We start from the raw sequence: 115,343 nt of genomic DNA on the forward strand, positions 1-115,343 counted from the left end.
GGCGTGGGTATTCCGGCCAGGCACCGGTGAAGATCGGTAACGGTTGGGGTGGCTACACCTACTTCGGGCTGGCCGACTGGGACAGCGACGGACATCCCGACATCGTCACCAAGAACAACGGGACGAACGATCTGTGGCTCTACCCCGGTGACGGCCGGCGTGGCTACTCCAGTCAGACACCGGTGAAGATCGGCAACGGCTGGTAGACACTCCGTCGCACCATGCCCTCGTAGACGGGTAGACGGGTAGACGGCCCTGGTGGGCCGGAGCCGGCGCAGCCGGCTCCGGTCCACCCTCGGCTGTAGCGAGCGATGGCCGTACTTACGGGCGTTTGGCCGGGCGGCGGATCAGAGGGCGCGGGCCAGCAGGTCCAGCAGGGCCTTCCAGTGGCGTTCCGTCGCTTCGGCGTCGTACATGGCGGTGTCGGCCTGGGTGAAGCCGTGGCGGGCGCCGGCGTAGACCTCGGTGTGGTGGGCGACGCCAGCGGCGGTGAGGGCGTCTTCGAGGCGGTTGATCTGCTCGGGCGGCAGCGTGGCGTCCTGGTCGGCATGGCCGAAGTAGAGCTCGGCGGTGATGCGGTCGGCGAGGAGATGAGGACTGTCCGGTGCTTCGGTCGCCAGATACGCGCCGTGGAAGCCGGCCACGGCGGCGACCCGGTCCGGATGCGTGCCGGCGGTGCGCAGGGCCAGGCCGGCGCCCATGCAGTAACCGGTGACGCCCGCCGGGCCGTCGGTGGTCAGCGGAGAGGCGGCCAGCCAGTCGAGATAGGCTCCGGCGTCCCGCACGGCCGCCTCGGGCGTGAGCGTCTCCGCGGCCGGGCGGAGGCTCTTGAAGATCTCCGGACGCTCGGCCGGGTTGATGAACTCGGGCAGCTCCACCACGGGAGCCCGTCCGTGGCGGTAGAAGACATTGGGTACGAGGACGGTGTAGCCGGCCGAGGCGAGACGGTCCGCCATCTTCTTCAAGTGCGGGCGCAGCCCGAAGGCGTCCATGTAGAACAGGACGGCCGGGTGCGGCGTGCCGTCGTCGGGATGGGCCAGATAGGCGTCGGCGGTTCCATCCTGGGTGGGGATGTCGACGGTCGATCCATGCACGGCGATCATGCGTTGGCTCTTTTCGTTGCGTGTGGTGGGAGTGGCGCCCAGTGGCCGCGTTTTCGGCCGGTTCAGCCAGTCCGGCCGGTTCAGCCAGTCCGGCCGGTTCAGCCAGTCCGGCCGGTTCAGCCGGTCCGGCCGGTTCGACCGGACAGGGCCTGGGCGCGCGAGGCCGGTCAGACGGCGGCCCAGCCGTCATCGACGGGCAGGATGGCGCCGTTGATGAAGGCCGCGGCGTCCGAGGCGAGGAAGAGGATGGCGGCGGCCTGCTCCTCGGCGCTGCCGATCCGGCCGATGTTGTTGCCTACGAACTGTCCGATTGTCGCAGGGCCGTGGGCTCCCGGCCCTGCGTCGACCTTGATGTTCGTCGCGGTGGGCCCGGGCGCGATGGCGTTGGCGCGGATTCCCTGCTTCCGGTACATCACCGCGAGGTTTTTGACGAGGCCTATGACACCGTGCTTCGAGGCGGTGTACGCGGCACCGGCCGCGCTGCCACGGAGACCGGCTTCGGAGGCGGTGAAGACGATGGAACCGTGCCCTGCCGCCAGCATGTGCGGCAAGGCCGCGCGCGTCAGCAGGAACGGCGCCGTCAGATTGACGCGGAGTGTGCGCTGCCACTCGGCGTCGTCGGTCTCGCCGACGGCCGACATACGGTCCATGATGCCGGCGTTGTTCACCAGGACATGTACACCGCCGAAGGCCTCGACGGCCCTGCCCACGACCTCGTCCACCACCTGCTGCTCGCTGAGATCACCGGTGACGGCCAAGGCGGTGCCCTTCGCCCGCTCGATCTCCTCGACGGTCGTGGCGGCGCCCTCCTGATCGAGGTCGGCGACGAGGACCTTCGCGCCTTCCTCCGCGAATCTGAGGGCGGCGGCCCGCCCGATACCCGACGCCGCGCCGGTGACGATGACACTGCGTCCCGCCAGATCGGTGCTGATCACGGTGTGCTCCTTCCCGGCTCGCTGACGAGCCTGGCTTGCTGACGAGCGAGGTTACGGTCGGCCTCGGCCGGATTCCTGAGCCGTCGACCGGTGAAGCGAGGCGCCCACCGCACGGACCGTCGGCGGTTCGCCGGCGATGGTGCCCTGAGCCCGCGTTGGCGACAGCCGCAGTACGGTGCCCTCGCCGTCGGCCGAGAGCAGGAGGGAGCCGTCGGGCGAGACGGCGAGGCCGGCGAATCGGCCGGGTGAGCCGGGCATGCCATGGGCGAAGAGGGCCGGTTCGGCGCGCAGCGTGACGCCGGGCGGCGCTCCGACCGCCAGGCCCTCGGCATCGATCCTGCTCTCGCCGGTGGTGAGGGAGATGGCCCGCAGCCTGCGCGGCCCGGTCTCCACCGTGAACAGTTCGTCCCCGAGGACGGCCAGTCCCTGCGGCGCGCCGAGACCCTCCGCGACGGCCGTCGTCTCCCCGTTGTCGATCCGGAGTACCACGCCGGTCCGGTCGTCACTGACGTAGCAGCGCCGCTCGGCGTCGAAGGCCACGTCCACAGGGTGTTCGAGTCCGTCGGCCAGTACGGTGACGGTGTCGTTCTCGTCGATGGCCAGGACCCGGCCCGCGCCCGCCTCCGCGACGACGAGCCGGCCGTCGGGGCCCACGGTGATTCCCATGGGCCGGCTCAGTCCGCTCGCCCGTACCCGCGTCGTCCCGTGCTCGGGATCGTAGGTCCGGACCTCGCCGTACTGCGAGGTGAGGTGCAGGAGCCCGCCCTCGGCGGTGATCCCGTGAACGAACGGCATCAGGGCGTGTGTTGTCACATCGCCCACACTGCTCCGGTCGCCCACACCGCTCCCGTCGCCCTTCACCGGGCTCTCGGGGCCTGCCACACGGTAGTGGTCGGCCGCGTAGACCGTGCCCGCGAAGTCGACCGTCACACCGAAGGGACCGTCGAGTCCGCGAGGAACGATCTCCCGGATCCGTCCGTCGGGATGCATCTCCGTGACACCGCCACTCGCGAAGCTGGAGACGAACATACGGTTCTCCGCGTCGAACGCCGCGTTGTCCAGGCCCACGACACCGCTGGTGACGACCGAACGGGAGCCGGTTCCGTGCAGGTCGATACGGGTGACGACGCCGGCCGCACCGCGCGACAGGACGGTCAGGACGCCACCGCGGTCGAAGCGCACGGCGACCGGCTCGTGCACGTCCTCCGCGACGAGTTCCGGCGTACCACCGTCAGGGTGCAGACGCCAGACCTGATTGCTGATCATGTGCGGGTAGTACAGACAGCCGTCCGGGCCGAGCTGCATCGCGTTGCCCAGCGCCAGTCCCTCGGTCAGCACCACCGGATCGCGGCCGTCCGGGAACAACTCCATCAGCCGGCCGTTCATCTTCATCTCGTTGACGAAGAGCCGGTCACCGACGCAGGTGATGCCGTTGGGCACCTTCACCTGATCGGACACAAGGCTGTACTCGCCGTGAGGACTGCGCCGCCACACCCTGCCCGGTACCAGATCGGCGATATACATCGAGCCGTCCGCCCCGAAGGCGAGGTCGTCGGGCGACTGGACAGGACCGTCCATCGGCACCGCCACCTCGACGTCACCGTCGGCCAGGTCCACGGCGCTGATCTGCCCGGCGAGGAACTGTGCCACGTACAGACGCCCGTCGGGCCCGAACGCGACACCGTTCGAACCCCACAGCCGGTTCGGCGGGTTGAGCCGCTTCACCTGCCAGCGGGTGCTCGCGGCCCGCCGGTGGCCGGTCCCGTCGTATCGGCTGGGAGATATCGTCTCCGGCTCCGTCACCTTCGTGTCCCGTCCCACTCGGCCTTTACGAGGACGTCCTTCATGCCGCCGTCCGCGCGCCAGCGCTTCAGCAGGGCATGGAACGCGACGGGCCCGTCTCCATAGGACTGGCCGCGCTCCCTGGGCATGCCTTCGTTGTTGTAGTAGCCCGGCGTGCACTCGGCCTGGAACTTGTAGAGATCGGCGGTCTTCTCGCGGATCGTGGCCACCCAGTTCGCCTCCGCCTCGCCGGAAGGCTCCACATAAAGGGCCTGCCTCTTGCGTGCCTGGGCGACGACCTCGGCGACATGGCTCGCCTGCTCGTCGAGGACATGGGCGAAGTTGACGGCACTGGCGTTCTGCAGCGGACCGAGCTGGAAGAGATTGGGGAAGCCGTGGCTGTAGAACCCGTGCAGTGTCTTCGGACCGTCCTGCCATGCCTCGGCCAGGGTGACGCTGCCTCTGCCGTACACCGGCAGGAGCCCGGAGAGGATGCCCGAGACGCCGACCTCGAAGCCGGTCGCGAAGATGAGGCAGTCGACCTCGTACGCGATCCCGCCGACCACGACGGCGTCCTCGGTGATGCGTTCCACGCCGTGGCTGTCGGCGGTGTCGACCAGAGTGACGTTCGGCCGGTTGAACGTCTGAAGGTAGGTGTCGCTGAATGTGGGCCGCTTGCACATGTAGCGGTACCACGGCTTGAGCGTCTCGGCCGCCGCCGGATCCGTGACGACGGCGTCGACCCGGGCGCGTATCTCGTTCATCTTCTGGAAGTCGGCCATTTCATAGGCCTGTTCCCACTCGTCCGGCGGCACGTCCGCGTAGCTGTCGCTCGGGATGAGTTTCTGTTGCAGCCGGGCGCTGCTGGTCCAGCCGTCGTCCACCAGATCCTTGTCCACCTGGCCACCGGTGACGAGCGTGAGGAAGTTCTCCATACGGCGCCGCTGCCAGCCGGGAGTCAGCGAAGCGGCCCAGCCGTCGTCCGTAGGGCGGTTGCCGCGTGTGTCGACCGAGGAGGGCGTGCGCTGGAACACATACAACTGCTGGGCGTCGGCGCCGAGATGAGGCACACACTGGATGGCGGTCGCGCCGGTGCCGATCAGTGCGACGCGTTTGTCGGCGAGCCGGTGCAGATTCCCGTCGGCGTCACCGCCGGTGTACGCGAAGTCCCAGCGGCTGGTGTGGAACGTATGTCCCTTGAAGGTCTCGATACCGGGAATGCCCGGGAGTTTCGCCTGGCTGAGCGTGCCGCTGGCCACCACCACATAGCGTGCCCGCATCCGGTCGCCGCGGTCGGTGCTGACGATCCATTCCGACGCGTGCTCGTCCCAGCGTAATTCGGTCGCCTGAGTCTGGAAGCAGGCGTCGCGGTACAGATCGAAGGTCCGGCCGATGGCCTGCGCGTGCTGCCGTATCTCTTCGCCGGGCGCGTACTTCCACTTCGGGATGTAGCCGACCTCTTCGAGCAGCGGCATATAGATGTACGACTCGATGTCGCAGTGGATGCCCGGATACCGGTTCCAGTACCAGGTCCCGCCGAAGTCTCCGCCCTTCTCGATCACCCGGACCGAGTCCACGCCCGCCTGGCGCAGACGCGCACCGGCGAGCAGCCCGCCGAGTCCGCCGCCGACGATGACGGCCTCGACCCGGTCGTGCAACGGGTCGCGGGAGAACGACGGATCGGCGTGCGGATCGTCGGCGTAATAGCCGAACTGCCCGGCCGTGCGCTGGTATTGCCCGCTGCCCTCGGGCCGGATCCTGCGGTCCCGCTCGGCGCGGTAGCGGGCTCGCAGTGCCTCGGGATCGAAGCCGAAGTCCTCAGGGCCGGTGGGGCTGGGCGAGGTGTGGGGGGAGGACATACGTGTCCTGTTCCTCTCTGTAGACCGTGTGGTGGTGAGCCACAGGAGCATGCTCGTCACAGGAGCGAGCGCCCTCGTAGCCTCACAAAATTCTGCGCATCACGCAAGATTGCCCAGTGGGCATGTTTGCAGTCCGGCGATATGCTCACCAGGTGATGTCCGTGGGACTGCGTGAACGGAAGAAGGCGGCGACCCGTCAGGCGCTCCATGACGCGGCCGTACGTCTGGCCCTGGAGCACGGAGTGGAGAACCTGACGGTCGAGGCGATCGCCGATGCGGCTTTCGTCTCCCGGCGCACCTTCTCCAACTACTTCTCCAGCAAGGAACAGGCGCTGCTCCACCGCGATCGGACACACGTGGCGCGGCTGGTCGAACTCGTCCGCGCCCGTCCCGAGCGGGAATCACCTCTGGAGGCGCTGACCGCTGCCGCTGAGCAGTTGAGCGGCGAATGGCCCGAGAGTGCCGCCGATGAGCAACGCTACCGAACGCTGCGCCTGCATCCCGCACTGCTCGGCGAGTTGGTGACCACCTACGCCGCGATCGAACGAGATCTGGCCACTGCCGTGGAGCAGCGCTTCCGCGCCGGACCGGATGCCGGTGTGCAAGCCCGGGCTCTCGCCGCGGCCTATCTGGCAGTGCTGCGTGTCGTCGGCCAAGCGGCTCTTGAACAGCCCGACCGGAGCGCCGTGGACCTCCTTCGTCTGACCACTCCTCTGACCTGGCAGAGCCTCCGCTGAGAGACCCAGCAGTCACGCCGTAGGACGTCCAGTCACGTCGTAGGGCGTCTCAGTGGCTGGGACAGCCAAGCCAGTATCCGAAACCGCGGCGGGTGTGGATCAGTGCGGACTCTTCCTGATCGACCTTGCACCTCAGACGGGAGACAAGCTTCTCGATCGCCTGGTTGGCACGGAACTCGCCCCAGACATGCCGGCTGATCTGCTCCTTCGAGAGCACATGCTCCGCGTTGGCCAGCAGATGGCGCAGCAGCCGGTACTCGGCGGGAGTGAGGCCGAGCGGTCTGAGTCCACGCCGCGCCCGGCATGTGGCGTCGTCCAGGACCAGCTCGCCGTAGCGTGCGGTCCCTTCGCGCCGCTCAGGACTCGGGCCACGCAGCAGGGCTTGGGTCCTGGCAAGGACTTCGGCGATCCGGACGGGCTTGACGACATAGTCCTCGGTCCCGGGGGACAGCTCGGGAGCGAGACGGTGAAGGGAGTCACACGTGGTCAGGAAGAGCAGCGGCGGACGGTCCGCGGGCGCCACGCGGCGGCCCCGGACGAACCGCTCCAGGTCCGGCAGCGTGGTGTCCCAGATCACCAGGTCGAAACGGTGCTGTGCGAGCCGCACCATTCCCTCGGTGCCGGTGTCCGCCGTCGCGACCCGATAGCCCGCCAACTCCAGTGTGGTGCCGAGCAGTTCGGTGACGCCGGGATCGTCGGCGACGACCAGTACGTGCTGCCTGTCGCCGCAGGGCGGCGCGAGCTTCTCGCTGAGGCTCTTGTACATGCGGCAACGATAGCAAATACTTGCCTGACTCAAGCAAGGTCTCTGCTCCCGACCCTCATGGCTTGGTCATGGATTTGCAAAATTGCTTAAGTCAATCAATTGACTTATGGTTGCCTGAGTCAAGCACATCCGTACAGCACATCCGTACAACCGACCACCCTGACGGGGGCTCCGCATGTCCGACACCCTTTCCCGATCCGCCGATGCCGGGAGCTCCGCCCCGCCGAGGGCCAACGCCGTAGTAGCAGTGCTGGCCCTGGCCGGAATCGTCGTCTCGCTGATGCAGACGCTGGTGATTCCGATCGTCCCCGAACTGCCCAAGTACCTTGACGCCTCTGCCGCGAACGCCGCTTGGGCGGTCACTGCCACCCTGCTCGCCGCCGCAGTGGCCACGCCGGTCGCCGGGCGTCTCGGCGACATGTACGGCAAGCGCCGCATGCTGCTGGTCAGCCTTGCCCTGCTGGTGTCCGGTTCGGTCGTCTGCGCACTGAGCGAGTCCCTGGTACCGATGATCGTCGGGCGGGCGCTGCAAGGCCTGGCGGCGGCCGTCGTGCCGCTCGGCATCAGCATCATGCGCGATGAGCTGCCCATCGAGAGGCTCGCGGGATCGACCGCGCTGATGAGCGCCTCGCTCGGGGTGGGCGGTGCCCTCGGGCTGCCCTCCGCCGCCTTCATCGCCGACAATTTCGACTGGCACGTCCTGTTCTGGACCTCGGCCGTCCTCGGTGTCGTCGCCGCCGTACTCGTCATGACGATCGTGCCCGAGTCCAAGGTGCGCACCGGTGGACGCTTCGACCTGGTCGGCTCCCTCGGTATGGCGGCCGGTCTGGTGTCCCTGCTGCTGGGCATCTCCAAGGGCGGCGACTGGGGCTGGACCAGCGGCACCACACTCGGCCTGTTCGCCTTCGCGGTCATGGTCCTGCTGGTATGGGGCGTCTTCGAACTGCGCACCGCACAGCCGCTGGTGGACCTGCGTACCACCGCGCGCCGTCAGGTGCTCTTCACCAACCTCGCCTCGGTCGCGTTCGGCTTCTCGATGTTCGCCATGTCCCTGGTCCTTCCGCAGCTCCTTCAGCTTCCCGAGGCCACCGGCTACGGTCTGGGCAGGTCGATGCTGACCGTCGGTCTGGTCCTGGCCCCGCAGGGCCTGGTGATGATGGCCATGGCGCCTCTGTCCGCAGCCATCTCCAGGACCAAGGGCCCGAAGACCACGTTGATGGTCGGCGCCGTCATCGTTGCCGTCGGCTACAGCCTCAACATCGTGCTGATGTCCGAGGTCTGGCACCTCATCCTGGTCTCCTGCGTCATCGGTGCCGGTGTCGGCTTCGCCTACGGAGCCATGCCCGCGCTGATCATGGGCGCTGTGCCCGCGTCGGAGACGGCCGCCGCCAACAGCCTCAACACGCTGATGCGGTCCATCGGCACATCGATCGCCAGCGCGATCGCCGGTGTCGTTCTCGCCCAGATGACCACCACCTTCGGCACCACCGCCCTGCCCGCCGAGAACGGCTTCAAGGTGGTCATGGCCATCGGCGCCGGTGCCGCCGCCCTCGCCTTCTGCCTCGCCGCCTTCCTCCCGCGTCAGCGCCCCGGCGTCCTGACGGCAGTGCCGATGGCCTCCGGACAGGCCGAGCCGGCGGAGACCGCCGCGGTCAAGTCGTAGAGGCGACGCGCTCGGTGTTCACCATGGACGTTTATGCCCGGGCGTCATTACTTACGGCGATATTCAGCCCGGTGGCCGAAATCGGAAAGGACTTTCACATGAGGGCCCGATTCGGCATCAGGCCGGGAATGCGAATTCCGGGCGGAGGGTGGAGGTGATGTACGTCACGTCCGGCAGATGTCAGGGAACTGACCGGAACGTGTCAGTCGGCTCCGCTTTCCTATGTGTAGTCGAACTCGAACTTGAACTCTTCGACCACTGTTTCTCCGGAACTCCGGCCTTCATTCCGGCCGAAGCCCCCACACCACCGAGGAGACGCCATGACCGAAATCCTTTCCTGCCCCATGGGCGGCACGGCCGAGCCGCTGCCCGAATATCCGCTGCCGCGGGCGGCGGAATGCCCGCTGGCCCCGGCTCCCGCCGTTCAGGAGTTGCGTGCGGAGAAATCCATCACGAAGGTGCGGATCTGGAACGGCAGCACTCCGTGGCTGGTGACCCGGCACGCCGACCAGCGGACGCTGCTGACCGATCCCCGAGTGAGCGACGACGACCTCGACCCCGGTTTCCCGTATGTGAATGCGCACCGGGCGGAAATCGCGCCGGTGACACCGCGGCTGATCACGAACACGGACGCGCCGGAGCACACGCGGTTGCGGCGGACGGTCAACGGTCCTTTCGTGGTCAAGCGGATCGAGAGGGTACGGCCGGCGATCCAGAAGATCGTCGACGATCTCATCGACACCATGCTGGACGGACCGAATCCGGCGGATCTTCTCACGGCATTCGCCCTGCCCGTGCCGTCGCTGGTGATAGCGGAGCTGCTCGGAGTGCCGTACAAGGACCATGACTTCTTCCAGCGCAGCAGCAGTCTGGTTCTGGACAGTGCGGTGTCGTCCGAGAAAGCCCGGGAGGTCAGCGGTGCGCTGTCCGCCTATCTGGACAAACTGCTCGGGGAGAAGATGGCCGATCCGGGCGAGGACGTGCTGTCGGAGATGGGCGGGCGCGTCAAGGCCGGGGAGATGACCCGGACCGAGGCCGTGCATATGGGCGTGGCCATGCTGATCGCGGGCCATGAGACGACGGCGACGATGATCAGTCTGGGCACGCTGGCACTGTTGCAGCATCCCGACCAGCTGGCGGTGCTGCGGGAGACCGAGGATCCGAAGCTGATCGCGAACGCGGTGGACGAGGTGCTGCGCTATCTGACGATCGTTCAGACGGGCGTACGCCGGGTCGCCAAGGCGGACATCGAGATCGGCGGCATCGTGATCCGGGCCGGAGAAGGAATCATCTTCGATCTGCACGCGGCGAACTGGGATCCGGAGGCGTTCCCGGAGGCCGAGCGGCTGGATGTGCGCCGGCCGGCACGTCAGCACCAGGCGTTCGGATACGGGCCGCATCAGTGCCTGGGACAGAACCTGGCCCGTCTGGAGCTCCAGGTCGTCTACGGCACGCTCTACCGCCGTATCCCCACCCTGCGGCAGGCCGCCGCGATCGAAGAGCTGGAATTCGACCACACCGGGACGACGTACGGCGTGCGCAGCCTGCCCGTGGCCTGGTGACCCCCCAAGCAATGACCGAGGTGACAACCATGCGTGTGGAACTGGACGAGCCGAAGTGTGTGGCGTCGGGGCAGTGTGTGATGGCCTCTCCCGAGGTCTTCGACCAGCGGGACGACGACGGCGTCGCGATCCTGCTGGACGAGAATCCCGGCGCCGAGCTGTATGACGGTGTGCGGGAGGCGGCGGCGGTGTGCCCGGCGGCGGCGATCCGGCTGGTGGAGAAGTGAGGCGGATCGTGGTCGTGGGCGCCTCGGCCGCCGGACTCGCGGCGGTCGAGACCCTGCGTCGCGAGGGCTACGACGGCACGCTCACCCTGGTCGGAGAGGAGCCGCACGCCCCGTACGACCGGCCGCCGCTGTCCAAGCAGATCCTGTCGGGGGAGTGGAGCGCGAAGCAGCTGCCGCTGCGTCCCTACGACGTACTCGACGGCCTCGGCCTGGATCTGCGGCTGGGAGTGGCGGCGACCGGGCTGGACACGGCGGACCGTACGGTGCGTCTGGCGGACGGGTCGCGGATGGCGTACGACGGGCTGATAGTGGCCACCGGCGTGCGCCCTCGGCGGCTGCCCGGCGAGGGCGCGCACGTACTGCGCACTCTGGACGACGCGCTGGCGCTGCGGGACCGGCTGGGACCGGGACGGCGGCTGGTCGTGGTCGGTGCCGGATTCCTGGGAGCGGAGGCGGCGGCGGTCGCCCGGAAGCTGGGCGCCAGGGTGACGCTGATCGAACCGGCCCCGGTGCCGCTCGCCCAGGCGGTCGGCCACGCGGTCGGACAGGTGCTGTCACAGGCGCACGTGGAGCATGGAGTGGATCTGCGCACCGGAGTGTCGGTGGAGGCGGTGACCGAGGGCGGTGTGCTGCTGGACGGCGGTGAACTTGTCGAGGCCGACGAGATCCTGGTGGCCGTCGGATCGCTGCCGAACACCGACTGGCTGGCGGACAGCGGGCTGACGGTGCGGGACGGGCTGGTGTGCGACGAGTACTGCGCCGCCGCCCAGGATGTGTACGGAGCGGGCGATGTGGCCCGTTGGCACAATCCGCTGTTCGGAGTGTCGATGCGGATCGAGCACCGTACCAACGCGGCCGAGCAGGGCATGGCCGCCGCCCGCAATCTCCTCCACCCGGGCGCGCGCAAGCCGTTCGCGCCGGTGCCGTACTTCTGGTCCGACCAGTACGACATGAAGATCCAGGCGTACGGCTATCTGCGCGGCCACGACGAAGTGGCCGTTGTGGACGGAGACCTCGCCGAACGCCGTTTCGTGGCCGCCTACCGCACCGGCGACCGGGTGACCGGAGCCCTCGCGGTCGGTATGCCGCCCAAGGCGATCCGGCTGTGGCGTCAGACCGTCGCGGCGCGCGCCACCTGGCACGAGGCCGTACCGACGAGGACGTCGGCCGCCACTGCGACTGAAGTCGCCTGAAACCGCCCGCCGTTCACCGGCTCGGCTCGGCCTGGCCCGGCCAGTTCGGCCTGGTTCGGCCGGCCTTGCTCGGCCCGGCTTCCGGATTTCTGGAGCCCACTCGACAACAAGGAGGTTGTTCATGCAGGACCGTACACACTGCGCGCGTGATGTGGTGGTGGTCACCGGGGCCGGCGGCATGGGATCGGCGGTCGCCCGGCGGCTGGGCAGCGGGCGGAGAGTGATCCTCGCCGATGCCTCGCCCGGGCAACTCGACCGGACCGTCGACGCGATGAGCGCCGAAGGCTATGCGGTACGAGGCGTGCTGACGGATGTGTCCGACCGCGCGTCGGTCGAGAAGCTCGCGGAGACGGCTGTCGGCGAGGGCCGGCTGACCGCCGTGGTGCACACCGCGGGCGTCGCCGCCGCGACCTCGTCGGCGCGGAAGATCTTCGAGGTCGATCTGCTCGGCACGGTCCATGTGATCGAGGCGTTCGAGCAGGTGGCCGTCCGTGGCACCTCGCTGGTCTGCGTGTCCAGCATGGCCGGTCACTACGCGTCGCTGAGCAGGGAGGACGAAGCGGCCCTGGCCACGGCTCCCGCCGAGGAGCTGCTCGCACTGGGCGCGGTCACCGCCGTCGGCGACGACCCGACGGCCGCGTACATCGTGGCCAAGCGTGCCAACCATGTACGTGTGCAGGCCGCGGCGCTCGCCTGGAACCTGCGCGGCGCCCGGGTGAACACCGTCAGCCCAGGCGTCATCTCCACCGCGATGTCGAAGGCGGAGGCCGATGCGGACTCCGACGGGCACATGCTCAAGATGGTCGAGGCGTGCGGTGCCGGGCGCATGGGAACACCGGGCGAGATCGCCGACGCCGTGGCGTTCCTCACCGGCCCGCAGTCGCTCTACATCACCGGCACCGACCTGCTTGTCGACGGCGGTCAGGCCGGATGGATCCACTGGCACATGAAGCACGAGTGACACCGGCGCGGCGGCCGTTGTGGTGTAGCGGGCTACACCACGGGTTCGGGAGCACACTCCCTCGTTGCGGCGAGCGGGAGACGGGATCGTTGACGGCAGTTGGTCATATCCCCGTCGTGGAAGGAAGGCCTTGAGAAGGCGGACGACACGCGTAGCCCGTACCGGCTCACCTAGCCTGGTCGCCATGGGGAAAACGGTGCGGCAGGCGGCGCGGGCCACGGTCCAGCTGGTCAGGGCTGCGGTTCTGGCTCTCGGCTCGTGCCTCTTTGTCACCGTGCTGCTGATCACGCTCGCCGCCACGGCGACGGTGGTGGGCGCCGGAGTGCTGCCCGAGACGGTGCGGCTGGTGCGCCAGATTGCCGGGGCCAAGCGCCGCCAGGTGGCGCTCTGGACGGGCAGGGAGATTCCGGAGGCGTATCAGCCTCTGACCGGCCCGCCGCGTGAGCGGCTGCGCACCGCGGTCCGCGACCCGGGCACCCTCACCGATCTGCGCTGGATGGCCGCCTACTACGCCTACGGCTGCCTCGCCTGTCTGGTGCTGCCGCTGTGGCCGGTGGGCCTGGTCGTCGACGGAGTGTGGTGTGGACTGATGGGCCGCGAGGCGGTCGTCCTCCCGCTGATCAGCCGTGTCGCCGACCTCGACGCCCGGTGGTCCCGTTCCCTGCTCAAGCCGTCACCGAAGGCGCGGCTCGCCGAGCGCGTCGAGGAGCTGACCGAGACCCGGGCGGGAGCGGTCGCCGCGCACGGCGCCGAGCTGCGCCGTATCGAGCGTGACCTGCACGACGGTACGCAGGCGCGGCTGGTGTCGCTGTCCATGCGGATCGGGCTGGCGAAACGGGCGTACGACCGTGATCCCGAAGCCGTGCGCAGACTCCTGGACGATGCCCAGGACCAGGCCGAGGAGGCGCTGACCGAGCTGCGGCATGTCGTCCGGGGCATCCATCCGCCGATCCTCACCGACCGTGGGCTCGTGGGAGCGGTGCGGGCGCTGGCGGCGAGCAGCGGGCTCGATGTGACCGTGCTCGTGGACGGTCTGGAAGGCGGTACGAAGAGCGGTGCGGAGGGCGGGCCGCGGGCTCCGGCGGCGGTCGAGGCGGCCGTCTACTTCGTGGTGGCCGAGGCGCTGACGAACGCCGCCAAACACAGCGGATCCCCGCGGGCGTCGGTCCAGCTGGAGCGCGTCAGCACCGGGATCCGGGCCGTCGTATGGGACGAGGGCCTGGGCGGTGCGGACGAGACGGGCGGCTCCGGGCTGCTGGGGATACGCCGCAGGATCGCGGCGCTGGATGGCATCGTGACCATGACCAGTCCCGTCGGAGGACCGACCATGATCGCTGTGGAGCTGCCGTGCGTGTGGTGATCGCCGAGGACAACGCGCTGCTCAGGGAGGGCCTGGTCCTGCTGCTGAGCTCGGCCGGGCATGAGGTGGCGGCCGTCGTCGGCAGCGGTCCCGAGATCCTGCCCGCGCTGCTGACCCACCGTCCCGACGCCGCCGTGCTCGATGTCCGGATGCCGCCCGGCTTCCGCGACGAGGGCCTGCGTGCGGCGCTCGCGGCACGCAAGGAGATCCCCGGGCTGCCCGTGCTGGTGCTCTCGCAGTACGTCGAGGAGTCGTACGCCGCCGAGCTGCTGAGCGGCGGCGCGAGCGGTGTCGGCTATCTGCTCAAGGACCGCGTGGGCCGGGTGGACGAGTTCCTGGACGCGCTGGAGCGAGTGGCGGCCGGCGGTACGGCCCTCGATCCCGAGGTGGTGACCGAGCTGCTGACCCGGCGCCGTGACTCGCCTCTGGACTCGCTCACGCCGCGCGAGCGCGAGGTCCTGAAGCTGATGGCCGAGGGCCACGACAACACCACCATCGGCAAGGCCCTCGTCATCACGGAACGCTCGGTCAGCAAGCACATCGGCAATGTCTTTCTGAAGCTGCGGCTGCCGCCCAGCGACAGCGGACATCGCAGAGTGCTGGCCGTGCTGGCGTATCTGAACAGACCGCAGTCGGCCGACGGCGGGCACTGAGCTCTTCCGGCCCGGGGCTCTTCCACCCCAGGGCTCTTCCGCTCCAGGCTTCTTGCTTGAGTCAGGCAACTATCTGTTACAATGGCGGTATGCCGAAGCCCGCACCAGCACCCGTCTCATCAGCGCATGTGAATGAGATCGCGAGAGCGCTCGATCGCATCTCATATCTGACCAGTCGGGCTCGTCAGCACGAACGCCTCATGGCTCTGGCCGGAGTGGAGCTGGACCGTGCCGCCTCGGCCCTTCTGCAGCGGATCGCCGAGAGCGAACCGCTGCGGCTGGGGGAGCTGGCGGCCCGGATGTCGGTGGAGGCGTCACATGTCACCCGCCAGGTGCAGCAGATGGAGAAGGCCGGCTATGTGACCCGTGTCCCGGACCCGGACGACCGCCGTGCGCAGCGCATCGGGCTCACGGCGGCTGGTCAGCGAGCGGTCGACCGTATCCGCGAGGCAAGCCGCCGAGGCATGGAAATGGCCCTGGCGGACTGGTCGCCCGAGGAATTGGAGCAGCTTGCCACGCTCTTCCACCGGATGGTCGACGACTTCGTGGCCCGCGCCGATGTGGATGTCACCCTTCCGCCCGACCGCCCGGCTTCGCCCGGCGCATGATGCCCTGCGCCCGCTTCATCGAGGGCCGCACATGCGACAGCAGGGCGGCTGCGGCGATCAGCAGGGCGAGGCCGGTGAGCATGCCGTACAGCGGCGGTCCCGGGCGGGCGATTCCCGAGGTGATGAGCAGGGCGGTGGCGGCGGCCGGCGGATGGTGGGCGTTGAGGAGGACGAGCAGGAAGAGCGTCAGTCCCACCGCCAGGGCCTCGGCGCCGATCTGGTGCCAGCTGTCGGTCCGCTGCCCGACGGTGGACGGATACGGCCACAGGCCGAAGGCCGCCAGACAGAGCAGTCCGCTGGCGGTGGCACAGGTATGTCCGAGGACGGAGCTGCGCACCTGGGCGGCCTCCGTGTGCGGGTGCGCGAGCAGGATGTACGCCGTAGGGCCCAGCGTTGTGGTGAGCAGCACCCATCCCACCGCCTGGCCGATGGCGCCCACGATCACGAGTGCGGTGGCGGACAGGAGGAACAGCCGGGCTCCGGTTCGCAGTCGCGCGGGCACGCGGGTTTCCACCGTCCGCCGTCGCGTTTCCACCGTCCGCTGTCGCGCGGCTCAGTCCCGCTGGGAGTCCCGGTAGGCCTTCATCAGATTCAGCCAGACCTCGCTGATCGAAGGGAAGCAGGGCACGGCGTGCCAGAGCCGTTCGACAGGGACCTGGCCCGCGACGGCGACGGTGGCGGAGTGGAGGAGCTCGCTGACGCCCGGACCGGCGAAGGTCACACCGAGCAGATGGCCTCGGTCGAGGTCGACCACCATACGGGCCCGGCCCTGGTAGCCGTCGGCGTACAGGTTCGCTCCGGGCACCTCGCTGAGGTCGACGTCGACCACCTGTGCACGGTGCCCGGCCCGCTCGGCCTGGGCGGCCGAGAGACCGACCGCGGCGGCCTCCGGATCGGAGAAGAAGACCTGCGGAACTGCGTGCCAGTCGGCGGTGGTGGCATGGGCGCCCCAGGGCGTGGTGTCCAGCGGCTGTCCGGTGGCGCGGGCGCCGATGACATCGCCGGCGATCCGTGCCTGGTACTTGCCCTGATGCGTGAGCAGGGCGTGATGGTTGACATCGCCCATCGCGTACAGCCAGCCGGCCTCGACGGCCCGCACCTGGCAGGTCTCGTCGGTCTCCAGCCAGGATCCGGGAGCCAGGCCCACCGTATCCAGGCCGATGTCGTCGGTGCGCGGGCTCCTGCCGGTGGCGAACAGCACCTCGTCGGCCTCCAGTTCACCGCCGTCGTCCAGCGTCAGAGTGACCGGTCCGGTGCCGCCCGGACGGCTCAGCCGGGTGACGGAGACATGGACACGTACGTCCACTCCCGCTTCCTTGAGCCCGTTGGCGACCACCTCACCGGCGAAGGGCTCCATCCTGGGCAGCAGGCCTGAGCCACGGGCCAGCAAGGTGACCGCGGAGCCGAGGCCCTGCCAGGCGCTGGCCATCTCCACACCGACACCGCCGGCGCCGACGACGGCGAGCCGCTCGGGCACCGTGCTGGAGTCGGTGGCCTCGCGATTGGTCCAGGGCCGGGCCTCGGTGATACCGGGCAGATCGGGCAGTACGGCGTCGCTGCCGGTGGCCACGGCCACGGCGTGCCGGGCGGCCAGTACCACCGGCGCGCCGTCGGAGGGAGTGACGGTGACGCGGCGCGGCCCGTCCAGCCGGCCGTGGCCGCGCACCAGCTCGGCGCCGAGGCCTGCCAGCCGGTCGGCCTGTCCGCCGTCGTCCCAGCTGTTCACATAACGGTTGCGGCGGGCGAACACACCTGTCGAGTCGAGCGGACCGGTGACCGCCTCCCGCGCGCCGTCGACACGACGGGTGTCGGCGACGGCGACGACCGGCCGCAGCAGCGCCTTGCTGGGAATGCACGCCCAGTAGGAACACTCACCGCCGACCAGTTCCTTCTCCACCACCGCGACGCTCAGTCCGGCGGCGCGGACCCGTTCGGCGGCGATCTGGCCGACAGGGCCCGCGCCGATGACGATGACGTCATATGTGTTCTCGGCCGGGACTCCTGCTGTTTCGCTCATGAACCGCTCCCATCCTTGGCGTCTTCCGCTGCGGGGCCGCGCCCGCCATCGGATCACACGGTGCGAGGGAGTGGCCGTGCACGACATGCCAGGAGGGAGGAAGACCACCGCGAAGGACTCGGTAGGACGTCCTCGGTACGACGCCCTCGGTGCGACGCCATCCGTGTGCGTCAGCGTCCTCGGCGTCCGTCAGCGCGCGTCGACCGAGGCCGGGAAGCTCCTTGTACGGCGCTCCGTCAGCAGGGCGTCGCGTATCTCGCCCGCCCGTACCGCCGTGTTGGACAGCAAGGTCGAGGTGATTCCATGAGTGTGTTCGGTGCCGCCCTGGAGGTAGACGCCCGCCGTCACATTCGGCGCCGTCACAACGCGGTGGTTCCGGTCGACCAGGAGCGCGTCCTCCTCGTCGCGCAGACAGAGCTTGCCGATCCCGCCGAGGCGCTCGCCGAGCTCCTGTGGCCGGTAGCCCGTGGCATGGATCAGGATGTCGGCGGCGAGCACCTCCCGCTCACCGGTCGGCAGATACTCCACGGTGACATCGAGTCCGTCGTCGTGTGCCTCGACCTCGCGGATACGGGAGACGTTCAGCATGCGCAGCCGCTCTCTGCCCTGCACCTTCTCCTGGTACATGGTCCGGGACAGGGACTCGATCAGCTCCATGTCCACCACGGAGTAGTTGGTGGAGCGGTGGTAGTCGAAGAGCGACTGCTTCACTCCGCGCGGCGCGTTGTAGTAGATGTCGACGGCCTCGGGATCGAAGATCCGGTTGGCCATGGGACTGTCGTCGGCCGGCGTGTAGCCGTACTTGGCGAAGACCGAACAGACCTCCGCGTCAGGGAAGTTGCGGTGCAGATAGTCGACCGCCTCCGCCGCGCTCTGCCCGGCGCCGAGCACCACGGCCCGCTGTACGGGAGTGTGCTCGCCGGTCAACTGAGCCACTCTGGGGATCAGTTCGCTGTTGTGCCAGATACGGTCCGAGAGGACGGTCTCCGGCGGCAGATGGGGCTCCATACCGGTGGCGACCACGACATTGCGGGCCCGGCGCACGATCAGCCGCTCGGGATCGGCCGGATCGCGGGCGGCGATGTCCAGCCAGCGTACCTCGCCCTCGACCGTCACCGGCTCCACCGAGACGACCTCCGAGCCGTAGGCCACCAGAGCGCCGACCCGGGCCGCGGCCCACTCGAAGTAGTCGTGGAACTCGATGCGCAGTGGGAACAGTGTCTTCTGGTTGAGGAAGTCCACCAGTCTGCCGCAGTCGCTCAGATACGACAGGAAGCTGAAGTCGCTCGTCGGATCCCGCATCGTGACCAGGTCCTTGAGGAAGGAGACCTGCATCGTGGCGTCGTCGATGAGCATGCCCCGGTGCCAGCCGAAACGAGGTTGCTTCTCCAGGAATCCGGCACTTATCCGTTCACTGTCCGGAACGTGTGCGTTGTGCTCCTGGACTGCTATCGCGAGAGCCAGGTTCGACGGCCCGAAGCCGATGCCCAGTACGTCATGGATGAAGTCCGGCCCGCTCTGCAGTGGGTTCACCGCGTCATCGCCTCCCTAAGTGACTACATATTAGGTAAGGTAAGGCTAACCTTGCAATGTTTGAGGAAGGATTCACCATGCGGGTCGTCATGTTCGGCTACCAAACCTGGGGTCACCGGACGCTCCAAGCGTTGCTGGACTCCGAGCACGAAGTGGTCCTGGTCGTGACCCACCCGAAGAGCGATCACGTCTACGAGAAGATCTGGGACGACTCGGTGGCCGAACTGGCCGAGAAGCATGGTGTACCGGTACTTCTGCGCAACAGGCCCGACGACGAGGACCTGCTGCGCAGACTGCGCGAGGCGGCGCCCGACATCATCGTGGCGAACAACTGGCGTACCTGGCTGCCTCCGGAGATCTTCGGCCTGCCTCCGCACGGCACGCTCAATGTCCACGATTCGCTGCTGCCGGCCTATGCCGGTTTCTCTCCGCTGATCTGGGCGCTGATCAACGGTGAGCAGGAGGTCGGTGTCACCGCTCACCGCATGGACGCCGAACTCGACGCCGGTGACATCGTGTTCCAGCGGTCCGTGCAGGTCGGAGCCACCGACACCGCCACGGACCTGTTCCACAGGACGGTCGACCTCATCGGTCCGATCGTGACGGACTCCCTCGACGCCATCGCTTCCGGCACCGCGCAGTGGGTCCCGCAGGACCGCTCCCGGGCCAGCTTCTTCCACAAGCGCTCCATCGAGGACAGCCGGATCGACTGGTCCTGGCCCGCCGAGGATCTGGAGCGGCTGGTCCGCGCCCAGTCGGACCCGTATCCCAACGCCTTCACCCACCATCGCGGCCGGCGTATACGGATCGTCTCGGCGGCGGTCTCGCAGGCCCGTTACGGTGGCACTCCGGGCCGGATCTTCATCCGCGAGGACGACGGTGTGGTCATCGTCGCCGGTCCCGACGCGCGTACGGGCCGGAGCAACGGCCTTGTCATCAAGCGCCTGCGGACCGAGGACGGCACCGAGCACGCCGCCACGGAGTACTTCCGCACGATGGGCGGCTACTTGACCGCCCGCCCGTGAACGCGTCTCCCACTCGGACGGCGGTGGAACGGCTGCGCGGCCGGACCGTCGTCGTCAAGTTCGGTGGCAGCGCGATGGTGGACGAGGAACTGACGCGTGCCTTCGCCGATGACGTGGTGAAGCTGATGCGCGCCGGTGTACGGACCGTCGTCGTACATGGCGGCGGGCCTCAGATCAGTGCCCAGCTCGGCCGTCTCGGGATCGGTTCACGGTTCGCGGCCGGGCTCCGTGTGACCACTCCGGAGACGATGGACGTCGTACGGATGGTGCTCGCGGGCAAGGTGCAGCGCCAACTCGTCGGTCTGCTCAACGAGCACGGACCGTACGCGGTCGGCCTCACCGGCGAGGACGCGCACACTCTTGTCGCCGAGCGGCGGTACGGCGAAGTGGGCGGCGAGGCCGTCGACATCGGCCTGGTCGGGGACATCACCAAGGTCGACACCACGCTCGTACGGATGCTGCTGGACCACGGCCATATCCCTGTCGTCTCGCCGGTCGCCCGTGGTGAGGCCGGCGAGATCTACAACATCAACGCCGATACGGCCGCGAGCGCGATCGCGGCTGCCCTGGAGGCCGAGACACTGGTGGTCCTCACCGATGTTCCCGGCCTGTACGCGCGCTGGCCGGAGAGCGACCGAGTCGTGGAGCGGCTCACCGCCGGGGACTTGGACCTGCTGCTGCCAGGGCTGGACGGAGGCATGCGGCCGAAGATGGAGGCGTGCGGGCGCGCCGTACGGGCCGGAGTCCGTGCGGCGCGTGTTCTCGACGGCAGAGTCGCCCATGCCCTGCTGACCGGTCTGCTCCATCCGGAGCGCGGCGGCACGACGGTCCTTCCTGACGCGGCGGTTCTTCCTGCGAGCACCGTGCCATGGTCCTGATCCATGTTGGCGTCGGGCCGCCACCGTCTCAGCCGAACTGCGCTGGGGCGGCGGTCCGGTCCGGTGTGTCGTGGTGGCGGCTCACCGGGATGATCATCGGCGTTCCGCTGACGGGATCGGTGGCCACCTGACAGCGCAGACCGAAGACGTCCTCGACCGTCTGAGCCGTGATCACCTCGGCCGGAGCGCCCTCCGCCGCGATCGCGCCCGCCTTCATCGCGATGACATGGTCGGCGTAACGGCACGCCTGGTTGAGATCGTGCAGCACCATGACGACCGTGCGCTTCTCGTGCCGGTTGAGGTCCTTGATCAGATCCAGCACATCGATCTGGTGTGCCAGGTCGAGATAGGTCGTCGGCTCGTCCAGCAGCAGTACGGGCGTTCCCTGGGCGACCGCCATCGCGATCCACGCGCGCTGCCGCTGGCCGCCGGAGAGTTCGTCCACCGGACGGTCGGCGAGGTCCGTCATGGCGGTGGCGCGCAGCGCGTCGTGGACGGCCTGCTCGTCGCTCTTCGACCACTGCCGCCACCAGGTCTGGTGCGGTGAACGGCCGCGGCCGACCAGGTCGACGACCGTCAGCCCTTCCGGTGCGACCGGGCTCTGCGGCAGTATGCCGAGCCGCTGGGCCAGCTCCCGCGTCGGGATGGAGTGCATGGCGTGGCCGTCCAGTTGTACGGAACCGGCGCGCGGCGACAGCAGCCGGGCGAGCGCCCGCAGCAGTGTGGACTTCCCGCACGCGTTGGCTCCGACGATCGCGGTGATCCGTCCCGGTGGGATCGCCACATCGAGGCCGTCGACCACCACACGGCTGTCGTATGCCAGCCGCAGGCCCTCGGCCCGCAGATCCGGGCCGGTGTGATGCACAGGTTTCGATGACACGGGTTCAGCCTCCTGAGCCGACGCGGTTGGCACGGACGAGCAGCCAGAGCAGGACCGGAGCGCCGAGCACTCCGGTGACGACGCCGACCGGGAGTTCGGTGTCCGGGATCACCTCGCGCGCGAGCAGATCGGCGGACAGCACCATCAGGGCGCCGGTCAGCCCGGCCGCGACCGGTGGAGGCCAGGCGGTACGGGCCAGCCGCTGGGCGACCTGAGGCGCGGCGAGCGCCACAAAGGCGACCGGGCCCGCCGCGGCCGTGCCGAACGCGATCAGTCCGACGCCCGTGAGCAGAGTGGCCAGCCGGACCGCCTGTACGGGCGTTCCCAGGCCCTTCGCCACATCGTCGCCGAGCTGGAGCGTCCGCATCCAGCGCCCGAGCAGCAGCGCGACCGGTACGAGCACGGCCAGCGCGATCGCCAGCGGCTCGACGGCGTTCCAGTTACGCCCGTTGAGATTGCCGACGAGCCAGCCGAGCGATGCCTGTGCCTCGAACTGCCCGCCGTACGCCATCAGATAGTCCGTGAGACTGGTGCAGACCCAGGAGACGCCGATGCCGACGAGCACGATCCGGTAGCCGGTCGTACCGCGCTTCCAGGCCAGGACGTACACCAGCAGCGCGGTGGCCAACGCGCCGAACAGGCCCAGCGATTGGGTGCTCAGGCCCGCGTCCCAGCCGAGGACGACACCGGCCACCACCGCGGTGCCGGCGCCCTGCGTGATACCGATCATGTCCGGGCTGGCGAGCGGATTGAGCGTCATCGTCTGGAAGAGGGCGCCGGAGACTCCGAAGGCGATACCGACGAGCAGCCCGGTCATCGCCCTCGGCAGCCGCAGCTCGTGAACGATGAGACCGGTGCCCGGATCGCCCGCTCCGACCAGGGACCGCATCACCTCGGTCAGTCCGATCGGGACCTCGCCCACGGAGATGCCGAGGCAGAACACCAGGAAGCCGGCGAGCGCCAGACAGACGCCGACGACGACCAGCCGGGGCCGTAGCACACCGGAGACCGGCGGACGTGCCAGCCGGAACGCGATACGGGCGGGGAGGCGCGGGGCAGTTCGGGCGGTACGGGAGGACAGCAGACCGGTCATGTTCACAGCTCCGCGAGTCGGCGGCGGCGGACCATCGCGATGAAGAACGGGCCGCCTATGAAGGCGACGAGGACACCGGCCTGGATCTCGACCGGCCGTGCGACGAGGCGTCCGGCGATATCGGCGAGCAGCAGCAGACAGGGCGCGAGCACGGCCGACAGCGGAAGGAGCCAGCGGTGGTCGGGCCCGATCCCGGCCGCCTGGGTGAGGATCCGCGCGATGTGCGGGACGACGAGTCCGACGAAGACCACGGGCCCGATGACGGCCACCGCTCCGCCGGTGAGCAGAGTGACGGCGAGCACTCCCACCACCCGGATCAGACCGAGCCGCGTTCCCAGCGAGGCCGCCACATCGTCGCCCAGGGCAAGGCTGTTGAGCGCGGGAGCCATCGACAGGGCGAGTACGGCACCGACGGCGAGGAACGGCAGCACCTGGACGAGGCTCTCGCCGTTCTGGTTGGCGAGCGAACCGGCCTCCCAGAAGCGGAACCGGTTCAGGGCGTCGGGATCGGTGAGGACGATGGCGCTGGTGAGGGAGGAGAGCAGCGAGGTGATGGCGACGCCGGCCAGCGCCAGCTTCACCGGAGTCGTACCGGACCGGCCGAGTCCGCCCAGCAGATACACCAGAACACTCGCGAACAGCGCGCCGGCGAAGGCGAACCAGATATATCCGTAGACGGTGCTCAGTCCGAACACACCGACGGAGACGGCGATGGCGAAGGCCGCGCCCGCGCTGACGCCGAGCACACCCGGGTCGGCCAGCGGATTACGCGTCAGGGCCTGCATCAGACAGCCGGACAGCCCGAGGGCCGCTCCCGCCGCCAGTCCCAGCGCGGTACGCGGCAGACGGACGGACCAGATGACACTGTCGATCCGGGAGTTCGGAGGATTGCCGAAGAGAGTCGACACCACCTGGTCCAGAGGAACGCTCAGGGCGCCGAACGCGATGGACAGCAGACACAGGGCGACAAGGGCGCCGCCGGGCAGCGCCACCAGAAGCGCCACGCGAGGGACTTTCGCGCCGGTCACCGAGCTCTCTCCATGTCAACGTCCTTACTCTGCGGCCGGGCCATCACTGTAGCCAGCGCCTCGGGCTCCCGAAGGTGCCTCTATGTGATTAGGTAACCCTTACCTTAGTATGACGGCGACTCGGGCTCGACCCGGGGATCTGTCTGCTTGGGGAGGCGCGGCCAACGTGTCCGGTATCGAAGAAGTCATCGGCTACTGGCGTGACATGCCGACGGTGTCCTCAGCCGAAACGGCGCTGCCGACCGATCGTCCCTATCCCTCGGTGCCCTCGGGCAACCGGGCGGTACGGAGCAGGAGCATGGTCGTACAGGCGACGAGCGAGACCTGTCTCGCCGCCTTCTTCGCGCTCCTGCACCGCTACAGCGGCGCCGCCGACATCACCGTCGGACACGAGGCGCTGCCGATCCATGTCCACCTCGGCGACGCTCCGTCGTTCCGTGAGCTGGTGAGGCGAGTGTCCGAGGCGCGGACGGCGGCCGAGGAGCATCGGCTTCCGCTGTCCGTGCTCGTCGACGCGCTACGGCCCGAGACCACACGCGCGGGCGGGCACTTCTTCAACACCGCCTTCGACACCGCCACCGGCCTCGGTACCTCCGTCGGCGCCGGTGAGGCGGAGGAGCCGACGGGCCCGCTGGATCTGGCGCTGAGCGTCGCGCCGGGCGCGGTCTGGCTGACATACCGTCAGGACCTCTTTGACGAAGCCACCGTTGACCGCTTGCTCGGTCACTACGAGACCTTGCTGACCGACGGACTCGCCCGCCCGGACACGGTGGTCGCCGAGCTGGAGCTGACCACCGCGCGCGAGCGGCACCGGCTGCTGGTCGAGCGGAACGCCACCGAGCACTCCGTACCGGCCGCCACCTGGCCCGCCATGTTCGCCGAGCAGGTCGAGCGGCATCCCGACACGGTCGCGCTGGTCTTCGAGGACGAGCGGTACACCTACGCCGAGCTGGACGAGCGTGCCAACCGTCTCGCCCACGCGCTGATCGCCCGTGGAGCGGGCCCTGAGCGCGTCGTGGCCCTCGCGCTGCCGCGCTCGGCCGAACTGATCGTCGCCGAGGTCGCCGTACTGAAGTCCGGCGCCGCGTATCTGCCCGTGGATCTGGACTATCCGGCCGACCGGATCGCGTACATGCTCGCCGACGCCGAGCCCGTCTGCCTGCTGACAACGGCCGACTCCCTCGAAGCACTGCCGTCGGAGGACGGAATCGCCCGGTTCATGCTCGATCTACCGGAAACCGTCGCCGAGTTGGCCGGGCGTCCCGCGCACGATCCCACCGACGCCGACCGCGGCGGTGTGCTCTCCGTCCTGAACGCCGCGTATGTCATCTACACCTCCGGATCCACCGGCCGGCCCAAGGGCGTCGTCCTCTCCCACACCGGTGTCGCCAAGCTCGTCGCCACACAGAGCGAGCGCTTCGGTGTCGGGCAGGACAGCCGTGTGCTCCAATTCGCCTCGCCCAGCTTCGATGTGGCCTTCTGGGACCTGTGTCTCGGTCTGCTCTCCGGCGGACGTCTCGTCGTCGTACCGAGCGAGCTCCGCGTGCCCGGCGCGACCCTCGCGGACTATGCGAACGCGCACGGGATCACCTTTATGATCCTGCCGCCCGCCCTGCTGGCCGCGATGCCCGAGGACGCCCAACTGCCCGGCGCCGCCACTCTGCTGGCCGGGACCGAGCGCGTCTCGCCGGAGCTGGTGGGCCGGTACGCGCGCACGCGGATGATGTTCAACGCGTACGGTCCGACCGAGGCCACCACCAACTCCACGCTCGGGCTGTGCGATCCCGACACTCCGGCCGGCGCGGTCGTTCCCATCGGTGTCCCGGACCCGGGCACCCGGGCCTATGTCCTCGACGCACACCTGCGGCCTGTCCCGGACGGTGTGACCGGTGAGCTGTATCTCGGTGGCGCCGGACTCGCCCGCGGCTATCTCGGCAGGCCCGGCCTCACCGCCGAGCGCTTCATCGCCGATCCCTTCGGCGCGCCCGGCGAGCGGCTCTACCGTACGGGCGATCTGGTCCGCTGGAAGGCCGACGGACGGCTGGAGTTCCTCGGCCGCGCCGACACCCAGATCAAGATCCGCGGCTTCCGTGTCGAACCGGGCGAGATCGAGTCCGTACTGCGCGGGCACCCGGCCGTCGACCAGGTCACGGTCGTCGCCCGCGAGGACCGGCCCGGCGAGCGCAGGCTCGCCGCGTACATCGTGCCCTCGCTCGACAGCGAGCCGGGCGACGAGGCCGCACAGGTCGAGGAGTGGAAGGAGCTCCACGAACTGTTCTACAGCGCCGCCGGATCCGAGGGCCGCGGCGAGGGCGCGTCCGTCCGCGAGAACTTCGCGGGCTGGAACAGCATGTACGACGGCACTCCCATTCCCGTCGAGGAGATGCGGGAGTGGCGCGACGCCACGATCGACCGTATCCGTGAACCGGGCACGCCCCGGAGGGTTCTGGAGATCGGCGTCGGCAGCGGACTGATCCTTTCCCGCCTGGCGCCGGACTGCGAGGCGTACTGGGGTACGGACGTGTCGCACGAGGCGGTACGGGCGCTGCGCGCCCAGGTCGACGCGGTGCCGGGCCTGACCTCCCGCGTGGAGCTGAGCGCCCGGCCGGCCCATGACACCGACGGACTGCCGGAAGGCTTCTTCGACACGGTCGTCATCAACTCGGTGGCCCAGTACTTCCCGAGCGCGGACTATCTGTCGGACGTTCTGCGCAAGGTCGCGGCGCTGCTGGCTCCCGGCGGCAGAGTCTTCGTGGGCGACCTACGCAATCTCCGGCTGCTGCGCACTCTGCGCGCCGCCGTCGAGAGCCGACGGCCGGCCACGCCTGACGACCCGGACAAGACGGCGCTGCGGGCGGCGGTGGAGCGCTCGGTGAGCTGGGAGGGCGAACTGCTGCTGGATCCGGACTACTTCACCGATCTGCCGGGCCTGCCGGACTTCGAGGCGGACGTACTCGTCAAGCGCGCCGCACATCACAACGAACTGAGCCGTTACCGCTATGACGTGGTGCTGCGCGCGCGGGAGACGGCACCGGCCGGTCCGGTCCGCCCCGGCCCGGTCCGCCCCGGAGCGTCGGCCGCCGACGGGCGCGAAGTTCGCTGGTCCGCACTCGACGGCCTTGCCGTACTGGACGAGCTGCTCCTCACCCGGCCCGTCCGGCTGCGTGTCACCGGCGTGCCCAACGGGCTTCTCGCAGAGGACCTTTCGGCGCTGCGCGCCCTGGAGGACAGCAGTACGCCCGCGCCCGACGGCATCGATCCCGAGGCGTTCCACACACTCGCGGGCCGGCACGGCTACCGCTGCGCCGTCACCTGGAACGGGCACGCCGACGACGGCCGTCTCGATGTGGTCCTTGTCGACGGCGAGGCGCCCGTCGGCCCGTCGTACCGGCCGGGCGGGACCTTCCCGTACGCCAACCGGCCCGCGCCCTTCCGAGACATCACCGCGCTGATGCGGACGCTGCGCGCCCATGCCGCGGAACGGCTCCCGGAGTACATGGTGCCGTCGGCCTTCGTACCGCTCGACCGGCTGCCCGTCACGCCCAGCGGAAAGCTCGACGAGAAGGCACTGCCCCTACCGGACTACGGGGCCCTCAGCTCCGGCCGTGCGCCGCGCGACGCCCGGGAGGAACTGCTCTGCCGGCTGTACGCCGATGTGCTCGGTCTGCGGTCGGTCACCATCGATGACGACTTCCTCGCGGTCGGCGGCGACAGCATCAACGCCATCCGGCTGCTGGTCCGGGCCCGCGAGGCGGGCATCCGGCTCACCACGCAGGATGTCTTCCGCCACCGTACGGTCGCCTCCCTCGCGGCCGTCGCCGTCGACCGCACGGAGCCGAAGCCGACGGTTGCCGACGGTCCTCTTCTCGCCCTCACCGCGGACGAGATCGCCGGGATCCAGGGCGCGGACCCGCTGGTCATAGAGGATCTGCTGCCGCTCACGCCGCTCCAACAGGGCTTCTTCTACCATGCCTTCGCCGGCGGCTCCGGTTCCGGTTCCGGCTCCGGCGGCTCCGACGCCGACGCGTACACCGTCCAGCAGATCATCGAGCTCGCCGGACCGGTGAACGGCGAGGCCCTGCGCGCGGCGGCGCAGCGTCTGCTCGACCGTCACGCACCGCTGCGCGCGGCCTTCCGGCAGTACGGCACCGACGGCGCCGCCGTGCAGATCATCACGCGAGGTGTCACACTGCCGTGGCGTGAGATCGATCTGTCGGGCCAGGGCGTGTCCGTCCGGGAATCGCTCGCCGAGGCCGTCGCCGCCGACGAGCGGGCCCACCGCTTCGATCTGGCCCGGCCGCCGCTGCTGCGCTGCGCTCTCGTACGGTACGGTCCCGAACGCAGCGCGCTTGTCCTGACGTTCCATCACATCATCGCGGACGGCTGGTCGTTGCCGGTCCTGCACCGCGAGCTGATGGACTCGTACGGCCAAGGCCAAGGCCACGGCAACGGCCGCAGCGCTTCGGCGCTGCCGGAGGTCGCTCCGTACCGCACCTATCTGCGGCGCCTCGCCGGTCTCGACCGTGAGGCCGCCCGCACGGCCTGGCGCACCGCGCTGGCCGGTCTGGACGAGCCGACTCGGCTGGTCCAGGCCCCGGTCGGGACCGATCCGATCCGGCCCGGGCAGATCCGTATCGAGCTCTCCGAGCGGACCACCGGGCGGCTGGCCGCGCGGGCGCGTGAACTCGGTGTCACTCTCGGTACGGTCGTCCAAGGCGCATGGGGTCTGCTGCTCGGCCGGCTCACCGGTCGGCAGGACGTGGTGTTCGGTACGACGGTCTCCGGACGTGACGGCGAGGTCGACGGCATCGAATCGATGGTGGGCCTGTTCATCAACACCCTGCCGACCCGGTTCGTCTGGCAGCCCGCCGACACACTCGCGGCGCTGCTCGGCCGCCTCCAGGACGAGCAGGCCCGGCTGCTGAACCACCAGCACCTCGGTCTGGCGGAGATCCAGCGGATCGCGGGCCTCGCGGGCAGCGGCGAACTCTTCGACACACTGCTCGTGTTCGAGAACTATCCGGCCGACACCGATCTGCGCGACCCGTCCGGCACGATCCGTATCACCGGCCATGAGTTCCACGACGCCGTCCACTATCCGCTCGCCCTCATCGTGAAGCCCGGCCGACGGCTCGATCTGCGCCTCAAGCACCACGCCGAGCGGCTGAGCGGTGACGCCGTACGCGCCATCGCCGACCAGCTCTCCCTGATCCTGGAGACACTCGCCGACGATCCGGCGCAGCCGGTCGCACGGATCGGTCTGCTCTCCCCGAAGGAACTGGCCGAGGCGGAGAGCCGGCTCACCGGCGCCGAGCGCGATGTCCCTCCGGCCACGCTGTCCTCCGCCTTCGAGGAGCAGGCGGCGCGTACGCCGGGCGCGACGGCCGTCGTCTTCGGCGACGAGCGTCTGACCTATGCCGAGCTGGACGCCCGTGCCGAATCCCTGGCGCGGCGGCTGCGCGCCCAGGGCGCCGGTCCTGACCGGATCGTCGGCGTCGCCGTCCCGCGCTCCACCGAGCTGATGGTCGCGCTCCTCGGTGTTCTCAAGTCCGGCGCCGCCTATCTCCCGGTCGATCTGGACTATCCCGCCGACCGGGTGGCCCATATGCTGGCCGACTCGGGCGCCCGTACGGTGGTCACCGTCGCGGACTCGGCCTCCCGGCTGCCGGAGATCGAGGGCCTCACGGCGCTCGTCCTGGACGCGCCGTACGACGATTCCCCCGAAGCGGCTCCCGGTGCCGGTACCGCCGCGCGCCTGGACGATCCCGCGTATCTCATCTACACCTCCGGCTCCACGGGCCGTCCCAAGGGCGTCGTCGTCACCCACCGCGCCGTCCGCAACCGACTGGCCTGGATGCAGGCGCAGTACGGCCTCCGGGCCGACGACCGGGTCCTCCAGAAGACACCGTCCAGCTTCGACGTGTCCGTGTGGGAGTTCTTCTGGCCGCTGACCGAAGGCGCGGCCGTCGTCCTCGCCAGGCCCGACGGGCACCGCGATCCGTCCTATCTCGGCGCGCTCGTCCGCGAACAGGGCGTCACCACACTGCACTTCGTACCGTCGATGCTCGAAGCGTTCCTCGGCTCGGAGGATGTCACCGGCGATCCCGGCTGGGCCGCGACCTTGCGCCGTGTCTTCAGCAGCGGCGAGGCCCTCACCGTCTCCGCCGCGCGCCGCTGGCACACACTCACCGGTGTGCCACTGCACAATCTGTACGGTCCCACCGAGGCGGCCGTCGATGTCACCCATCACACCTACAGCCCCGACGAACCGCAGGACGGCACCACCGTCCCCATCGGACGGCCGGTCTGGAACACCGGACTACGGGTGCTCGACGCCTGCCTGCGGCCGGTCCCGGCCGGCGTTCCCGGCGAGCTGTATCTCACCGGCGTCCAGTTGGCGCGCGGCTACCACGCCCGGCCCTCGCTGACCGCCGAGCGCTTCACGGCGGATCCGTACGGCCCGCCCGGCAGCCGGATGTACCGCACCGGCGACCTGGTACGGCGGCGCGCCGACGGTACGGTCGAATACCTCGGCCGCACCGACCGGCAGGTCAAACTCCGCGGCAACCGGATCGAACTCGGCGAGATCGAGGCCGCTCTCGTCCATCAGCCGTCCGTCGCCCAGGCCGCCGTCACCGTCCGAGAGAACGCCCTCGTCGCCTATGTCGTCGGTACAGCGAATGTCGTCGGTACGGCGAACCAGGTACCGGACGCCGCCACGCTCCGGGCCGCGCTCACCGGCACTCTGCCCGCGCCCGCGGTGCCCACCGCCTATGTCGTCCTCGACGCCCTGCCTCTCACACCGAGCGGCAAGCTCGACCGGGCGGCCCTGCCCGCTCCGCAGGTCGTACGGGCCGGCGCGCGCGCCCCGCGCGACGCACGCGAACGCACTCTCACCGACATCTTCGCGGCCGTGCTGAAGCTGACGGACGTCTCCATCGACGACGACTTCTTCCTCCTCGGCGGCGACAGCATCAGCTCCATCGGTGTCGCGGGCCAGGCCCGCCGCGCCGGACTGGACATCGGCCCTCGTGACATCTTCGAACACCGCACTCCGGCCGCCCTCGCCGCCGTCGCGACGCTCACCGTCACACGCGAGCCGGACCGGCCGGCCGAGCCCTCCTTCGTACTCACCACCGAGGAGACCGCCCATGTGGAGCGGCTCGCTCCGGGCGGTATCGAGGACATCTGGCCGCTCGCGCCGCTCCAGGAAGGGCTGTTCTTCCACTCCACCTACGACGAGAACGCCCTGGACGTCTACACCGTCCACGAGTCGTTCGACTTCGCGCGCCGGATCGACACCGGCCGGCTGCGCGCCGCCGTACGGACACTGCTCGCCCGTAATCCCGCCCTGCGCGCCGGATTCACCAGCGAAGGGCTGCGCCGGCCGGTGCAGTTCATCGTCTGCGACCCGGAGATCCCGATCGAGGAGATCGACCTCACCGGCGTCCCCGGCGCCGAACAGGACGCGCGGCTGGGCGCGTTGCTGGACGAGGAGCGGACACGCCGCTTCGATCTCACCAGGCCGTTGCTCTTCCGTATCCTGCTGATCCGGCTCGGTGAGGAGCGCGGCGACCGGCTGGTCATCGGCCGCCATCTCATCCTCTGGGACGGCTGGTCGGCCTGGCTCTTCCTTGATGAGCTCTTCGCCCTGTACGAGAGCGCCGGCGATCCGGCCGGCCTGCCGCACCCGGGCTCGTACCGCGACTATCTGTCCTGGCTGGACCGGCAGGACACCGACGAGGCCACCCGAGCCTGGCACACCGCGCTCGACGGGCTGGACGAGCCCACTCTGCTTGTACCGGCCGCCGCCGACCGCGGGCTCGAACCGGTGGTCCCGGAGAGTCTCGACACCGTACTGACCGGTGAGACGAGCGAGCGGCTGCGTGACATCGCCCGCCACCACGGACTGACTCTCAACACCGTTCTGAACGCGGCCTGGGGACTGGCGCTCGCGAGCGCCACCGGCCGCGCCGATGTCGTCTTCGGCACGACCGTCGCCGGACGGCCGAGCGAAGTGCCCGAGGTCGCCAACGTCATCGGGATGTTCCTCAACACCGTGCCCGCGCGCATCGCGTTCGATCCGGCGGAGCCGGTCGTCGATCTGCTGCGACGCGTGCAGGCCGAGCGTCTGGAACTGTTGCCGTACGAGTATCTGGGCCTGGGCGTCCTCCAGGCGGAGACCGGCCATCGCCGTCTCTTCGACACACTGTTCGTCCTGCGCAACGCCGACACCGAGGACCGGCTGGACGAGCTGCGCGAGCGGCACGGCGCCACCGCCGTCGCCAATGTGGACGCCACCCACTATCCGGTGAACCTGGTCGTCACGCCGGGCCGGCGGATCCGTATCACTCTCTCCCACCGTCCCGATGTGATCGAGAGCGGCTATGCGCAGGACCTGCTGGACCGGTTCACACTCCTGCTGGACGGGCTGACGGCCGATCCCGCCGCTCCCGTCGGCAGCCTTGACCCGCTGCTGCCGGCCGAACGAGAGGCTCTGGAACGGGAGAACACCGCCACCCGGGAGCCCGTTCCGCACGAGACGGTCGCCGATCTGCTCGCGGCCCAGGCCGCCCGTACTCCCGACGCGACGGCCCTTGTCTTCGGCACACGGACACTCACCTACGCCGAACTCGACGCGCGCTGCGACCGTCTGGCCCGGCTGCTGCTCTCGCGCGGTGCCGCGCCCGAGCGAGTGGTGGCGCTCGGACTGCCGCGCTCCCTCGACATGGTCGTCGCGCTCTTCGCCGTCCTGCGCACCGGCGCCGCCTATCTGCCGCTGGAACTGGACTATCCCGCCGACCGGCTCGCCCTGATGCTCGATGACGCGGAGCCGCTGCTCCTGCTCTCCACCACCGAGGTCTCGGACACACTCGAAGGAGACGTCCCGCGCCTCCTGCTGGACGATCCGGCCGTCGAGGCGGAGCTCACCGCGCTGCCCTCGGGACCGGTGCGTGTCGGCTTCAGCCTGGAGCATCCCGCCTATGCCATCTACACCTCCGGCTCCACAGGCCGTCCCAAGGGCGTTGTCACGCCGTACCGCGGCTTGACGAATATGCAGCTCAACCATCAGAAGGAGATCTTCGGTCCGGCCATCGCCTCGGCGGGCGGCAGACGGCTGCGCGTCGCGCACACCGTCTCCTTCGCCTTCGACATGTCGTGGGAGGAGCTGCTCTGGCTTGTCGAGGGACATGAGGTCCATATCTGCGACGAAGAGTTGCGCCGTGACGCCGAGGCACTGGTGGCGTACTGCGAGACCCACCGGATCGACGTCGTCAATGTCACACCGACCTACGCCCATCTCCTCATCGAGGAAGGGCTGCTGGAGGGACACCGGCCGCCGCTCGTCCTGCTCGGCGGCGAGGCCGTCACCGAGACCGTGTGGAACCGGCTGCGTGACACCGACGGGACGTACGGCTACAACCTCTACGGGCCCACCGAATACACCATCAACACGCTCGGCGGCGGTACGGACGACAGTCCCACTCCGACCGTCGGCCGCCCGATCCGCGCGACCAGGGCCCATATCCTGGACGCCTGGCTCCGGCCGCTCCCGGACGGCGTTCCCGGCGAGCTGTATATCGCCGGTGTCGGTCTGGCGCGCGGCTATCTCGGTCGGCCGGGACTGACCGCGGAGCGCTTCGTGGCCGATCCGTTCGGTGAGCCCGGCGAGCGGATGTACCGTACGGGCGATCTCGTACGGCGGCGGGCGGACGGCAATCTGGACTTCCTGGGCCGCACCGACGACCAGGTCAAGGTGCGCGGATACCGTGTCGAACTCGGCGAGATCGAGACCGCGCTCAGCCGGCATCCGCAGGTCGCCCAGGCCGCCGTCGTCGCGCGTGATGATCCGTCAGCGCCCGGCACACAGCGCCTCGTCGGCTATGTCGTCCCTGCCGAACTCGACGCAGAGAGGCGCGAGGAGGCCGAGCGCGAGCAGATCGGTGAGTGGCAGGAGATCTACTCCACCGAGTACACCGAGATCAACACCGCTGTCTTCACGGAGGACTTCGCCGGCTGGGACAGTTCGTACGACGGCACGCCCATCCCGCTGGAGCATATGCGCGAGTGGCGGGCCGCCACGGTCGAGCGGATCGGTGAACTGCGGCCACGGAGGATTCTGGAGATCGGTGTCGGCTCGGGGCTGCTGCTCTCACAGCTCGCGCCGGCGGCCGAGGCGTACTGGGCCACCGACTTCGCCGAGCCCGTCATCCGCAAGATCGGCGAGGATCTGCGGCAGGAACCGGAGCTCGCGGCCAAGGTCGAGCTGCGGGCCCAGCCCGCCCACGACCTCGACGGACTTCCCACGGGATACTTCGACACCGTCGTCATCAACTCGGTGATCCAGTACTTCCCGAGCATCGACTATCTGACCGATGTCATCAACGGCGCGATGGAGCTGCTGGCCCCGGGCGGCGCCCTGTTCATCGGTGATGTGCGAAACCTCCGGCTGGCCCGTGCCTTCCAGACCGCGATCCAGCTCACCAGGGCCGAGAAGGGCACGGATCCGGCGACCGTACGGCGGGCCGTGGACCGAGGCATGGCGCTGGAGAAGGAACTCCTCGTCGATCCGGACTACTTCACCACTCTGGGCTTCGACGTCGATCTGCGCACCAAGGCGGGCCGTCACCAGAATGAACTGACGCGGCACCGCTATGACGTCGTCCTCCACCGAGGCCACAGCGACGCCGTGGAGCTCGCCGACGCTCCGGTGACCGGCTGGGCGGGACACGAGGCCCTCGCCGCACTCCTGGAGGAGCGGCATCCCGAGCGGCTGCGTGTGGCCGGCGTGCCCGACGCCCGTACGGCCGGCGAACTGGCCGCCGTACGCGCTCTGGACGAAGGCCGTCCTCATGGCCTCGCGGAGGGAGGTGTCGAGCCTGACACACTGCGTGAGCTGGGCTCCCGACTCGGCTACCGCGTACTCACCACCTGGTCCGCGCAACTCGGTGTTTACGAGGCGGTGCTGGTCCGGGACGCGGCCCCCGATGGCGATGGCGATGGCGATGGCGATGGCGATGGCGATGGCGATGGCGATGGCGATGGCGATGGCGATGGCGATGGCGATGGCGGTACCGGATTCCGGCTGACCACCGGTCTCTACCGCCGGGCGGACGGTGTCGCGCCGTACGCCAACGCGCCCACCACCGCGCGCGGTGCGAACGGGCTCGTACGGCAGCTCCGCGAGGACCTCAAGGAGCGGCTGCCCGACTATATGGTGCCCGCCGCCTTCAGCGTCCTGCCCCGGCTGCCGATGAACGACAACGGAAAGCTCGACGTACGGGCGCTGCCCGAACCCGAGCCGGCCGTCGCACAGGGCTCGGGGCGCGGTCCGCGTACCGAGCAGGAGGAGATCCTGTGCCGGCTGTTCGCCGATGTACTCGGTCTGCCCGGAGTGGGCGCAGAGGACAACTTCTTCGATCTCGGCGGCCATTCACTGCTCGCCACCCGGCTCATCAGCCGTGCCCGTAACGAGCTGGGCGCCGAACTCGCGATCCGTGATCTCTTCGAGGCTCCGACGCCGGAGCTGCTCGCAGACCGGACCGGTGGCGCCCGGCCCGCGCGACCGCCCCTGGTGCCCGAGGCGGCCCGGCCCGGGCGCCTTCCGCTCTCGGCCGCGCAGCGGCGGCTGTGGCTGGTGCAGCGCATCACCGACGACGGCGGAGTCGCGTACAACTTCCCGCTGGTCTTCCGGCTGCGCGGCACACTCGACCTGGCCGCGCTCCGGGCCGCGCTGCGCGATGTCGCGGGACGCCATGAAGCACTCCGTACCCGCTTCGAGGAGTACGAGGGCGAGCCGTACCAGCGGATCGTCCCGGCCGAGGAGGCCGATCCCTCGTTCACCGTGACCGACTGCGCCGAGCAGGACCTCTCCGCGCGCATCGAGGAGGCCCAGCGCCGCCCGTTCGATCTGAGCACCGAACTGCCTCTGCGGGCCGAGGTGTTGCGGCTCGGTCCCGCCGACCAGGTGGTGGCCCTCGTACTGCACCACATCACCACCGACGAGTGGTCGGACCGTCCCTTCCTCGCCGATCTCGGCCTCGCGTACGAGGCACGGGCCGCCGGCCGGGCTCCGGAGTGGGAGCGGAATCTTCCCGCGCAGTACGCCGACTACACACTGTGGCAGAACCGCCTTCTGGACGAGGTGGGAGAGCGGCAACTCGCCTACTGGACCGAGACGCTGCGCGATCTGCCCGAGAAGCTGGAACTGCCGCTGGACCGCGAACGGCCGGACCGGTTCACCGGCCGCGCGGGAGTGGTACGGGCGGAGCTGCCGGCCGGGACCGGCAGCGCTCTGCGCGAGCTGTCCGGCGCCCAGGGCGTCAGTCTGTTCATGCTGTTCCAGGCCGCGACCGCCACACTGCTGCACCGGCTCGGTGCCGGCGACGACATCCCGCTTGGCGCGCCCATAGCGGGCCGTACGGACTCGGCCCTGGACGATCTGGTCGGCTTCTTCGTCAACACCCTTGTTCTGCGCACCGATCTGTCGGGCGATCCGGCCTTCACCGAACTGCTCTTGCGGGTGAGGGAATCCGCCCTGGCGGCCTTCGAGCACCAGGACCTGCCCTTCGACCGCGTTGTCGAGGCCGTCAACCCGGCCCGCGCGGCGGGCCGCAATCCGCTGTTCCAGGTCATGATCGGCTACCACTACCGTCCCGACGGAGATCCGGAACTCTTCGGCCTGGACACCGAGTGGTTCGACATGGACACCGGCATGGCCAAGTTCGATCTGGACTTCACCTTTGTCGATCATGGCGACGACCGGCCACTGACCTTGCTTCTGGAGTACGCCGCCGACCTGGTCGATCCACGGACCGCGGACGGACTGGTCGAGCGGCTGGTGGCGCTGCTGGAACAGGTCGTACGGAGCCCCGGACAGCCCGTGGGAGCGCTGCGGATCCTCACCGACGCCGAAGCCCGGGCCGCGCTGACCACCTGGAACGACACCGACCGGCCGGTCGAAGCCCGTACGGTTCCGGAACTGTTCGCCGAGACCGTACGTGCCAGGCCCGACGCCACCGCCCTGGTCACCTCCGGCGGGCGGCTCACCTTCGCCCAACTCGCCGCGCGGGCCGCGGACATCACCCGTGCGCTGCTGCGCCGAGGAGCCGCTCCCGAGACGGTCATCGGGCTGGCGCTGCCGCGCGACGAGATGGTGCCCGCGATCCTCGGCGTGCTCGCGTCGGGCGCCGCGTATCTGCCGCTCGATCCCGAATACCCGGCGCACCGGCTGGAGTTCATGCTTTCCGACGCGGCGCCCAGGTGTGTGCTCACGACCGCCGCCCTCGCACCGAAACTGCCGGACGGGCATGAACTCGTCCTGCTGGAGAGTCTCGGGGAGGAGCTCCGGGAAAACCTCGGGGATGAAGAGTCCGACGGTACCGGCCAGATCCCGCCGGACCCGGCCTCGGCCGCGTACATCATCTTCACCTCCGGCTCCACCGGTGTCCCCAAGGGTGTGGTCGGCACTCATCGCGGTCTCAGCAATCTCTTCGGCTCGCACCGCGAGGACCTGATCGAGCCCGCCGAGCGCGCCGCTGAGCGGTCCGCCGAGCGCACCGCCGAGCGAGTCGGTGGCCAATCGGGTTTGCGCGCCCTGCACGCCGCCTCGTTCAGTTTCGACGGCTCCTGGGAGCCGGTGCTGTGGCTGCTCGCGGGCCATGAACTGCATGTCGTGGACGAGGTCACCATGACCGATCCGGCCGCCCTGCTCGGCCATCTGGTCGCCGAGAGGATGGACTTCGTCGATGTCACACCGACGTATCTGCGCGAGCTGACCCACCATGGATTCCTCGAACCCGGCGGCTATGTGCCCGGCGTTGTCGCGGTCGGCGGCGAGGCCACTCCGGCTCCGGTGTGGGAGCGGCTCCGCGCACTGCCCGGCACGACGGTCCACGATCTGTACGGACCCACCGAGTGCGCCGTCGACGCCTACGGCTGGCACGGCGAGACCGACGGCCGCACCTGGGCCGCGCCGCTCGCCAACACCCGCGCCCATGTCCTGGACGCGATGCTCAGGCCGGTCCCGGCCGGAGTGGCCGGTGAGCTGTATCTCGCGGGAGAGGGCCTGGCCCGTGGCTATCTGAACCGGCCCGCGCTGACCGCCGAACGCTTCACCGCCGATCCGTTCGGCCCGCCCGGCAGCAGGATGTACCGCACCGGTGACCTCGCCAGACGCCGCGCCGACGGCACGCTGGAGTTCCTGGGCCGGGCGGACGACCAGGTCAAGCTGCGCGGGCTCCGTATCGAGCTCGGCGAGATCGAGTCCCTCGTCGGCGCGCATCCCGCGGTGGCCACGGCGGCCGTGATCGTACGGGAGGACACGCCGGGCGTGCCCAGGCTGGTCGGTTACGCCGTACCCGCGCCCGGACACACTCCGGACCCGGACGAGCTGCGGAGCCACATCGCGGCCACTCTGCCCGCGTATATGGTCCCGGCGGCCTTTGTCACACTGGAGGCGCTGCCGCGTACCGTCAGCGGAAAGCTCGACCGTGCCGCCCTTCCCGCGCCGGACTTCTCCGCGGGCCCGGCCGGCCGGCGTCCGCGCACTCCGGCCGAGGAGATCCTCTGCGAGCAGTTCGCCGAGGTGCTCGGTGTCGAACGGGTCGGTATCGACGACGACTTCTTCGCACTCGGCGGCCATTCGCTGCTGGCGATGCGGCTGGTGGCGAAGGCCCGTGCCGCGCTCGGCGCGCATCTCTCCCTGCGTACGGTCTTCGACGCTCCGACCGTGGCCCGGCTGGCCACGGCCCTGGCCGAGGAGAGCGGCGGGCACAGGCCCGCGCTCACCGCGCTCACCGCGGGCGAGCGGCCGGAGCGGTTGCCGCTGTCGTCCGCGCAGCAGCGGCTCTGGGTGCTGTACCAGGTCGAGGGCGCCGGTCCCACGTACAACATCCCGTCCGCCTGGCGGCTGTCCGGCGCGCTCGACATCGACGCGCTGCGCGCCGCCGTGGGTGATCTGGCGGAGCGGCACGAGACACTGCGTACGGTGTTCCCGGAGGAGGCCGGCACGGCGTACCAGCGCATCCTGCGTCAGGGCGAGTACGAGATTCCGGTGGACGTGGTATCTGCGGATGAGCAGAGCCTCGCCGGACTGCTGGCCGACGCGGCGTCGTACGGTTTCGCGCTGGATCGTGAACCGCCGCTGCGCGTAGGTGTGTTCCGGCTGGCCGAGGACGAGCATGTCCTGCTGGTCCTGGTGCATCACATCGCCGGTGACGAGTGGTCCGAGCAGGCCCTGACCCGGGATCTGGCCACCGCCTACGCCGCACGTGCGGCCGGCAGCGCGCCGGACTGGGCACCTCTGCCCGTGCAGTACGCCGACTACACCGTGTGGCAGCGGACCGTCCTCGGCGAGGAGAAGGATCCGGAGAGCCTGGCGTTCCGGCAGCTCGCGTACTGGAAGGAGGCCCTGTCCGATCTTCCCGAGGAGCTGGCGCTGCCCACCGACCGGCCGCGCCCGGCGGAGAGCAGCTACCGCGGCGGCGCCGTCGATCTGTCCTTCGGTCCGGAGCTGGCGAGTTCACTGCGCGAGCTGGCGCGCGGCGCCGGAGTCAGTATGTTCATGCTGATGCAGTCCGCCGTGGCGGCCCTGCTGACCAGGCTCGGCGCCGGTACGACGATCCCCATCGGGAGCCCGATCGCCGGACGCCCGGACGAGGCGCTGGAGGATCTGGTCGGGTTCTTCCTCAACACGCTGGTCCTGCGCACGGACACATCCGGCGATCCGGGCTTCCGTGAACTGCTGGCCCGTGTCAGGGATGCCGACCTCGCCGCGTACGACCATCAGGACGTGCCCTTCGAGCGTGTGGTGGAGGCGCTCAATCCGCCGCGCTCACTGGCCCGCCATCCGCTGTTCCAGGTGATGGTCGTCTATCTCGCGGCTGGATCGGCCGGACCGGTGCTGCCGGGACTCGTGTCACGCGAGGAGGAGGTCGGCCAGGCTACCGCCAAGTTCGATCTGTCCTTCGACTTCGTGGAGCACGCGGACGGCAACGGCGTTCACGGAGTGCTCGAATACAGCACCGATCTGTACGACCGGATCACCGCCGAAGCGATCGCGGAGCGCCTGCACCGCGTCCTGCGCGCGGTGGCCGCGGAGCCGGATCTGTCCATCGGCCGGATCGACATCCTGGGCGAGGACGAGCGGCAGCGGATACTGACGCGGTGGAACGCCCGTGAACTGACCGCCGCACCGACCATCGTGCCCGCGCTGTTCGAGCGGCAGGTACGGCGCACTCCCGACGCTCCCGCCGTCGCTTCCGACGGTGTCGAGCTGACCTATGCCGAACTCGACGCGGGTGCCAACCGGCTGGCCCGGCTGCTGATCGAGCGAGGAGCCGGTCCCGAGCGGATCGTCGCACTGGCCCTGCCGCGCACCGCCCATACCTTGCTGGCGATCCTGGCCGTACAGAAGGCGGGCGCCGCGTATCTGCCGCTCGATCCGGATGCCCCGGCGGCGCGCACAGCCGACATGCTGGCCGACGCACGTCCCGTACTGACCTTGACCACTCGCGCACTCGCGCCGCTGCTGCCCGCTTCCGAAGTGCCGGTGCTGGTACTCGACGCGCCGGAGACCGTGGAGGCGCTCGCCGCGTATGACGCCCGTGACGTGACGGACCTGGACCGTACGGGCGCGCTGACACCGGGCCATCCGGCCTATGTGATCTACACATCCGGATCGACCGGCCGCCCGAAGGGTGTTGTCATCACCCATGAGACGGTGGGCAATCTCTTCCACAGCCACCGGGAGACACTGTACGAACCGGCTGCCGCGCTCACCGGCCGGCGGCAACTACGTGCAGGACACGCCTGGTCGTTCTCGTTCGACGCGTCCTGGCAGCCTCAGCTCTGGCTGCTCGACGGGCACTGTGTGCATGTGGTGTCCGAGGAGACACGCCGCGATCCCGAACTGCTCGCGGCGGCCGTCGTGGAGCACGGTTTCGACTTCCTCGAAGTGACACCGTCGTTCTTCGCGCAGATGGCCGACACCGGTCTCGTCTCGGACGGCGCCTGTCCTCTCGCCGTGATCGGCGTCGGCGGTGAGGCCGTACCGCAGGCGCTGTGGGAGAGGCTGCGCGGACTGCGCGGCACGGAGGCGTTCAATCTGTACGGTCCCACCGAATCGACCGTCGACGCGCTCGTGGCGCGCGTACGTGACAGCGACCGGCCACTGGTCGGCCGGCCGGTGGCGGGCACACGGGCCTATGTGCTCGACGGCTTCCTGCGGCCCGTGCCGCCGGGAGTGCCCGGCGAGCTGTATCTCGCGGGCGGCGGTCTGGCCCGTGGCTATCTGAACCGGCCGGCACTGACCGCCGAACGGTTCGTCGCCGATCCGTTCGGTCCTCCCGGCTCCCGGCTCTACCGTACGGGCGACCTCGCCCGCTGGACGGCGGACGGAATGCTGGACTATCTGGGCCGGGCGGACGACCAGGTCAAGATCCGCGGTTTCCGTGTCGAACTGGCGGAGATCGAGGACGTACTGGCCGCCCATCCGGACACCGGCCAGGTCGTGGTGACGGCCCGTCAGGACGGGCCGCGCAAGCAGTTGGTGGCGTATGTGGTGGCAGCCGCCGGGCAGTCGCCGGACGCGGGCGGACTGCGCGCGCATGTCGCGCGGCAACTGCCGGACTATATGGTTCCGGCCGCAGTGGTCCTGCTCGACCGCCTTCCGAAGCTCGCCAACGGCAAGCTCGACCGCAAGGCGCTGCCCGCGCCCGACTTCACGGCGGTCTCGTCGGGACGCGCACCGCGTACGCCTCAGGAACAGGTCCTCTGCGGTGTGTTCGCCGAAGTCCTGGGGCTCGAACGGGTGGGCGTGGACGACGACTTCTTCACGCTCGGCGGCGACAGCATCATGGCGATGCGACTGGTCAGCCGGGCACGGGCAGCGGGCGTACGGATCACTCCGCGCCTGGTCTTCCGGCATCGCACGGCGGCCGGTCTGTGCGCCGTCGCCGCCGAACAGACCGCCGTCGAGTCCGCCGTCGCACCGGGCGCGGTCCCGGCACCGTACGACGGCACGGGCAGTGTTCCGCTGACACCGGTCATGCACTGGCTGCGTGAACTGGGCGGTCCCTTCAAGGGCTACCACCAGGCGGCGCTCGTCCAGACTCCGGCGGCGCTGGACCGCGCGAAGCTGGTGAGCGTGGTACGGGCGCTGGCGGACCGGCACGACATGCTGCGGGCACGACTGGTACGGACGGACCGTGACGACTGGTCCCTGGAGGTCCCGCCTGCGGGCACGGCCGACATCGACACCTGGATCGAACGGGTCGACGCCATCGGCCTGGACGAGGACGCCCTGCGCGAGTCCGTCGCGGAACGGGCGCGCGCGGCCCGGGAGGCGCTCGATCCGGAGGCCGGCGAGGGAGTCAAGGCGGTGTGGTTCGACGCGGGCGACCGGCCGGGCCGACTGTTGCTGATGGCCCATCATCTGCTGGTCGACGGTGTCTCCTGGCGGGTGCTGCTGCCCGATCTGGCGGCGGCGTGGCAGGACATCTCCGAGGGCCGTCCGGCCGAACTCGCGCCGGTCGAAACGCCGTTCAGGCAATGGGCGCACCGGCTCACCGAACTGGCCCAGGAACCGTCCCGCGAGGCCGAACTGCCCATATGGACGGCCGTACTCGACGGCGCGGATCCGCTCCCGCCGATCCGCCCGCTGGTCCCGGAGCGCGACACGGCAGGCACCGTAAGGGAGTTGGAGCTGAGGCTGGATCCGGAGCGCACCGGCCCGCTGCTGTCCACCGTGCCCGCCGTCCTCGGCGCAAGCGTCAACGACGTACTGCTGACCGGGCTCGGGCTGGCTCTGACCGACTGGCTGCGGCGCCGAGGCGCGAGCGCGAGCGGCGGCGTGCTGGTCGATCTGGAGGGCCACGGCCGCGAGGAGGAGCTGACCGACGACGCCGATCTGTCCCGTACCGTCGGCTGGTTCACCAGTGTCTTCCCGGTCCGGCTCGATCCGGGACCGGTCGATCTGGCCGATGCCTTCGTCGGCGGCCCGGCCGCCGACGAGGCGCTGCGACGGGTGAGGGAACACCTGGACTCACTGCCCGCCAACGGCGTCGGCTACGGCATGCTGCGCCATCTCAACCCTCGTACGGCACCGGTTCTCGCGGCGCTGGAGGCACCGCGGATCGAGTTCAACTACCTGGGCCGTTTCGACGTTCCCGAGGCGACCGACTGGTCGTACGCGCCGGAGGAGGACGTCGCGGACATCGGCTCGGAGCCGGCGATGCGGGAGGGCCACGCGCTGGGCATCAATGTCGTCACGGAGGACCGTCCCGACGGCCCGGTTATGGCCGCCCATTGGTCCTGGCCGGCGGCCGTGCTGGAGGAGAAGGACGTCAGGGACCTCGCGCAGACCTGGTTCCGGGCGCTGGAAGCGCTGGTGGCGCGGGCCACCGCGCGTATCGAGGAGAGATGAGAACATGAGCGGCAATCCGTTCGAGAACCCGGACGGCGTCTACTCGGTCCTGGTCAACGACGAGGGACAGCACAGCCTGTGGCCGGACTTCGTGGACATCCCGGCTGGCTGGACGCGTGTCCATGGTCCCGGAGAGCGCCAGGGATGCCTGGACTACATCGAGTCGCACTGGACGGATCTGCGTCCCAAGAGCCTCCAGCAGCAGTGAGCTGACGGAGGCGACCCCGGCTCCGGTGGACGGCGCCGGGGGAGGACGGCAGAGGACAGCACGAAGGCCCGGACCGAGAGAGGTCCGGGCCCTTCGTCTGTCGTGCGTGCGCCGCGGCCAGGTCGGACAGGGCCTACGAGGCCGGCTGCTCCACCTTTGTCGCCGGGTCTCCGTCCACCGCCGCCGCGAGCATCGGCACCAGCCGGTCCATCGCGTACGGCAGGCTCAGCACCGTCCCCATGGACAGCGCGTTCCCGAAGTCACTCGTCTCGTCGACGAAGACCTCGCGGCCCTGCTTCACCACATCCAGATCCCCGTACGTCGGGTCCTTGTGCAGCTTCTCCGCGTTCTTGGCGGCGTCCTCCACGAACCACACCGCCACCTTCTGATTCAGCAGATCGGTGCGCTCCTTGCTGATGTTCGCGCCGAACTTGTCGCCGATCGCCTTGTCGAGTCCGGCCGGCAGGGCGAAGCCGTACGAGGTCAGCACTCGTGACCGCGGGTCCTGGCTGCCGAAGACGAACATGCCCTCGTACGGTGTGGCCATCACGCCCGACGCGCCGTTGAACCCCGGATTCTCCTCGCGCGCCTTGGTGAACTTCGCCTCCACTCCGTCGATCAGCTTCTTCGCCTCCGCCTCCTTGCCGAGCGCCTTGCCTATCGTCTCCGTCTGGAGTTCCCAGGGAATGCCGTAGTCGTTGTACTGCTTCGGCTGGGCGAGGACCGGCGCGAACTTCGAGAGCGTCGTGTACTGCTCCTCGGTGAGACCGGAGTACAGCGCGATGATCAGATCCGGCTTGAGCGCGGCGATCCGCTCGGTCTGCGGGCCTGTACCGGTGTCCTTGAGCAGTGTGGGTGTCGCGCCGCCGTTCAGCTCGGCCGTGGCCCAGGGCCCGAGCGCGCCCTTGTACGCACCCAGCCATTCGGTCGTCCCGACCGGGACCTTGCCCAGCGCCAGCACGGCGTCCTGGTCGGTGAGGCCGACCGTGACGATCCGCCGAGGCTCGGAGTCGACCGTCGTACTGCCGAACTTGTGGGCGATCGTGACAGGGTACGAACCGGCCGCCGCGGCGTCTTCGCCCTGTTGCGCCGAGTCGGGCTTCGAGCCCGTGTCCGAATCGGAGCCACCGCACGCGGAGAGGGTGGCGAACAGCAGGAGTACGGACGCGGACGCGGCGGCGAGCCGGTCGGCGCGGAGAGTGCGGGCCATCAAGGAGGTCCTTCGTGTCCGGTGCTTCTCTGGTGGGTGGATGCGGGGGGTGTACGGATGGGCAGTGTGAGATTCCGAGGTCATGGCGCGGTGTCACGACGTCGTGTCATGGCGCGCTGTCACGGTGCGCTGTCACGGTGCTGTGTCGCGGCTGTACGACCACGCTTCCCACAGAGCCGCGTAGCGGCCGTTCGCCGCGCGCAGTTCGTCGTGCGTACCGGACTCCACGATCCGTCCGGCGTCCATGACCACGATCCGGTCCGCGCTCGCGGCCTGTGTCAGACGGTGGGCGACGATCAGAGCCGTACGGCCGTCCACCGCGCGGGCGGCGGCCTTCTCCAGGGCGCGCGCGCCGGCGCTGCCCGCTTCCGCGGTGGCCTCGTCGAGGATCGCGACCGGCGGATCGGCCAGCACCAGCCGCGCCAGGGCGAGCTGCTGCGACTGCGCACTGGTGAGCCGGTGCCCGCCCTCGCCCACGACCGTGGCCATGCCGTCCGGCAGAAGATCGGCCCAGCTCAGCGCGGACACGCGGTCGAGCGCCTCACGCAGTTCGGCGTCGGTGGCGTCGGGACGGGCCAGCCGCAGATCGTCGGCGAGCGGTCCGGCGAAGACATGGACATCCTGGGTGATCAGGGCGACGGTCCGGTGGAGCGCGGCCTTGTCGAGCGAGTCCAGTTCCGCGCCGCCGATCCGCACCGTGCCCTCGGACGGTTGGTGGATACCGGCGGTGATCTTCGCCAGTGTGGTCTTGCCCGCGCCGCTCGCGCCGACCAGCGCGATCCGCTCCCGAGGTGCGATCGTCAGATCCACTCCGTGGAGAACGGGATGGCCCGGCCGGTACGCGTGGCCGATCCCGCCGAGGGCGATGGACGCGTCGCGCGGCACGGCCGGCCGCTCCACCCGTACGGCGGGCGGCAGATCGGCCACTCCGACGAGCCGGGCCAGGCCCGCCGTGGCCGACTGGGCGTCATCGATCAGCATCAGCGCCGAGTTGACCGGAGTGAAGAGGCTGTGGAAGTAGAGCGCGGCGGCCGTCGCCGTACCGATCGACACAACGTCGGCACGCACCAGCAGGAAGCCCGCCACCAGCACGGCCGCGAGTCCGGTGAACTCGGCCAGATGCAGCCGGCTGTAGAAGCGCAGCACCAGTTGGACACCGCGCATCGTCAGCGCCACCACCGACGAGGACCGCGCGGTGACCTGCTCGGTGTGCTCCTTCTCCAGCCGGAAGGCACGTACGGTCGGTGCTCCGCCGATACTGTCCAGCAACTGCTGCTGCTGGGCTCCGTACGCGATGCGCTGCTCGGCGTAGAGCGGTGCGGCGTTGCGTATGTACCAGCGCGCGGTGTGCGCCTGTACGGGGACGGCGAGCAGCGCGGCGAGCAGAAAACGCCAGTCGAGCAGGGCCAGCGCGCCCAGGGTGAGGACGATCGCCAGCACCGAACGGGTCAGCTCCGGCAGCGCGTTGCGGACCGCGTCGGCGATCAGCGACACATCGCCGGTGACGCGCGCCGTCAGATCGCCCGAGCCCGCGCCCTCCACCTGCTCCAGCGGAAGATTCAGGGCGCGGTCCACGAACCGCTCGCGCAGCCGGGCGAGTACGGTCTCGCCGAGCCGGGAGACCAGTGAGAGCCCGAGACCGGTGGCGGCGCCCTGGACGACGGCGACCGCGGCGAGCAGCATCACGGGCACGGTGATCGCACCGACCGGACGGGCCTCGGTGACCACGTCCACGATATGGCCGAGCACCGGCTGGACCACCAGTCCGACGGCCGTCGCGGCGACCGTGGTGACCAGGGCGGCGAGGGCCAGCGGCCGGTGAGGGCGCAGGAGTTCGCGCACCGCGGCGCGGGTGCGACGGGCGGAGGCGGTGGGCAGCAGCGCTCGTTCGTCTTCTGCTGTGGTGTGGTCGTGGTCTGCTGTCGTGCGGTCATGTTCGGCTGTGGTGTGCTCGTGCTTCACGCGAAGACCGCCGTCCGGTAGCTCCCGTGGCGCTGTACGAGTTCGGCGTGCGGCGCCGTGTCGGTGACGCGTCCGTCCTGTACGAGCACCACCCGGTCGGTCACCGCGAGCAGCGCCGGGCTCGTGGTGACCAGGATCGTCGTACGCCCGCGCCGGAACTCCCTGACGGCATCGGCCATCCGGGCCTCGGTGACGGTGTCGACCGCCGTCGTCGGATCGTGCAGGACCAGCACCGGAGCATCGGCCGCCAGTGCGCGGGCCAGGGCCACACGCTGGCGCTGGCCGCCGGACAGGGACCGGCCGCGCTCGGTCACCGTCGTACCGGCGCCGTGCGGAAGAGCTCCGGCGACCTCGTCCGCACCGGCCGCGGCCATCGCCACCGCCACGATGCCGCCGGTCCGGTCCGCGGCGGCCGACACATTGCTGGTCACGGTGCCCTCGAACAGATCGGCGTCATGGCCGGCGACCAGCAGGACCTTCCGGATCTCCGCCGGGTCCAGCGTGGTCAGGGCCAAGCCGTCCAGCTCCACGGTCCCGGCGTCCGGATCGGCCACGCGTCCCAGACAGCCGAGCAGCGCCAGCGCGTCGGCCGGATCGGTGGCCACCACTCCGAGCAACTCGCCGGGCGCGGCGTCCAGATCGATGTCATGGAGCGCCGCGTACGAGACACCGCGCAGCCGGACATGGCCGCGTACCGGCACCGGCAGCACGCCCGGGCCCGGCTCCACCGCCGGGGGAGCGGCGAGTACCTTCGCGATCCGCGCGGCGGAGGAACGGCCCTGCGCGAGCTCCGAGTTCACCCAGCCGACCACTTCGAGCGGCCCGAGCAGGAACAGCGCCAGCCCGACCGCCGAGACCAGTCCGCCCAGACTGATGTCGCCCGCGGCGGCCAGCCGGCCGCCTGTCAGGGCGACCAGGGCGATGAACACACCCGTCAGCGCGAGCGTCATTCCCTTCTGCCAGGCCTGTGCCCGGGTCGCGCGCAGCGTGGCGTCCAGCGAGGCACGGCTGGCGGACCGGTAGCGGGCGACGGCCGCCGACTCGGCGCCGATGCCCTTGAGCACCCGCAGACCGGCCACGAGATCCGCGGCGACTCCCGAGGCCTGCCCGGCCCGCTCCTGTTCGGCCTCGCTGCGCCGCTCCAGCGGCTTGCTCAGCAGATGGCTCAGCCACAGCAGCAGCGGCGTGCCCAGCAGGACGACGAGACCGAGCGGTACGGAGATCCAGAGCAGGGCCACGGCGCTGACGCTCAGCGCGGCCAGCGCGGCCACCGCCTCCATCACCGCGACATTCACGGCGCCGACGCGTTTGGCGTCCTCGGTGGTGGTGTTCACCAGAGCTCCGGGCAGCCCCAACGCCTCGGTGCCGCCCGCCGGATGCAGTACGCGCCCGACCAGCGCGGTCCGCAGCTCGTGCGCGGCGGCCACGGCGGCCCGCTCCGACAGCCGTGCGCCATGACGGAAACTGAAGGAGAGCCCGACATACACAACGGCCAGCACGCCGATCCACAGCCAGAGCGCACCGCCCTCGCCCTCGGCGACGGCCCGGTCGATCACCAGACCGATGAGCACCGGAACAAGCGCCTCGCCCGCCTGGTGCCCGGCCGCGAGAAGCGATGCGAGGACGACATCACGCCGCTGTCCCTCCACCGCCCGCCTCAGGACATCCCGCCCCATCGGGCCTTCAGCCCCCACCGCACTCCTCCGGCTCCCGAGATCTCCGCCCATCGATCAGGCCGAAAACTTAGGTAAGGCTATACTAAGTACTCGCTGGCTGGCCACCCCCATGAACGGCCGCGAACAGACCGGCCCCGCCTCGTAGTTGCCGGGAAGCGGAGTTCGGCGGGCGGTTATCCGCCTCGGACTACACTTTGAATATCAGGAGGTCGTATGACACACAGTAATCGCCCGATGTCAGGTGGTGCGCCATCCGATCCACTCGGAGACGAACTGCGGGCAGATCTGTCGAGAGCGATGGAGCTGAATGGAATCGGCGGGTTCGTGTGGGATGTCGAATCCACGCGAGTCGTGCTCGATCCGAGCGCGCTTGCGATATTCGACCTGGAGCCCGGTGAGTTCGACGGGTGGATATCCACGCTCTATCGGCGGATCGTGCCCGAAGAGCGACCTGGCGTCAGGGCGCGGATGGCCGAGGTTCTTGTGGATCCCCGGTGCTCGACAAGTTGTGGTAATTATTTTCGTGTTCGCCGATCGGATGGAACCACTCGGTGGGCACATTCGCAGGCTGCCATTATGCGTGATGAGTCCGGAAAACCTGTTCGAGTGATCGGTGTCCTCCGCGCCGAACTGCATTACGCCGAGGAGCAGTCCACCCTGGAGTCCGAGCGTCGGCACCAGGCAGGCGTTGTCCAGGCGACCACGACGGCTCTGTCCCAGGCGCTCGGTGTCGAGGACGTGCTGACGGCTTTGACCAGTCATGAAATTCTGGGCCCGGTAGGCGCTGTGGGCATATCGCTGACCGTTCTTGAGCAGAACAGGCTCCGCCGACTGGCCACCGTCGGAATGCCTCCTCAATATGTACGCGATCTGGAGTACGGCCGGCTCGATGACGACCGGCCGATCGCCGAGGTTTTCCAGACACAGAATCCGCTGTTCGTCACACGGGCGGACATACGGGCCCATTACTCGATGCTATGGCCTTACATCAAAGGGACAGGATTCACCGCGTCCGCTGTTCTGCCGCTTATGGCGCAGGCCAGGCTCACCGGTGTGCTCGCCATTCTGTACGAGGGCAAGAAAGGCTTCTCGCCCGAGGAGCGGAATCTGCTGACGGCCTTGTCGGCCACCGTCGCCCAGTCGTTCCAGCGGGCGCTGCTCTACGACGAGGAACACGCCATGGCGGTGGGTCTTCAGCAGGCCATGCTTCCCGCCAAGATCGAGACGGTGCCGGGAATGAGCGTCGCCGCCCGCTACCGGCCCGCACGGGCCGGTCACCAGATAGGCGGGGACTGGTACGACGTCATGCCGCTGCCCGAAGGACGCGTCGGCCTGGTCGTGGGTGACGTACAGGGACATGACATTCAAGCCGCCGCCGTCATGGGACAACTGCGGACGGCGCTTCGCGCGTATGCCACCGAGGGACACTCGCCGACGGAGCTCATGTCCAGGGCCTCGACGTTTCTGCGCGACCTGGACACCGAGCGGCTCGCCACATGCGTCTATGTCAGCCTCGGTCCCGCCACCGGCCAGGCGGAGGTTGTCCGTGCCGGACATCCCAGCCCGCATATCCGCACCGCCCGTGGAACTGTCCAACTGACCGTGGAAGGCGGCCCGCCGCTCGGCCTCCCGCCCGGTCTCCCACTGAGCCTGCCCGATCCCGGCGACGTTCCCTATCCCATTCACCACTTTCGCCTCGGCCCGCGCGAGACGCTCCTGCTGTGCACCGATGGGCTGCTGGAATTCCATGACACCGATATGGCCGCCGGCGAACAGCAGATACAGGTGCTCCTCGACAGCGGTCCCGGCCCCGGCGACCTCGATCGACTGGCGGAGCACATCGTCGCCAGCATCGAGGACCGGCAGGGCCAGGAGGACGATGTAGCTCTGCTCCTGGCGTCCCGGACGACTCCGGACCTGTCAGAGGCGAACGCATAAGCCGGGCGAACGCGTAGGCCGCACAAGCTCATTGCTGAGCCAGTGGTTCCAGGGCGGGCGCGGCCGAGGGAACCGTGGGCAGACCGAGGGCCATGCTGCCCACATGGATCAGCCGGTCCCGGTGCGGTGCCAGGAACGGGGCCGTCAACGGTGTCTCCATCGCACCGGTCAGACAGGACGCCAGGCCCAGATCGGTCGCGGTGAGACACATGGTCTGCATCAGGCATCCGGTGTCGCGATAGACGAGGCTCAGCGACATCCCTTCATACTTCCAGGTGGTCCGGCCGGCGCAGGACGCGAGATAGATCCCGGCGGGCGGCGCCTCCTTCATGGCGGCGGCGTCGATGACGGTCCGCCGTTGCAGGACGGCGAGTTCATCGGTCCATGCGGAGAGCCGGTGCAGTGTGTGGGTGAACGGATCGTAGTGGTACGCGCCGCCCGCCAGCCCTTCCACCTCGCGCGCCAGCAGATACACCTCCAGGCTGTGGCGTCCGCCGCCGGACGGCGCGGACCGGTGCGTCTGCTCGTACGCGCGCGGCGGGAGACAGCCCCGTACCCGTGCGGTCCGGTCGAGGAACGCGCCGATGAGCGGGAGCGGTACCGGCGACGGAGCGAAGGCGCGGATGCTGCGGCGCTCGGCCAGTACCTCGGCCAGCGGGCGGCTCGGAGCATCGCGGCCGTCGGGCAGCGTGATGATCTCGGTGGCCTCGGGATGGACGAACCGGGCCGGCGGCGGGACACCGCGCCGGGCATGCGGGACGGGACCTCTCCCGGCCTGTGCGTGCACGGCGAGCTCATAGGGTGTCCAGCCGTCGCCGCCGGAAGCGACTCCTGTTCCGGTGCCGTCGGCTGTTCCCATGACGTCGGCCGGCGCACACCGCTGGATGATCCCTGCCGAGGCAAGCCGGTCCAGAAGCGTGCGCGCCTCGTCGGCATGGCCGGATTCCCGCCAGCGATCGTGGAGTTCTTCCGCCGTCAGCGGGCGGTCGAGCTGGTGGAGCAGGCCGACGAGCACGGGCTTGACGGAGAACTTCCGCCACCGACGGCAGTCGACCAGGATCGGGCTCGCGCCCTCTCCCCATTCCAGCAGAATATCGGGATTGCGCCGATAGCGATGCTGGTCGTCCATGCGTCCACTCCCTTCTTTCGTTGACCAGACTTTCGCGCCGTCACAGGAAGGGCAGCGGGAATGGATTCAGCTCGTCCTCTGCGAGGCTCTTCTCACGCACGCCCATGGCGACCGGCGCGGTGAAGACACGTGGCCCACCACGACGGTGGAAGTCGCTGCGCAGCGTGAGCGGGCACAGGCCGGGCACCACCGTCCTGACCACCGATACACCGCACTCGGCCACATCGATCGGAGTGATGTCGACGGTGATGGTCTCGTATCCTCGGGCGGCCAGCCGGCGGACCGCCTCGTCCACATCGGTCCGGAGCCCGGCGGCGGGCCTGGCGGGCGGGACCTGGTGCAGCGGGCCCTCGTCCCAGAAGGCCAGATGGTGTTGGCGCTCGGGGGAGCAGTAGTAGAGGGAGAATTCGCTGAGGCTGCTCAAGACATCGTCGGGGCCGGGGATTTCCTCCTTCGCGAGCCAGATACCGGCGCCTGTCCGACATAGACATGCCTCTTCCAGCGCTCCGAGGAGCGCCGCGTGCGGATCGAGATCGGCGCGGGCGGTATGGACGACCACGGGCCGGTCGGGCGTGCCTTCGGCGAAGCGCACGGCCACGGCCGGGATACCGAGGTCGGTGGTGAGGTCCTTGCAGATGACCGTGGCGCCGTCCGCGGTGACACGGTCGATGATCCGCCGGGCCGGGCCGTCCGGGAGCCGCGTGAGATCCAGGCTGGGCAAGGTGAGCCGGTTCTCCCAGAAGACGATGGCCGAGTCGCGCTCGACGATCTCCAACAGGCCGCCGAGCACGGCGTGATGATAAGTGCCGCCGGCGGCCAGGCCGGTGGAGATCGGATCGAACCAGGGCTTGTGGCCTCGGGGAAAGCGATACGGCAGATACACCGTGCACGCCGGCACATACCGCGTCCTGCCGGTGGTGAGCGAGTGGCCCCGGACCCAGTCGATCTCCACGTCCGGATCGAAGGGCCCGTACCGTGGCCGCTCGGCGTACTCCTTGGCCGAGCCGAGAGGGAGTGTGCGCGGGTCGACGGCCTCGTCGCCGAGTGCGGCGAAGGTGGCGCGGAGGAGCCGGTCCGGATCGTAGACGCCTGCGGCATACCGCTCCATGGTCTCGCCGACCGCACAGACCCGGGCGCCGGTCGGATCGCTCTTCACGGCGCCGCCGCGCGCCTCCGCCTTCACTGGGGAGAACCATGTCGTGGTGGTCACGCCGGCAGTGCGCGCATAGGTGGTGCTGCCCGGGCGGCCGTCGCTCTCGTCCACGCGCAGCTCGGGCACGAGCCCGGTCAGCGGATCGACCGCGCCGCGCATCAGCTCCCAACTGGCCCGCATATCAATGACGTTCGCCTCACCACGCTTCGGCGGGACGACGGCCTCGGCGCACGCCGGGCAGTTCGGTGTGTGGAACAGCGCGTGGCGCGTACGCTCCAGCGAATCGTGGTCGATGTCGGTCAGCACCGGGGGCTCGGTCCGCGGTTCCGTGGTGAGGGCCCTGAGCACCTCATGGGCGAGGATCCCGGCGGCGATGGCGGTGGTGGGCCAGGCCTCGCTCTCCGCCGCGCCCAGCAGCACGTCGAACGGCAGATCGGCGACCGGCTGCCAGGTGTGATTGGCGCGGATGCGCCGTACGAGACAGACGGGACAGGCCGTACGCGGCGGGGCGAGGGTGGCGAGGAGCAGACGTGTCGGTGTGCTCAGACAGGTCACCAGCGGCGTGCCGCCGGCGAGGGAGAACCGGGTCCAGCGCTGGAGTTCGGACTCCGCCAGGCCGAGCGGCAGGAGTACCGCGTCGGCGTCCAGGCGTTCGGCGTCGGCGTCCGCGCTCCGCTCGGCGACGACCACTCTGACTCCGGCCCGGATCAGGAGCGCGGCGGCCTCGGCCGCCAGCAGCCCGTCGGCGGCCAGGGCGACCGTGAGGTCACTCCGCTCTTCCTCCCGTCCATAGAGAGGGTGAGCACGCTGTCCATCGCCCAGGTGCACAAGGCCGCGGGTGCGCATTCCCTCGATGACGCGATCCGGTACGGCATCGAGCGCGAGGAGGCCGTGCTCTCCGCCGTCCGGAGCGGACACTCCGGCCGGGACGCGGAGGGTACCCGTACTCGCGCAGATATACAGGTGATCGTCGCGCGTGGCGAGCCGTACATCGCGCCGTGGCGTAAGGGCGAGGGAAGCGGAGCGTGGGGTGGCCGACGGGTCCTGGGTCGATTCCAATTCTGTCCGCCTTCGGGAAAGTGATGCGTACGACAGTGACGCGTACGACGACGCCGGGAGTACGAGGGAGTGCCGGGGGTACGCGGAGTACGAAGGTGCCTCCCTGCCCATGGCAAGACAGGAAGACACCTGTTGCGCTACTCCGTCGGCTCGGCTTCCTGCTCCGTCACATCCGAAACGGCGCTGAAGCAGCTGTGCCCGGCGAAAGCCGACTCCGTCTCAGGGATCGACATTTCTTCGAAGAGTTCCTCGTTTTCGAGCATGACGGTTTCCTTTCTCGGAACGGCACTCCTGAAATGCGCTGCCGTTATGGCTCAACAGAGCCTCGATGGCGCTTTCTTCATTGCATGGCACGTTCGAATAAACCGTCAAGAGAAATCCGGAGAGTTGCCAGGAATCGCCAGCGTGTAATTGTATGACGTATTGTTGAATCAAGGGCAGAGGTGTTCCTCGCCCTTCGGCCCCCACCTCGTACGTTCATCGCCACGCGCCACCGTGCCGCACAGCAGTTCCGTCGTCGTCTTGTCGCTGCCGCCCCGCAGCACCGCGAGCAGTTTGTCCTCCGTCAGCCGTCCTCCGCCCGCCGCGCCGTGCGCGTCTATACGGCCGGTGGCGCCGTCGAAGCCACCGTCGCCGAGGCCCTGGTAGAGCACGCCTTGCAGCAGTCCGCGGTCGAGGCGGTCGTCATGTCCGCCGGTGGTCCGCCAGGCCTGGTCGATGCCTTCGGCGAGATAGCGCAACGCGTCCCAGGCGAGGGCGACATGGCCGTCCTCGCGCATGGCCTTCGTCCCGGAGCTGTGATCGCCGCCGTACGCGCGGTCGTACGCGGCGAGGAAGGCCGCGGCCTCCGGGCTCCGTACCGCCAGTTCGGGGGTGTAGCCGTGTGAGACGTAGTAGAGCGTGAGGCCCTTGAAGTCGTCCCAGGGACGCTGCTCCTCCGTCAGTGTGTTGGTGACATCGTCGCCGCCGAGCACACTGATCTTCGGGCAGTCGCCGGAGATACGGGCGATCTCGGCCAGGAAGAGCTGGAACTGGCTGGCCCGCGCCGACCACACCACCGCCGTCCGCGGCTCCTCACTCACGGCGCGGCAGACCTCGCGGGCCAGATCCTCCACGGTCGCCACCGGCCGCCCGCCGAGCGCACCGGGCACCGGTCCCGGCTCCGGCGCGTCGGTCGGGGTGTAGAGGAGTACGTCGGTGCGCTCCTGCCCGTACGATCCGAGAAAGGCCGCGGCAAGGCTGTTGCTGTAGGCGTCGGTGGCGTCGGCGACGAGACTCACCCGGCGCGCCTTCCGCCCGCCCGTGGTCATCCCGGCGTTCGAGGCGAACGCCGCCATCAGCTCGCCGGCGCGCGTATCGGTGGGCGCAGTCTGGTAGTAGTGCTCGCCCTGGCGGAGGAGTTCATCGGCGGTGCCCGAGGTGCCGACCATCGGGATGCCCGCCGTGTCGAGAGTACGTATCGCCTCGTACGTATTGCGGCGGCTCTGCCCGAAACCGACGACGCCCGCAATGGACGGATCGCTCGCGGCGAGCTCCACGATCCGGTCGGCGACGGCGGGCGCGTCCTTGAAACGGTCACCCGCGTTGGCGGCGAGCACCCGCAGCGGGACACGCTCGCCGGAACGCAGCGCCTGGGCGTTGATATGCCGCTGCGCCAGCGCGATACCGCGCAGCTCCGCCAACGTACCGCCGCGCACCGGGTCTTCGGCGTCCTTACCACCGGTGAGCGGGCCGAAGTAGACGACGGTGCGGCGGCCGGGGCGCGGGTCGTCTCGAGGCCGGCCCGCGAGCTCCTTGTCGACTTCCTCGTTCTGCCGCTCGATCTGCTGGAGCACCGCCCGTAAAGCCTGCTCACTGGGCTCGTCGCCGAAACCGGCCGCGCCTTCGGCGACACCGACACACTGACCGTCCGTACCGAGGAAGGTGGAGCCCTGACACGGGTCGTCCCTCTCGCGGCCTCCGATGTCCGGTACGAGGAGGAGGGCGGCGGCGAGTGCGAGTGCGAGCACTCCGATGCCGAGCACTCCGGCCACCTCGGCGCCAGGACCCCAGCGCGGCGACGGCGTCACCAGCGTGGGCCAGCGGCCGAGCCAGTACACCGCCGCCTGGTCGTCCTCCGGTCCCTCGGCCACCGGTACGACGATGCCGGTCGGCTGGCCCGGTGTCATTCCGCGCCGCTCGATGTTGATCAGCTCGGCGCCGGCGTGGGCGAGGCCCGACGCGTTGATATCGGGGATGCGCGAGGCCAGCGACCGTACGCCGGCCGCCACCGCGAACACCGACGTGCAGCGCAAGTCCTCCACGGCGGAGCGCAGTTCACGCAGAAAGCGCTGCACGCGCGAGTCCGCGGGCCCCGCGTCGTCGAAGAGAAGCACGAAGCGTGACGTGCGACGCCGCCGCCACGGGTTGAGGAGACGGGGCCGGCACGCCTGGTCGAGATCGGCGAGCAGGGCGTGCATGAGCACCCGGTCCATACGCTCCGGCTCACCGGCGGGCTCGCCGTGTACGAGGTCGAGCGCGGAGCGGAAGAAGTCGGTGGGCGGGCTGCCGTGCTGGCGGCGCACCCACTCCGCGTACCAGCTGCGGCTGCGGGCCCGCCCGAGCATGCGGCGGTTGGCGCGCCAGCCGAAGAAGGCGCGCGGCAGCCGCTGGAAGAGCGGGCCCGCGATGAAGTTCCACAGCAGCTCCAGCAGTGTGCCGCCGCTGGCCTGGTCACGGCCGCCGAGCCACCACAGGGTCTGGGCGGTACGGGACCAGTTGCGGTGCTCCGCGTAGCAGTGGTTGCGCAGCTCGGCGTGGCGGCGCTCCATGAGGCCTTCGATGGCGGGCGCGGTGACGACGGAGCGGAGCAACCGGTAGCTGTGCAGACGTAGTTCACCGGTGCCGGGCGGCATGGTCTCGGCGAGCTGGAGCGTCAGATGCTCGAAGAGTTCGAGCGGTGGCGGGTCGGTGCCGTCCGGCAGTCGCGGAATGTACGCGTGCGGAGCGAGGACCTCGCTGCGCCCGCGCATCCGCGAGCGCAGCCCCGTGACGATCCGGCGTCCCGCGGTGCCACCGTCCGGCTCATTGAGCAGAACGACCGGTACTCTGCTGCGACTGCGCCGCGGCTGTACCACCAGCTTGTCGAACGCGTCGACAAAGCGCTCGACGCCCGGATAGGCCGGAATGCGGCTTTCCGAATCCCCCGAAGTCATGACCAGGCCCCCTGTTTCCCCCTGAGAAACACCAATCGTTCCCATTAACTCTCTTACGGAAACGTGGAGTTGGCTCACATCCATGGCCTAATGGGCGGCCGGGGTGGCGGTGACGCGGTGGGCGACGAGGGCCGCGAGGTCGTCGTCGCGGATGCCCGAGACATAGGCGAGTATGTCCTGGTGGAGGAGGTCCAGGAGCTTGCGCGGCGAGACGAAGGCCCAGGGCCGGACACGCTGGGCGAGAGGATAGAAGGTCCCGGCGCGATCACGGGTCTCGCTGACACCGTCGGTGTAGAGCAGCAGACTGTCGCCGGCGGCGAACGGGATCGTGTCCACCCGATAGTGATCGCCGAGCAGGGAAGCCATGTTCATCGGCGCTGACGGCGCACTGGGCTCCACCTCGCGCACTTCGCCGTCGTGCAGCAGCAGCGGCGCCGGATGTCCGCAGTTGACCAGGCGGGCGACGGGCTCCTCGGCGGGAATCTCCACGAGCACGATGGTGACGAAACGCTCCAGCACGTCCTCGCTGGGGACGGCTTCGCAGTATCCGTTGATGCTGCTCTCCAGCCGGCCGGCCAGAGTCGGCAGGTCCGGAGTGTCCTTGACGAACACCCGGAACGAACTGAGGACGACCGAGGCGGCCTCGACAGCCGGCAGTCCCTTGCCGCGTACATCACCGATGATCAGCCGTACTCCGTACGGGGTCTGTACCGCCTCGTAGAAGTCGCCGCCGATCCGGGCGTACGCGGCGGCGGCCTGGTAGAGCACTTCGATGTCGACCTGCCCGAGATGATTGGGCAGCGGGCGCAGCAGCACCCGCTGCGCGGTCTCCGCCACGGCGCAGACCTGGGCGAGCGTGCGCTCCCGGTTCTGCCGTACGCGGCTGGCGTAGGCGGCGGCCAGGGTGATCGCCGTTATCGCGAGCAGCGTGAAGTAGCCGGGTGTCCGGTTCAGATCGTGCTCGACGGTCAGACCGAGGACGGTGTCGGCCGCCAGGGCCAGCGCTCCGACGCCCAGCGTGCCGACCACGGGGAACATGGCCGCGGCCAGCGCCGGTGCCGCTCCGAGCAACCGGTTGAACTGGAGGTGAGGCGTGAGGGCCGCCACCACCGAGACCACGACGATCACCAGCAGCGGGGTGAGGAGCGCCGTCTCGAAGGGCCGGCCCTGATCCCGCATCCGCTGGGAGAGCCGCTTCGGGGCGGTCACAGCCACCTTGCTGAGCGTGCCGACTGTAGAAATAGGGCATTCCTCTCATCTCTATGCAGTAGCCACTTTTCGTTCAAGGGGCCGAATAGTCAAGGGCCATAAGTCGGTCGCCCTTCGGTCTCGCGTGCTCTTGGCCTTCCGGACCTGCGGTTTTGTCATGGACGGACTGTCTGTGGCCGGCGTATCGTCCGTACGCGCGTTCTTGTGCGCGATTCCTTTTATGCCTGTGGGGGGCCATTGTCATGTCTGCATCCAGCGATCTCCGCCCGCGTCCCGCTCCGTCGGCCCGGATGCCACGATCGCCACGTGCCCTCCTGGCAGGCGTGTCGGCGCTGCTGACGGCCGTTGCCTTGAGCGACCTGTTTGCCGTCTACGCCGGTGTCCGGTTCTCCATGCTGCTCGACGGGGACGACGGCTTCGCTTTCGCCTCGCAGCGGGAGCTGGACGATGCCGACGCGTTGTACCGGATGGCGGGTCAATTCCAGGGGACCGCGTTCCTCGCCTGCGCGATCGTCTTCATCGTCTGGTTCCACTCGGTGCGCCGCGTCGCGGGAGTGCTCGGGCCGGACCGGTTCCGCAGCGGCCCCGGCTGGGCGATCGGGGCTTGGTTCATCCCGCTGGCGAACTTCTGGATGCCCTACCGCATCGCCGTCAACATATGGGGCGCCGGCACACGGCTGCCCGCCGACGGCGAACCGTACAAGGTCTCCATGTGGCCGGTGAACCTGTGGTGGGGCCTGTTCGCCACCACGACCTTGTTCAGCTGGTACGTCGGGCGGCGCTACGAGAACGCCGAAGCTCTTGACGAGATCCGCGACGCCGTCCTCCAAGTGATGGTGGCCGACGCCCTGGACGTCGCCGCTGCGGCAGCGGCGCTGTACTTCGCCGTCCGCCTGACCGCCATGCAGCGCCTGAAGGCGTCCGAACCGCCGTACGGCACGGCCTGAGCCGAGGCGGCCAGACGCCGAGCGCAACCGCGACAAGATCCTCGCGGCCGCCCGTAGCGCATTCGCGCTGAAGGCGAAGAACGGCGCAACCACGCCGTGGCGCGAGGCATGGATTCGCCGTCCCTGGGACAAGTGATCCGTGGTTACGGTTCTTCTTTCCGCCCACACTTGGGTCCTGCCGTTTCCGCGTGCCGTTCACACGGATCACACCTCCCACCCAAGGACTCGTCATGGCCCAACCTCTTTGGTATCCGCCCACGTTGCCCGATCTGACCGGCCGTACCGTCGTGGTCACCGGAGCCAACAGCGGACTGGGCGCCGTCACCGCCCGTGAGCTGGCCCGCGCCGGAGCGCACACCGTCCTCGCCGTCCGTGACATCGCCAAGGGACGTGCCGTCGCGGATCCACTTCCCGGCCGCACCGAGGTACGCGCTCTCGACCTCGGCGACCTGGACTCGGTCCGTGCCTTCGCCGGCGGCTGGAGCGGTCCGCTGGACATCCTCGTCAACAACGCCGGTGTCATGCCCGTCACCCGGGAGACGACCGCCGACGGATTTGAGTCCGCCGTCGGCGTCAACCATCTCGGCCACTTCGCGCTGACCAATCTGCTGCTCCCGTACATCACCGACCGGATCGTCACGGTCTCCTCCGGGCTGGCCCGGATCGGACACATCGACCTGGCGGATCTGAACTGGGAGCACCGCGCCTACCGGCCCATGCGCGCCTACGGTCAGTCCAAGCTCGCCAATCTGCTGTTCACCCAGGAGCTCGACCGCCGGCTCACCGCGTCCGGCAGCCCTGTACGGGCGCTCGCCGCGCACCCTGGTGTCGCCGCGACGCCGCTCGACCGCCACCTCACCGGTTTCGTGGGCGCGTCAACCACCTTCGGTTACCGTTTCATCGCCCAGAAGGAGGTCGACTACGGTGCGCTGCCCACGCTCTTCGCCGCCACGGAGGACCTCCCGGGCAACACCTACATCGGTCCGGGCGGACGGTCCAGTGAACTGCCCAGGACCGAGAAGCGCCGCAAGGCCGACAGCGACCCGGGGACGGCGCGCCGGCTCTGGGACCTGTCCGTCGCCCTGACGGGGACGGACGCCCCGACCGAAGTCGCTGTCTGACCATCGGCAGCACGGAGCCGGTCGCGGCGCCATCAGCCAGGCGATCGGCACCCTGCGCACGGCCCTCGACACCGTCTGACCTCTCCACTCTCCACCGCGGCCTGCGGGCCCCGAGCCGTAACAACAACGGCCCGGGGCCCGCAGGCGTTTGCGCCCCCAGCCGGGCGGCCTCGTAGACACACAGAGGAAAAGCTCTCCGACCTCTCGATTTGCATGGTCGGGAAAAGTGTGGGCACGGCCGATCCCGCGATCCCGGATTTCGCTGTGCAGGTACTTCCACGGAAAAAGCAAGCGGAATTCGAGAATGTCCACGGATCGTGTGTCTGTACGCCGGACAGGTCTGTCAAGTGCGAGAACGGCCACATCGGGATCGCCCGTTCACGGCCGTCACCTGCGACAATCGGGTGCTAAGGTTCGTGTTCGTCCCGGGGTCCAGACCATATGCCCATTCCGGCATCCTGCTCCCGGATTGCATTGCGAGCGTTTTACTTCACCGTAAACAGTTCGCCCTCACGCCCTTTTCCCGGAATGGTCCGGGACGATTCTTCTGTCCACCTCTTGGAGTTCTTTCCATGTCTTACGAGAGCACGACCGCCGTTCCCGCGCGGCCGGACATCTCCGGTACGCCACGCCGGGACCGGCATCTGGGACTGGCCCTGTTCGTGATCGCCGCGGCCCAGCTGATGGTGGTCCTCGACGCCACGATCACAAACATCGCCCTGCCGAGCATCCAGACCGACCTCGGCGTGTCCGACGCGAACCTGGCGTGGATCGTCAACTCCTACGCGCTGGCCTTCGGCGGGCTGCTGCTGCTCGGCGGCCGGGCCGGGGATCTGTTCGGGCGGCGGCGGATGTTCCAGATGGGCATCGCGATCTTCACGCTGGCGTCGGTGCTGGGCGGACTGGCCCCGAACGAGGCCCTGTTGATCGCGGCCCGCATCCTGCAAGGCGTCGGTGCCGCGCTCGCCGCGCCCAGCGCCCTGGCCCTGATCACCACGACCTTTCCCGCGGGCAAGCCCCGCAATACGGCGATGGGCGTCTACGCGGCCATGGGCGGCGTCGGAGCCACGGTCGGGCTGCTGCTCGGCGGCGTGCTCACCCATGTCCTGGACTGGCGGTGGGTGTTCTTCGTCAACATCCCCATCGGTCTGGCCGTTCTCGCCGGAACCAGGACCCTTGTCGAGGCCGAACGCACCCCGGGCCGACTGGACATCCCCGGTGCGATCACCGGTACCGGCGGTCTGATCGCCCTCGTGTACGGCATCACACGCGGCGGTGAACACGGCTGGAGCAACAGCCTCACCCTCACCTCCTTTGCTACGGCGGCAGCGCTACTCGTCGCGTTCCTGCTCGTCCAGGCCCGTACCGATCACCCGATGATGCCGCTGCGGCTGTTCAAGGACCGTAGCCGGTGGGGCAGTTACGCCACGATGCTGTTCATCGGCGCGGGCATGTTCGCCACCTTCTACTTCCTGACGCTGTATATGCAGTTGATCGTCGGCTACAGCCCGGTCAGGACCGGCTTCGCCTATCTGCCCTTCAGTTTCGGCATGGCCGTCGCCGCGGGCGTCAGCTCCAAGCTGGTCACCCACGTCCCGCCCCGGCTGATCGCCGGGCCGGGCCTGCTCGTGGCGGCCGTGGGCATGTTCTGGTTCGCCACGCTGGAGCCGGACTCCTCGTACGCCGGGCATCTGATGCCCGCGATGTTCGTCACCGCCCTCGGCCTGGGCATGAGCTTCGTCCCGATGACGCTCGGCGCGGTCAGCGGTGTCGCGGCCGGCGACACCGGGATCGCCTCGGCGCTGCTGAACACGGCCCAGCAGATCGGTGGCGCCCTCGGTCTCGCGGTCCTGTCGACGATCTCCACCTCCGCGGCCGACGACAAGCTGCCCGACGCGGCCGAAGCCCTCTACCGGGGCCTGGCCATCGAGGACTTCAGCCTGGTGGCGCGCGCCGGTGAGGCACTGACACACGGCTACACCGTGGCGTTCGCCGCCGCCGCGGCGATGTTCCTGGCCGGTCTGGCCGTCACCGTACTCGCCGTCAACGCAGGCAAGCAGCACCAGGCGGAGGGCGCGGCTCCCGCTCACATCGGCTGATTCCCACCACGGGCCGAGCCCACAGGCACACCCACCCCACACGGGTGGGTGTGCCGTCTTACGCGGGCCGGCCTAAGCCGTGTCCTTGACGGAGGCGGTGGCAGTGACCGGATGCGGGTGCGCTTCGGTGAGCGTACGCAGCAGGCTCAGGCCGGCCTCGGCCGGGGAATCGCGCTCGGCGCTGTACATCAGCGTCCACTGGCCGGACTCGTCCGGCATGCGCAGCGTCTCGAAGGAAAGCTCCATCGGTCCCACCAGCGGATGGTGGAAGGACTTCACGCCTGACACACAGTTCCGTACCGGATGGCGCTGCCAGAGCGCGGCGAACTCCGGGCTCTTCATGAGCAGTTCGCCGACCAGCTCGGCCAGTCGGCGGTCGTCGGGACAGCGCCCGGCCATCAGCCGCAGCGAGGAGACCGCGCGTTTGGCCTCCTCGTCCCAGAGCGGATACAGCTCGCGGGTGTGCGGATCGAGGAAGAGCAGCCGCTGGAGATTGGGACGCTCGGTGTGCCGCTCGGGAGCGGCGAAGTCGAGATGGCCGCCGACCAGGGCATGGCCCAGAGGATTCCAGGCGAGCACATCGCTGCGCCGGTCCAGCACGATCGCGGGCACGCCGTCCATGGCGTCGATGAGCTGCTTGGTGCCGAGCCGGACAGGGACCGCCCGGTCCGGCGGACGGCGCTTGGCACGGCCTGGACGGGCGAGATTCCGCAGATGGGAGTGTTCGTCGTCGCTCAGCCGGAGCGCGCGGGCGAGCGCGTCGAGTACCGCTTCAGAGGCGTTGCCGCTCTGGCCCTGCTCCAGCCGCGCGTAGTACGCCGCGCTCACGCCGGCGAGCTGTGCCAGCTCCTCGCGCCGGAGGCCAGGCACCCGCCGCTGGGCACCGTACGAGACCAGTCCGACGTCCTCGGGCTTCAGCCGTGCACGCCGTGTGCGCAGGAATTCACCAAGCTCCGCGGGAGTGTCCATGCCGACCAGTATGGCCGCGCTCTCCCGGCCGGACCGGGGCCGTCCCACACCCTGCGAGTGGTAGGACCAGCGGTGACACGCATGCCGTGCGTACGCGGCGCCCGTGGCTGGCTGCCCGGACAAGGCAACCACAGACTCTCGGTCGGCGCGATGGCCGTGCCTGTCCGAGGACGAGAGGGAACCCGACGATGTCGACACTCGACGGTGTGTCAGAGCAACAGCCTTCAGCACCACCCGAGCGGCTCACCGGCCGGCTGAAGCTCGTCCTGGTGGTGCTGCTGGTCGCACAGTTCATGCTCGCCGTGGACTTCTCGATCCTGAACGTCGCGCTCCCCGCCATAGGCAAGGGACTGGGCTTCTCGCTGGGAAACCTCCAGTGGATCGCCACCTCGTTCGCCCTCGCCGCCGCCGGATTCACACTGCTCTTCGGCCGGATCGCCGATCTTGTCGGCCGGCGCCGGCTCTTTCTGACCGGGCTCGCGGTCCTGGGCGCCGCCTCACTGCTCGGCGGGCTCGCCGTCAATCCCGAGACGCTGCTGATCGCCCGTGTGGCACAGGGCCTGGCGACGGCCGCGGTGACACCGGCCGGTCTCGCGCTGCTGACCTCCTCCTTTCCTGAGGGCCCGCTGCGGTCCAAGGCGCTCGGCCTCAACGGCGCGCTGATGTCGGCCGGTTTCACCACCGGCGCGGTCCTCGGCGGCGTACTCACCGATCTGCTGAGCTGGCGCTGGTCGTTCCTGATCAATGTGCCCGTCGCGCTGGCCGTGCTGATCACCGCGCCGACCGTGATCTCCGAGAGCCGTGGCCACGACCATAGCCGCGCCGACGACGCGAACCGTGGCGACGACGAGAGCCGCGGCGACGGCCGCGCACGGCTCGATCTGCCGGGCGCGCTGGCCGTGACCGTCGGACTGCTCTCCCTGGTGTACGGACTGACCATGGCGGGCGAGCACGGATTCGGCGACCCGAAGGCCCTCGTCGGACTGATCCTGGGCTTGGTGCTGCTGGTGGTCTTCTACTTCGTGGAGAAGGGCGTGCCACAGCCGCTCGTTCCGGTACGGATCCTCCGGCGGCGCTCGGTGATCTTCGGGAACCTCGCCGGTCTGCTCGCCTTCGTCACCGAGACCTCTCTTGTCTTTCTGATGACGCTCTATCTTCAGAAAGTGCTCGGGTTCTCACCGCTCGCGGCCGGTCTGTCCTTCGGCGTACTAGGACTGGGCACCGTCGTCGGCGGTGTCGCCGCGGCCCGGGTGATCGGCAGGATCGGCACCACACCGACGCTGGTGACGGGCGGTCTGGTGCAGGCGGTGGCCACGGTGGCACTGGTCGGCCTCGGCGACAGCCGGAGCTCGATGTGGCTGCTGCTGACCGCGACCTTCGTCGGCGGTGTCGGGAACATGCTCGTCATCGTCGGTTTCATGGTGACCGCCACCTCGGGTCTGCCCGACGCGGAGCAGGGCATGGCGACCGGTATGGCCACCATGAGCCAGCAGGTCGGTATCACCATGGGCACACCGATCATGAGCGCCGTCGTCACGGCTCATGTCGGCGGGTCCGCCGATCCGGATGTGATTCTGGCCGGTGTGAGTGTCGCCGTGCTGGTCAACGCGCTCATCGTGGTGGCCGGTGTGATCATGGCCGCGCTGTTTCTGCGCACGCCGAAGGCGTGATCGCGCCCTACCAGGTCCGCCGACCCGGCTCAGAGCGTCGCAAGGACCTTGCCCGTGGCACCGTAGAGAGTGATGCCGCGGACAATCTCCGGCCCTGACACGCCCGGCGGTTCGGTGGTGGCGTACCAGACGCCCCAGCCGGGCCTGCCCGCCAGTTGCAGCAGTTCGGCGCGCACCACTTTGCCGGTCAGTGTCGTGATCTCGACACGTGATGCCTCGTGCGTCCCGTAGTAGACACCGGAGTGGAAGTAGCGATCGCCCACCGTTTCTGCCTGATGCGAGACTCCGGGCACGCTCATGTCGAGGTTGCCGTCGTTCACACTGCGGAACTGGTCGGGCTGTTCGGGAATGGACCAGTGCTTGCCGTCCTTGGTCAGCCATACCTCCACGCCCGGCGCGGCCTTCACCCGCTGGTTCGGCTGCACCACACGGGCCGGCTTCGGCGCCGGTTCCGGAGCGGGCGAGGGCGTCGGCGGCGCCGCGGTGAGGACCGGCGCGGGTACGGGTACGGGATCGGGCGGCGCGGTGCCGCGTACGAGGACGACGGCCAGCGGGCCCAGCAGCAGTCCGCAACCGGCCATCACCAGGGCCGCGTTGCCGCGTCGGCGCCGGGCGCGGCCGGCCCGTTCGATCGCGGCCAGCGGCGCGGGAGAGGGCGTGACGGCGTTCGCGGCCTCGGTGAAGGTGTCGCGCAGTATGTCGTCGTACGCACGGCGGTATGCGCGAGAGTTCGCGCCGAGGTTCGTGTTGGGGTAGGCGTTCGGGTACGCGTCGTCCGGCCGGCGTTCGGCCTCGGAGGCGGGATTCATGGGCGGGCTCCGGTTCCGGCGCCGGTGCCCGGGAAGGCTTCGGTGCCTGGAACGGCCCCCGTACCAGGGGCAGTTCTCGTGCCAGGGGCGGTTCCGGCTCCGGCTCCGGCTTCCGACCCGGGTAGCCGGCGGGCGATGACGGGATGGGCGCGCAAGGTCTCCAGTGCGCGCCGGGCGTGGGTCTTGACCGTTCCGACCGAGCAGTTCAGCACCTCGGCTATCTCCTGTTCGCTCAAGTCCTCCCAGTAGCGCAGCACCACCACCGCACGCTGCCGGGCCGACAGCGTCTCCAGGGCCTGGGTAATGGCGGCACGCTCCTCGATGTGCTCGGCGTGTCCGGCGTGCCGGCCGTGCACCCGCTCCGGCATCAACGGCGTCAGCAGATGGATGACGCGCCGCTTCCGCACCCGGCTGAGGTTGTTGTTGATCAGTGACCGGCGCACATAGAACTCGACTTCCTCGCGAGGGATCCGCCGCCAGCGCGCACAGACCTTGACGAGAGTGGTCTGCACCAGATCCTCCGCCTCGTGGAAGTCACCGGTGAGCAGATGCGCGGCGCGTACGAGGCGGGGCCAGGCCGCGGCGGCGTACTCGGCGAAGTCGTCGTTCGTGTACGGCACTACCGGCGGTCCCTCGGTTCGAGCGGATTCGGGTGGAGAGCGGAGATGAGGACGACGGTACGGGTGGGGGCCTGGGCTCCCCCGGGCAGCCAAGGCCCCCACCCGAGCTTGTTAGTTGCCCGCGGAGGCCGGGGAGGCCAGAGTGGCCAGGACACGGCCCGCCGTGTCGTACAGGGTGACGCTGCGGATGAAGTCGACCGGCGCGCCAGTGTCTGTGCCGGTGCCCGCGCCTTCGGGACCGAGGACCTTGGCGACTGTGGGCAGTTCGGTGGTGGTGTACCAGGCGCCCCAGCCCGGCTTGCCCGCCAGCTCCACCATCGAGGCGCGTACGGTCCTGCCCGTCCGGGTGGTGATCTCGACGCGGGCCGCGGCACGGCTGCCGTAGTAGACGCCGGAGTGGAAGTAGCGGTCGCCCACCGTTTCCGACTGACGGGAGACACCGGGTGTGCTCAGGTCGAGGTTTCCGTCGGTGACACTGCGGAACTGCTCGTCCATGTCCGGAGTGGACCAGTACTTGCCTTCCTTGGTCAGCCACAGCCGGACGCCCGGCGCGGCCTTGACCCGCTCGCCCGGAGCGACGACGCGTATGGACGGCGCCTGGTCGGCAGGCCGTACACCGGCGCCGGACGCGCCGAACGCGGCTGAGTCACCAACGGACTTGGCGGACGGTACGGAGGCCGAAGGCGTGGAGGACGTCCCGCCCGAGGTCAGCGCGTACGCTCCTGTCGGCACGGCCAGCACCGCCGCCGTGACCGTCGCGGCGGCCACATACTTCTTGATCCGTGTCATGAACGGACAGCTCCTTGTGCGTCTTTGAGATGGAACGGTACGGAGGGCGCCTCTCCATCCCTTCAAACTCCGGTTGCCGCAGGGCCGGATGACACCAGCACCGAACTTTTTCCGGCCGCCTTGCCGCCTCGCCGTGCGTACCGGATCCGTGAAACGCGCAGCCACGTGCCTCAACTCGGCCCAGGCCACCTTCACTTCGGACTTCACTGCCGTCAACATGTCAATCTGACCGCGTGCCCCACGCCGCGGTCGATCAGGAGGACGCAGTGAAGAAAAGCTCGCGCATCCGCAAGGCCTCACTCACCCTTGTCAGCGCCATCGCGCTGGTCGTCGCCTTCCCCGGCATCGCGCTCGCCGATCCCCCCAGGGCGCTGCCCGCCAACGCGGACGGCCTGGAGCAGACGTTCCAGCCGGCGTACGACTACGACGGGGACGGCTGCTACCCGACCCCCGCCATCGGCCCCGACGGGACCATAGCCCCGGGCCTCAACACCACCGGTGCCGTCAACGGCTCATGCCGTGACTCCTGGGACCTCGACAACACCAACGGATACGCGCGCTACAAGTGCAACAACGGCTGGTGCGCGATCATGTACGGCCTCTACTTCGAGAAGGACCAGGCCGTGGCCGGCAGCGGGCTCGGCGGGCACCGCCACGACTGGGAGCATGTCGTGGTGTGGGTGCAGAACAACGAGGCCAAGTACGTCTCCACCTCCGCCCACGGCAACTTCAACGTCTACAACCGCGACCAGATCCGCTGGGACGGCACGCACCCCAAGGTCGTCTACCACAAGGACGGCGCGAGCACGCACTGCTTCCGTCCCGCGAACAACAACGACGAGCCGCCGGAGAACCACTACCGCGGCTGGCAGTTCCCGCGGCTGGTCGGCTGGAACGGCTACCCGGCCGGTCTGCGCGACAAGCTGAGCCAGGCCAACTTCGGCAGTGCCGTCTTCGGCCTCAAGGACGGCAACTTCAACTACCACCTGGAGCGGGCCAAGCCGGCCGGCATCCCGTTCGACCCCAACGCCTGACCGGCGCCGCCATCTGACGGGCAGGGCCGGAGGACGGACACAGCGCCCTCCGGCCTTCCCTGCCTCGTTCTCCGGCCTCGAACGACACGGCCTAGCGGAAGATCGCCATCGCCTGCACTTCGAGGACCGCGTCCTCGGCGTTCCAGTCCTGGACCTTGCCGAGGCAGCGTGCCGAGAAGGTGCCCTGCCCGACCTCGGTGCGCAGCCCTTCCGTTGCACAGGTGACCCGTACGTGCGGCCCTTCGGCGGGATTCTCCGGGTCGCCGTAGGGCGCCAGGAAGACCGTCGTCTCGGGCGATTCGGCGATCTTTCTGAACCGCCCTCTGATCAGCACGAAGTCGTCGATGTCCCGTAGCCGTACGGTCTGCCGCGAGGTGCCGCTACGGGACCCGGACCCGGACCCGGCTCCGGACCCGCCACCGGGCAGGGCGGCCAGCGCGTTGTCCAGCGCGCCGTTGCGTCTGACCGCCCGGTTGACGAGATCGACATGGACGATGACGTCCTTCTCCTCCAGGACGTCCATGATGATGCCGATCACCGAGATGGGCTCGGCCACTTCGAGGTACTTGCTGACGATCTCGCTGTTGTCGCGCTTGCCGCCGCCCGCGCTCAGCCCGAAGACCTTGGCGTGGACGCTCCCGTCCGTGCTGTCGCTGGTCCGCTGCTCCACCTCCTTACGGAGGGCCGCCGCGTAACCGCGCATCTGGTAGTGGTCCATGACGGTTCTGTCGTGCAGATAGAAACAGATGCCCGGGATGATCTTCTGCCCGCCGGAGCGCCGGCTGCCGAGGAGCCGGGAGAGCGTCAGCACGAGGAGCGCCACAAGGCCGGCCGCGGTCAGCAGCCAGACGAGCATCCAGGGCCACCGGATGGCCCACCAGGCCTCACTGATCACACCCACGTATCTCCTTGAAAGCGCTCAGGAGCGACTGGACGGTGGCGTCGGCCATCCGGCCGCCGGTCGTCCGTGCCGCCCGGTCCAGTGCCGCCGTGCCGGCCTCGCCGTAGCGGACGGTGTACGTGCGTACGGCGCGGACCGCGGGCGGCCGGGCCTCGTAGCGGCGGATGAAGGTGTCGAGATCGATCCCGGCGTTGTTCTCGCCGTCCGTCATCACCACGATGGAGACGGTCCGCCCGGGCTGCTCGCGGATCTCGTCGGAGACCTTCTCGTACGCGTGGTCGAGCGCGGACCAGACGGCGGTGGTCGGGCCGAAGCCGTCGGCGGCCACGAAGCCGCGCAGCCGGTCCAGGTCGCGCGGGCTTCCGTACGTCACACTCCGCTCGTCCAGTACGCGCCCGGCGAATCTCATGACGGTCAGCGACTCGCCGCGATAGAACCTGACGAACTTTCCGGAGCGTGAGTCGTCGCCGCCACTGAGACCGTCGAAGGCGGCGCGCAGCCGTGCGATGCGCTCGCCACGCATCGATCCGGAGAAGTCGAGCAGGAAGATCACCCGGGCGCGTCCGTCGCGCCGGGGATCGCCGTAGTCGGCGAGGAGCCGGTCGACCACCCGCTGGTCGTCCGGGAAGTACAGCGCGTTGCCGATGGGTTCGCGCAGCGGCGGAATGCGGGCCACCTCGGGATCGATCGGCCTGCGCAGCGTACGTTCCATGATCTTCTTCTGGACCGGTCCGCTCTTCAGCCACTCCACCAGCCGGTCGTATGCGGCGCGCTCGGCCGGGTCGAGCAGCAGCAGCGGATAGTCGGACAGCACCATGCCGTCCTTCGGATGGACGATCTCCAGCGGCTCGCGGAGCTTTCCGCCGCTGTTGAGTGTGAGCAGTTCGGACTCGTAGGTGATGAGGGCCTCCAGCTGGTCCTGGTCGCGTACGAAACCGTCGGCGAGCCGGGCGGAGGAGTCCTCGGCGAGCCGGTGTCCGGCGAAGAAGCCGCGCAGCCGGTCGCAGGAGACGTCCTGCGGGCGCAGTACGCCGCCCGTGTCCGCCGCTGCGGTCGCCACTCCGACGAGCGCGGCGAGACCGCTGTTGGCATGGCGAGGATCGGCCATGCCGAACCGCAGAGTGCCGTCGGCGGCGGCGTCCGCCACATCGGCCCAGGAGATCTGGCCGCCGGACGCGGTACGGCGCAGCCGCTCGGCCGTGGCGGACTTCATCCCGATGACGACGGGAGAGCGCATGACGGCGGTGGCCAAGGGCTGTTCGCCCTGGTCCCGGGCCGCCTTCTGCTTGAGCTGGAAGTAGCGGTCGGAGGAGAGCCAGGCGAGAGCGTGCCGGTACCTGCCCGAGGCCAGCGCGTCACTGGCGTCCACGGTGCCCCGGTACTCCATCTCCAACCTGATCCCGGTCTCGCGGCGGAGATCGTCGAGCAGCGGCTCCATGTCGGCCAGCTCCGAGCTGGCGAGTACGCGCAGCGTCACCGGCTCCGGGCCGCCCGTCGAGCATGCGGTGACGGCGGTGCCGAGCAGCAGCCAGGCCAGGCAGAGAGCGACAAGGCCCCTTGGCGAGCGTGCCGAGCGCGCCGGGCGCCGGGCCCTCGCCCGGGCACCGGCCTTCACCCGGAGACCGGCCCTCACTCGGGCACCGGCCCTCACTCGGGCGTCCCGGGCGAGGTCTCGGCGGCCGGGCAGCCTCCCACGATCGAGATCATCCGTTCCAGGTACCGGAGTCTGGGCATCGCCGAGCGGGTGTCGTCGCCCTCCACCGACGGGACCGGGATGTTCCGGTCCTCCAGGAACGTGGTGAGCTTGTCGCTCGCGACCTCCCCGGTGGGATCGAGGATCCGGAAGCCCAGCTCCATCGCCCGCTGACGCAGCTCCGGGTCACGTGTGATCAGATCACCGAGCCGGTCGCCCTCCTCGTTGAGCGCGATGAACTGAGGCTGTGTCACGAACTGGGTGGACGGATAGAGCAGGACCCGGTCCGAGTCCAGCTTCCCCGACTCGGCCTGGTACTGCGCCTGGTACGTGAGGTACTGGTGCTCGTACGCCACCACGACCGGCGCTATGCCCATGCCCTCGGGCGAGATATACGTACGGAACACATCCGTGCCCGGCAGGCCCTGGTCCATCAGAGGCTTGATGGCCCGCCCGCGCTCGTCCGCCTCCCGGTCGGTGTCGGGCACCTCGTCCGCCGTGCCGTGCCAGGTGAAGGCGACCAGTCCCAGATAGGTTCCCGCAGAGTTGGAGTCGCAGACGTCGGAGCTCTGGACGACGATCCGGTTCTCGTTGCTGATCCCGTGGCTCTGGATACCGAGCTGGTTCCACCGCTGCTCGCGCTCGATGCGCGTCAGGAACTTCCGCATGTCCAGGACGTAGTAGAGCGGCCGGCCAGGCCCGGAGCCGTGCTGCGCGGTGGCGATCCCGGCGTCCTCCAGCGTCTCGGCGTACGCGCGGTAGGTAGGGAGCACGATCGGGCTGACGAACGGCCGGTGCACCTTCGCGTATCCGTTCGTGGCCGCTCGCTGAGCGGTGATCAGATCGCCGGCAGGCTGCCCGGAAGGGAACACGAAGTCGTACGAGGAGATGTCCTGGATGGCCACCTCGCGCGAGCCCGAACTGGTGATGTGCACGCGGATACGGTGTTTCAGAAGCAGCCGCTGGACGTCGGGATCCTCGAAGAAGTCCCGTTTGGAGGCCATCTTGCCCTTCAGCGTGACGATCCGCTCGAACGGCAGCAGGATCTTCCCGCCTGCGGCCAGCAGAGTCACACCGGTCAGCACGGCGGCCAGCAGAGGCAGGAACACGACGAGGAAGCCGCGCCGCATCCACCAGGACGACGACGGCCGCCGTATCTCCAGCCATGGCTCCCCGACGACAGATCTGTCCCCGATGACCACGGACGCCCTCCCCGCTGTCCCCCCGCCACGGTCATTTACAGCATTTCGCGCCCGGACGACAGGACGGGTGAACGGTGGACCAATCCACGGTGAACAGCTCGACCGTGGGGGGATCTCCGTTCCACCCGTCACGTTCGGTGATAGCCCGATCGGGTGAACGGACTGTTGTGGCGAGTCCGATCGGGGTAGCTGGCCATGGACCGCGACCGCGTGCGCGGAAACGCGCCACTCGGAACGCACTATTCGGAACACAGCACTCGGAACACAGCACCGGGAACCCGAACCGAAGGAGCCGCAGTGAAGTTCGGTGTATCGACCTTCATCACCGACCAGGGCATCGCACCGGCCGCGCTGGGACGCGCCGTCGAGGAGCGAGGGTTCGACTCCCTGTTCATCGCCGAGCACACCCATATCCCGGTGGAGCGACGCACACCGTATCCGGACGGCGGCGAGATGCCGGAGATGTACTACCGCACGCTCGATCCGTTCGTCGCGCTCAGCGCCGCCGCCGCGGTGACCGAGCGGATCCTGCTGGGCACCGGCATCGCACTGGTGGTGCAGCGGGACCCGATCATCACGGCCAAGGAGGTGGCCTCCCTGGACCTGGTCTCCGACGGACGGATGGTCTTCGGGATCGGTGCCGGCTGGAACAAGGAGGAGATGGAGAACCACGGCACGGATCCGCGCACCAGGGGCCGTCTCGTGGACGAACGGCTGCGGGCCATGCGGGAGCTGTGGACGGAGGAGAAGGCCGAGTTCCACGGGGAGTTCGTCGACTTCGATCCGGTCTACTCCTGGCCGAAGCCGGTCCAGCGCCCTTATCCGCCCATCTATGTGGGCGGTGGCGAGGCCGCCTTCCATCGAGTGGCCGCCTTCGGTGACGCCTGGCTGGCCAACAGCTGGCCGCCCGAGGAGCTCGGAGCGATGATCGCCCGGATGCGGAGCGTCGCGGGCCGGGACGTGCCGGTGACCGTCTTCGGGGTGTCGAAGGATCCGGAGATCATCGAACGGTACGCGCACGTTGATGTGGACCGGGCGCTGCTCTATCTGCCGACGAAGCCGGAGGCCGAGACGCTGGCGTACCTCGATCAGCTCGCCGATGTCGCGGAACGTTTCCGGTGAGCCGCCAGGAGCCGCAGTGCCGGAGATGACGGGCGGGCAGGCCCGGGAGTGCTTCGTCCGCTCCCGGATCGCCCGCCTCGCGACCACCGACGCCTCCGGCCGGCCGCATCTGGTGCCCATGGTGTTCGCCCTGACCGGCGATACGGTGGCCTTCGCCGTGGACCACAAGCCGAAGCGGTCGGTACGGCTGAAGCGGCTGGCCAATATCCGCGCCCACCCGGAGGTCTGTCTCCTCGTCGACGGCTACGACGAGGACTGGGACCGCCTGTGGTGGGCCCGCGCCGACGGCACCGCCTCCGTACTGCCACCGGCCGACACCTCGACGGTGGCGGCACGCTACGTACGCCTGCTGACGGAGAAGTACCACCGGCAGTACGCCGACCGCCCGCCGGAGGGCCCGGTGGTGGAAATCACGGTGACCCACTGGTCCGGCTGGCACGCCACCTGATGCCATCTGACGCCTCCGCCCGGCTGGGCGCGGTGGGAGCGGCGGGCGCTCAGGACCGGTTGGGGAACGGACCGTTGCCCAGGACGGCCGAGCGGTCGGGTAGACCGGTGGCGATACGTAGTTTGGCGAACTCGACCGCCAGGGCCGAGGGCGGGTAATGGGCGTTGAGTCCGCTGGGATTGGGCAGCACCCAGACTTGTGTGGTGCCGATGGTGAGGGACTGGCGGCCTACGGTCGCGTCGGGGGCGTCGAAGGCGGCGCGGTAGCCGGTGACGCCCAGGAGGGCGAGCCAGGCCGGGCGGCGGGCGAGTACCAGTTCGCGCAGATGTCTGCCGCCTGCTACATACTCCGGCGCCGTAAGTTCGGCGGCGCGTGCCGTCGGTCTGTGGACGATGCTGGTGATGCCGATCCCGAGGTCCAGCAGCCGGTTCTCTTCCGCGGCGTCGATCAGCCGTGGTGTGAAGCCCGCCCGGTACAGAGCGGGCCACAGCCTGTTTCCGGGAGTGGCGAAGTGATGGCCCGCGACGGCGGAGGAGAGACCGGGATTGATCCCGACGAGCAGGACCGTGAGATCGTCGGCGATCAGATCCGGCAGACGGGTGTCACGCGCGGCGTCCAGCTCGGCGCGCGTCGGGCGATGTCGTGGTGTGTCGTTCATCGGGTCTGTTTCTCCCACACGGCCGTCGGGCGCGTCCAGGAACCGCTGATGGGCGGCTGTTCGGTGTGGTGGCCTCGGTCCCATCATGCCGAGGCCGAGGCCGAGGCCGAGGCCCGCCGGTTCGTCACGGCGGGCCCCGGCAGAGGCACGGGTACGGGTACGGGCACGGATATGGGTACGGGCGCGAGGCCCGCTCAGCCCTTGAGCGGACCGCCGTTGATCGCGACCCGCTGGCCGTAGCGCGTGAACGGGTAGTAGTCGTACGTCGCGTGGTGCTGCACACAGCGGTTGTCCCAGAACACCAGTGTGTTGGGACTCCACCGGACGCGGCAGGTCAGCATGGGTCGGCTCGGCACCAGATTGAACAGCATGTCCAGCAGCGCCCGGCTCTCGTCCGGCGAGAGCTGCGGGATACGCGCCGTGTAGGCCTTGTTGACGTAGAGCAGCCTGCGGTCGGTCTCGGGATGACGTACCACCAGCGGGTGTTCGCTCTTCGGCGCGACATATCCCGGCGGCGGCGTATAGCCCTGGAACGCCACGAGTCCGTCGTGCACGGCGGTCAGACCGTCCAGAAAACCGCGCAGAGCGGGCGACAGCATCTCGTAGGCCAGATGCATATTGGCGAACAGCGTGTCGCCGCCGCTGCCCGGCTCCGGTATACGGGTGATGTAGAGCATCGAGCCGAGCGAGGGCTCCGCGTCGGCGGTGCCGTCCGCGTGCCAGCCGTTGCCGGCCACATTCGCCGCCTCGGGCGTGGTGCTGATCTCCAGGATGTACGGATCGCCCTCCGGTGGCGGAGGATTCACCGGGCGCAGTTCGCCGAAGTGGCCCGCGAAACGCTTGTGCTGCTCCTGGGTGAGGATCTGGTCGCGGAAGACCAGGACATGGTGGTCGAGGAACGCCGCCTTCAGATCGCGCAGTTGCTCGTCCGACAGCTCCTGCGAGAGATCGACGCCGGAGACCTCGGCGCCGATGACGGGAGTGAGGGAGTCGACCGCGAGGGTGGTGTACTCCCTCCGGGGCCGTGCCGTGACGCGCTCGACGGCTTCCAGTTCGTAACTCTCCACGCGGTTCCTCCTGTGGTGGAAATGGGACAGGTGCGGGTACGGGTACGCGGCTCTGCGGCCCGTGGGCCGGCAGTTCGGCGCTACAGGTCAGCGGGGCTCGGCGATGTGGTGCGACACCGCGTTGATCGCCGTGGCCACCGTGTCCGCATGAGGCGGCCGGACGATTCCGTAGTGAGTGGTGTCGAGCCGGTGCCAGGCGCTCGGTTCCGGGAGATGGGCCCGCCACAGCGCGTGCTGCTCGTCCGGTGATCCCAGCGACGGCAGGCCCGGCACCGGCCGCTCCGCCAGCCAGAGGTGGCTGGGCGTGGTGGCCAGCGGCCGTATCCGGTGGACGGTCATGCTGCGCAGATTGGCCCGGCAGCACCGGGCGAGCCGTTCCGCGTAGGCCCGCGCCGTCTCACCGGCCGACGCCTGTCCGCTGTGGCCCAGCTCGTTGGCGAACACCGCCTCGAACTGGCTCTCGTCGTACGTTCCGAAGAGCGCGCCGGAGCCGGGCGGCGGTGGATCGAGCAGATGGAGCGCGTCCGCGGGCCGGCCCGCCGCCTCCGCCTCTGCGGCCATCTCCATGGCCACCCAGGCGCCGAACGACCATCCGGCCAGTTGCCGGTGCCAGGTTTCGTCGGGGAAGCGGGCGCGCAGGGCGGTGTGGTAGCGCCGGGCTCGCTCGGCCAGTGTCCAGGGCGGCAGTCCGGAAGTCCCTGGTCCGGGAGTCCGCAGTCCGGGATCGGCGATAAGACAGACGGTCAGGCGTGAGTCGAGCGCCGACACCAGTGACCGGTACGACTGGATGTCGCCGCCGACCGGATGCACCAGACACAGCACATCGTACCCGGTGCCCTCCTGCCAGACCTCCAGCGGAATGTCGTCCTCGGTCGCCGCCGACCTCGCCGCTGACCCCGCCGCCGACCCGGTGTGAGGCGTCGCACCGAGCTGGGCCAGGATCTCGGTGAGCGAGACCCGGTGGCTGAGCCAGGACAGTTCGAGTTCGACATCGAAGTGCCGTTTGACCTCGCTGATCAGATCCAGCATGGTCAGCGAGTCGGCGCCCAGGTCGTAGAGCGGGACGTCCGGGTCGAGACGGTCCACGCCGAGCCAGGCACGGAGCCAGTCGGTGAGACGTTCGGTCGCCGTGCCGGTGCCGGTGCCGGTGGCGGCAGCCCGCGAAACCACGGCCCTGCCTTCGGTCGTGACCTCGCCGGGAGCCGCGGTCCCGGCAGCAGCGGTCGTGGTCTCGTCCGACATCGTGGCGGACCCGGCGTAGAAGGCCCGGGACTCGTCCAGGGCGGTGGTCGAGACGAGGAGCTGTGGCAACCGGAGTCCGAGGGCTCGGCCGAACAGCCGCTTGCCCTCGTCCACGGTCAGACCCACGGCGAGATGCGCCTGATGACGGGCGTCCGTCCGCAGCGCGCGCACCGCCATACCGGACTCGCGCCATACGTCCCAGTCGATACCGATCCGTACGGTGGTCTCGCCATCGGTCCCGCCGTCCGCCTCGGCGACCGTGGTCCCGGTGCCGTGGGACCGGTGGTGGGCGAAGCCGTCGAGAAGGCCGTTGGCAGCCGCGTAGTCGAACTGTCCGACACCGCCGAACAGCGCCGACATCGAAGAACAGTAGACCGCGACCGTCGGCCGGTACTGCTCGATCAGCCGCTCGACCAGCAGTGCGCCGCCCAGCTTGGCGGCCGTCGCCTCCCGCATCGTGAGGGCGTCACGCCGGACGATCAGACCGCCCGCCGCGACACCGGCCGCGTGGATCACGCTGTCGAGCCGCGACGTCAGACGGGCGATCCGGGACATGATCTCCTCGGGCGGCGACTCGGCCAGATCCGTTTCGATCAGTTCGATCCGGTCGGCCCAGGGCGCCAGCTCCTCCGGAAGCCGTGCCCGTCTGGCCAGCAGCAGCACCCGGCCGTCGGTCCGCTCCAGCAGCCAGGCGGCGGCACCGGAACCGATACCGCCCGTACCGCCCAGCACCAGATGGACTCCGTCCCCGGTGGGCAGCGGCGAGGCGGAGACACCGGCCGAGGACACCGGCAGTGTGATCTGCTCCCACCAGAACCCGTGCCGCAGCGCAAGCTGTCTCGGCAGCGCCGCCGCAGGACCGTTGGCGGCGTCGGCGCCGGTATCCGTATCGGTGGTGGCCATCAGCGTCGCCAGCGCGGGCGCCCAGTCGGCGAGACCGGCGCCGGGAAGGTCCAGCCAGTGGCCGTCCAACGGGCCTTCCTGCGGGGCCACTTCGCTGATCCCGGCCAGCAGGCCCAGTTCCGGGCGCTGTACGGAGCCGTCGACCGGTCTGGCCCGGTACGACAGCCACCAGGGCCGCAGCCGCGCTCTTCCCGAGCCGTCGGCCACCGCCTGCACCAGCGCGGCCGTTGTGTCCAGGCACGCCCAGCGGGCGCGAGCCACCGAGCCGGGACCGACCGGTCCGTCGACGGTCAGCGGCAGCGCGTGCAGCCAGTCGATGTCCTGCCGCGCCACCTCTGTCCGTGTCCCCGCGCCCGCTTCCGCCAGCGCGTCGAGCAGGAGGCGCAGCGATACGGGATCGGCCGGATCGACCTCGAAGACATCATCGCCTCGCCGGGCGAAGGCATCGGCGGCGCTGACCCGTACGACCCGGTCGTAGACCGCCTCGAAGGCATGGACGGTGGGCAACTCGGCCGGACGGTCCGTCATCATCACCAGCACACGTGGCACACGCGATACACGCGACGCGGCAGCGGCGGCCCTCGGAGCGGCATGGCGTAGCCGTACCCAGTGCGGCTGGTGCAGCCAGTCGGCCTCCGGAAGCCGCCGAGGTCCTTCCGCGTCCACCGGGCCGGTGCCCTCCGCCGACTCCGCCGCGCGTACGAAGTCGTAGTCCGCCAGGTCGAAGGCGGGCGCCGGGAAGTCCCAAGGCGCCTGCGCGGGTCCCGTCGGCCAGTCGATCCTCCGGCCGGTCAGCCATGCGGCGGCGAGGTCCTCCGCCGATCGGTCCGTCGCCAGGATCGTTGCCGGGAGAGGTATGGCGACCGCCGTCGTCGCCGCCGTGTCGTACGACGTCCAGTCGCTCCGCAGCCACTCCACGGCGGCGCCCGCGTCCGGGCAGACCGCGGCGATCCTGTGGCGGCGCGCCGGACGGCCCGCCTGGAGATGGCGCAGCACCTTCCCGTACTCCTCGGGACGGGCCGTCAGATAGTCGGCGATCCGCGTGGCGTCCGCCCGCAGCCCGGCCTCGCTGCTGTTCGAGAGCACCAGACAGGGCACCGCGGCGGCCGACGGCCCGGTCGACTCGCCCGGCTCCATGCCCGGTCCGTTCGCCTCCAGAACCATATGCGCGTTGGTGCCGCCGATACCGAAGCTGCTCACCGCGGCCACCCGGTCCCGGCCGACGGGCCAGGGCCGCGCCCGCGTCGGGATGTAGAACGGCGCCGGATCCGGTCCGATCTGCGGATTGAAGGCATGGAAATCGGCATGAGGCGGGATGAGACCGTGGTGGACGGAGAGGACGGCACGTACCAGTCCGACCACGCCCGCCGCCGCGCCGAGATGACCGATCTGGCTCTTGACCGAGGTCAGGGCGGTACGGCCGGACTCCGCCACGCCGAACGCCTGGCGCAGCGCGCCGACCTCCACCGGATCGCCGAGCCTGGTGCCGGTGCCGTGCGCCTCGACATAGCCGAGGTCGGCGCCGCTCCGGCCCGCGCGCCGCAGGGCGGAGCGGATCACCTCCCGCTGGCCCGGGAGCGAAGGAGCGCTGTAACTGAGCTTGTCGGAGCCGTCGTTGTTCACGGCCGAGCCGGTGATCACCGAGTAGACGGTGTCGCCGTCGCGCCGGGCCCGCGCCAGAGGCTTGAGCACCACCACACCGACACCGCTGGCCCCGATCGTGCCGCTCGCGTCGTCGCTGAACGCCCGGCAGTGCCCGTCCACGGAGAAGATGTGCTGAGGTCGGTAGCGGTATCCGTCGGTCAGCTCCGTGTCGACCAGCACCCCGCCCGCCAGCATCACGTCGGCGTCGCCCTGGCGCAGCAGCGCGGCGGCGAGATGGACGGCGACCAGCGAACTGGCGCAGGCCGCCTGTGCGGTGAAGGCCGGGCCGGTCAGCCCGAGATGGTAGGCCGCCTTGGTCGCGAGGAAATCCTTCTCGTGGTGGAGGGCCAGCCGGAAGCCGTCGGGCAGCCGCTCCGGATCCGCCTCGCGCAGCATGGCCTGGAAGTAGGTGCTCTCACCGGCTCCTGCGATGAGCCCGACGCGCAGTCGGGACGGATCGCCGATCCCGGCGTGCGCCAGCGCGTCGGAGCAGCTCATCAGCAGATGCCGCTGCTGCGGATCCATCAGCCGGGCCTCCTGGCGGCTGATGCCGAAGTGGTCCGGATCGAAGGCCAGCAGCCCGTCCATCTGGCTGCGCGCGCCGACGACGCCGTCCGGAGCGTCGAAGTGCTCGATACCGCGCTCGCCTGCCTTCACCATCTCCCAGAACGCGGACAGATCGGCGGCGCCGGGCAGCCGTACCGCCATGCCGATGACGGCGATCGGCTCGTCCGCCGCGCGGGTACGGTCCGTACGGTCCTGGGCGGTGCCGGTACGGTCCTGTGCCAGTGGCGTCCGCACCGCCGCCCGCCCGTCCAGGAAGCGGGCCAGCGCGCGTACCGTCACATGCTCGAACAGGTCGGCGACGGTGAAACGCAGACCCAGTCCGGTGGTGCAGCGCAGGTGGAAGCGCATCAGTCCCAGACTCGACGCGCCGGCCTCGAAGAAGGTCTGGTCGGGGCCGATGGACGAGCCGGTCACCGCCTCGAACGCCTCGGACAGCCGGGCCTCGCGCTCCGACAGCGCGGGCAGGGCGGCGGAGCTCCGGCGCAGGTCCTCACCCGGTGCCCGCAGGGCGGCCTTGCGGTCCAGCTTGCCGCTGGGCGTCAGCGGCAGCGCCGTCAGCCGCCGGAAACGGCCGATCCGTATGTACGGAGGCAGCAGCGGGACCAGATGGGCCGCCAGCGCCTCGGCCGTCGGTGTCTCCGCCGCCGTTTCGCCGCGGAACTGGAGGCAGGCCACCAGCTCGTCACCATCGCGTACGACCACGGCGTTGACGATTTCCGGATGCCGCAGCAGGGCCGCCTCGACCTGGCCCAGTTCCAGCCGGTGCCCGCTCAGCTTGATCTGCTGGTCGTCGCGGCCCGTGTAGTGCAACAGGCCCTCGCGGTCGAAGTGCGCCCGGTCGCCGCTGCGGTAGAACAGCCCGAGTCCGGGCAGCTCGACAAAGCGCGTCTCGTTGAGCGCCGGATCGCCCAGATAGCAGCGCGCGGCCATCGTTCCGCCGATCAGCAGCTCACCGGTGCGCCCTGGCGGTACGGCCTCGTCCGCCTCGTCCACCACCCGTAGCACCGCACCGGCGACGGGCCGGCCGATGGCCGGGCGCTCCGGCCACCGTGCCGGATCGCCTTCGAGACAGAGGGCGCTGACCACATGTGTCTCGGTCGGGCCGTAGTGGTTGAACAGCCGCGCTCCGGGCATGCCCGCGAACCAGCGGCGGATGGCGTCGGTGCAGACGAGCTGCTCGCCGGCGGTCACCACCTCACGCAGCCGCGAGGGATAGCGGCCCAGATGGACGGCGTGCTCGGCGAGGAGCTGGAGCGCCACATACGGCATGAAGACACGCTCGATGCCCGCCGATTCGAGCTGCTCCAGCAGAGCCGGAGCGTCCTGGCGCCAGCCGGGCCGTACGAGATGCAGACATCCGCCGCCGCACAGCGTGCCGAAGATCTCCTGGAAGGAGACGTCGAAGGAGAGCATGGAGAACTGCTGGGTGGCGGCGGGCGCCGCCAGACCGCCCGATTTCGTCTGCCACTGGAGCAGATTGGCCAGCGTACGGTCGGACACCCGCACGCCCTTGGGAGTGCCGGTGGAGCCCGAGGTGAACAGGGTGTAGAGCGGACGGGCGCCGAGGTGCGGCGGTACGGCGGGTTCGTGGGCCGGTCCGTCGGCTGGTCCGTGGGTGGGTCCTCCGGCCGGTTCTCCGGCGGTCGACAGGGTGACGGTGTGGCGTACGACTCCGCCCGGATCGACCGTGTCGAACGCCGTCCCGGCGCCGGGCGGGAGCAGCACGCAGAGCGGCTCCACCTGCGCCAGGATCTGACGCAGCAGGGCGGGCGGATAGGACGGATCCAGCGGTACGGCGGTCAGATTGAGCCGGGCCAGCGCCAGGAGCGCCACGACATGCTCGACCGAGGGCTCGAAGTACAGCGCGACGGCGCACGGGCTGTCGTGCTCCTCCGGCAGCGGATGCGCCGCCCGCAGTTCGGCGGCGAGGGCCGCCGCGTACGCGTCGAGCCGGGCGTAACCGACCGCGCCGTCATCGGTCATCAGGGCCGGTGCGTCCGGAGTCAGCGCGACCTGTCGTGCGAAGCCGTCGGCCACCGTCGTCCAGGCCGGATCGGCCGCCGCGCCACGGCCGTGGTCGGGCAGAGCGCTCCGGTAGGGCGCCGCCAGCTCGGCGGGCGTCGCCGTACCTCCGTCGGCGAGCAGGTCGAGACCTCGCAGGAACAGGGCGGACATCGCCTCGGCCTCGGCGGCGTCGAAGTGGTCGTCGGCGTACTCCCACAGACAGTCGAAGCCGTCCGCGTGCTCGACCACGGAGAGCGTCAGCGGGCACTTGGCCTCGTCGGGCGCCCACCACAGTGGTCGGGAGGCACAGCCGGGCAGCGCCAGTGCGGCGAAGTCGGTGTTCTCCAGGACGAAGAGGAAGTCGAACGGAGCCGTGCCGGTGCCTGTGCCTTTGCCCGTACGAGTACCTGCGCCCGCGCCCGCACTCGCCTCCCGGTCGGCCAGCACATCGGCCAGCGCCACGTCCTGCCGCTCCAGCACCTCGCGCGCACCGGCGCCCAGACGTAGCGACTGGGCGCGCAGATTCTCGTGCGGTGCGACGGTCAGCGGCAGCAGGACGGTGTTGGCGAACATGCCGACGCTGGCGCCGAACTCCTCCACCGGCCGGTTGGCCACCGGTCCTGCCACGCGCGGACGCGTCAGTCCGGTCACTCCGTACAGGCTCCAGGCGAAGACACCGAGCAGCAGCTGAAAGCGCGTCAGATCCAGCTCGGCGCAGAGCCGGTCCACGGTGGCGCGACGGGCGGCGTCGAGCGAGGTGTGCAGTAGCCGTCCCTCCGGCAGCCGACCGTCGGCGAAGGGCCCGGAGCCGGTCGGCGGCAGTGGTTGCGCCGCTCCCTCCAGACCGGCGTAGTGGGCGCGCAGCTCACTGAGCTGGCTGAGATAGGCGGGCCGGGAGAACCAATCGGTCTGCCAGATGGCGTAGTCGAGCGGAGTGGGAGCCGGTGCGGGTCCAGGTCCGGCCGGTGCGTCTGTGTCTCTTTGGGCTGTCGCCGGCGCTTCCGCGTCCCGGAGAGCCTCCGCGTACTCCTCCGACAGATCCCGCAGAAGAATGTTGACCGACCAGCCGTCGACCGCGATGTGGTGCAGAAGCAGCAGCAGGACTCCGCCGCCGTCCTGCGGCAGCCAGCTCGCCCGCAGCATCCGGGACCGCGCCAGATCGAAGCCCTGGGCGAAGAACCGGTCGGCGAAGTCCCGCTCGGCGAAGGCCCGTCCGCCCGTCCCGTCGCCAACGGCCTCCGGGTCCGGTTCGGTCCAGGGATCGTACGGCTCGCCCACCACCTGGAGCAGTCCCTCGGGCGCCGCCTCGAAGGCGGTACGCAGCGCCGGATGACGCTCCACCAGCCGTCGCAGCGCGCGCCGCAGCGCCTCGGCGTCGACGGCGCCCGTCAGCCGGAAGGCCAGTCCCACGTTGTACGCCGTGGAGCGCGGTGCGCGCTGTTGCAGCAGCCACAGCCGCTGCTGCTCGCTGGTGGCCGGTGCGCGACGCGCTCCCGACGGGGCCGCGGGCGTCGGATACGGCGAGTCGCCGGAGGTTCTCGCCCGGTCGATCGCGTCGGCCGTCCCGGCGAAGTCGCCGTGGAGGACGAGCGACTGCGGCAGTTCGCAGCCCCAGCGCCGGCGCACCTCGAAGCGCAGCCGCAGCGCCTTGAGGGAGTCGCCGCCGACGGCGATCCAGCGGTCACCGGGCCGGAGTCCGGGCGTACCGAGGATCTCTTCGGCCAGGGCGAGCACCTCGCGCTGCCGGCCGGTAACCGCCGTCTCCTCCTCGGCCGCTGTCCGTTCCTCCGCGTCCGGGCGCCGCCAGAGCCGTACGTCCAGACGCAGCAGGGCGGCCTCGTCCACCTTGCCGTTGGCGTTGCGCGGGAGCGCGTCGACGCGATGGATATGGTGAGGTCGCATATAGGCGGGCAGCCCGGCCGCGAGATGGCGGTCGAACTCGTCGAACGGCAGATCGTCCCCGAACACCACATAGGCCAGCAGCTCGTTCGGCCCGTCCTCGCCGTCGCGGCGGGCGCACACATATGCCTGCCGTACCGCCGGATGCGCCACGATCCGCTGTTCCAGCTCGCCGGGCTCGATACGGAAGCCCCGGACCTTCACCTGGCGGTCCGCCCGGCCCACGTACGAGATGAGGCCGTCGGCGTCCGCGCGTACGAGGTCGCCGGTCCTGTAGTGGACCTGCCGGCCGCCGTCGTACCACGGGAGCCGGACGAAGCGGCGCTCGGTCTCCTCGGGCAGATTGCGGTAGCCGGCCGCGAGACCGTCGCCGGAGAGCAGCAGTTCGGCGACCTCGCTGGGCGCGGCCGTACGGTTGGTTCCGGGCACGACCAGCAGTGTTCCGGTGTCCGGCAGCGCCCGTCCGATCGGCACCACGCTCCCGTCGAAGTCACGGGCGATGGGATGGGACACGGCGAAGGTGGTCGTCTCCGTCGGACCGTACACATTGTGGAGCTGGGTCGTACTCGACACGTTGTGGCGGTACCAGCGGCTGATCAGACGGGCGTTGAGCCGCTCGCCGCCGATCAGGACCTGGCCGACGCCGGCGAAACAGTCGGGCACGGTCTCGACCACCGCGTTGAACAGGGCCGTCGTGATGAACAGCGTGTCGATGCGCAGCCGCAGCAGTGCGGCGGCCAGTGTGTGCGGCGCCTGGACGGTCTCGTCGTCGAGGATCACACAGCAGCCGCCGGTCAGCAGCGGCACCCAGACCTCGAAGCTCAGCGCGTCGAAGGCGGGATTGGACAGACAGGCGAACCGGGCGCCCTCCGCCGGCCGGACATAGCCGGGCCGGGCCAGTCGCAGAATGCCCGCGTCCCGTATCTCGACGCCCTTGGGACGGCCCGTGGTGCCCGAGGTGTAGAAGACGAAGGAGACCGGCGCGCCCGTGAACGGCGGTTCCTGCGCGCCCTGTTCATCCGGTCCGGCCGCGAGCAGCGTGTCCACCGGCAGCGGTCGTATGCCTTCCGGCAGACCTTCAGACAGACCGTCCGGCACGGCCTCGGAGTCCGGCACGGCCTCGGAGTCCGGCACGGCCTTGGAGCCGGGCGCGGTCCCGCCGTGGATCACCGCCACACTGCCCGAGTCCGTCAGGATGTGGCGGAGCCGCTCCGGTGGGCTCTGGGCGTCGAGCGGTACGACACGGGCGCCCAGCCGCAGGATGCCGAGCATGGCGCAGACCAGTTGCCAGGAGCGCGGCAGAGCGACCGCGACCGCCTCGCCCGGCCGTACACCGTCGCGGCGCAGCGCATGGGCGACCGAGGCGCCGGCGGCGTCCAAGGCGGCGTAATCGAGCCGCCGTTCACCGTCGCTCAGCGCGGGAGCGTCCGGAGTGCACAGGGCCTGTTCATGCACCGCGTGTGCCAGGCCGGTGGCCGTGGCCGGGGGAGTGGCGGCGAGGCCGGTTGTTCCGGATCGCATCATGCCTCCAGTGCGGCGGACGGACGGGCCGGCTGTGCCGCTGCGCCCGGCGGTACGGCATCGGACTCTCCCGCGCCCGGGAGTGCCGTCGGCATCCGGGCCAGTTCCGCCGCGATCAGCTCCGCCACTCGCGGCACCTCGTCGCTCTCCAGCAGATCCCAGTGCCCGCAGCCGACCGGCTCGACCACCAGACCGCCGCCTGCACGCCGCTCCCAGAAGGAGGCGACCGCGGATCCGTCCTCGCCGTCCTCGGTGGCCTGTACGAACACCAGCCGGGCGGGCGACACCGGGACCTCGTAGTCACGGGCGGTCATCCGGTTGTGGTTGTAGATACGGAAGTACCGGTCGATCTGGTCGTCCTCGATGCCCGGATACATCCCGTTGAACCTGACCAGCTTCTCGCGGAACTCCGATGACTCGACCGGCGCGATCGCGGCCCGCTGCGCCGGATCCTCCGTCCCGTAGGTGTCGAGCAGGACCACGCTCACCCGGGAGTGTCCGGCGAGCGTCAGCAGGCGTCCCATCTCATGAGCGATCAGACCGCCGTACGAGAGCCCGCACACGACCAGCGACTCGTCGGGCCGTGGATCGACGGCCTTCAGATACTCCCGCGCCATGGTCTCGATCGTCGGCAGCGGAGTCTCTCCGGCGTTGATACCGGGCGACTGGATGCCCTGGACGCCGATGGACTCGGGCAGCGCGGCGGTCAGGGAGAGATAGCAGAAGGCGGTGCCGCCCGCCGGATGGACACAGATGACGCGCTGCCGCCCGTCGCCTTCCCGGAACTCGATCAGATTGCCGCCGAGCGGATCGCCGTCGCGTGGATTTCCGTCGGTCCGATCGCCGTCGGTCCGTTTGCCGTTGTGCCGTCCCGACGTGCCCTTCCTGAGCCGTTCGGCCAGGGCCTCGATCGTCGGATGCAGCATGATGTCCCGGATCGGCAGAGTCTCGCCGAACTCCTCACGGACGGCATGGGCCATCTTGATCGCGGAGATCGAGGTGCCGCCGAGGTCGAAGAAGTTGTCGGAGACGCCGACAGCCGGATGGAGCAGCAGCCTCCGCCAGATCCGGTAGAGCGCCATCTCTACGTGGTCGCGCGGACTGGCCGTATTGACCTGGTGGGCGGGCAGCGCGGACCGGGCCAGCTCCAGCAGTGCCGCGCGGTCCAGCTTGCCGCTCCGGCTCAGCGGCAGACGCGGGAGTTCGACAAAGACCGCAGGGATCATATAGTCGGGCAGCCGCTGCGACAGCGCCGTACGCCACTCGTGCGGCGACCTGGTGGACCCGGCGACCGTGCCGGACCCGGCGACGGTGTCGCCCCGGCCGATTCCCGCCACCAGACGCGGCTCGCCCGGGCCTTCGCGGTCGGCCATCACGGCCGCCTCCCGTACACCGGGCAGCGCCAGCAGCGCCGCCTCGACCTCGCCCGGCTCGATACGGAAGCCACGCAGTTTGAGCTGGTCGTCGCGGCGGCCGGCATACTCGGCGTTGCCGTCGGGCAGCCAGCGGGCCATGTCGCCGGTGCGGTAGACGTACTCGCCCGGTACGAAGGGATCGGGCAGGAACCGTTCGGCCGTCAGATCCGGCCGGTGCAGATAGCCGCGCGCCAGACTCGCGCCACCGACGAAGACCTCGCCCGCCACTCCGACCGGTACGGGCCGCAGCCGCTCGTCCAGCAGATACAGCCGGGTGTTGTCCAGCGGGCGGCCGATCGGACACTGCCGGTCGCGAGGCTGCGGATCGTCGTAGGCGGTGGTGTAGAGCGTGGTCTCGGTCGGCCCGTAGCCGTAGCAGATACGCAGTCCGGGCAGGGCCTGCCGCATCCGGTACAGCGCCGACTCGGGCAGCGATTCCACACCGGTCAGCAACTGACGCAGCGCCAGTCCCGCCAGACGCGCGCCGGGATCCTCGTCGATCCACTTGACGTAGGAGGGAGGCAGGAACGCCTGGGTGATCCGGTGGTCGCGCAGCCAGCCCATCAGCGCCTCGGGATCGCCGCGCAGCTCGTCGGGGACGATGTGCAGCACGGCGCCGGTGGTGAGAGGCATGAGGATCTCGTGCACCGAGGCGTCGAAGCCGATGCTCGACCAGAACGACGCCGGCTCGCCCGGCGCCGCGCCGAACCGCGCCAGCCAGTGGCCGAAGAGATTGGTGACACTGGCGTGCGTCACCGCCACTCCCTTGGGCCGGCCCGTCGAGCCCGAGGTGTAGATGACGTAGGCCAGATGCGACGGCCGGACCGCGATCCCGGGAGCGTCGTCGCGCGGCCCTTCCGCCTCGACCGCGGCCAGATCCTCCCAGCCCTCGGGCGGTACGTCGGCGTCGCTCAGCACCAGAGCCGGTACGGCGTCCTCCACCATCGCGGCGAGCCGCTCGGGAGGCTGACCGGGATCGAGCGGCAGATAGGCGGCGCCCGACTTGAGGATGCCGAGGACGCCGACCACCAGAGCCGTCGACCGTGTGGTGTGCAGTCCGACCACCTGGTCGGGACCGGCGCCTCGGGCGATCAGGGCGTGCGCCAGACGGTTGGCGCGCCGCTCCAGCACCGCGTAGTCGAGCCGTTCCTCACCGCAGACGAGGGCGGGACCGGTGGGACGGGCACGGACCTGGGCCTCGAAGCGCTCGACCAGGCTCTCGGGCAGACCGTCGACGGGGCCGTCGACCGGGCCCGCGGGCAGGCTCTCGACCGGGCCGTCGACCAGGCCCGTGGGCAGGCTCTCCGGCCGGGACGAGGGCCGTCGGGTGCTCTGCCCGACACCGCTCCACTTCGTCAGCAGCTCTTGCTGCTCCCGCGCGTTCATGAGCGCGAGATCCGCGACCGCACGGTCGGGCTGCTCGGCCATCTGCCGGAGCACCCGCGTCAGATAGCCCGCGTAGCGCTCGACCGTCCCGTGGTCGAACAGGGCGGTGGCGTAGTCCAGATCGCCGACCACACAGCCGTCTTCCTCCAGCAGCGCGAGCGCCAGATCGAACTTGGCCGGCGCGTGCGGCACGGCGAGCGGTTCCACCTCGATCTCCGCCAGCTCCAGCCGCCCTTTCAGCGGCGGAACCCAGGCGAACATGGTCTGGAACAGCGGAGTATGGGCGGTACTGCGCGGCGGTGCGACCAGTTCCACCACACGCTCGAACGGCAGGTCGACATGGTTGAGAGCGCTGCGGAGCGCGGTACGTACGCGTGCCAGCAGCTCGGTCCCTGTCGGCGAGCCGGACAGATCGGCGCGTACCGCGAGGCTGTTGACGAAGAAGCCCATCAACTCCGAGACATCGCCGCGCCTTCGGTTCGCCGTGGGAACTCCGACAACGATGTCCGACTGGCCGCTCAGCCGTGACAGCACCACGGACCAGCCGGTCAGAATGGTGGAGTACAGCGTGACGCCGTGCCGTCGGGCGAGGGCCTTCAGCGCCGCGGTGAGATCGGCGCCAAGAGACAGCCGTACCCGGCCGCCGTGGAAGTCCTGCTCGACCGGTCGCGGCCGGTCGGTCGGCAGTTCCAGAAGCGGTGGCGCGTCGGCCAGATTCGCCGTCCAGTACGCGGCCTGCGCGGCGGGCTCGTCGCCGGACATCCACTGCCGCTGCCAGCGGGTGTAGTCGGAGTACTGCCAGGTCAGCGGCGCAAGCGCGGGCTCCGTCCGCTGCTGGAACGCGGTGTAGAGCGTGCCGAGATCCCGGAGCAGGATGTCCCTGGACCGGCCGTCGAAGACGATGTGATGCACGGTCAGCAGCAGAATGTGGTGGTCCGCGCCCAGGACGAGCAGCCTGCCGCGCGCCAGCGGGCCCCGGCTCATGTCGAATGGCGTGAAGGACTCCTCGCGCTGCCGGACGGCAAGGCGAGCGTCGACGTACTGACAAGCCGTCAGATCCTCCACCGTGAGGGCGAATCCGGTGTCCGGCGGATCGATCCGCTGGTACGGCTCATCTCCCGTGGACACCAGCCGCGTGCGCAGCGTCTCGTGCCGCGCGACCAGCGCGTCGAGCGCGCGGACCAGTGCCGCGCGGTCCAGCGGGCCGCGCAGATGGAAGCCCATCGGCTCGTTGTACGCGGTACTGGCGCCCTCCAACTGCGCCAGTACCCAGAGCCGTTGCTGCGCCCATGACAGCGCCGGAGGCGTTCCGCTTTCCGTCGGCGGCCGGTCCGACGACGGTCCGTCCGTCGGCGGCCCGTCCGTGGTCGCAACCGGTACCGCGCGAGGCGGTGTGGTGGTCATGCTGTGAGAACCGCGTATCGCCGACAAGACCAGCCCTTTCCCCTGGGGGAGGCTCAGTACGGAGTTGGGGATCACCGTGAGGCGCCATCGTCCTGGGACGGACGGGCGCGGACATCGTTGTCACGCCGAGAGGCCGTGAGGGAGCAGTGAGAAGCACTGACTCGGGCGGGATCGACCTTGATGCGGATGCTCGCGAGGCTGTCCGAGGTCGGTGTGGTTCCAAGGTCGGTGGGAGAGGGATGTCTTCCGTCTCGTGTCCGGTCCGGCCCGCTACGGGACCGACGGCCTACGCTGCTCCTCCTCACCACGCCGCACGGGCAGGCTCCCCGGGCCGGCCGATCCAGGTACTGCACAGGGCGTCTCAACCGCGGACTCTCGCCACTCGACCAACTAGCCTGCTCAGCACGCGAGTTGGTCCACTCGCGTCCCTCGCGTCATTCCGCATCACGCTGTTGATGATGATTGGACAACTCTTCAAGGCTGTCAATGGCGGCTCGGCTCAGGACAGTTGGCCGGATACCGCGCATGATGCCCGGACGGCGGCGGGAGCGGCACGGCTTGATCTCGGTTCGGCGTAGGGCGGCGTGGAGCGCGACGTTCCGTACGAATGTACGACCATGGCCTGGACTCCTGGTTCCCGTATACCGTCTCCGCCGCAGGACAAGCGGCGCCGGAATCCTTCGAACACCCGCGGCGACTGGTTCGAGGGCGGCTGTCTCGGTCTGCTCATGCTGCTTCTTGAGGCGCTGTTCGCGCTGATGCTGGGCGTGGTGCTGGGGCTGCGTACCTGGTCCCGGTCGAGTGCGTACGCGAACTCCAAGGTGCGCGTCGCGACGCCGCCGATGGACTGGGTGCCGACGCTCTGGACCGCCGGATTCACGCTGGCCGTGCTGGCGATCGCCATCATTTTCCTCCGCGCGGCGCATCCGTTCGCCGGGTCGCTCCAGCTTCTGGTCGCGGCGCTCGCGCTGTGCGTCACGGTCGCCGTCTGGCACGACTCGTACGAGCGTGCCCATCCGGCTCCGCTGCCGCCGTGTCCGACGCAGGCCGGAATACCCTGCGCTCCGGAGGATCCCGCGCCCTCGCCCTCCTACGATCCCGGGCGTTCGGGACAGCAGTGCCGCAGCGGCGGCGACAGTCACGAGTGTGTGGGCGGGCAGCGGCGGCCGAGAGGCACCTCCGTGACGATTGCGGCATCCCGTACGGGTGCGTGTGCCCGTGTAGGCCATTCGATACAGCCCGAGACCTCGGCCCGCAGCGCCGGAACGGCCTGTCCTGGCGCGGGCAGCGGGCCCGCGGTCCGCGCGCGGCGGTAATCCGCGCGTAACGGAGAACTGCGGGACCGCGCCCGGAAGAGCAGTATTGAGCCACTGGCGCGAAACACCACAACCGCGCGGCCCGCATCGAGGGACCACGGGAGAAAGGCAGGGAGCCATGACCACCGCACACGCTCCTCATACCGACCACCCGCACCACCACGGTGAGGGCTGTGGGCATGTCGCCGTGCCGCACGAGAGCCATGTGGACTACGAGCACGACGGCCATCTGCATCGCGTCCACGCGGACCATGTGGACGAGTGCGAGCCCGCCCGGCACACCGCTCACAGCGAGCATCCGCACCGCCATGGTGAGGGCTGTGGGCATGTCGCCGTGCCGCACGACGGCCATGTCGACTACGTTCACGACGGCCACCGGCACGCCGGCCACGACGGGCACTGGGACGACCACTGAGCCCATGTCCCACCCGGCCCGGGCCCCCGGCCTTATGTCCCGGCCCTATGCCCCGGCCCGGCCTCGGCTCCCGAAGCGAGTCGCTCCCACTGGCGGAGCGGCTCGCTTCGTACGTACGGGCCGCCGCGCCCGCCGGACCTCCCGGCCTTCCCCGGCCTTCCTCGCCGACACGGCGCGTAAGGGCTCCCGAAAAGGGAAATGAATGTCGCTTGTAATGAGGACGGCGGGCCGGCATGTCCGTATGAGGAGGTCTTATGAGCGCTCTGCCTCTGTATCCGGAGCCTCTGTATCTGGAGCCGCGCACAGAGCCACGCCTGGCGGCGCTGCTCCAGGCGGAAGACTTCACACGCTCGCTCGTCGACGCGCTCGGGTCGCCGCTCGGTGTGGTGCTCCCCGATCAGCTGGCCGACAACGCCGAACGCTTCCGTGCCACATACCGGAAGCACCGGCTGGGCGGCCAGATCTGGTTCGCCCATAAGGCGAATCGTTCCTGCGCACTGATGCGCCGGCTCGCCGCCACCGACGCGGCCGTGGACGTCGCCTCGGTGGGCGAGTTACAGCACGCCCTCGGATCGGGATTCACTCCAAACCGGATCATGGCCACCGGTCCCAAGAGCCCGGAGTTCCTGTGGCTCGCGGCCCGTACGGGAGTGACCGTCCATGTCGACGGACGCACCGAGCTCGACGCCCTGGCGGAGATCGTCCGTTCGTACGCGCTGCCTCGGGTACGGATCCTGCTGCGGCTGTCCGCGTTCGGGACATCCGGAGTGAAGGTGCTGAGCAGGACAAGCCGCTTCGGCACTCCGGTCAGTGAGCTCGACAGCCTTGTGCAGGCCGTCGAACGGCATGACGACGCCGTCGAACTCCTCGGCGTGGGCTTCCACTTGGACACCACCAGCGTGGCCGAGAAGGCCGTGGCGCTCGAAGGCTGCGTCAGGGCGCTGGACACGCTGCGCGAACGGGGCCTGAGACCACGGGTGGTGGACATCGGAGGCGGCTACGGCGTCAACTACCTCGCCCATCAGGAGCAGTGGGAACGGTATACGACCGAACTCACCAAGGCGGTCCTGGGCCGGCGCCCGGCCCTGACCTGGCGCGGCTACGGATACGGCCTCCGCGACGACGCGGGCACCTTGCGCGGTTCGCTCGGGCTCTATCCGGGATACCGTCCGGTCGCGGCCGAAGGCTATCTCGACGCACTGCTGTCGGCTTCCGCTCCGTCGTTCGGCGGCCGGACGCTGTCCACCGTGCTCCTGGAGAATCTGTACGACCTCTACACCGAGCCCGGCCGGGCCCTCGCCGACCAGTGCGGGCTGACGCTCGCGCGCGTCCTGGACGTACGGCGCACCGAGGCCGGGGAGCACCTCGTACGCCTCGCCGCCAAGGCCGACGACATAGGCCTTGAGGACCATGGAATCGTCATGGACCCTGTTGTCATCGGGCGTGACGGGGGCAGCGTGACCGACAGCGGCGACGCGGTAGGGGTCTATCTCGCGGGCAGCCTGTGTCTGGAAGCCGATCTGATCTCGCGCAGGATGGTCTTCCTGCCGCGCCTCCCGAGCCCCGGCGATCTGCTGGGCTTTGTGAACACCGCCGGTTACTGCATGGACTTCCAGGCCAGCCGGGCACAACACCTCCCCGTCGGACGGAAAGTGGCCGCGTGGCGGGACGGCGACGGCAACTGGCGATGGAGTCTGGACGAGCAGTACTGGCCGACGCTGTGCCAGGAGGGCAGGGCATGAGGTACGACAGCATCACCCAGGTCATCGGCAACACGCCGCTGGTACGCATCGATCCGGAGGTGCACGGCCTGCGGCACATCGACCTCTACGCCAAACTGGAGATGCTCAATCCCTTCGGTTCGGTCAAGGACCGGGCCGCGTGGAACATGGCCCGTCCCGGCCTCGCCACCGCCATGGAGCGCGGCAGCCAGCTCGTGGAACTCTCCAGCGGGAACACGGCGAAGGCCCTGTCGGTGATCGCCGGGATGCACGGGCTGTCGTTCAAGAGCGTCACCAACCGGATGCGGATCCCGGAGATCAAGGATCTGCTGCTTCTGCTGGGCGCCGAGATCGAGGAACTGCCGGGACAGAGCGAATGTCTCGACCCGACCGACACCGAGGATCCGCTGACGCTCTTCCACCGCGCCCTCTCCGATCCGGACAGCGCCTATCTGCACACGGACCAGTACTTCAACGCCCGTAACACCGAGGCACACGCCCTCGGCACCGGCCCGGAGATCGTGAAGGACCTGGACGGACGCGTACCGGACTGGTTCATCGCGTGTGTGGGCACCGCCGGCTCCTCCACCGGTGTCGCCAGGGCGCTGCGCGAGCACGACTCCCGGGTCCGGGTCGTCGGGCTGGTCGCGGACAAGTCGGACTTCATACCGGGCATCCGTACCATCGACGAGGTGCACGAGGTCGGTCTCTTCGATCCGGCGACCTACGACACGATGGAGCCGGTCACCGCCGACGAGGCCATCGACGGAATGCTCACACTGGCCCGGCGCTGCGGCATCCTCGCCGGGCCCACCGGAGGAGCCGCCTACTTCGGGACGGTGCGCCAACTGCGGGCCGTCGACGCCGCGTTGACCGACGGCGATGAGCGCCAGGCCGCCGTCTTCATCGTCTGCGACCGTATCGAGAGCTATCTCAGCTATGTGAAACAGCGCCGTCCCGAGCTGATCGGTCTCGCCGCCCGTAAGAACTCACTTCTCGATGTGTCCGCCGCCGAGCTCGCCGCCGTCGTGACCGTCGGAGCGCGGGAGGCGCAGGAGTGGATCGCGCGGGAGCAGCCTCTGGTGATCGATCTGCGCAGTCCGTCCGCGTATGCCGCACTGCATATCGAGCACGCGGTCAATATCACCGACGAGCTGTTCGCCGAACTCGTCCGTGGCGGTCTGCCGTTCAGCAGGCGCAAACCGGTTCTGCTGACCTGTCCCGTCGGTGACAGATCCGCCCGGTACGCGGCGCTGCTGAGCCGGATGGGCCACACCGACGCGCGCAGCCTGGACGGTGGCATCATCGCCTGGCGCGATGCCGGCGCTCCGCTGGTCAGGGAGTGACGCGATGACCGGGACGATCCCGCGCGACCATGACGAGCGCGACCACGACGAGGCGGCATTCCCGGACGATCTGATCCCTTGGCAGCGTCCACTGCGCGCCATGTTTCCGATCATCACCGGGCATCCTGATCTGGTCTATCTCGACAGCGCCGCGACGGCCCAGAAACCACAGGCCGTATTACAGGCCGTCGAGACCTATCTGACCACTGCCAACGCCAACGCCGGGCGCGGCACCTATCCCTGGGCCAACGCCTCCACCGAACTGGTGGAACGGACCCGTGAGCAGATCAAGTCCTTCCTCTCCGACCCGGATCCGGAGCGGTCCACCGTCCATTTCACCAGCGGCACCACCGAGGGACTGCGCACCGTCGCCCAGGACTGGCTGCCCGCCTTCCTCACCGACGGCGACGAGATCGTCGTACCGTTCGCGGACCACCAGGCGAATCTGATCCCGTGGCTGGACGCCCGGAAGGTGCTGGAGGCCCAGGGGATCGGGATACGGATACGGGAGCTGCCGTACCAGACGTCCTCGGGCGATTACGATCCGGACGCACTCGCCAGGGCGGTCGGTCCGAGGACCCGCTTTGTCGCGGCGACCCATGTGCACCATGTGTACGGCGCGGACATGAACGTCCAGCGTATCCGCGCGGCCGTCGGGCCGGATGTGGTGATCTGTCTCGACGCCGCGCAGAGCATGGGCCATCTGCCGGTCTCCGTCGCCGGTCTCGATGTCGACTTCGTCGCCTTCTCCGGACACAAGGCCCTGGCGCTGCCCGGTTCCGGCGCCGTCTGGGCCCGTCAGACGCGCGGGCCGCGGTTCGTCCCGGGCGGCTGGAGCGGCACACCCAACACCACGGGCATCGCCTCCCTGGCCGCGGCACTCGACTGGCTGCGGGAGGCCGGCACGGACCGGATCGAGCGCTGGACGACCGCCCTCGCGCTCCGGCTGACCGACGGGCTGCGGCATCTCGGTGCCTACGAGATCCTCGGCTGTCAGCGGAGTCTGGCGCTGGACAGCCGTATTCAGCACCGCTGCGGCATCGTGACGTTCCGGCATCGCGGCATCGGTGCGAGCGATCTGGGATTCATCCTCTTCAGCCATGGCTTCATGGTGCGCACCGACGGCCACTGCCAGGGCAGCGCCGGTGAGAAGACCAGTTCGGTGCGGGTGAGCACACATGTGTACAACACGCCCGAGGAAATCGACCGGCTGCTCGCCGTTCTTGCCACGCTGGAGTGAAGCTCACCCATCGGAGGAGAATGGGAACCGTTTTCAGATGTAGATTTGGCGGTGTCGGTCCGGCGCGGGACCAGCGAGACGAGTGAGGGCGGCACGGTCACATGGGTCTGAGCATGGCGACAGCCGAGTCGTGGGTGCGGCGATGGGAGCGTCAGCAGCAGCGGTACGCGGTCGATCGCGAGGAGCGGTTCACGGTGATCGCGGATGTGGTCGAGCATGTGACGGAGGGACGGCCGCGCCCGCGGATCCTCGATCTCGGCTGTGGTCCCGGCTCGTTGGCCGCGCGGCTGGCCGCCCGACTGCGGCGGGCGGAGATCGTGGCGGTCGACATGGATCCGCTGCTGCTGGAGCTGGCCCGTACCCACCACGCGGACGCCGCCCGCTATGTCGACGCGGAGATCGGAGCGGACGGCTGGACGGAGGCTCTGGCGCTGGAGCAGCCCTTGGACGCGGCCGTCTCGACCACCGCGCTGCACTATCTCTCCGAGGCCGCCCTGCGCCGGACCTATACGGAGCTGGCACGGCTGACGCGTCCCGGCGGAGTCCTCGTCAACGCCGACCATCTGCTCCACCACGGGCCCGGGCACTCCCGGATCGCCGCGCACGTCGGCCGCTGCCGGGCCCTGCGCCAGCAGGCGTTCGCCCATGAGGACTGGGAGTCCTGGTGGACGGCGGCGGCCGGGGAACCGGAGTTCGCGGATCTGCTGGACGAGCGCGCGCGACGAGGTCCGATCGCCGGGACCGGTGAAGAGCTGCCGCTGTCGCGGCATATGGAACTGCTGCACCGGGCCGGCTTCGAACATGCCGCTCCCGTCTGGCAGTTCGGCAACAGCTATGTACTGGTCGCGATCCGGTAGCGAGACGGCGGCGCCGGAGGCCGGGTCAGTAGTCCTTCGGGATGGCGGAGTTGAGCGCGGTACGCCGTTCCGCGAGATTGCCGGCGTTCAGTCCCGTCGCCAGTTCCGGAGCGTAGTGGGCGACGATCTCGCGGAAGCCGTCCAGCGTGCGGTCGTCCATGACCCGGGCGTCGGGCGAGGCGACCGGGACCGTCAGATAGCTGCGTACGCGCCCGAGGTCGTGCGCGTGGCGGCTCATGTCCACGGCGTAGCGGTTCACCAGCATCCGCATCTCCGGGTCTTCGTGGGAGATCTCGTTGGCGAGCGTCTCGAAGCCGAGATTGAGGAAGTGGTCGGGCTCGTCCAGCAGCCGCTGATGAGCGGCGGAGCCCTTCCAGCCCGCGCGGTTCCAGTTGGCGTTTCCGGGAATCTCGTTCTTCGCGGGAAAGCCGCGGTACTCCGAGGTCGGGAAGGTCTCCAGCAGCAGTCCGCACAGATCGCGGGTCTCGGCGAGCGTCTCCGCGGTCTCCTCGGGAACGCCGAACACATAGAGGATCTCCGGGACCAGACCGTTCTCCTCCATGTGCTGGAAGGCCGTGATCAGATCCGAGCGCAGGGTGTCGGCGTGCTTGCGCATCGCGCGCAGCACCTCGACGGAGGCCGCGCCGTCGGCACCGAAGCCGAAGCGGTTGAAGCCCGCGCTCAGCACCAGATCGCGTACCTGGTCCGAGACCATCGCGGCGTTGTAGGAGTCGGCGCGGGTGAGCGCGTGGAGGTCGATGTCCAGGCCCGGATACCGCTCCTTGAGCTCGATGACGGATTCGAGCTGAGCGGTGAGCTGCTCCATGTCGCCGCCCGGCAGGGCCTGTTGGAAGAAGTCCAGCGAGGTGCAGTACAGGTTCAGCGAGGAGAGCCCGAAGCGCTCGGCGAGCCGGCAGGCGGTGTCGAGATGGGCCCGTACGTTGAAGAACGTCTCGCGCTTGCGCGTCTGCGCGCCGCAGAAGCTGCACCCGAACATACAGCCCTGGCTGAACGGCAGAGTCATCTCATGTGCGAGATAGACGCGCAGATCGGACTCGGGAAGCTTGTCGAGCTGGCGCTCCAGATCGATGTCCATGGCTCCGGGCAGCCCGGACAGCGCCTGCCGGTCGGTCTTGTGCGCACCGGGGAAGATCCGTCCGAACTCCTCGCGGGAGAGCCGCTCTATGCCCTGCCCGCCGACATGCACGCGATCGGCGGGCAGCCCGCGGTCGACGGTGAGATAGCGGTGGACATGGGTCGCCGGAGCGATGTTCTGGGCGCCCATGACCGCGATACCGAAGGAGTCGTACTCCTCCAGGTCGGCGGCGTCACGCAGATCGTGGAGCTGGCAGTCGAAGAGCGTGGGCTCGGCGAGCTCATGACGCTCCATCAGCTCGGCGGCATAGAGCGGCGCGACCGGCAGGAACGGAAGGCGGTCCGGCGCGAAGGGAGTGTCCTCGCGGGCGAGGTAGTTGTCATGGACGTAGGGCGGATGAATCATCAGGGTCCGGCCTCTCGGCACGCGTAAGTCGCCGCGCGGTGCCGGAGTGCGTAAGAGAATGTTCATGCGCGCAGAGGCCATGTCTACCTTCCAGGGTGGACCGGTGCCTTGGATACGGCTCGCGGGCGGCGATACGGCTCGCGGGGCGGCAGCCAGGTCGTGTCCGACCTCAGTGCCGTTATGCCCATCCAATCGATGGTCCGTGCGGATGGCGAGGTTCGTACAGGAGCCTTTCGGTCATTGGAAGGGCGAGTCCCCGCCGGACGGTGGACGGGCCGGACGGTGGACGGGCCGGTCCCGGGGCCCGGGGCCGTGAGTACGGTGGTCGCTCCGCGCGCCAGTCCTGATCGCGCCGAAATGCGGATGGCGCCGGTCCAGACGGACAGGAATCGGCGGCCGGGAGCGGTGGCTGCGGAGCGTACAGGCGTCAGGGCGCCGTATGCCCGGGCAACGGCTCGGTGGCACACCTACCGGTGGACGGCCGCTCGGCTTCCTTCCGATGGTGTGCACCGGGTCGATGCCTGTCGATGAATGACGTGTCACCGGGCGGCACCCACCACGGCCCAGGCATCACTCGCGAGGGCCGATCACCGTTGGAGCCCGCGCCGGAGGGACGGTGACGGTCACTCATTGTGCGTCCTCCCGGGAAGAATCCGCGCCCGCGCGTCCGCCCGCGCCGCAGGCGTCGTACGGGCTCCGGCCTGCGAGGCGATGCCCTTGAGCCAGGCGTCGCGCGGTTTTGTTAGAGGTGTTGACGAATTGCTCACGGCGGGCCACCATCGCAGCACTTTCCGCAGTGTCCGACCGCACCTGCCAAGCCCGCACCTGCCTGCCAAGCCCGCACCTGCCACAGCCCGTACAGGAAGAGCGACGCATGTCGACCCGTACCGCACCGCTGTCCGTGCACAACCCAGGAACAGGCGAGCATCTCGGTGATGTCGAGGACTTCACCTCCGACCGTATCGACGCCGCCCTCGCCGCCGCCGCGCGCGGGCAGCGCGCCATGGCCGCCATGCCCGCCCATGAGCGCGCCCGGCTTCTGCTGCGCACAGCCGATCTGATCGAGGCCGAGGCTGAAGACCTCGCCAGGCTCCTCGCCGCCGAGAACGGCAAGCCGCTCTTCCAGACGACCGAGGAGGTCGGCGCGGCGATACGGATCTTCCGGGGCTTCGCCGGTGAGGCGACCAGGCTGTTCGGACGGCAGATCCCGCTCGGTGCCGTTCCCGGTCTGGAGCGCCATCTCGCCGTCACACTCCGGGAGCCGCTGGGCCCGGTCGCCGCGCTGGTGCCGTTCAACTATCCCGTCGAGCTCTACGCCCACAAGGCCGCCGCCGCGCTGGCCGCCGGCAACGCCGTCCTGGTCCATCCGCCGGTACGCTGCCCGCTCACCCTGTTACGGATCGGTGCGCTCGTGGAGCGGGCCGGTGTTCCGGAGGGCGCCCACCAACTGCTCACCGGTGGCGTCCAGGTCTCTCAGGAACTGGCCGCCCGCCCGGGCGCAGCCGCCGTCAGCCTCACCGGCAGCACGCTCGCGGGACGTGAGATCGCCCGCCGCGCCGCCGACACCCTGAAGAAGGTCCATCTCGAACTCGGCGGCAACGACGCGCTGATCGTCTGCGACGACGCCGATGTCGAGGAGGCCGCCAACGCCGTCGTCCTCGGCCGGCTCGCGCGCGGCAACGGACAGATCTGCTGCGCGGTGAAACGGGTGTACGTCCAGGACGGCGTCCATGACGCCTTTGTGGACGCCCTGCTCGCGGGCGCCGCCAAACTCACCGTCGGCGATCAGCTCGCCGACGGCACCGATGTCGGACCGCTGATCAGCGAGCAGGCGGCCGAGCGCGTCGAGGCCGCGGTCGCCGCGCTTGTCTCGGACGGCGCCCGCAAGGTGGCCGGTGGCCCTCGCCGCGGCGCCTTCAGCGATCCGGCCGTCCTGGTCGACGTACCGCAGGACAGCGCCGCGTTCGCCGAGGAGATCTTCGGCCCGGTCGCGCCGGTCGCCCGGTTCACCGATCCGCTGGACGCCGTACGGATGGCCAACGCGTCGCCGTACGGACTCCAGGCGGCCGTCTTCACCCGGGACATCCGGCGCGCCTTCACTCTCGCCCACCGGCTCGACGTCGGCGGTGTGATCATCAACGGTTCCACCGCGCTGCGCGCCGAGAACCTGCCCTTCGGCGGGCCCAGGGACACCGGCGGCTCCGCCGAGGGCCTGCATGACACGGCCCTGGAGTTCACCCGGCAGAAGACCGTCGTGGTGATGGAGGCCCTCGGGTGAGCAGCACCGCCCGGACCGCTCTGGAGATCCGCGGCGTGCGCAAGGCGTACGGCTCCACCGAGGTACTGCACGGCGTGGATCTGACCGGACGGGCCGGTGAGGTGCTCGCCGTGGTCGGCGCCAACGGAGCGGGCAAGTCCACGCTGATCAAGATCCTGGCGGGCGCGGAACGGATGAGCGCCGGTGAACTCCGGCTCGACGGCGAGCGCGTCGAACTGCGCTCACCGCATGACGCGCACGCGCACGGCATCCGTACCGTCCATCAGGAACTGACGCTCGTACCGGAGCTGTCGGTCACCGAGAACCTCCTCATGGGCCACTTCCCACGGCGGTTCGGCGGTCTCATCGACTGGCGGGCGGCCCATGCGCGCGCCCGTGAACTGCTGGAGTCCATCGGTTACGGCGCGATCGACCCGCGCACCAGGGCGGGCCGGCTCACCGTGGCCAGACAGCAGATGGTGGAGATCGCCAAGGCGCTGGTGAGCGAGGGCGGCGAGCCGAGAATTTTGGTGCTGGACGAGCCCTCGGCGGTGCTCGCGGGCGGTGATCTGGAGGCGCTCTTCGCGCTGATCCGCCGGCTCCAGCGGCGCGGTGTGCTGATCGTGTACGTCTCGCACCGCCTCGCCGAGGTGACGGAACTGGCCACCTCCATCGTGGTGATCAAGGACGGCCGGATCGTCGCCGAGACCGTGCCCGAGCGCACCGACGAGAACGAACTCATCCGGCTGATGGCGGGCAGAGGGCCCGGCCGGCTCTATCCCGCCCGCCGGCCCGACGCCGGCGAGCCACTGCTCACGGTCTCCGGACTGCATCGCCCGGGTGAGTTCCGGGACATCTCGTTCACCTTGCGGGCGGGCGAGATCACCGGACTCTTCGGGCTGGTCGGCTCGGGCCGCAGCGAACTGGCGCGCTGTGTCTTCGGCGCCGAGCCCGCGTACGCGGGAAGCGTCACGGCGTCCGGGAGCACATCTGAGAGCGTCAGCGCGTCCGACGGCGCCCAGCTCTTCCGCTCTCCACGCGAGGCGATCGCCGCCGGGCTCGCGCTGGTCACCGAGGACCGTAAGCGCACCGGCCTGGTGCTCGGGCTGACCACCGCTGAGAACATCGGCCTCACCACACTCCGTACCACCACCCGTGGCCCGCTGCTGGACACGGGCAGACGGCGGCGCGAGGTCACCGCCATGGTCGAGCGGCTGGACATCCGGCCCGCGCACTGCGCCAAGCTGCCCGTACGCACTCTCAGCGGCGGCAACCAGCAGAAGGCCGTGCTCGCCAAATGGCTGCTCACCGGACCGCGTGTGCTGCTGCTCGACGAGCCCACCCGAGGCGTGGACATGGCCACCCGAGCCGAGATCTACCGGATGCTCGACGAACTGGCCCGTGCCGGGATGGCCGTTCTGCTGATCTCCTCCGATCTGACGGAGGTGCTGGGCGCCACCGACCGGGTGCTGGTGATGCGTGAGGGCCGCCTCACCGCGGAGCTGCCCTCTGACCGTACGACCGAGGACACCGTCCTCGCCCACGCGATCGGACACACCGCATGACCGACCAACTGACCACCTCCGCCCAGCCCGCCGAGCCGGCCGGCTCCGACGGGCCCGCTCCGCCCGGCCGTCGGCCGTCCCGACTGCTTCGACTGCCCAAGCTGGTCGTGGCCGGACGCGATCTCACTCTGGAGACCGGGTTCGCCGTACTGCTCGTGGCGTTCGTCGCGATCGCCGGCTCGACCACGGACGCCTTTCTCACCGAGGGCAATCTCACCAATCTGCTCAAGCAGATGGTCACCACGGGACTGCTGGCCTTCGGCATGCTCACCGTGATCCTCACCGGTGGCATCGATCTCTCGGTCGGCTCGGTGGTCGCCTTCTCCGGCATCGTCGCCGCGGGACTCTCGGCCGGACTGCCGGTCCCGCTCGCGATGCTGATCGGTCTGGCCGCCGGGATGGGCTTCGGCCTGATGAACGGAGTGCTGATCGCCCGGTTCCAACTGGCGCCGTTCGTGGTGACGTTGGCGGCGCTCACCACCATCAGAGGACTGGCCTTCGTCTACTCGGAGACGCCCGTCGCGCCCGAGAAGGAAGGATTCTTCGAACTGGGCTCGGCGGTGCTCGGCCCGCTGCCCGTCTCCACCCTGATCATGCTGGCGGTCTTTCTGGTCGGCGGGATCTTTCTGAGCCGCACTCCGGCGGGCCGCTCGCTGGTCGCGATCGGCGGCAGCGCGGAGACCGTACGGCTGGCCGGTATCGGTGTCCGCCGCCATATCGTGCTCGCCTATACGATCAGCGGCGCCTGCGCGGGACTCGCGGGCGTCATCCTCGCCAGCCGCGTCGGTATCGCCCAGCCCAGCGTCGGCACGGCCTTCGAACTCGACGCGATCGCCGCCTGTGTGATCGGCGGTGCCAGTCTGGCCGGCGGCAAGGGATCGGTACGGGCCACCTTCGCCGGAGTGCTCGTCCTGGCGCTGATCAACAATCTGCTCAACCTGTACGACGTACAGAGCTTCTGGCAGCAGGTGCTCAAGGGCCTGATCATCGTCGCCGTCATTCTCGTACAGCGCACCGGACGGTTCCGTACGGCCGGCGCACCGAACCTCGCGGATCCCGGAAAGGCAAGATTGTCATGATCATGAAGAAAGTATCCGGTGTGCTGGTGGCCGGAGCCCTCGCCGCCGCCCTGGCCGGCTGCTCCTCCGGCGGCGACGCAGGCGCGGGAGACGGTTCGTACACCATCGGCGTCGCCAACTTCACTCTCAGCGGGCCCTACTTCAACGGTATGGACCGGGCCATCAAGGCACAGGCGGAGAAGAAGAACGTCGAGATCGTCAGCACCGACGCGGGCGGTGACGCGGCCAAACTCGCCTCCAACGTCGAGGACTTGCTGAGCAAGAATGTCGACGCGGTGATCGTCTCGGGCGGCCCGCTGGAGTCGGCGCCCGCCGTTCTCAACTCCATCAAGGCGGCCGGCAAACCCGCCGTCCTGGTCGACCGCAAGTTCCGGACCGGTACGTACAGCAGTTGGATCGGCCCGGACAACGAGGCGATCGGCAAGCAGAACGGGGAGTTCCTGGCGCAGCGGCTGCCGGACGGCGGTACGGTCGCGCTGGTCAAGGGCGGTCCCGCCGACAACAGCATCGGCCTGGCCCGCACCGACGGTGTGAAGGCAGCTCTGGAGGGCGCGCCCGGTATCGAACTGGTCGAGGCGCCCGACTTCGGCAATTGGAGCTCCGACGGCGGACTGAATGTGATGGAGAGCCTGCTCGCCTCGCACGCCGACATCGACGCCGTCTTCTGCGAGAACGACGCCATGTGCCTGGGCGCGCAGCGCGCGATCAAGGACGCGGGCCGCGCCGACAAGATCGTGCTGGCGGGTGTCGACGGGCAGGCGGAGGCGCTCAAGGCCATTCTCGACGGCACCAACTACCTGGTCACGGGCCTCAATGACGCCGATGTGATCGGCAGTCTCGGTCTGGACAGGGCCGTGGACATTCTCGACGGCAAGAAGACCGAGAAGGACACGGTCGTTCCCTCACCACGTGTCACCAAGGAGAACGCGGAGAAGTACTACGACCCGAAGGGCAACTTCTGATGAGCCGCACTCCCACAAGCACCACTCGTGCCGGTGTCCGTACGCGGTTACGGCCGCGCCGGAAACACCACTACGCGCTGACGGGCCTCGTCTGCGGCGCGCTCGTCCTGCCGCTCTCGCTCGACACCGCGTCCGCGGCGCCGGAGCCGCAGGGCAAAGATCCCAAGGTGGCCTGGCGGCTGCTGCACTCCGAGGACTTCTCGAAGACGCTCGATCCCGGCGGCGCGCCCTGGACACGCGAGACCTACGCCGAGCCCTTCGACACGATCATGGACGACAGCGGGCAGTGGTACGCCAATGACTACGGCCCTGCCTGGAACACCGCGTTCAACTCCTTCGACACCTACCGCAAGGAGTTCCCGGTGGGCGACGGCGGCTGGCTGACCGCCTCGCTCTCCGCCCGCGACTGGAACAAGGACGGCCGGATCGAGAAGGCGCCGTCCATCACGAACGGCAGGGCGGGCGGCAGGACGGTCGCCCAGCTCAAGGTGCCCGATCACACCGGTGGCGCCATCTTCCGTCCTACCGAGCAGCTTCCCGATCAGTACCGCATCGAATACCGGCTGAAGACCATCGACTTCGGCGGGAAGCGGAACGGCACGATCGACTACGACAACCGGATCAACGGTTACAGCAAGGACGGCTGCAAGACTCAGCACCCTTGGGGCGAGGGCTCCAACAGCCCGGGCTGGGAGGGCGACGCGTCGGCGCCGTACTGCGAGTGGCAGGACGTCCGTGAGGGCAACTACGGTTACAACGGCTTCCACTATCTGTCGATCGTCGACTTCGCGGATCCCGCGCCACGGAACAATCACTTCTGGCACTACCGCCGCAAGGTGCTGATGGACTCGTTCTCCCAGCATCCCGACCGGGTCGGCAGCGGCACCGGAGGCCGGGTCTGCAATTCCAGCACCAACACGTACTACAACTACCGGGACAGCAGCTTCAACACCGTCAACATGTGGATCAGCGGACTCCCCAACTGGACGCCGGGCAAGGGCGGTGTCGCGGGCAACTCACAGTGGTTCATGTCCAGTTGCTCGGGCGGCGTGGCGGAGCAGCAGCTCAGCTCGGCGGCGGAGCTCCAGCCCGAGCTGATGCCCAATCAGGACTATGTCTTCGCCATCGAGCGCGATGCCACCGGCTACACCCTGGAGGCCAGCGGCAACTTCGCCCGGGCCGGCCGGAAGACACTGCGCTTCCACCGGAACTTCATCGTCAACAACCAGCCGATCTGGCACTACAACGTCAAGCCGGGCGAGTACGACGGCCGCTTCAACAACACACTCGTCCAGAACGACAACAACGGCAGCGCGCGCTGGCCCGACCAGTGGCCGGCCGGCTCGGCGTATCCGGACTCCTTCGTCATCGGTGACCTGTACACCAATGTGTACGAGGGCAGCGCGAGCCTGACGGACATCAAGCTGTACGTGCCTCAGACGGCCACGAAGAAGCAGGAAAATTAGTCGACGGTCGCCAGGCATACGTTGCCCGACCCGGGGCAGGGGCTCTGATGAGCCGAGCTCGCGGCCTACCCCCCCCCGGCCGCACGGGCTCCTCGGCCCCACCGGCGTACCCCCTCGCCGGTGGGGCCGCTCTCGTGAGCCGGGCCTCTGTCCTCGCGAGTCGGGCCTCTGAAGCAAGGGCCTCAGCTGAAGCAAGGGCCTCAGTGCGGGGCCTCGGAGGCAGGCTTCTCAGGCTTTTCGCGTGGCGCCTCAGGAGCCGGGCCGTCCGGCAGGACGGCGGCCAGCGAGGTCGGCATATGTGCCTTGAGGTCCTTCCACTCTCCCTCGCTGATGTGCTGCTGGAGGGCCGTGAGGACGGTATGCACCAACTGCTCGGTGCCGCCGTCGACCGAGTAGCGGAAGTCCCGCTTGACGCGTTCGAGGAACTCCTCCTTGTGCATCTTCACCGGCGTTTCGGCAGGCTTCCAGCCGTCGTAGTAGATACCGCGCAACAATGTCGGGAGCTGAGCGGCGAACTGCGCGCTCTCCTCGACCGACAACCGGTCCCGCAGCTGGTGCAGGACCGCCCGCAGAGCGGCGTAGGACTGCTTCCGGCGTTCCTTCGGCCATCCGTAGGGCTTTTCGATCTCCTTGAGGATGTGGTTGGCCTTGTCCACCATCGTGTCGAACGAAGAGAATCCTGTGTCGACCATCTCGTGATCCTTTCGGCTTGCCGCCGAGGTACGAAGCGGATGCTCACGGCGAACCGGGTGCTCACGCCCATTCTCCCGCGCGGGCCGCACCCGGGCGAGAGCAGTCCCGTACGCGCGGGAGGTCAGCCCATCACGCCGAAGCTGCTGTACTCCGCCGTACACACTCCGCACACAAACGGGTGCCCTGCACGCGGATCGCGCGCGGGGCACCCGGGAATCGGTCGTACGGCCACGAGTCACCGCATCAGGCGACGACGTTGCCCTCGTGCAGCCTGCGGATGTCGTTCGCGTCGTAGCCGAGGTCCGCGAGAACCTCGTCCGTGTGCTCGCCGAGCAGCGGCGCACCCTTGATGTCGGGCTTGAAGCCGGAGAACTTGACCGGGCTGCCCACGGTCAGGTACGTGCCGCGCTCCTTCTGCTCGACCTCGACGATCGTGCCGCTCTTGCGCATGTCCGGGTCCTCGGCGAGCTCCTTCATGCTGAGCACGGGCGCGCAGGGCACCTCCCACTCGCGCAGGATGTCGACCGCCTCGTACTTGGTCTTGTCGGCCAGCCACTTCTCGATCTCGCCGAAGATCTCCATGATGCGCGGCTGGCGGGCCCGGGCAGTCGTGTAGTCCGGGTCCTCGACCCACTCGGGGTGGCCGATGGCCTCGGCGGTGCGCTTCCAGTTCTGCTCCTGGATCGTGAAGTAGATGTAGGCGTTGGGGTCGGTCTCCCAGCCCTTGCACTTCAGGATCCAGCCGGGCTGGCCACCGCCGCCGGCGTTGCCGCCGCGGGGCACCGCGTCGCCGAACTCGCCGTGCGGGTACTGGGGGTACTCCTCCAGGTAGCCGATCTTCTCCAGGCGCTGCTGGTCACGGAGCTTGACCCGGGTGAGGTTGAGCACGGCGTCCTGCATGGACACCGATACCTTCTGGCCCAGACCGGTCGCGTTGCGCTGGATGATCGCGGTCAGCAGACCGATCAGCAGGTGCATGCCGGTGTTGCTGTCGCCGAGGGCCGAGCCGCTGATGGTCGGCGGACCGTCCCAGAAGCCCGTGGTGGACGCGGCGCCACCGGCGGCCTGGGCGACGTTCTCGTAGACCTTGAGGTCGTTCCACGACGAGTCGTCGTTGAAGCCCTTGACCGAGCCGAAGATCAGGCGCGGGTTCAGCTCGTGGATGTGCTCCCAGCTCAGGCCCATACGGTCCATGGCGCCCGGCGCGAAGTTCTCGACCAGGATGTCCGACTCGCGGATCAGCTTCTCCATGACCTCCTTGCCCTCGGGGGTCTTGGTGTTGATGGCCAGCGAGCGCTTGTTGCTGTTCAGCATGGTGAAGTAGAGCGCGTCGAGGTCGGGGATGTCCCGGAGCTGGTTGCGGGTCACGTCGCCGCCCTGGGGGCGCTCGACCTTGATGACGTCGGCGCCGAACCAGGCGAGCATCTGGGTGCACGCGGGACCGGCCTGGACCCCGGTGAAGTCGATCACCTTGATCCCGGCGAGCGGCTTTTCACTCATGATGGCTTCCTTCTCGTGAATGTTCTCGGTGCGAGGGTGGAGTGTGCGGTGTGCGGAGTACGCGAGGGGTTCAGGGGCGCGGAACGCCTACTTCTTCGCCGGCGTGATGTTGCCGACGGTGATGCCCTTCGGGTTGAGGTGCGCGATATGACCGCTCTCGGTGCCGGCCGAGGGATCGATCGCGCAGTCGATGAGCGCCGGGCCGCCCGAGGCCAGCGCCTCGGTGAGGGCGGCGGTGACCTCGGCGGGCGTGGTCGCGCGGTAGCCCTTGCCGCCGAACGCCTCGATCATCAGGTCGTGGCGCGCCTGGAGCATCAGCGTCGTCGGCGACGGGTCGGTCTCCAGCGGGTTGATGTCGTCGCCGCGGTAGACACCGCCGTTGTTCATGATGACGGTGACGACGGGCAGCTTGTAGCGGCAGATCGTCTCCAGCTCCATACCGCTGAAGCCGAAGGCGCTGTCGCCCTCCACGGCCACGACCGGCGCGCCGGTCTCGACGGCGGCGGCGATCGCGTAGCCCATGCCGATGCCCATGACACCCCACGTACCGCTGTCGAGGCGGTGGCGCGGCACCTGCATGTCGATCACATTGCGCGCGATGTCCAGCGCGTTGGCGCCCTCGTTGACGATGTATGTCTCGGGGCGCTCGTGGACGACATCACGTACGGCCTTGAGGGCGCCCATGAACTGCATCGGATGCGGATCGGCCTTGAGACGCTCCGCCATCTTGGCGACATTCTGCGCCGAGCGCGCCGCCAGCTCCTCCCGCCAGGCGGCCGGAGCCGCGATCTGGCCGGGCTTGGTCCGCTCGGCGAGCACTTCGAGCACCGACTCGATGTCTCCGACGAGCGGCGCGGCGATGGGCTGGTTGCTGTCCAGCTCCTTGGGCTCGATGTCCACCTGGATGAACTTGGCGTCCGGGTTCCACTGCGGAGCCTCGCCGTGGTTGAGCAGCCAGTTCAGCCGGGCGCCGAGGAGCACCACGACATCGGCCTTGCGCAGCGCCAGCGAACGGGCGGTGGCGGCCGACTGCGGGTGGTTGTCGGGCAGCAGGCCCTTCGCCATCGACATCGGTACGTACGGGATGCCCGTGGACTCGATGAACTCCCGGATCCGCTCGTCCGCCTGCGCGTACGCGGCGCCCTTGCCGAGCACCACCAGCGGGCGCTGAGCGCCCGCCAGGATCTCGATCGCGCGGTCCACGGCCTCGGGGGCCGGGAGCTGGCGCGGCGCCGGGTCGACAAGACGGCTCAGCGTCTTGGCGCCCTCCTCGGCGTCCATGATGGAGCCGAGCACCGCGGCCGGTATGTCGAGATACACACCGCCGGGCCGGCCCGAGATCGCGGTGCGCAGCGCGCGGGCGATACCACGGCCGATGTCCTCGACACGGCTCACGCGGTAGGCGGCCTTCACGAACGGCTGCGCGGCGGCGAGCTGGTCCATCTCCTCGTAGTCGCCCTGCTTGAGGTCGACGAGATGCCGCTCGCTGGAGCCCGAGATCTGCACCATCGGGAAACAGTTCGTGGTGGCGTTCGCGAGTGCGACGAGGCCGTTGAGGAAGCCCGGCGCGGACACCGTCAGAGCGACGCCCGGCCGTTTCGTGAGGTAACCGGCCGCCGCCGCCGCGTGACCGGCGTTGCTCTCGTGGCGGAAGCCGATGTAACGGATGCCCTGGGCCTGCGCGAGGCGGGCCAGGTCGGTGATCGGGATGCCGACCACCCCGTAGATGGTGTCGACATCGTTCAGCTTCAGCGCGTCGACGACCAGGTGGTACCCGTCGGTGAGCTCGGCCTCGGCCGGAACGTCGGCGGTCGACGCGGTCTCCAGTGCGGAAGGGGCGGTCATGGCTCCGAGGTCCTCCTTGGGCGGTCATGCCTGTGCGGCTTCTCGTCCCACCTTGTTCGGCGTGCGTGCCCGCGTCCAAGACCTATCGGCGACCAACCGATAAACAGCATTTATTGATGCTGGTCGCGGGAGCGCGGGAAGCGCGGCAACTCCCTTGATAAACATTTGCTATCAACTGTTCACCAGCGCGTATTGGACGGACACTTCGCGCCAGCGCAGGCTCGCAGATGACGGTTTCCTCAGATTCCTCAGATCCGGTATGAGTTCCAGAGCGAGGAGATGGTGGTCATGGCCGTTCCCACTACGGCGTCCGTGTGCGACACGAACCGGTACCGGCCCCCGGCGGTCACGGGCCTCGTGGATCTTCTGGACCGGCAGGTACGCGACTGTCCCGGCGCCAGGGCGCTCGTCGTCACCGTCACCGGCAACCGGGCGGACCTGTCCTACGGCACTCTCGCCGCCCTGGCCGACGACATGGCCGTGCGCCTCGGCGGCGCGGGGCTGCGGCGCGGTGACGCGGTGGGTCTCGTCTGCGCCAACACCGCCGAGTTCGTGGTCGCGCTGCTGGGCGCGGCACGGGCCGGGCTGGTGGTCGCGCCGGTCGATCCCGCGCTGCCGGAGCCGGAGATGTCCGCCCGGATCGAAGAGCTGGGCGCGCGGGCGATCCTCACCGGTCCGCTCGCGGCCGACGCGGAGGCGGTCGCGGGGGGCGCGTGGGTTGAGGGAACGCCGTCGTGGACGGTGCGCGTGGACGTCGCCCGCGACGGGACGGCGACGGCCGCGCTCGATACGGGCGAGGGCGGACGCGCGGGCGGTCCGCGTGGCGTACGGGACGGAGCACCGGGCGTACGAGGCGCGGCCGGCGAGCTGACCGGCGACGACGCCCTTGTGCTGTTCACCTCGGGAACCACCGACCGGGCCAAGATGGTCCCGCTGACGCATGCCAATGTCGCCGCCTCCGTGCGGGACATCTGTGCCACCTACGAGCTGGGTCCCGGCGACGCGACGGTCGCGGTGATGCCGTTCTTCCACGGCCACGGGCTGTTCGCGGCCCTGCTGGCCTCGCTGGCCAGCGGAGGATGCGTACTGCTGCCCGAGCGCGGACGGTTCTCTGCGCACACGTTCTGGGACGACGTACAGGCCGTGGGCGCGAGCTGGTTCACCGCGGTCCCGACCATCCACGAGATCCTGCTGGACCGATCGGCGGCGGAGTACCCGGGCCCGGAGCTCGCGCCGCTGAGGTTCGTCCGCAGTTGCAGCGCTCCGCTCAACGCGGCCACGCAGCGTGCGCTGGAACGTACGCTCGGCGCGCCGCTGCTGTCCGCGTACGGGATGACCGAGACCACGCACCAGACGACCAGCGAGCCGCTGCCGGAGTGGGGGCCGCTGAAGCAGGGATCCGTCGGCCGGACCACCGGAGTGGACCTGCGTGTCGTCGACCGGAACGGGCGTACGTGCCCGGCAGGCACCCAGGGCGAGGTGTGGGTGCAGGGTCCCACCGTCACGCGCGGCTATCTCGGCGATCCGGACGGGACGGCGGAGAGCTTCGCCGACGGCTGGTTCCGCACCGGCGATCTGGGCTCGCTGGACGAGGACGGGTATCTCTTCCTCACCGGGCACATCAAGAACCTCATCAACCGCGGCGGCGAGAAGATCTCGCCCGAGCATGTCGAGGACGTGCTCGCGGGCTGTCCCGGTGTGTCCGAGGCGGCCGTGTTCCCGATTCCGGACGCGCACTACGGGCAGCGGGCCGGCGCCGTCGTGGTCGTACGCGACGGCGAGATCCTCGGCTCCGGGCAGATCCTCCAGTACTGCCGCGACCGGCTGTCGCCCGCCGAGGTGCCCGACCGGCTGGAGATCGTCGCGGCACTGCCGCACACGGCGAAGGGCGGACTGGACCGGCGGGCGGTGGAGAACCGGTACGCGGAATCGAAAGAGCGCCGCAGGTCTTGAGCGCGGGTCTGGCCGCAGGTTTATCTGACGCGGTGCTCGGCCGGGAGCGGCTGGTCGAAGAACTCGTCCAGTGACAGGCCCGTCGCCGCGTTCACAAACGCCCGCGCGGCGATCGATCCCGGAGTCGCCGCGTGGATCGCGACCGAGACCTGCGCCCTGGCGTCCGGGGCGACCAGACGGACGGCTCTCGGCCTGCCGATCACCGGCATCGCGCGCAGCCATGTGTGCGGCACGATGCTCGCCCAGTCGCCGACGCCCACATGCGCGTAGAGGGAGGCGACCGAGTCCGTCTCCACCTGCGGCGTCACCACGACACCGCTGTCCGCGAACACGTTGTCGATGAGCTGGCGGATACGCATGTCGGGCGTCAGCAGCGCGAGCGGCAGCTGGGCCGCGTCCGCCCAGGTCATGGTGTTGGTCTGCGGCATCAACTGGTCGCCCGACGCCAGCAGTACGTACCTCTCCTGGTACAGCGGCACCACTTGCAGGCTCTCCCGGTCCTCGGGAGCGAAGTGCGCGATCGCCGCGTCCAGCTCGAACTCCCGTAGCTGGCGGTGGAGTTCCCGCGCGGAGAGCCGGGAGCGGACCTGGACCTTGGCCAGCGGATGCGCGCCGCAGAACGCGGCGACGGGCAGCGCCAAGGTCGTCGACGCCGTGGGCTCCGTACCCAGCCGCAGCGTCCCGGTGATGCCCGACTGCACGGCGGCCACCTCGGCCTTGAACGCGTCCTGCTCGGCGAGGATCCGCTTGGCCCAGACGACGAGCCGCTCGCCCTCCGGAGTGAGGCCCTCGTAGTTGTGTCCGCGGTTGATCAGCGTGACGTTCAGTTCGCGTTCGAGCTTGGCGATCGCCGCCGAGAGCGCGGGCTGCGATACGTAGCAGGACTCGGCCGCCCGCGCGAAGTGCCTCTCTCTGGCGACCGCCACGAAATACTCCAACTGACGGAACAGCATCAGCGACTCCTCCCTGCCTCGGCACTCGGCACCGCACGGAAACCGGACCACGGGCTTCCAGCGCTCCGGTGACACCGTGAATCATCCCACTTGATCAACGTCCGAACCGCCGCCGCGGGTGCCCGCCGCCGTGCGCGGCGAGGTGCGGTGGTGTCGCGGTGCGTGTTCGCGCGGGTGCCGGGTGCCCTCGCGGGGAGCTGGAGGTCATGGCTGGTGAACGTGTAAAACCGCAGCCCATCCGGGCTATCATCCGCTCTACACACCCGATTGCGCACCGCCGCGCAGGCCGTGGATTTCCGGCACCGGAGAGTTCTCCCGCGCTGGTTTCCCGTGCCGCGTGGCCATGTCGCCCTGTCCGAGGGGAGCGTTCCCGATAGCACTTCGCATCTGGCTCAGCAGCGCGGGGGTCGCCGCCACCGAGGTGGCCCGGATGTTGCGTGAGAACCCCGACGCCACCGATGTCCGTATCTACGGCTCCAACATCAGCCGGCACGCTCCCGCGCTCGCGGCCTGTGACGTGAGCGAAGTCGAACCACACCGGGTGAGCAACGCGGCCTACGCCGAGTTCGCCCTCGACTTCTGCCGCCGGCACGCCATCGACGTTCTGATACCGCCCAGGCGACTGGACGCGCTCGCGCCCTACGCCGACGCCTTCGCCGCGGACGGCACAAAGCTCATGTGCTCACCGGCCGCCGCGGTCTCCACACTGACCAGCAAGAGTCTGACCTACGAGGCCGCCCAGGCGATCGGTGTGCCCGTACCGCCCTGGTGGATCGTCTCCGACGGTGAGCAACTCCGCGCGGCGGCACGGCAGATAGCCGACGCGGGCAGCATCGCCTGTATCAAACCCGCCGGAGAGTTCTCGGCGTTCGGCTTCCGCATTCTCGACGACGAGCCTCTGCGTATGAAGGATCTGCTCGCACCGGCACGGCCCGTCGCCTCCGTCGGCGCGGTGGCCGACGCGCTGGACCGGGCGGCGGACCAGGGCGAGAAGGTTCCCGAGTTCATCGTGATGCCGTATCTGGACGACCCGGAGGTGAGCATCGACTGTCTCTCGGCCCCGGGCGGCGACATGGTCACCTGTGTCGCCCGGTCCAAGGACGGGCGCTACCGCCATCTGCTCGACGCTCCTGCTCTGACCGCCATCGCCCAGCGCCTGGTGAGCCATTTCCGGCTCGCCTATCTCTCCAACGTCCAGCTGCGCCACTGGCACGGCCGGCCGATCCTGCTGGAGGCCAACCCACGGGCCTCCGCCGGGATCTTCCAGACCGCCTTCGCCGGAGTGAACCTCCCGTGGGCCGCGGTACGTCTGCTGCTGACGGGCGATCCCGGCCGGCTGGCACCGCTGCGGCTGGGCGGCCGTGTCGCCGTCACCGAGTCCGTCATGGCCGTCGGCCCGTCCGAGCACGTTCCGCTGCCCGAGCCCATGGTTCCGCCCGAGCCTCTTCTCCCGCCGAGGCCGGTCGTCCCGCCCAAGCCCGTCATCCAGCCCGAGCCTCTTGCCTCGCCCGTGCCCGCCGGGGCAACTGCCGTCAGTGCGGCGCCACTTGTTTAGCTGTTGAGTTCCCGACCAGTCGTCCGGACATGAGAACGACGGTGGAGGGCACCGCCCTCCACCGCCCTCCGTACCAACGCCCTCCGCACCACCGGACCGATCACGGTCCCTTCGAGGCTGACTGTGACCTGGGGTCACAGGATGAACGCCTGCCTGGTTGCGTCCGCGCGTCCCGAGCAGCATGGCGGGACCGGACGGTCCCTGTCGCCGCCGGAGCCGCACGTGGCTTCTCCCGTACGGCCCCCGACGGCCACCGGGACTCCCCACGACGCCCGAAAGGCAGTGATCCCCTTGAGCGGTCCCCCGGACGCGCACGGCCCCGACACCGCATCCGAGACCTTCGACCGACTGCGGTACGCCGGCGTCTTCGCCCTGCTCTTCCTCTTCGGTACGGAAACCTTCCTGGTCTCTCCGCTCCTGCCCACCATCGCGGAGGACATCGACGTCAGCGAGGCCGCCGCGGCCTCCAGCGTGACCGCGTACGTCCTGGTGTACGCGATCTGCGCGCCGTTCCTCGGTCTGCTCAGCGACCGTTTCGGACGGCGGCGGACACTGGTGGCCGGTGCCGCGCTTTTCCTCGTGTCCAACGCCATCGCCGCGCTCTCCACCGGGCTGGCGCTGCTGATCGTCTCGCGCGCCGTCGCCGGTCTCGCCGCAGCCGCAGCGGGACCCGCGATCTGGGCCCATATCGCCGAGACCGCACCCGACCGGGTACGCGGCCGGGCCCTCGGCCTCGGCATGGCGCTCTTCTCCTGCGGCCAGGTGATCGGCGTACCGCTCGGCGCGGTGCTCGCCGGCTGGGCCGGCTGGCGCTCGGCGTTCCTCGCCATGGCCGTGGCCACCGCCCTCGCGCTGCCTCTGCTGCTGCGCCAGCTCCCGGCGAGCGCAGGCCGGCCGGCCGAGGTCGGCGCGGTCAAGGCCGTGCTCGCCGGATGGAGCGATCCGACGCTCCGCAAGGCGCTCACCGTCAACACGGTCTTCCACGCGGCCAATCTCGGTGCCTACACCTTCCTGGGCGCCCTGCTCGTCGACCGCTTCGATCTGTCCGTCTCGGAACTCGGACTCGTCGGCATCCTGGTCGGCGCGGGCAGTGTGGCCGGCTCCCTGCTCGGCGGCCGGCTGGGCGACCGGGCCCGCGCCGCCGGAGGCAACCACGTACCGCTGCTGCCCGTATGGGGAGTCGTGATGGCGGCGGGCATCACGCTGTCGGCCTGGGGCCCTGGACTGGTGCTCGCGCTCGCCGGAGTGGTCGTGTGGTTCGTGGCCAGCGGCGGTTTCGTCACCGACCAGCAGACGCTGGCGGGCACCGTCAATCCGGAGCTGCGCGCGACCTCCAGCGCCTGGCTGACCTCGACCATGTACGCGGGCACCGGTATCGGTGCCTGGGCGGTGGGATCGTTCGCCGAGGTCACCACGGGCACACTGATCATCGGCACCGGTCTGGCGCTCCTCGCGGCGCTGGGCGCGCTCACGGTCGGCGCGGGCCTCCGGAAGGCCGTACGGCAGGATCAGCCGGCCTGACTCCCGGACCTGCCTGACTCCCGGACCGGCCTGACCCTCGGACAGGATCAGCCGGCCTGACGTCCCGCGCCCGTGCCCGGATCGACGGACCGCAGAGGCCGCTCGGTGAGTGCTCCCATCCGGGCGCGGTCCGTGGCGGACGCCGGTGTGAAGAGCAGCACCAGCGCGCTCGGGTCGTCCACCGGGTGGAAGGACGAGAGCGACAGCTCGATCCTGCCGATCCCGGCCGGCTCCACGACGACCGTACGGGCCGTCAGCTCCGCCACCGAGTGGCATCCCCACCAGTGGCGGAGCTCCGGCGCGTCCTCGTCAAGACGCCGGTAGACCTCATCGGTACGAGGATCCTCCAGCGCTGGGCCCGCCTGCGCGCGGAAGTGCTGGAAGACATTCATGGCCAGCGGCTCCCAGTCCCGCAGCACCGTCCGCAGCCGCTGGTC

General features: G+C 69.5%; 72 protein-coding genes and 1 pseudogene (1 of these 73 only partly in view). 37 read left to right on the forward strand and 36 right to left on the reverse strand.

Going from position 1 to position 115,343, the window contains the following annotated elements:
• Positions 1 to 206: FG-GAP repeat domain-containing protein (locus ACFV6H_RS17060; RefSeq protein WP_385542367.1), on the forward strand; the 206-nt coding region annotated here is incomplete at its 5' end.
• 141 nt (positions 207 to 347) lie between these two features.
• Here ACFV6H_RS17060 and ACFV6H_RS17065 read toward each other — a convergent pair.
• The 4 genes from ACFV6H_RS17065 to ACFV6H_RS17080 form a co-directional block, all read right to left on the reverse strand.
• On the reverse strand, positions 348 to 1,103 hold the full coding sequence (locus tag ACFV6H_RS17065) for a dienelactone hydrolase family protein (RefSeq protein ID WP_385542369.1): 756 nt from the start codon (positions 1,101 to 1,103) through the stop codon (positions 348 to 350).
• Between the two features lie 167 nt (positions 1,104 to 1,270).
• Positions 1,271 to 2,038, reverse strand: coding sequence for an SDR family NAD(P)-dependent oxidoreductase (locus ACFV6H_RS17070; protein WP_385542371.1), 768 nt, complete (start codon positions 2,036 to 2,038; stop codon positions 1,271 to 1,273).
• Between the two features lie 51 nt (positions 2,039 to 2,089).
• A complete protein-coding gene (locus tag ACFV6H_RS17075; RefSeq protein ID WP_385542373.1) occupies positions 2,090 to 3,841 on the reverse strand; it encodes a hypothetical protein in 1,752 nt (583 codons plus the stop codon).
• On the reverse strand, positions 3,838 to 5,679 hold the full coding sequence (locus ACFV6H_RS17080) for a flavin-containing monooxygenase (RefSeq protein WP_385542375.1): 1,842 nt from the start codon (positions 5,677 to 5,679) through the stop codon (positions 3,838 to 3,840). Before ACFV6H_RS17080 ends, ACFV6H_RS17075 begins: the two co-directional genes overlap by 4 nt.
• A 155-nt stretch (positions 5,680 to 5,834) precedes the next feature.
• On the opposite strand from ACFV6H_RS17080, the gene ACFV6H_RS17085 reads away from it, so the two are divergent.
• Positions 5,835 to 6,416 carry a TetR/AcrR family transcriptional regulator gene (locus ACFV6H_RS17085; protein ID WP_385542575.1) on the forward strand — a complete coding sequence of 194 codons (582 nt, stop codon included), beginning with the start codon at positions 5,835 to 5,837 and terminating at the stop codon, positions 6,414 to 6,416.
• Between the two features lie 49 nt (positions 6,417 to 6,465).
• Here the strand turns inward: ACFV6H_RS17085 and ACFV6H_RS17090 are convergent, their stop codons facing one another.
• Entirely contained in the window at positions 6,466 to 7,182 is a 717-nt protein-coding gene (locus tag ACFV6H_RS17090; protein WP_385542377.1) for a response regulator transcription factor, read from the reverse strand.
• A gap of 175 nt (positions 7,183 to 7,357) precedes the next feature.
• Here ACFV6H_RS17090 and ACFV6H_RS17095 point away from each other — a divergent pair, with 175 nt between their 5' ends.
• The 8 genes from ACFV6H_RS17095 (at position 7,358) to ACFV6H_RS17130 (ending at position 15,409) form a co-directional block, all read left to right on the forward strand.
• The gene (locus ACFV6H_RS17095) at positions 7,358 to 8,845 is read left to right on the forward strand and encodes an MFS transporter (protein WP_384978135.1); all 1,488 of its coding nucleotides are present in this window, start codon (positions 7,358 to 7,360) and stop codon (positions 8,843 to 8,845) included.
• Between the two features lie 320 nt (positions 8,846 to 9,165).
• Entirely contained in the window at positions 9,166 to 10,407 is a 1,242-nt protein-coding gene (locus ACFV6H_RS17100) for a cytochrome P450 (protein ID WP_385542380.1), read from the forward strand.
• Positions 10,408 to 10,436: 29 nt separating this feature from the next.
• The gene (locus ACFV6H_RS17105) at positions 10,437 to 10,634 is read left to right on the forward strand and encodes a ferredoxin (RefSeq protein ID WP_384785817.1); all 198 of its coding nucleotides are present in this window, start codon (positions 10,437 to 10,439) and stop codon (positions 10,632 to 10,634) included.
• Entirely contained in the window at positions 10,631 to 11,827 is a 1,197-nt protein-coding gene (locus ACFV6H_RS17110; protein ID WP_385542382.1) for an NAD(P)/FAD-dependent oxidoreductase, read from the forward strand. Before ACFV6H_RS17105 ends, ACFV6H_RS17110 begins: the two co-directional genes overlap by 4 nt.
• Before the next feature lie 121 nt (positions 11,828 to 11,948).
• Positions 11,949 to 12,788 (forward strand): SDR family oxidoreductase, encoded by an 840-nt coding sequence (locus ACFV6H_RS17115; protein WP_385542384.1) that lies wholly within the window; start codon positions 11,949 to 11,951, stop codon positions 12,786 to 12,788.
• A gap of 184 nt (positions 12,789 to 12,972) precedes the next feature.
• Positions 12,973 to 14,148: a histidine kinase gene (locus ACFV6H_RS17120; RefSeq protein ID WP_385542386.1), complete on the forward strand. Its 1,176-nt coding sequence runs from the start codon at positions 12,973 to 12,975 to the stop codon at positions 14,146 to 14,148.
• Positions 14,136 to 14,801 carry a LuxR C-terminal-related transcriptional regulator gene (locus tag ACFV6H_RS17125; protein ID WP_385542388.1) on the forward strand — a complete coding sequence of 222 codons (666 nt, stop codon included), beginning with the start codon at positions 14,136 to 14,138 and terminating at the stop codon, positions 14,799 to 14,801. The genes ACFV6H_RS17120 and ACFV6H_RS17125 overlap by 13 nt, the downstream gene beginning before the upstream one ends.
• 89 nt (positions 14,802 to 14,890) lie before the next feature.
• Positions 14,891 to 15,409 (forward strand): MarR family winged helix-turn-helix transcriptional regulator, encoded by a 519-nt coding sequence (locus ACFV6H_RS17130; RefSeq protein ID WP_384978152.1) that lies wholly within the window; start codon positions 14,891 to 14,893, stop codon positions 15,407 to 15,409.
• Here the strand turns inward: ACFV6H_RS17130 and ACFV6H_RS17135 are convergent.
• The 3 genes from ACFV6H_RS17135 to ACFV6H_RS17145 all read right to left on the reverse strand — a co-directional run bounded on the left by ACFV6H_RS17135 (position 15,369) and on the right by ACFV6H_RS17145 (position 18,959).
• Positions 15,369 to 15,911: an HPP family protein gene (locus ACFV6H_RS17135; RefSeq protein ID WP_385542390.1), complete on the reverse strand. Its 543-nt coding sequence runs from the start codon at positions 15,909 to 15,911 to the stop codon at positions 15,369 to 15,371. The genes ACFV6H_RS17130 and ACFV6H_RS17135 overlap by 41 nt on opposite strands.
• Positions 15,912 to 15,962: 51 nt before the next feature.
• Positions 15,963 to 17,426, reverse strand: coding sequence for a dihydrolipoyl dehydrogenase family protein (locus ACFV6H_RS17140; protein ID WP_385542392.1), 1,464 nt, complete (start codon positions 17,424 to 17,426; stop codon positions 15,963 to 15,965).
• 189 nt (positions 17,427 to 17,615) lie between these two features.
• Positions 17,616 to 18,959, reverse strand: coding sequence for a lysine N(6)-hydroxylase/L-ornithine N(5)-oxygenase family protein (locus ACFV6H_RS17145; RefSeq protein WP_385542394.1), 1,344 nt, complete (start codon positions 18,957 to 18,959; stop codon positions 17,616 to 17,618).
• 77 nt (positions 18,960 to 19,036) lie between these two features.
• On the opposite strand from ACFV6H_RS17145, the gene ACFV6H_RS17150 reads away from it, so the two are divergent.
• The gene (locus ACFV6H_RS17150) at positions 19,037 to 19,984 is read left to right on the forward strand and encodes a methionyl-tRNA formyltransferase (RefSeq protein ID WP_385542396.1); all 948 of its coding nucleotides are present in this window, start codon (positions 19,037 to 19,039) and stop codon (positions 19,982 to 19,984) included.
• Positions 19,981 to 20,862 carry an acetylglutamate kinase gene (argB, locus tag ACFV6H_RS17155; protein WP_385542398.1) on the forward strand — a complete coding sequence of 294 codons (882 nt, stop codon included), beginning with the start codon at positions 19,981 to 19,983 and terminating at the stop codon, positions 20,860 to 20,862. Before ACFV6H_RS17150 ends, argB begins: the two co-directional genes overlap by 4 nt.
• A gap of 28 nt (positions 20,863 to 20,890) precedes the next feature.
• Here argB and ACFV6H_RS17160 read toward each other — a convergent pair whose 3' ends face one another.
• Genes ACFV6H_RS17160 through ACFV6H_RS17170 form a run of 3 tightly spaced genes read right to left on the reverse strand, consistent with a single transcriptional unit; the run spans position 20,891 to position 23,863 of the window.
• Positions 20,891 to 21,742, reverse strand: a complete 852-nt coding sequence (locus ACFV6H_RS17160; protein ID WP_385542400.1) for an ABC transporter ATP-binding protein — start codon at positions 21,740 to 21,742, stop codon at positions 20,891 to 20,893.
• A 4-nt stretch (positions 21,743 to 21,746) separates the two neighbouring features.
• On the reverse strand, positions 21,747 to 22,835 hold the full coding sequence (locus tag ACFV6H_RS17165) for a FecCD family ABC transporter permease (protein WP_385542402.1): 1,089 nt from the start codon (positions 22,833 to 22,835) through the stop codon (positions 21,747 to 21,749).
• Between the two features lie 2 nt (positions 22,836 to 22,837).
• Positions 22,838 to 23,863, reverse strand: coding sequence for a FecCD family ABC transporter permease (locus ACFV6H_RS17170; RefSeq protein WP_385542404.1), 1,026 nt, complete (start codon positions 23,861 to 23,863; stop codon positions 22,838 to 22,840).
• A gap of 166 nt (positions 23,864 to 24,029) precedes the next feature.
• Between ACFV6H_RS17170 and ACFV6H_RS17175 the strand changes: the two genes are divergently transcribed.
• Positions 24,030 to 43,289, forward strand: a complete 19,260-nt coding sequence (locus ACFV6H_RS17175) for an amino acid adenylation domain-containing protein (RefSeq protein WP_385542406.1) — start codon at positions 24,030 to 24,032, stop codon at positions 43,287 to 43,289.
• Between the two features lie 4 nt (positions 43,290 to 43,293).
• Positions 43,294 to 43,497 (forward strand): MbtH family protein, encoded by a 204-nt coding sequence (locus ACFV6H_RS17180; protein ID WP_384978178.1) that lies wholly within the window; start codon positions 43,294 to 43,296, stop codon positions 43,495 to 43,497.
• A gap of 133 nt (positions 43,498 to 43,630) precedes the next feature.
• Here ACFV6H_RS17180 and ACFV6H_RS17185 read toward each other — a convergent pair whose 3' ends face one another.
• The 3 genes from ACFV6H_RS17185 to ACFV6H_RS17195 all read right to left on the reverse strand — a co-directional run bounded on the left by ACFV6H_RS17185 (position 43,631) and on the right by ACFV6H_RS17195 (position 48,345).
• Positions 43,631 to 44,707, reverse strand: a complete 1,077-nt coding sequence (locus ACFV6H_RS17185; protein WP_385542408.1) for an iron-siderophore ABC transporter substrate-binding protein — start codon at positions 44,705 to 44,707, stop codon at positions 43,631 to 43,633.
• Between the two features lie 132 nt (positions 44,708 to 44,839).
• The gene (locus ACFV6H_RS17190) at positions 44,840 to 46,588 is read right to left on the reverse strand and encodes an ABC transporter ATP-binding protein (protein ID WP_385542578.1); all 1,749 of its coding nucleotides are present in this window, start codon (positions 46,586 to 46,588) and stop codon (positions 44,840 to 44,842) included.
• A 77-nt stretch (positions 46,589 to 46,665) separates the two neighbouring features.
• Positions 46,666 to 48,345: an ABC transporter ATP-binding protein gene (locus ACFV6H_RS17195; RefSeq protein ID WP_385542410.1), complete on the reverse strand. Its 1,680-nt coding sequence runs from the start codon at positions 48,343 to 48,345 to the stop codon at positions 46,666 to 46,668.
• Between the two features lie 297 nt (positions 48,346 to 48,642).
• Between ACFV6H_RS17195 and ACFV6H_RS17200 the strand changes: the two are divergent.
• Together ACFV6H_RS17200 and ACFV6H_RS17205 are read left to right on the forward strand one after the other, a co-directional pair.
• Positions 48,643 to 48,951 (forward strand): annotated as a pseudogene (locus ACFV6H_RS17200) (PAS domain-containing protein); the annotation flags it as partial.
• Positions 48,952 to 50,283, forward strand: coding sequence for a PP2C family protein-serine/threonine phosphatase (locus ACFV6H_RS17205; protein WP_385542581.1), 1,332 nt, complete (start codon positions 48,952 to 48,954; stop codon positions 50,281 to 50,283).
• Positions 50,284 to 50,311: 28 nt separating this feature from the next.
• Here ACFV6H_RS17205 and ACFV6H_RS17210 read toward each other — a convergent pair whose 3' ends face one another.
• From ACFV6H_RS17210 to ACFV6H_RS17230, 5 genes are all read right to left on the reverse strand, one after another.
• Positions 50,312 to 51,412, reverse strand: coding sequence for a SagB family peptide dehydrogenase (locus tag ACFV6H_RS17210; protein ID WP_385542412.1), 1,101 nt, complete (start codon positions 51,410 to 51,412; stop codon positions 50,312 to 50,314).
• A 40-nt stretch (positions 51,413 to 51,452) separates the two neighbouring features.
• Positions 51,453 to 53,624 (reverse strand): YcaO-like family protein, encoded by a 2,172-nt coding sequence (locus ACFV6H_RS17215; protein ID WP_385542414.1) that lies wholly within the window; start codon positions 53,622 to 53,624, stop codon positions 51,453 to 51,455.
• A gap of 137 nt (positions 53,625 to 53,761) precedes the next feature.
• Complete coding sequence (locus ACFV6H_RS17220) at positions 53,762 to 53,887, reverse strand: azolemycin family RiPP peptide (RefSeq protein WP_385542416.1); 126 nt, start codon at positions 53,885 to 53,887, stop codon at positions 53,762 to 53,764.
• Positions 53,888 to 54,055: 168 nt separating this feature from the next.
• Entirely contained in the window at positions 54,056 to 56,818 is a 2,763-nt protein-coding gene (locus ACFV6H_RS17225) for an ABC transporter substrate-binding protein (protein ID WP_385542418.1), read from the reverse strand.
• A gap of 87 nt (positions 56,819 to 56,905) precedes the next feature.
• Positions 56,906 to 58,033, reverse strand: coding sequence for a PP2C family protein-serine/threonine phosphatase (locus ACFV6H_RS17230; RefSeq protein ID WP_385542420.1), 1,128 nt, complete (start codon positions 58,031 to 58,033; stop codon positions 56,906 to 56,908).
• A 344-nt stretch (positions 58,034 to 58,377) separates the two neighbouring features.
• Between ACFV6H_RS17230 and ACFV6H_RS17235 the strand changes: the two genes are divergently transcribed.
• From ACFV6H_RS17235 to ACFV6H_RS17245, 3 genes are all read left to right on the forward strand, one after another.
• On the forward strand, positions 58,378 to 58,974 hold the full coding sequence (locus tag ACFV6H_RS17235) for a DUF4328 domain-containing protein (RefSeq protein ID WP_385542422.1): 597 nt from the start codon (positions 58,378 to 58,380) through the stop codon (positions 58,972 to 58,974).
• Positions 58,975 to 59,204: 230 nt separating this feature from the next.
• Positions 59,205 to 60,095 carry an oxidoreductase gene (locus ACFV6H_RS17240; protein WP_385542424.1) on the forward strand — a complete coding sequence of 297 codons (891 nt, stop codon included), beginning with the start codon at positions 59,205 to 59,207 and terminating at the stop codon, positions 60,093 to 60,095.
• Positions 60,096 to 60,667: 572 nt separating this feature from the next.
• Entirely contained in the window at positions 60,668 to 62,194 is a 1,527-nt protein-coding gene (locus ACFV6H_RS17245; RefSeq protein WP_385542426.1) for an MFS transporter, read from the forward strand.
• A gap of 72 nt (positions 62,195 to 62,266) precedes the next feature.
• Here the strand turns inward: ACFV6H_RS17245 and ACFV6H_RS17250 are convergent, their stop codons facing one another.
• Complete coding sequence (locus ACFV6H_RS17250) at positions 62,267 to 63,163, reverse strand: helix-turn-helix transcriptional regulator (protein WP_385542428.1); 897 nt, start codon at positions 63,161 to 63,163, stop codon at positions 62,267 to 62,269.
• Positions 63,164 to 63,351: 188 nt separating this feature from the next.
• Here ACFV6H_RS17250 and ACFV6H_RS17255 point away from each other — a divergent pair, with 188 nt between their 5' ends.
• Positions 63,352 to 64,833, forward strand: a complete 1,482-nt coding sequence (locus ACFV6H_RS17255; RefSeq protein WP_385542430.1) for an MFS transporter — start codon at positions 63,352 to 63,354, stop codon at positions 64,831 to 64,833.
• Positions 64,834 to 64,862: 29 nt separating this feature from the next.
• Here the strand turns inward: ACFV6H_RS17255 and ACFV6H_RS17260 are convergent, their stop codons facing one another.
• From ACFV6H_RS17260 to ACFV6H_RS17270, 3 genes are all read right to left on the reverse strand, one after another.
• Positions 64,863 to 65,642 carry a hypothetical protein gene (locus ACFV6H_RS17260; RefSeq protein WP_385542432.1) on the reverse strand — a complete coding sequence of 260 codons (780 nt, stop codon included), beginning with the start codon at positions 65,640 to 65,642 and terminating at the stop codon, positions 64,863 to 64,865.
• On the reverse strand, positions 65,639 to 66,262 hold the full coding sequence (locus ACFV6H_RS17265) for a SigE family RNA polymerase sigma factor (protein WP_385542434.1): 624 nt from the start codon (positions 66,260 to 66,262) through the stop codon (positions 65,639 to 65,641). The genes ACFV6H_RS17260 and ACFV6H_RS17265 overlap by 4 nt, the downstream gene beginning before the upstream one ends.
• A 111-nt stretch (positions 66,263 to 66,373) precedes the next feature.
• Entirely contained in the window at positions 66,374 to 67,051 is a 678-nt protein-coding gene (locus ACFV6H_RS17270; protein ID WP_385542436.1) for a hypothetical protein, read from the reverse strand.
• 266 nt (positions 67,052 to 67,317) lie between these two features.
• On the opposite strand from ACFV6H_RS17270, the gene ACFV6H_RS17275 reads away from it, so the two are divergent.
• A complete protein-coding gene (locus tag ACFV6H_RS17275) occupies positions 67,318 to 68,085 on the forward strand; it encodes an NPP1 family protein (protein WP_385542438.1) in 768 nt (255 codons plus the stop codon).
• Between the two features lie 91 nt (positions 68,086 to 68,176).
• Here ACFV6H_RS17275 and ACFV6H_RS17280 read toward each other — a convergent pair whose 3' ends face one another.
• From ACFV6H_RS17280 to ACFV6H_RS17290, 3 genes are read right to left on the reverse strand one after another with little or no spacing between them, the layout of a single operon-like run.
• Positions 68,177 to 68,986 (reverse strand): hypothetical protein, encoded by an 810-nt coding sequence (locus ACFV6H_RS17280; RefSeq protein WP_385542440.1) that lies wholly within the window; start codon positions 68,984 to 68,986, stop codon positions 68,177 to 68,179.
• Entirely contained in the window at positions 68,970 to 70,619 is a 1,650-nt protein-coding gene (locus ACFV6H_RS17285) for a substrate-binding domain-containing protein (protein ID WP_385542442.1), read from the reverse strand. Before ACFV6H_RS17285 ends, ACFV6H_RS17280 begins: the two co-directional genes overlap by 17 nt.
• 14 nt (positions 70,620 to 70,633) lie before the next feature.
• Complete coding sequence (locus ACFV6H_RS17290) at positions 70,634 to 71,881, reverse strand: hypothetical protein (RefSeq protein WP_385542444.1); 1,248 nt, start codon at positions 71,879 to 71,881, stop codon at positions 70,634 to 70,636.
• Positions 71,882 to 72,178: 297 nt separating this feature from the next.
• Between ACFV6H_RS17290 and ACFV6H_RS17295 the strand changes: the two genes are divergently transcribed.
• A complete protein-coding gene (locus tag ACFV6H_RS17295) occupies positions 72,179 to 73,003 on the forward strand; it encodes an LLM class F420-dependent oxidoreductase (RefSeq protein WP_385542446.1) in 825 nt (274 codons plus the stop codon).
• A gap of 16 nt (positions 73,004 to 73,019) precedes the next feature.
• A complete protein-coding gene (locus ACFV6H_RS17300; RefSeq protein WP_385542448.1) occupies positions 73,020 to 73,451 on the forward strand; it encodes a TIGR03668 family PPOX class F420-dependent oxidoreductase in 432 nt (143 codons plus the stop codon).
• Between the two features lie 49 nt (positions 73,452 to 73,500).
• On the opposite strand, the gene mug is transcribed toward ACFV6H_RS17300, so the two are convergent.
• The 4 genes from mug to ACFV6H_RS17320 all read right to left on the reverse strand — a co-directional run bounded on the left by mug (position 73,501) and on the right by ACFV6H_RS17320 (position 89,161).
• On the reverse strand, positions 73,501 to 74,109 hold the full coding sequence (gene mug / locus ACFV6H_RS17305) for a G/U mismatch-specific DNA glycosylase (RefSeq protein ID WP_385542450.1): 609 nt from the start codon (positions 74,107 to 74,109) through the stop codon (positions 73,501 to 73,503).
• 194 nt (positions 74,110 to 74,303) lie between these two features.
• The gene (locus tag ACFV6H_RS17310) at positions 74,304 to 75,176 is read right to left on the reverse strand and encodes a TauD/TfdA dioxygenase family protein (protein WP_385542452.1); all 873 of its coding nucleotides are present in this window, start codon (positions 75,174 to 75,176) and stop codon (positions 74,304 to 74,306) included.
• A gap of 87 nt (positions 75,177 to 75,263) precedes the next feature.
• A complete protein-coding gene (locus ACFV6H_RS17315) occupies positions 75,264 to 84,956 on the reverse strand; it encodes an amino acid adenylation domain-containing protein (RefSeq protein WP_385542454.1) in 9,693 nt (3,230 codons plus the stop codon).
• Entirely contained in the window at positions 84,956 to 89,161 is a 4,206-nt protein-coding gene (locus tag ACFV6H_RS17320) for an amino acid adenylation domain-containing protein (RefSeq protein ID WP_385542456.1), read from the reverse strand. Before ACFV6H_RS17320 ends, ACFV6H_RS17315 begins: the two co-directional genes overlap by 1 nt.
• A gap of 617 nt (positions 89,162 to 89,778) precedes the next feature.
• Between ACFV6H_RS17320 and ACFV6H_RS17325 the strand changes: the two genes are divergently transcribed.
• The 6 genes from ACFV6H_RS17325 (at position 89,779) to ACFV6H_RS17350 (ending at position 96,056) form a co-directional block, all read left to right on the forward strand.
• Positions 89,779 to 90,477 carry a DUF6234 family protein gene (locus ACFV6H_RS17325; protein ID WP_385542458.1) on the forward strand — a complete coding sequence of 233 codons (699 nt, stop codon included), beginning with the start codon at positions 89,779 to 89,781 and terminating at the stop codon, positions 90,475 to 90,477.
• Between the two features lie 118 nt (positions 90,478 to 90,595).
• Complete coding sequence (locus tag ACFV6H_RS17330; protein ID WP_384978259.1) at positions 90,596 to 90,892, forward strand: hypothetical protein; 297 nt, start codon at positions 90,596 to 90,598, stop codon at positions 90,890 to 90,892.
• A 254-nt stretch (positions 90,893 to 91,146) separates the two neighbouring features.
• A complete protein-coding gene (locus ACFV6H_RS17335; protein ID WP_385542460.1) occupies positions 91,147 to 92,634 on the forward strand; it encodes an alanine racemase in 1,488 nt (495 codons plus the stop codon).
• The gene (locus tag ACFV6H_RS17340; protein WP_384978264.1) at positions 92,631 to 93,959 is read left to right on the forward strand and encodes a pyridoxal-phosphate dependent enzyme; all 1,329 of its coding nucleotides are present in this window, start codon (positions 92,631 to 92,633) and stop codon (positions 93,957 to 93,959) included. Before ACFV6H_RS17335 ends, ACFV6H_RS17340 begins: the two co-directional genes overlap by 4 nt.
• A gap of 4 nt (positions 93,960 to 93,963) precedes the next feature.
• On the forward strand, positions 93,964 to 95,199 hold the full coding sequence (locus ACFV6H_RS17345; RefSeq protein WP_385542462.1) for an aminotransferase class V-fold PLP-dependent enzyme: 1,236 nt from the start codon (positions 93,964 to 93,966) through the stop codon (positions 95,197 to 95,199).
• Between the two features lie 101 nt (positions 95,200 to 95,300).
• Positions 95,301 to 96,056, forward strand: a complete 756-nt coding sequence (locus ACFV6H_RS17350) for a class I SAM-dependent methyltransferase (protein ID WP_384978270.1) — start codon at positions 95,301 to 95,303, stop codon at positions 96,054 to 96,056.
• Positions 96,057 to 96,081: 25 nt separating this feature from the next.
• Here ACFV6H_RS17350 and ACFV6H_RS17355 read toward each other — a convergent pair whose 3' ends face one another.
• Complete coding sequence (locus ACFV6H_RS17355; protein WP_385542464.1) at positions 96,082 to 97,557, reverse strand: hypothetical protein; 1,476 nt, start codon at positions 97,555 to 97,557, stop codon at positions 96,082 to 96,084.
• Between the two features lie 874 nt (positions 97,558 to 98,431).
• Between ACFV6H_RS17355 and ACFV6H_RS17360 the strand changes: the two genes are divergently transcribed.
• From ACFV6H_RS17360 to ACFV6H_RS17380, 5 genes are read left to right on the forward strand one after another with little or no spacing between them, the layout of a single operon-like run.
• Positions 98,432 to 99,835, forward strand: coding sequence for an aldehyde dehydrogenase family protein (locus tag ACFV6H_RS17360; RefSeq protein ID WP_385542466.1), 1,404 nt, complete (start codon positions 98,432 to 98,434; stop codon positions 99,833 to 99,835).
• Positions 99,832 to 101,379, forward strand: coding sequence for a sugar ABC transporter ATP-binding protein (locus ACFV6H_RS17365; RefSeq protein ID WP_385542468.1), 1,548 nt, complete (start codon positions 99,832 to 99,834; stop codon positions 101,377 to 101,379). The genes ACFV6H_RS17360 and ACFV6H_RS17365 overlap by 4 nt, the downstream gene beginning before the upstream one ends.
• Positions 101,376 to 102,458: an ABC transporter permease gene (locus tag ACFV6H_RS17370; protein WP_385542470.1), complete on the forward strand. Its 1,083-nt coding sequence runs from the start codon at positions 101,376 to 101,378 to the stop codon at positions 102,456 to 102,458. The genes ACFV6H_RS17365 and ACFV6H_RS17370 overlap by 4 nt, the downstream gene beginning before the upstream one ends.
• A gap of 2 nt (positions 102,459 to 102,460) precedes the next feature.
• On the forward strand, positions 102,461 to 103,420 hold the full coding sequence (locus ACFV6H_RS17375) for a substrate-binding domain-containing protein (protein ID WP_385542472.1): 960 nt from the start codon (positions 102,461 to 102,463) through the stop codon (positions 103,418 to 103,420).
• On the forward strand, positions 103,420 to 104,886 hold the full coding sequence (locus ACFV6H_RS17380) for a mucin-5B (RefSeq protein ID WP_385542474.1): 1,467 nt from the start codon (positions 103,420 to 103,422) through the stop codon (positions 104,884 to 104,886). The genes ACFV6H_RS17375 and ACFV6H_RS17380 overlap by 1 nt, the downstream gene beginning before the upstream one ends.
• Positions 104,887 to 105,086: 200 nt before the next feature.
• Here the strand turns inward: ACFV6H_RS17380 and ACFV6H_RS17385 are convergent, their stop codons facing one another.
• The 3 genes from ACFV6H_RS17385 to oxc form a co-directional block, all read right to left on the reverse strand.
• Positions 105,087 to 105,578 carry a DUF2267 domain-containing protein gene (locus tag ACFV6H_RS17385; RefSeq protein WP_384978286.1) on the reverse strand — a complete coding sequence of 164 codons (492 nt, stop codon included), beginning with the start codon at positions 105,576 to 105,578 and terminating at the stop codon, positions 105,087 to 105,089.
• 244 nt (positions 105,579 to 105,822) lie between these two features.
• Positions 105,823 to 107,079 (reverse strand): formyl-CoA transferase, encoded by a 1,257-nt coding sequence (gene frc, locus ACFV6H_RS17390; RefSeq protein ID WP_385542476.1) that lies wholly within the window; start codon positions 107,077 to 107,079, stop codon positions 105,823 to 105,825.
• A gap of 87 nt (positions 107,080 to 107,166) precedes the next feature.
• The gene (oxc, locus tag ACFV6H_RS17395; protein ID WP_384793029.1) at positions 107,167 to 108,924 is read right to left on the reverse strand and encodes an oxalyl-CoA decarboxylase; all 1,758 of its coding nucleotides are present in this window, start codon (positions 108,922 to 108,924) and stop codon (positions 107,167 to 107,169) included.
• 288 nt (positions 108,925 to 109,212) lie between these two features.
• Here oxc and ACFV6H_RS17400 point away from each other — a divergent pair, with 288 nt between their 5' ends.
• Positions 109,213 to 110,877 carry a FadD7 family fatty acid--CoA ligase gene (locus ACFV6H_RS17400; protein WP_385542479.1) on the forward strand — a complete coding sequence of 555 codons (1,665 nt, stop codon included), beginning with the start codon at positions 109,213 to 109,215 and terminating at the stop codon, positions 110,875 to 110,877.
• A gap of 20 nt (positions 110,878 to 110,897) precedes the next feature.
• On the opposite strand, the gene ACFV6H_RS17405 is transcribed toward ACFV6H_RS17400, so the two are convergent.
• The gene (locus ACFV6H_RS17405; RefSeq protein WP_066942956.1) at positions 110,898 to 111,830 is read right to left on the reverse strand and encodes a LysR family transcriptional regulator; all 933 of its coding nucleotides are present in this window, start codon (positions 111,828 to 111,830) and stop codon (positions 110,898 to 110,900) included.
• A gap of 343 nt (positions 111,831 to 112,173) precedes the next feature.
• Between ACFV6H_RS17405 and ACFV6H_RS17410 the strand changes: the two genes are divergently transcribed.
• Both ACFV6H_RS17410 and ACFV6H_RS17415 read left to right on the forward strand, forming a co-directional pair.
• Entirely contained in the window at positions 112,174 to 113,385 is a 1,212-nt protein-coding gene (locus ACFV6H_RS17410; protein WP_385542585.1) for an ATP-grasp domain-containing protein, read from the forward strand.
• A gap of 291 nt (positions 113,386 to 113,676) precedes the next feature.
• A complete protein-coding gene (locus tag ACFV6H_RS17415) occupies positions 113,677 to 114,906 on the forward strand; it encodes an MFS transporter (protein ID WP_385542481.1) in 1,230 nt (409 codons plus the stop codon).
• A 47-nt stretch (positions 114,907 to 114,953) separates the two neighbouring features.
• Here ACFV6H_RS17415 and ACFV6H_RS17420 read toward each other — a convergent pair whose 3' ends face one another.
• A protein-coding gene (locus ACFV6H_RS17420; RefSeq protein ID WP_385542484.1) for a helix-turn-helix domain-containing protein crosses the window boundary here: on the reverse strand, positions 114,954 to 115,343 show its 3' portion. 492 nt of this gene lie beyond the right edge of the window; only the last 390 of its 882 coding nucleotides appear in the window; its start codon lies beyond the right edge, outside the window; it ends in the stop codon at positions 114,954 to 114,956.

This window comes from Streptomyces sp. NPDC059743, from assembly GCF_042732975.1.
Classification (GTDB): domain Bacteria; phylum Actinomycetota; class Actinomycetes; order Streptomycetales; family Streptomycetaceae; genus Streptomyces.

Coding starts and splice junctions, on each gene's coding strand:
- ACFV6H_RS17065 (WP_385542369.1), bottom strand. CDS start 1,103: ATGATCGCCGTGCATGGATCGACCGTCGACATCCCCACCCAGGATGGA.
- ACFV6H_RS17370 (WP_385542470.1), top strand. CDS start 101,376: ATGACCGACCAACTGACCACCTCCGCCCAGCCCGCCGAGCCGGCCGGC.
- ACFV6H_RS17100 (WP_385542380.1), top strand. CDS start 9,166: ATGACCGAAATCCTTTCCTGCCCCATGGGCGGCACGGCCGAGCCGCTG.
- ACFV6H_RS17220 (WP_385542416.1), bottom strand. CDS start 53,887: ATGCTCGAAAACGAGGAACTCTTCGAAGAAATGTCGATCCCTGAGACG.
- ACFV6H_RS17405 (WP_066942956.1), bottom strand. CDS start 111,830: ATGCTGTTCCGTCAGTTGGAGTATTTCGTGGCGGTCGCCAGAGAGAGG.
- ACFV6H_RS17330 (WP_384978259.1), top strand. CDS start 90,596: ATGACCACCGCACACGCTCCTCATACCGACCACCCGCACCACCACGGT.
- ACFV6H_RS17385 (WP_384978286.1), bottom strand. CDS start 105,578: ATGGTCGACACAGGATTCTCTTCGTTCGACACGATGGTGGACAAGGCC.
- ACFV6H_RS17325 (WP_385542458.1), top strand. CDS start 89,779: ATGGCCTGGACTCCTGGTTCCCGTATACCGTCTCCGCCGCAGGACAAG.
- ACFV6H_RS17165 (WP_385542402.1), bottom strand. CDS start 22,835: ATGACCGGTCTGCTGTCCTCCCGTACCGCCCGAACTGCCCCGCGCCTC.
- ACFV6H_RS17255 (WP_385542430.1), top strand. CDS start 63,352: ATGTCGACACTCGACGGTGTGTCAGAGCAACAGCCTTCAGCACCACCC.
- ACFV6H_RS17335 (WP_385542460.1), top strand. CDS start 91,147: ATGAGCGCTCTGCCTCTGTATCCGGAGCCTCTGTATCTGGAGCCGCGC.
- ACFV6H_RS17225 (WP_385542418.1), bottom strand. CDS start 56,818: ATGACTTCGGGGGATTCGGAAAGCCGCATTCCGGCCTATCCGGGCGTC.
- ACFV6H_RS17150 (WP_385542396.1), top strand. CDS start 19,037: ATGCGGGTCGTCATGTTCGGCTACCAAACCTGGGGTCACCGGACGCTC.
- ACFV6H_RS17080 (WP_385542375.1), bottom strand. CDS start 5,679: ATGTCCTCCCCCCACACCTCGCCCAGCCCCACCGGCCCTGAGGACTTC.
- ACFV6H_RS17375 (WP_385542472.1), top strand. CDS start 102,461: ATGAAGAAAGTATCCGGTGTGCTGGTGGCCGGAGCCCTCGCCGCCGCC.
- ACFV6H_RS17380 (WP_385542474.1), top strand. CDS start 103,420: ATGAGCCGCACTCCCACAAGCACCACTCGTGCCGGTGTCCGTACGCGG.
- ACFV6H_RS17360 (WP_385542466.1), top strand. CDS start 98,432: ATGTCGACCCGTACCGCACCGCTGTCCGTGCACAACCCAGGAACAGGC.
- ACFV6H_RS17245 (WP_385542426.1), top strand. CDS start 60,668: ATGTCTTACGAGAGCACGACCGCCGTTCCCGCGCGGCCGGACATCTCC.
- ACFV6H_RS17120 (WP_385542386.1), top strand. CDS start 12,973: ATGGGGAAAACGGTGCGGCAGGCGGCGCGGGCCACGGTCCAGCTGGTC.
- ACFV6H_RS17185 (WP_385542408.1), bottom strand. CDS start 44,707: ATGGCCCGCACTCTCCGCGCCGACCGGCTCGCCGCCGCGTCCGCGTCC.
- ACFV6H_RS17210 (WP_385542412.1), bottom strand. CDS start 51,412: ATGGACGACCAGCATCGCTATCGGCGCAATCCCGATATTCTGCTGGAA.
- ACFV6H_RS17130 (WP_384978152.1), top strand. CDS start 14,891: ATGCCGAAGCCCGCACCAGCACCCGTCTCATCAGCGCATGTGAATGAG.
- ACFV6H_RS17260 (WP_385542432.1), bottom strand. CDS start 65,642: ATGAATCCCGCCTCCGAGGCCGAACGCCGGCCGGACGACGCGTACCCG.
- ACFV6H_RS17095 (WP_384978135.1), top strand. CDS start 7,358: ATGTCCGACACCCTTTCCCGATCCGCCGATGCCGGGAGCTCCGCCCCG.
- ACFV6H_RS17350 (WP_384978270.1), top strand. CDS start 95,301: ATGGGTCTGAGCATGGCGACAGCCGAGTCGTGGGTGCGGCGATGGGAG.
- mug (WP_385542450.1), bottom strand. CDS start 74,109: ATGAACGACACACCACGACATCGCCCGACGCGCGCCGAGCTGGACGCC.
- ACFV6H_RS17340 (WP_384978264.1), top strand. CDS start 92,631: ATGAGGTACGACAGCATCACCCAGGTCATCGGCAACACGCCGCTGGTA.
- ACFV6H_RS17345 (WP_385542462.1), top strand. CDS start 93,964: ATGACCGGGACGATCCCGCGCGACCATGACGAGCGCGACCACGACGAG.
- oxc (WP_384793029.1), bottom strand. CDS start 108,924: ATGACCGCCCCTTCCGCACTGGAGACCGCGTCGACCGCCGACGTTCCG.
- ACFV6H_RS17115 (WP_385542384.1), top strand. CDS start 11,949: ATGCAGGACCGTACACACTGCGCGCGTGATGTGGTGGTGGTCACCGGG.
- frc (WP_385542476.1), bottom strand. CDS start 107,079: ATGAGTGAAAAGCCGCTCGCCGGGATCAAGGTGATCGACTTCACCGGG.
- ACFV6H_RS17320 (WP_385542456.1), bottom strand. CDS start 89,161: ATGACCACCACACCGCCTCGCGCGGTACCGGTTGCGACCACGGACGGG.
- ACFV6H_RS17240 (WP_385542424.1), top strand. CDS start 59,205: ATGGCCCAACCTCTTTGGTATCCGCCCACGTTGCCCGATCTGACCGGC.
- ACFV6H_RS17270 (WP_385542436.1), bottom strand. CDS start 67,051: ATGACACGGATCAAGAAGTATGTGGCCGCCGCGACGGTCACGGCGGCG.
- ACFV6H_RS17085 (WP_385542575.1), top strand. CDS start 5,835: ATGTCCGTGGGACTGCGTGAACGGAAGAAGGCGGCGACCCGTCAGGCG.
- ACFV6H_RS17315 (WP_385542454.1), bottom strand. CDS start 84,956: ATGCGATCCGGAACAACCGGCCTCGCCGCCACTCCCCCGGCCACGGCC.
- ACFV6H_RS17250 (WP_385542428.1), bottom strand. CDS start 63,163: ATGGACACTCCCGCGGAGCTTGGTGAATTCCTGCGCACACGGCGTGCA.
- ACFV6H_RS17355 (WP_385542464.1), bottom strand. CDS start 97,557: ATGATTCATCCGCCCTACGTCCATGACAACTACCTCGCCCGCGAGGAC.
- ACFV6H_RS17105 (WP_384785817.1), top strand. CDS start 10,437: ATGCGTGTGGAACTGGACGAGCCGAAGTGTGTGGCGTCGGGGCAGTGT.
- ACFV6H_RS17180 (WP_384978178.1), top strand. CDS start 43,294: ATGAGCGGCAATCCGTTCGAGAACCCGGACGGCGTCTACTCGGTCCTG.
- ACFV6H_RS17410 (WP_385542585.1), top strand. CDS start 112,174: ATGTCGCCCTGTCCGAGGGGAGCGTTCCCGATAGCACTTCGCATCTGG.
- ACFV6H_RS17195 (WP_385542410.1), bottom strand. CDS start 48,345: ATGGGGCGGGATGTCCTGAGGCGGGCGGTGGAGGGACAGCGGCGTGAT.
- ACFV6H_RS17140 (WP_385542392.1), bottom strand. CDS start 17,426: ATGAGCGAAACAGCAGGAGTCCCGGCCGAGAACACATATGACGTCATC.
- ACFV6H_RS17400 (WP_385542479.1), top strand. CDS start 109,213: ATGGCCGTTCCCACTACGGCGTCCGTGTGCGACACGAACCGGTACCGG.
- ACFV6H_RS17090 (WP_385542377.1), bottom strand. CDS start 7,182: ATGTACAAGAGCCTCAGCGAGAAGCTCGCGCCGCCCTGCGGCGACAGG.